Genomic DNA, 106,685 nt, shown 5'->3' with positions numbered 1-106,685 from the left:
TGAAGTTTCTGAAAGTTGCTGGGAAATTAGTCCAAACGGGTAGACGAGTCTATCTCAAATTATCTAGTTATCATGTGTATCAGAATGAATTCTACAGGGTCTTTGCTCGCCTGAGGCGAGCCAGTCAATGGATCTAATCCAACAATCTAACGATTTTTTTACTGGGAAGTTATCCAGGGAGAAGTATGCTCAAAATGCCTTACACCCAAAATTTATTCCTCAATATTTTTGAACAGTGAATGTTTGAAGTAACTTTTTAGTCAAAATCAGTTGATAGGGATATTAGTGATACATATTTCAATAAAATGTGCCAAAGAATTAAAGCTATGAATTATTCAGGATAAAAGCAGGTTAAGGCAAGTTATTGAACAAGTTCTTAAACCATATGACCCAGATAATGAACTTTTGGATAACTTAGCCCTTCATATGAGAGCATCAATAAATAGAATGAAAGAGAATATTTCTATTCGAAATGCGTATAAAAATGAAATTAGAAAAGCATTCATTCAATCATACGAAATAAGCAAAGATTTTGTGAGTCAAATTTCAAAAATTTATCATGTTAAGTTTACAAGCGATGAAATTTCCTATATTGCTTTGCATATTCAATCCTTTTTAGAAAGAAAAAGGAATAGGAAAGTAAATGTTTTATTAGTTTGTGCAAGCGGTTTAGGTACATCAAAATTACTAAAGCAACGAATAAAATTCGCTTTTGGAGATACTATCCAAATCGACAATGTTTTAGGTATTAATGAATTAAATAGCACACATGCAGATAGGTTGATTATCAGTACAATTCCTATCAAAGATAAACGTTTTAAATCAATCACTGTGAGTCCAATCATTTCAGAAAAGGATCTAAGAAAAATAGATGATTATGTATTACCACGTAATAAAGGTAAAGCATTCGTGAACCTAACTAATGAAAAAAATTTCTTTATTTCTTATTCTGATGACCAAAACCAAAATGATGTGCTTAAATTAATAACTGATAATTTAGTTTATTATGAACAAGCCAAAAAGGGTATTTATGAAAGCGCTATTCAGAGAGAGGAGCTATCTTCAACTGTTTTGGACCACTATGTCGCTATGCCTCATAGTACAATCGAGTTTATTAAAAGGCCTTCAATTAGTATTTTTATTAATGCAAACGGAATAAATTGGAATGGAGAAAAAGTGAAAATTATTTTCTTTTTTGGAATTAATCAAGAAGTACTTGATAATTTAGATGATATTTATAAATATTTTAATGATTTAATCTCAAATAGGTTAATTCTAAATAGAATTACAAAGGTGAGTAGCTATCAAGAGTTAATAGATATTTTAAAGGAGTTGTAGACTCATGAGTGAAATAAAAATCAAAAAAGAAAATATTATATTAAATTTAGAAGCCAACAATAAACAAGAAGTTATCTTAGAGTTGGCTAGTAGGCTAGAGAAGAATGGATATATATTAAACTTAGAGGAGTTTGTTCATCAAGTTATAAATAGGGAAGAACAAATATCAACTGGAATAGGAAAGAATATAGCGATTCCACATGGAAAAAGTTCCTTTGTAAAGGAATCTACTATTTGTGCAGCTAAATTAAATAAACCTATTAAATGGAGTTCTATGGATGGGGAACCTGTAGAGATAGTCTTTTTACTAGCTATTAAGGGTAGTGATGAAGGCGATAAACATTTAAGGATTTTAGCAGATTTAGCAGAGAAATTAATGGATGATTTATATGTAAAAAAAATAAAAGCAACAAATGATTTTGAACAGTTTTATAGCGCACTACAATTTTAATTAATAGGAGAGAAAAATTATGACAAAAATAGTAGCAGTTACAGCTTGTATCGCAGGTTTAGCCCACACTTACATGGCAAAGGCCAATCTTGAAAAATTTGCAAAACAAAAGAATATTGAAATAAAAGTAGAAACACAAGGAGCCATGGGGATCGAAAATAAATTATCTGAAGAAGATATCAAAGAAGCAGATGTTGTTATTTTTTCTGTAGATACGAATGTAGCAGACAGAGATAGATTTGAACATAAAAAAATATTAGAAGTAGGAACTTCCGAAGTAATTAAAAAAGGGGAAGAAGTAATAGGTAAAGCGATAAATATGGCCGAAGGAGAGAAATAGATATGAATATAAAAAAGTTCGGGAAAGAATTAACTAGACACTTTCAAAGCGGCGTTTCATACATGATTCCTTTAGTAACAGCAGCAGGATTGTTAACTTCTCTTGCTGTTATATTTGGAGGACAAGAAGTATGGGATACCACAGAAACATTTTGGGGCGTTGTAAGAATGATAGGACAGACTGGTTTAGGTTTTATAGTTCCTATGATTTCTGGATATATTGCATATTCAATTTCAGATAGGCCAGGTCTTGCTCCAGGGTTTGTAACAGGTATAGTAGCAAATGAAATGGGTGCAGGATTTATTGGTGGAATGGTAACAGGTATTCTGACAGGGTATTTAGTTAATTTACTAAAAAAGATGCCTATTTCACCAAAAGTACAAACCTTAAAAAGTATCATCATTATTCCTTTTATTACGACAGCTGTCGTAGGACTAGCAATGTGGTATGTTATCGGAGTTCCAATTACAGCTATGACTGAAGGTTTAACAAATTGGTTAAATGGTATGTCTGGAGCTAATGCAACCTTCTTAGGAGCTTTATTGGGTGCGATGATGGCATTTGATATGGGAGGACCTATTAACAAAATCGCCTATGCATTTGGTACTGCCTCATTTGCTTCAGGAAGCTATGCAGCAAGTACTGCAATGTTATTAGGAATAGGCATACCACCATTAGTTATGTTCATTGCAACATTATTGAATAAGAATTTATACTCTGACGCTGAAAGAGATAATGGTAAAACTGCTATGATTATGGGACTTGTTGGCATCACTGAAGGAACTATTCCGTTTGCTGTTGCTGATCCTTTAGCTGTTATACCAAGTATTGTTGTCGGAACCGCTGTTAGTGGAGGAATAAACGCCTTTTTTGGTGTAACCCACCAAACAATGTTGTCTACATTCATGGCAATTCCTTTCACTTCTAATGCAATTATTTACGTTATTAGTATTCTTATAGGTGGCGTGGTAGGTGCTTTAATGGTTAATGTTATAAAAGATTTAAAAAAACGTCGAAAAGAAGAGACGACTGAATTACAAGGAGAAGATAATAGATGATAAAAGCATATCTTGTACAACATACTCACTGGGATAGAGAATGGTATTTTACTACTGAAGATGCCAAAGTGCTTAGTGATCAAGTATTTACTGAAGCATTAACAGAATTAGAAAAAAATAAAAATGTTAATTTTTATTTGGATGGCCAGACTTCCATTGTGGATGAATATGTCGAACTTAATCCAGAAATGCTACCTTTAATTAAAAAATTAAATAAAGAAAAGCGCTTATTTATTGGGCCTTGGTTTACACAAACAGATGCGTTATTAGTAGACGCTGAATCTATTTTTAGAAATTTAATCATTGGGATTAATGATACAATTGATAAATATGAGAAACCTTCTATGCTTGGTTATTTGCCTGATACCTTTGGCTTTAATGCTCAAATGCCAACATTATTAGTTCATGCAGGAATAGATAATATTCTTTTTTGGAGAGGAACTGATTTTGAAAAACTAGTCCAATCACCTTATTTTAAATGGAATGGATTAGGTGAAAAAGAGATTATAGGCATTAACTTCCCGTTTGGTTATATGACCGGTCTTCTTACAGAAGATGCATTATCTAATCCCAAAGAATTTGTAACGAATAAATTGGATCCTTCTATTAAGTTCTTATCTGATAACGGCAATCATGATACTATTTTGATTCCATCTGGTATTGATCAAAAAAATATGGTTATGAATTTTGATAAGACTATAGATGAAATCAATAAGATGAGCAACTATGAAAATTATGTCGGTGATTATGAATTCTTTGTTGATCAACTTCGTCAAAAAGATTATTTACCTAAGTACAAGGGCGAACTAAGAATGCCTAAATACTCTCGTGCACATAGAACAATTGGTTCTGTACGGACGGATTTAAAATTAAATAATTTTTATTTAGAACAAGTTCTTTTAAGAAGAATAGAACCTTTAATGGTTATAGCTAAAGATATTGGAATAAATATCAGTTTAGGGCTCTTGAAAAGATTATGGAAAAAAGTTCTAGAAAATCAAGCTCATGATAGTATAGGTGGTTGTGTTTCTGATAGCGTCGCTAAAGATATCTATCATAGAATAAAAGAAGCTAAGGAAATCGCTGAAGGAATTGAAAACTTAATTGTTAAAAAAATTGCCGATCAATTAGAATTAGCCCATAATGAAGTTTTGGTGTTTAATACAGATCCATATTCGTATTCAGGTACTAAAGTAGTTCATATAACGTCTAGAACAAAAAATATTAAATTTGAAAGTAGTGCTACGAATATATTAGTGGAAGAAAAATACTATCCAGAACGTCATAATGTTCAAAAATTAGTAGCCTCTGGTTTTGATTATATTACAGAGCCAGCATACTATGAGCTGGACATCATGATTGACGTTGACCTACCGCCTATGGGCTACTCTGTTGTTACCTTTAAAGAAGATGCAGAGCCGCTAATTGAAGAAAAGATAGTAGAGGAAAACAGTATAAACAATGAGTTTTATATTATTACATTTGAAAAGAACGTACTGATACTTGAAACGCAAAATGGCAATAAATATGAAAACTTTGTTTATTTAGAAAACCAAGCTAATGATGGGGATACGTATGATTTTTCTCCTCTGTTAAATGATTCTCCAATTAAATTAACTTTCGAAACTGCAAAAGTGGCAAAACTTCCAGATACTGACACTTTGATTTTAAGTGGTAAAAAAGCGTTACCTAAAGACTTAGCCGATAGAACAAACAATGAGCCAGACACTGAATTAGTGAAGTATGAAGTTCACTTGAATCTAAGGAAAGACAGTCAATTAATTGAAGGTAAAATTTTTATTGATAATCAAGTATTATCACATAGGACGCGCTTGGTTTTGAATACAAAGGATAGCTCAGAAAAATCTATTTCAAAAATTCAAAATGGCTTTATAGAAAAACAACCTCAATCAATTGAAGAAAACTGGGCAGAAAAGTATTCTGAAAAGCCTGTTAATGTTGAAATTTTTGACAAATCTGTTTCTGTAGAGAATTCAAAAGAGACAGTGACTGTATTTGCAGATGGATTGAAAGAATTCGAAAGAGTATCAGATAAATTATACATTACTCTTTTTGCAACTACAGGACAATTAGGTAAGCCTGATATTGCATGGAGACCTGGTAGAGCTTCTGGAGATACAACAAATGAAGGACATATTATGATGTCTACACCTATGGCTCAAGAAATCGGAATGTATGAAGTAAGCTTTGCAATTTTAGTTGAAGATGGAAAAATTAATGAAGAAAAAATTAGCAAAATTGAATTTCAAAGACTAGCTCAATCCATTTCATACCAAAGACAAAATTTAAATAAATTTGTTCACCGATTAGATAATAAAATTTGGCCAACAAACAATGAGATTTTAGTAAAAAGAAGTTACTCACTGTTTGAGTTGCCCGAAAATTTACTCGTCTCAGCAATCTATCCCTCATTTAAATCCAGTACACCAAACACATACGTTATTAGATTAGCAAATCCAACTTCTCAGAAAATAAGTATTGAAAGTAATATTTTAAATAATTTTGAAGTTGTAGATGCTATTGAAAAACCAGTCAAACAATGCAGAGACATAGCACCATATGATTATGTTACAATCAAATCTAAGTTAAAATAGAGTTTTATTTTTAAATATTAAATTCAAATTTCCATTTGTAAAAAATAGAGCTGAATCTCAAGTTGAGAACAGCTCTATTTTTTATAATACGCAAATTGTAAAATTAAATTAGACAACTAAAAAAGCCATTCGTGGTACACTCAGATTGTATTTCCGACCAAAGAAAACAGAGGAGTGATCACGAATGACCTATACCCATCTTATCACGAACGAATGAGTTTTAATAGAATCTTATTACCAAAATAAAGTTTCTGTTCTCAAGATTTCTCAGTATCTGAAGCGTTCGAGACAAACGATTCAGATAGTCATTTCATTCTTTAAAGAAGGCCGTACAAGCTTAGATTACTACAAGAAATACAGGGTAAACAAGAAACGGTGTGGCCGGCGGGAAATCGTTTTATCTGAAGATCAACAAACCTCTATTAAAGAGAAAGTTAGTCAAGGCTGGACTCTAGATATGATTATCGGCCGAGGTGAAAAAACGATTGATTGTTCTATTCGAACAATTTATTGTTAGTTTAAAGAAAACCTATTCGTAACGACAACACTTCCTCTAAAAGGAAAGAGGAAACCCAATGGACATAGAGAACGCCGAGGAAGACAAGCTTTCAAACGGAATATTGCGGAACGAAAGACTGTTTTTCCAAAATTCCAAACCAAGATCAACTACTTAGAAAGCGACACCATTATCGGAGTCTAGTGAAATTATAGAAAAATTAAGAACGGTTGTAGATAGTTACACTAATTATTACAAAAATGTGCGTGGACAGCTGAATCTAAAAAAAGCCCCCTGTTCGTTACAGGGAGCAGTAAACTGGACCCTATAAAGTAGACGCTTTAAAAAGCTATCTACTTTTAGATCCAGTTTTTAGTTATTCTTTTTCCAAGTTTCTCTTATGAACATTGCTTGAAAAGCATCTAGTTTAATAGGTTTTATATATTTTCCGCTAACAGAAACAAAAAACGTATCGAAATTGTCAGCAAAAATAATTGTCTCGTTTTTATTGTATGTCTCGAACATACAAAAAGCGTAGATGGTTACTTTGAAATCGTATTGTTCCTTAACGTCAGTAAACTTTATTAGGCTTGTAAAATAATCATGGATTTGTTGATCTTTGCTGCCTTTAATGAACGCTTCATTGATAACTAAGATAGCCTCAGTACTACCCATGTATATATCCAACTCAAATCCATTTTTCGTTTTCCTTACTTTTTCAATTAACGCACTAAGCTGAAAAAGTTTACCTTCCTCCGCTTCAGAAATCTGATTCAATTCCAAAGGCTGAATTCGTGGTCCATAAACTCTATTGCTTCCTTTGGCTTCTTCAAGTGTTGGAGCATCTTTTCCACCTAGCACAGCTGCTTTTCCTAGGATGGCTTTTGTATTTCCATTTTTTCTTTTTATGGGACTTGATTTAAATGGTTTTCCATTAACAGCTTTATCCGTTCTTTTTTTGAAAAAGTACATTATTCTGCGTTTAACATCTTTTTTGTCTAAAGAAACTGCAATTTTTTCATTCATTTTGATTCTTTCTTTCAACTCTTCTTTGCTACGGTATATGTAACAGCTTTCGCTATGATCACTATATTTAACTGTCCTGAAGTGATCATGCTTGCCTGAGCTTCCTGAGACAAAAGAAATTTTTGCTTCACAACCTGGAGTATTGCACTGTAAGTGTTGTTTAATTTGAACATGATTTTTATGTTCCGCAACTTCTTTTACATTCATAACTTGCTTATTACTTGTACATAGAACTTCTTTAATTTGCATTTAAATGCTCCTTTTCATGTGTTTTAAGATAAAAAAGAGACAATTTTTAATGAGAATGGGTTGCTAAATACTTTTGTAAAGGTATAATAATTTTGTAGATGGTTTTGAAATAAAGCTAACACATAGCGAACGTCATTTTATAAAGAATGTCTCTAGAACGAAAAGGACGGCAATCCTTTTCGTTCTTTTTTATCTATAAAAGAATTATAACACTTTATATTTTTTTGTGCAACGAATAAAAGCAAAATAAACACTTTTAAGAGTGTTTTATCAAAACTAAAGGTTATCTACCATTTCAAGCTAAAAGCTTCATTTTGCCCCTTATATTTGTTTTTTAAAGGTTGGTTGGTTGAAGCTGACTTACTGTTAACTAAAAACGTCTTTTGTTATTTTATTGAGAGATATAGTTATTTCTCTGAACGAGCGATAGAAAGTATTTAAAATCAAATTAGAATATTGCATTAAGATTTTTCGTCTAATTTGTGGATTAGCCTTGTAAAAGCATTCTTTGTTAAATATTTTGATTTTTTATATCCTTCAGGTTTACGCAGCAAAGCTGTTTTTTTATTTTTTAAGAAGTAACAAAATTAAAACTTTTTTGTGTTTTTGTTAGAACACATTTTTTACAATCGGCGTTTTGAAATTTACTGTATAAGTTCAATTTATTTCCAAATTATCATTTAGATAGAAGAGGATAAACCTTTATAAAAAAATTATACTTATAGATAAAAATAAAGTCAGTGTACTTAAAAAAGAATGGAATCAAATATAAAAGAATTCTGTTCACTCATTCTCTCCCACATTCCAGTTGCTAACACGTCTAAAATTAGCGATAATGGTAAGTGAGGATTCATTTAGAAGATCGAAATGTTGCGATAAGGGAGTGGGCGGATGAGGAAAAATGTGACGATTTCTCAGGTGGCGGAAAAAGCTGGGGTATCTAAGACGACGATTTCTCGTTTTTTAAATGGGCATTATGGCAATATGTCTAAAGAAACGAAAGAACGGATCGCGCAAACGATCGAAGAGTTGAAATACCGTCCGAATCGGCAGGCGCAAGCGTTGAAATCTAAGCGCAGTTATTTGATTGGAATCGTCGTAGCGGATATTTCAAATATGTATTCCTCTTTGTTGCTAAAAGGAATCGGAGAAGTTTTGGGGCAAGTTGAGTACCAGATGATTATTGTCGACGCGGCGAATTCTATTAAGCAGGAGAGAGCGTTACTAGAAAAGCTGATCGACCAGGGTGTTGAAGGCATTATTCTCCAAGCGTCTTCGCGCGATGCAGCTCAGTACAGCTTTTTAGAGGATGCACGTATTCCTGTGCTGTTGGTAGACCGGCAAACAGAGCCGCTCAAATGGCCATTGGTCGCATCAGATAATGTGACCTCCACTCAAAAGTTGATGGAAACAGTCTTGCAGAAAGGCTACGAAAAAATCGTTGTGGTAAGTGAACCATTAACGGATATCGTGACGCGCGAGTTGCGCTATCAAACGGTTAAAGAGTTGACAGAAGCTGCAGGCCGAGAATTGGTTTTGATCGAAACGACTTTTGAAGAAAGCTTAGCATCAAAAATTTTATCTTTAGTAAAAGAACCTAAAAAAACGCTTCTCTTTGCAACAAATGGGCGCGTTTTAATGGAATTGCTGACTATTTTGATCAATGAAAAGATTAGCATACCGGATGATATCGGCATCACGGGTTTTGATGATTGGAAATTAACAGCTTTGGTCGGTCCTGGGATCACCAGTATTGAGCAGCAAACCAGAGTGATTGGCGAGACGGCCGCTGAACAAATCATGAATATCATTCAGAACAACAAAACGGAAGTCGAAAGATATATTATTCCAGCCAAATTACAATGGCGTTATTCAGTATAAATTTTAAAATCATGAAGGAGCTTGGAGAATTGGTCTCGCAAGCTTTTTTATTTGCTTGAAAATGTAAGTTTCTTTTTTATATTTGAAAGCGCTTGACAATTTTAGTTAACCGGTTTACTATGTGTTTATGGAAACCGGTTAACTAATTGAAAGGATGGGTATGATGAAGAACAAACAACTCGTATTGAATCTATTGGTATTTGCTGAAAAAGTGCAGAAAGGCGCTGTTCAAAGCGAATTGATTGAAGAGGCAGTTGCTTTAGGGTTTAGAAAAATAGAAGTGCGCAGAGAATATTTTAAAGATTTAGCAAGCGAAAGGGCGGACATTAAAAAATTAGCGGAAGAATATGAGCTGGAGTTGTTTTACAGTGTGCCGGATGAAGTGTTCGTAGACGGGAATGTCAATCCTAAGTTAGGGGACTACTTATCAGAAGCCAAACAAATGAACATTAAGCACATCAAATGGAACATTGGTGATTTTGCTCATTTCAAAGGTGATGTAACTGAACTTAAGTCTTTGACGGAGCAAGGGATCGCAATCAATATTGAAAACGACCAAACGCAAACGTCTGGTACGATTTCTGCAATCGATACATTTATGCGTGCCGTTAAAGAAGCAGGGGTAAATATCGGTTATGTTTATGACCTTGGAAATTGGCGCTTTGTCGGCGAAAACGAAAAAGAAGCGGCTGAACAACTTGGAAAATATGTGCGCTACATCCACGTCAAAGATGTAACCTACCAAGATAACAAGCCGCAAGCGGCTGGGTTAGATCATGGTGAGATCGATTGGCGAGACATATTGACACTTTTACCAAAAGATGCACCGATCGCGATTGAATATCCTACTACCGAAAAGCAAGAAATTCTTGAAGCCAAAGCTTTGTTAGAGGAGGAATAATGATGTCTGAACAACAAATCAAAATCGATCCGGAAAAATTTGCTTATCACTTTATGGATTCAATTGAAAAACCGGATGTTTCAACTAAAGAAATGGAAGTTGCCGCAAAAGAATCCTTAGCTGCTTACTTGACAGCGTACTATCTTGCACAACGTTTCAACACATTAGAAAACAGTTTCTTTACCGAAGACAAACACCATAAAGTATCGACGTATCAAAAGATTTTAAGTGAATTGAATCAGTATTAGGGAGGTGACAAAGTATGAGTAGTATAATTGTAGGCGCTTTATTAGCCATAACGTTTCTGCTGTTTATCGTTTATGCCATGAGAGGGGGCAACTTAACAGTAGGCTTCTTCGTCATGGCGGTATTGTGGACGATCATTGGCATGGTGCCTTTTGATCAAGCAGTCAAAGAAATCTTTACCGATCCAGTACTGAATTATGGGAAGACAGCCGCCTATATCATTTTCGGTTCCTGGTTTGGTCGTGTTTTAGTGGACACAGGCATTGCAGGCAGTATCAGCCGGCGGACCGAAAAAATCGGGAAGAAGAGCCCAGTCCTAGCGACGATTTTGATTGCCCTGGTGGTGGCGTTGATCTTTACCAGTTCCTATGGTGTTGGTTCAGCGATTGCAGTCGGTGTGATTTTATTTCCGATTCTATTTTCAATCGGTGTTCCAAAGCCGATCGCAGTTTCCATTTTCACGATGTCGATTGGTGCTGCGATGTATGTCAACAACGTCTTATTCGTGCAATTCCAAGTGTTCTTCCCTGAAGTAGAATGGGGTCTCCATTACCAACGTTTTGGTTTTGTAGCCATGGGCGTTCAAATGATCGTCGTCCTTCTATTCATTTTGTTTAACGCCAAAAAGATCCGTCATGGGAAACCAGAGATCGTTGAAAGCGAAGAGTCAGAAGAAATTGCTGATGTACCGATGTGGACATACGTTTTGCCAGTCTTGCCGGTAGCGTTAAGCATTTTCGCAAAGTGGGATGCTGTTCCTGCCTTGCTGCTATCGATCATCATTGCGTTTGCAGCTACAGGAAATATGAAGAGCTACGCACGACTTGTGACGATGATGAATGAAACCGCTAAACATGCGATCAGTGACATTGCGGGACTTTTGATCATGTTATTTGTATTGACGATGTTCCAATCCGCTGCGATTCATGCGATGTCTGGATTCACGCCTATTTTCCAACAAGTGATTCCGAATAACAAATTGCTCTTAGTGATCATCATAGCGATCCTGGCGCCTTTATCCTATTTCCGCGGACCGTTGATGCTGTATGGTGCAGGAGCAGCTACTGCAGCGATCTTTGTTGGAACAGGAATGTTTGACCAATATTTCTTATACGGCTTACTCGTCGTACCGTCAATGATGGGGATCTCCTCTTGTATCACTCAATCTTGGAATTTATGGTCTGTTCAATACGCTAAAGTCGATACAAAGACCTTTTTACTCACAGGGTTGCCATGGGCATGGGGCGCGACTGTGATCAATCTGATTGCCGCTTATATTTTATTATAAAAACTACATTGGAGGAATGAATCATGAGTGCATTTTTAACCGTTGGAGAACCGATTGCTTTATTTGGATCAGAAGAAGTAGATAAGAGCTTGAAAGATGCTCGCCATTTTCAAAAGTTTTTAGCCGGTGCCGAAGTCAATGTGGCTGTTGGGGTTTCACGACTAGGACATACGACACAATACATCACATGCTTAGGGAAAGATCCTTTTGGTGCCTTTATTATTGATCAGTTGAACGAAAACAATATTGGTACGGATTACATCGAAGAAACGGAAGATTACTGGACGGCTTTTCAATTAAAAGACCGTGTCAGCACAGGCGACCCGAATATCTTTTATTTCCGCAAAGGTTCAGCTGCGGCTCATTTTAACCAAGCAATATTAGACCAGATTGATTTTTCTGATGTCAAATTTGCTCATTTATCAGGTATTTTCCCTGCGATTTCTAAAGAAGCTTTAGCAAGTTTCCGTTATTTGGTACAATTGTTGAAAGAGCACAACATTCGCACCACGTTTGACCCTAACTTGCGTCCTCAACTATGGGAAAGCCAAGAAGTAATGGTAGAGACGATCAATGAATTGGCTTCTCACGCTGAAATCATTTTACCGGGAATCAATGAAGGTGAGATTTTAATGGGTAGCCGCAATCCAGAAAAGATTGCTGATTTTTATTTACAAAATGGCGAAACGACCAAAACCGTGATCGTTAAGTTAGGGGAAGAAGGCGCCTATGTGAAACAAAAAGACGGTACAAGTTTCACGGTTCCAGGATTCAGTGTACCGGAAGTGGTGGATACAGTCGGGGCTGGAGATGGTTTTGCAGCAGGTTTGATCACAGCTTTGATGGAAGGTCAGTCCTTGGAAGAAGCTGTGACGAGAGCAAATGCAGTTGGGGCTTTAGCCGTTCAATCACCTGGCGACAGTGACGGTTACCCAACACCAGCAGAATTAGAAAACTATTTGCATGAACATAAGGTTGTGAAAAAATGAAGTTACAAACAGCGATTGATCGCGTATCGCTAGAGGATGCGGTTGCTATGGCAAAAGCCCTCAATGGCAAAATGGATATTCTTGAAATGGGCACTTCGTTGATCAAAGATTACGGCAATTTGGCCATTGAACAAATACGCCAAGTGCTAACAGAAACCGAATTGTTAGTGGATTTGAAGACGATCGATGAGGGAGCCTATGAGTTTCGGCAAGGGTACTTGCATGGCGGAGACATCTTGACGGTCATGGGAGCAGCTTCTTACGATACGTTGAAAGCTTGCTACGAGGTCAGTCAAGAAAAAGGCAAAACAATGATGATCGATTTACTAGAAGTCGACGAAAATAAAATTGAACAGATATTGGACTTTGACGAAGCTATTTTTTGCTTGCATCACTCGATCGATCGAAAAGACACATTGGATGCAACGGGTAGTGTGGCTGCATTTCACCAACGTTTCCCACAAGTAAAACGTATAGCTATTGCGGGCGGGATCGATTTACAGCAAGCGAAGGAATTAGCAGCGCAAGGGCTGACAGAAATAGTGATTGTCGGCTCGAAAATCACTAAAAGCTCAGAACCGGCTAAAACGGTAGAGATGTTTATGGAGGCGATTCACCAGTGAATACAATAGAAACCATTATGTCCGAAATTCAACAAGTCATGGACCTAGTTGATGAAAGTCAATTGGAAAAAGCCATGCCTTATCTGCAAAAAGATAAACGCATTTTTATCACAGGAGCTGGTAGAAGCGGTTTTCAAGCAAAAGGCTTTGCGATGCGGTTGATGCATATTGGCTACACGGATTATGTCATAGGCGAAACCATCACACCTTCGATCCAAAAAGGCGATACTTGGGTGGCCATTTCTGGCTCAGGGACAACAAAAGGAATCGTTTCTGACACTGAAAAAGCAAAAGAATTGGGATTGGATATTGTTGTGCTGACGAGCAACGCGGAATCACCATTAGCTCAGCTAGCCGATCAAGTGATCGTGGTACCGGGAGCAACGAAAACAGGAGCAGGTATCAAGTCAGTTCAACTCTTGTCTTCCTTATTCGACCAAACCGTCCATATCGTTCTCGATGCCTTAACCTTGAAACTCGCTCACCGCGACCAAACCTCAAACGAAGACGCTCTGCATGAGCACGTGAATGTGGAGTAGAAGATAAAACAGTTTAAAAAAAGCGGAAACGCAGCATTCAGAGCTGTACGTTTCCGCTTTTTCTATTCCATGATTCAATCATTGGTAAAAATTTTTTTAGTTTTCTGCTAGTTCTTCTTTGCTTAAACTGTTTTCATACACTTTAAAGAACGGATAGTAGATGAAAATACTTTAAATAATCAAGGCACAATAAAATAGCACGTTTCTAATATCCATTGTAGCGAGGTAAGCTTGTGCAAAGAAAGGCGTAAAGGAAGGGTCAATGATGTAACCCATCGAAATGATGCCTGTTAACTGAGCGTAATAGGTTAAAACCAAGTTGATGATTGGCGTTATTAAAAATGGAATAGCTAAGATAGGGTTGAACACGATCGGCAAGCCAAAGATAATCGGTTCGTTGATACCGCAGATACCAGGCACGATCGAAATTTTGCTTAAGGTTTTAAGATGAGGCAATTTGCTGCGCATCATCAAAATGATCAAGCCGAGTGTTCCGCCAGCTCCGCCTAGAACTGAAATTCTAAACATTTGCAAGTTCATGGCAACATCGGGTGCTTGTCCGTTTGCGACCAATTCGCTGTTGATTCCAGTATTGGCGATTCCGATCGAGAAAAGAATCGGGAAAATAATCGAGGAACCATTGATCCCAAACAACCATAAAAAGTTTCCGAATGTCACGATGGCGATAAAGCCCCATAGGTTTCCAGCAATGTCTAAAGCAGGAGTAAGCAGCATCATGATGAATTCTGGGAAGTTGCTGCCGGTCAACGCCATAATGATCAAGTTCGCACCATAAATCAAAATAATATTAAAGAGCAAAGGCAATAGTGAATTGACAAAAGCAGTGACCGCTGTTGGGACAGATCTGGCATGGTGATTTTCCAATTCAACCGGTCGATCAGGCGCGTCACTTCAACGACGATTAAACCAATGATGATGGCAACGAATAAACCATTTGTTCCAAGGAATTCAGTGGAGATTTGGCCTTCGACGCTATTGGCAGCGACCAACATGAAAATCGATACGGACATCATCCCATTCATGGCAGCATTCAATTGGTAATCGCGTGCCAGTGAATAGGCAATACCAAATGCACAGATCAAGCCGAAGATGCCCATCGTCATATTATAAGGCGCCGTTAAGGTATCATAATGTGCAACGGCAAATTCTTTCCAGCTCGCAAGGAATCGCACAAAAAAGTTTGCTGTTTCTGGATCGTATAATTCTAGATTGATGGGAGGGTTGGCAAAAATCAAGAACAAGGAACCCACCACGATGAACGGCAACCCGAACATCATCCCTGTAGAAATTGCTTTTAAATGAATTTGATTCCCCAATTTGCTTCCGATGGGGCTTAACACTCGATCTAATTTTTCTAGAAAAGTAGCATTCTTTTTCATGTCTCTTCTCCTTGTTTTTAAATTTGCCAGCTATTAAATTCAAATGCATTAGCTACAGTGTTGTTTGGATCATATTTCTTTAAGATTTCTGCATACTCTTCTTTATAATTGTTTGAAACTTCCATTTGTGGAATCACTTTGCTGGCTTCATTCAAGAAGTGGAAGGAGTCGCGTCCCATTTCCATCCCGCGTGTGGTGTGTTTGTCCAAAGCAAAGTCAGGAATCTCAGGAACGTAGCCCATTGCGAAGCTTTTAATGACGATATTTTTTAGCAAATCAGTTGAACGGTCTTTTTCTGATTCGGTTAAAACGCGAATGGCATGGAAGAAGAACATCGCACGGTCAGATTCATTGTAAGCAAATTCTTTCCGCATTTGGTTAAAGTTGTTGACCATAACGGCTGCATTCGGGTTACCCATTCCAATGTCTTCCACTGAAATCGCCAATAATCTGCGCCATAATTTTTCTTCAAATTGAGGGGAAGTGATGTACATTTCATAAGCAAACTCGCAAGCTTCTTTCGTTAAACCGCGTCGGATGCATTTTTGCAAACTAGAAATGACTTCGTCGCCGCTTAAGTTGTTGCGAGTGGTTGTTCTAGCCCAAGGATCGGCAATATATTTTTTTTCCATTTGAATCGTCTCCATTTCTTTTTCTTATGATATGATATTGAGGAAGAGGTGAAAAAATTGAATATCCAAAACTTAGCAAATAAATTTAACTTAAATGAAACGGAAAAAAGCATTCTGATATTTATTGAACGTCATGCGAAGGACATCAAAGAATTAGGGGTTCGCGGCGTTGCTAAGCAGTGTTATACTTCGCCGGCTACGATCGTGAACTTAGCCAAAAAGATGAACTTTTCTGGTTACAGCGAGCTCGTATTTAAAATGAAGGAAAACACTTTGCTAGAAGAAGTGGCTCATCCCGCTGAAGTGACCGCCTTGCCTTATTATCAAAAATTGTCTGAACGTTATGTGGATGAGTTCGAACAAATTTTAAACGATTATCAAGACAAAACGATCATGATCCTAGGTTCTGGATTTTCACAAATCATCGCGAATTATCTCAACGAGTCCCTCATTCTCAAAGGCTTTCGAAGTATTACAAATTCCCATCTAGAATTGATTGGGAAAGAATATGCCGGAGAAACCCTTTTAGTCGTGGTGACAGAGTCGGGCGAAACGGCTCGTTTGAAAGAACTGGTCAAGCAAGCCTATGACAATAGTGTCGACGTTTTGAGCTTTGTCGGAAACGCAAACTCGGGCATCGCAAACTATTCCAGATTATCTGTCGCCACTTATGATGACATCCAATTCTCCAGCACCCCTCATGAGCCTCATTTATTTTATGGTTCGATTTTACTAGTATTTGAACTGTTACTAAGCGCTTATTTAAAACGTTCAATCAGCTGATAAAATTATCATAACAGGATATGAAGCGTTATCGAATAAGGATAGCACGTTTTTAAACAGGTTCAAAAATGTAAAAACAAGTTCAAGATTGAGAAAAATCGGGTTGGTTCAAGTGGATAGAAGATGCAGGGTCAACAAAAATTTAATATTTATCAAGCATGCATTCTCGATTTGGGGTGCATGTTTTGTTGATTATTTCAGGAAATAGAGGGTATAGTTAAAGCAATAGATTTGAAGGAGATAGAAAGATGAGTGCATTCCTATTTGATGTTGATGATACGTTATACGATCAATTGTGGCCCTTTAGAAAAGCGTATGAGCGCTATTTTAAACACTATGATTTTATTCCGTTAGAAGAGTTGTTTCGATACAGTCGGAAATATAGTGATGAAGTTTTTGAGCAAACGGAGAAGGGTGAATTACCTTTGAGGGACATGCATATCTACCGTATGACAAAAGCTTTTGAGGTGTTTGATGTAAAAATAGAAAAGGAAGAAGCTTTAAACTTTCAGTATGCTTATGAAAACTTTCAACATCATATCCAGTTGCTTCCAGATATAGAAGAAACGTTTCATTATTGCAAAATGAACGACATCGAACTTGGTATCATCACCAATGGACCAGAAGCGCACCAAAAAAATAAAATAAAGCAGCTCGGTTTATCGAGATGGATAGAACCTGACCATGTTTTTATCTCTGGCGCGGAGAAAGCAGCGAAGCCTGATGAAAAAATTTTTAACATCGCAGAAAATAAGATGCACTTGACGAGCAAAGATACTTATTATGTTGGCGATTCTTTTGCAAATGATGTCGTTGGCGCAAAACATGCGGGATGGAAGGCTATTTGGATCAACACTAGAAACAAAAAAATGCCAGATTCCACCATCCAACCTGATCATATCGTGAACGAAGGCGACTCGTTGTCAAGACTAATCAAGAAAATAGTAAATGATCATAAAGGACAGTAGGATAGGAATGGTTGGTAGAAGGTGAAGAATTAACTGGAGAAAATGATGAGTGATGAATTTAGTTGAATGTAGAAAAAGTCAAAAGAAGCTGTGCATCATATATTTTCAATATAAACAGGAGTGGAGAACCACTCCTTAATGATCTGCTTTTTTTGAGTTGCTGCAAAACATTTCTTCCGTATCCTTTCCTTAGCATCTACCCTGTTATTCTAATAATTTTTTATGCATAAATAACGTCGCATCTCGATAATCGTAATAGACTTTAGAAAATGCTACTAGTTCGCCTTCTCTTAAATAGCTGTCGTCTCTGACAGTTAGAGAGGGCATATTTGTTTCTAAATGAAAGAACGTTGCATAAGATTCTGTCAGCAACTCACAACGAATGAATTTATCAATAAAGCCAACCGTTAAGCCTTTTTCTTTTGATAAGTAGTCAAACATCGACCCATACATCGCTTCTTCTGAGATTTCTCCAACGATTTCTGGTAAATAATAGGAGTGCTCGACTAGATAGGGCTTATTCTCCAATGTACGAAACCGTTCAATTTCAACGAACAGCTGGTCATCTGAAAATTGTTGGTTCCCAGGGGAAAAATCGATCTCAGAAAATGGAACTATGCGTTGAAAGGCACTCACTGTTTGGATACTTTTACCTTCCCGAGCAAGATCTTCTGTGAATCCCAAATCACTCTGATTGATCGAGTTGGTTTGATCATGGTGTTCATGGATGTATGAACCACGTCCTTGAATTTGATAGATATAACCATTCTTGCTTAGTTTGCCCAAAGCTTGCCGGAGAGCATACCGGGAGACATTATAGTAAGCCATCAATTTTCTTTCGCTCGGTAGCTTGCCATTTTTATCGGCCAATGTTTGTTTTTTGATTCGCTTAACGATATCTGCAGTCAATGAATCAATATCCCATTGCTTCTGCATATTTTCCGCTCCTTTTTTATTTTCTTCCAACTCAATTTGTCTTTATTGTACCTTAAAAAAGCATTTCGTTCTCTTTAATCTCAGCTGTTTGCTCTTTTTGGCATATTTTAATTATGCATATAAAAAATCCAGCTATCATAGCATCTTCATAGCTGGATTTTATTTGCAATTGGTATGTCCTTCTAAAGAGGAGTGTTAAGCCGCTTTTTGTTCATCTGCATATAATTTTTTATCATACATTTTTATGAATGGGAACCAAACTAAGAAAGCTACAAGTGCGCAAACCAGCGCAAGAACAAATGCGCGCCAATCGCCGCCTGATCCAATAAATCCTGAAAGTCCGATTGGTGTTGGCCAAGCGACTTGCGCGATCGGTGGATTAGCAAACCCTAAATTAATGGCAAAGTAAGCGACTGACATGGAAGCCATCGGTGCTAAGAAGAAGGGAATCGCAGTGTAGGGATTGTAAACGACAGGCATCCCAAATAAGATTGGTTCATTAATATTGAAGAAAGAGGGAACTATCGCTGCTTTTCCTAAAGCACTTAATTGCGCTGATTTCGCAAAGAAAGCAATAAAAATCACCATACCTAATGTTGCTCCAGAACCACCAATGGTAACAAAACTATTATTGAATTCTCCGGCAAAAGCAATATTGGCGCCATTTTGGTTTTCGACCATATTTGACAAAACGATCGGCGTCAAGAAAGAAGTCACGATCGTTGCACCATGAATCCCTACGATCCATAGGGCATGCATGAAGAAGTAAATAACGAGTAAGCCGACCCAGCTGCTGGTCAAATGGGAAACAAAACTAAATGGAATGGCGATCACTTTGAAAATATCCGTTCCCATAAAGACGAGCGCTCCGTTGATCACAATAACGATCAACGCAATCAAAGCAGTAGGGATCAATGCAGTAAATGAATTAGAAACACCGGTCGGAACGGTATCTGGCATTTTGATATAGATGTTTTTCTTTACACAAAATGCATAGACTTTTACGGCAATGATCGACATAATGATAGCGGTAAAAATACCGGTAGTTCCTAAACGAGTCACGCCACCCGCCATTTCCCAACCATCAATAATTTTTTGATCGTCTGAAATGACATTGACCATAGTTGCTACGCCGCCTTCAAAAACCAATTGTGGTAGACACATAAAGAAAGCCATCATCGATAACAAAGCACCATTGACTGAGCTTAGGGCAAGTTTTTCTTCTTGTGCTTGAATTTTTGTATATTCATAACCAAAGACGATACAAAAATATAAAGCTAAGATGCCCATTGTGGCCGTATTTCCCAACATATATAGATTCTGAATTTTATCAAATGAAGCACTCCAAATATTTGCCAGTGCAGGGAAACTTTGAGGTAAGACACTAATGATCAAAAACATTGAACCAACGATCGTAAAAGGAATAGACGCCATCCCGGCAGCCATAACCCCACGTACAATTCTGAATTGAGAGATTCTGCCCATGGGTCCCATCAAGTATTTATCTAAAAAGGTAAATAGTTTATTATTTTCTGACTCCATTTGTTTTTCCTCCTTTATTTTCAAACATCTCTAAGTATTTCAAATAACGATCTCGATCCTGCTCAATAAGCCAAATTTTACGTTGGACAAATAGACAGGCTAAAAGCCCAGCAGTGAATAAAAATAATAAAAGCGCCTTTCCAGACTGGCTCATAAACGGTACGAAAAGCATGTGCTGGTTAAATAGGGTGAGGATGATCCCTAAAGCATTTATGAATGACTGGATCCAATAGCCCATTTTAGTTAGGGTAAGTTGATTGGATTGCTGCCAGTATTTTTGCGTTTGTTCAAGCAGAACAAGGCCATCAATAATTAATAAACCAATCGGGATCCATCCGGCATAAGACCACCTTGACAGACTAAGAATAGCCCAATATAAATTTACGAAGAAAAAAAGCGCTGTCATATAACGGAATATCAAAAAACGATTAAAGCGCATATTCTTTTGGGCGAAATATTGCTTTTCTTCATTTGAGATAGATTTCCTTTCTAACATTTTCTATTCCTCCTTTCTGATGAGCGGTAGGTAATGTGGAAATTTCAATATAACTTGTTCGAACAAGTTATATTTTAGCACACTTTATTTTCATTGCAAACGGTTACTTTTTTTAAAATGCAAATAAAATTTTAGCATTTTATTCATTGAATGAGAGGAGTGGAGAGTCGCATGAACAAATGAATTTGTGTCTATTGATAAAGATGTATTCTTTCCATTTAGGAGTAGACAGAATAAAATCAAGTTCTGTCTGCTTGTGGTTCTAATTCTATTTAGGTAAGCAGGACGGACATTTCATGATGATTGGTCTATTTCATTCTATTTACTACTACAACGAACACAATAAATTGGAAGGGGCTACGTACAAAGTCTCATACACTCATGTTGCTTGATTGATAGCACAAAACCTTAGTGAAAAGATGCAAAGCGAGCGAAGCGTGGCTTTGCACCCTTAAAAGTCTTTTGACTTTCTTCCTATCATACCGGAACAAATGTGCTGCAAAACTAGGAGGCATTCTATCTTTTGAACGAGTTACAGATTTTACGTTCTAAACTTGATCACAGAAGTCTAGTCTGTGAACGAGTTGCAGGGTTTAATACTCTGGACTTGATCACAGGAGCCAAGTCTGTGAACGAGTTGCAGGTTTTCTGTTCTGAACTTGATCACAGGAGTCTAGTCTGTGAACGAGTCGCAGGTTTTCTGCTCTGAACTTGATCACAGGAGCCTAGTCTGTGAACGAGTTACAGATTTTACGTTCTAAACTTGATCACAGGAGCCTAGTCTGTGAACGAGTTGCAGGTTTTCTGTTCTAAACTTGATCACAGAAGCCTAGTCTGTGAACGAGTTGTAGATTTTCTGCTCTAAACTTGATCACAGAAGTCTAGTCTGTGAACGAGTTGCAGTACAAAAAAAGATTTATGCTGCTAAATGCAAGTTTTTAGATTCATTTGTTCGCGCAACTTAACCATCACGCAGTTTTGAAGTGATTCCATTCAAAAATGATAGAATTTATCTATTTGAAAACACGAACATTGAAAGTGAGTGAATGGTTAAAATTCGTTATTAACGTTGACTTCTCTTTAAAGGAGACTCTATAATAAGAAACGTGTTAATAAAACGAACAAAGGTGAGAGTAATGGAAAATATTGTTAAGGTTTTTAAGGGCACTGGCTTTTCTAGTCTATCTGCCCAAGAAATAGAAATATTAGAGAACCATCTCTTTTGCATAGATGGTAAGGGGATGATCGTTAAGCGTCTAGCGCCGTCTGATTCCTCCTATCAGTCCACCCTCCAAGCAGCAAAAGACGAACAAAAGCTGATTGAGCTAAAAGAAGGGCAGTATCTCTTGCCAGGATTTATTGATTTGCACATTCATGCTCCTCAATGGGCACAAAGCGGCACCGCGCTGGATATTCCTCTCTATCAATGGCTGAATACGTACACGTTCCCGTTGGAAGCTAAATTTGAAGATACGGCTTTTGCCAAAAAGGTCTATGCCCATTTGGTCGATACGTTACTAGCAAATGGCACCACAACGGGTCTGTATTTTGCCACGGTTCATGAAGAAGCGAGTTATTTGTTAGCGGATATTTGTGCGCGAAAAGGTCAACGCGGGCTCGTAGGCAAAGTGGTGATGGATGATGCCGAGCAGAATCCGGCTGATTATCGGGACGAAGATACTGAATCAGCGTTAGCAGATACGGAACGATTTATTCAACGGGTCAAAGCTTTGCAAGCTGAAACGGTCCAAGGGGTATATCCTGTGGTGACACCGCGTTTTGTGCCGTGCTGTACGGATGAAGCTTTAGCTGGTTTAGGAAAATTGGCTGAAAAGTATGATGTGCATGTGACCAGCCACTGCAGCGAAAGTGATTGGGAACATGGCTATGTCAAAGAGCGCTTTGGCAAACACGATACGCAAGTGTTGAATGACTTTGGTTTATTGAGAGATAAATCAGTCATGGCTCACTGCAACTTTTTGAGTGACGCAGATGCGGCGACTTTTAAAGAAACCGGAACTGCGATCGCTCATTGTCCGATCTCAAATGCTTATTTTGCAAACAGTGTGATCCCAATCAAGCAATTTCATGAACAGGGCGTTGAAGTGGGATTAGGTACGGATCTTTCTGGCGGTTACGACCCGAGTGTCTACTCAGCGATTCGCCAAGCCGTTATCTCTTCTCGTATGTTGGAAGATGGCGTGGACACGAAGAAAGCGCCTGAAGAACGCGGAACAGATCATTCTCGCATTACTGTGAAAGAAGCTTTTTATTTCGCTACAGTTGGCGGAGGAGAAAGTGTGCGTTTGCCGATCGGACGACTGGCAGAACAGTATGCCTTTGATGCGCAAGTGATCGACACGACTGTTGCTCAAGCTTCTATGCCGATTTTTGATGAAAATGAACCCTTAGAAGATATTTTCCAAAAGCTGCTTTATTTGACGAAACGTGAAAATATCGTCTCTGTATGGGTACAAGGAAAGCAAATCAACGAATAAAAAAGGAGAATCAGATACACCATGGAAACGACACAAGTGAATGGAACAGTCAAAACAGAGGAAACAGTGTCTTGGAAAAAAAGCTTATTGCTTGGATTGCAGCACTTACTAGCAATGGATGTTTATGTGGTACCTTTTATCGTTGCTTTAGCTGTGGGTTTTTCAGCTAGTCAATCGACCATCTTGATCCAATCGACTTTCATTGCTGCTGGGATTGCAACGATCATCCAATCCGGCCTGCTAATGAAAATGCCGGTCGCACAAGGCGCTTCGTTTATTCCGATTGGTGCGATTGCCGGTATCACTTTGGCTCACGGCGGCGGAATGGAAGGATGGGGCGCTGCAATGGGTGCCAGCTTTGTCTGTGCCGTTATCTTAACGTTGATAGGCTTTACCGGTTTATTCCACAAATTCATTGATTCATTTGTACCTTCGATCGTCGGCGGAACAATTATTTTCTGTGTGGGCTTATCTTTGATGCCGGCTGCTGTAAATGACAATATTTACAGCAGTGCGGTCGGTTCAATCGGTCAAAATATTTTCTTAGCGGTTTTTGCAGGAGCGGTGATGATCGGCTGTTCTATTCTAGGCAGCCATTCTCCTAAAGGCGGGCGGGTCTTCCGGGTAGCGTCAGTTATTATCGCGCTTTTTGCCGGCAGTATTTTAGCGGGTTTTATGGGCATGCTTGATTTAACGCCTGTTACTGAAGCAAAATGGTTCTCGATGCCGCAATTTATTTTCAAAGACTTTACTTTTACATTTGACTTTTCTGCAATCGTAACGATGCTGATCATTTACCTCGTGTTGATGTCTGAAACGATCGGCACTTGGTTAGCTGTGAGTAATGTCACCAAAACTCCGCTCAATAAAGATTACCTCAATCGCGGTGTGATCGGAGAAGGCTTAGGCTGCATGGCTGCCGCTCTTTTAGGAACAACTCCTGTCACAGGTTATTCTTCCAATGCGGGGATTATTACGATCACTGGTGTTGCCAGCCGTCGCGTTTTTATCGCTGCTGGCGGATTATTCGTTGTGTTTGGTTTATCAGGAAAACTATCGGCTATTATTTCGTCTATTCCTTCCTCTGTTATCGGTGGAGTATTTGCACTCATCTGTGGCGTTATTGCGATGAGCGGTTTCCAAGTTCTCAAGCAAAAGCAAATCGGACAAAAAGAAATTTATGTGATTTCTATTCCTATTTTATTGGTGATCGCTTTGACTTTCTTGCCAGCTGATTATTTGAGCACTTTGCCGATCATGATCCAATATCTTTTTGGTTCTCCTATCGCAATCGCCTCTTTAACAGCTATCATTTTAAATAAAGTATTGCCAGAAGATTAATAGATTGATGCATTGATAAACATCAAAAAAAGAGTATAAGGGATCGTCTTGATCCTTTTATACTCTTTTTTGTTCGTTGTCGTTAGTCTTTTCGCTGCTCAATTTCAGCAAGGATATCCATCGCTTTTTCATAATCTGGGTTAGGGCTGCCATCGAGGTTTTTATCTGAGATCTCAAAGCCTAGCTTTTGATATAGCCCAATGGCGATGTGGCTCCAAGTTTGGGTATGCAAATAAATAGGGGAGGTAACTTCCAACTCTTGCAGCAACTTTATCGTTCGCGTCATCATCGCTTTTGCCAAGCCTTTTCCTTGATAACCCGGTTTTACCGCTACCCAATGCACCAACGGATGACGTTTGCCATCGGGCGTATCTTTCCACCACGCTGAACACGTCGCAACTTTTTCTCCTGCATCATTTATGATGAATAGCATACGCTCTTTCAATGCTTGCGGAAAGGGCGCAAATTTTTCATTGAAATAGTCTATTGCTTTTGCTTCTTCATCAAACTCCGCGACCGCCGTTTCAATCGCTGCCCAATCACGTTCATCACCTTCTTGATAAAAGGCAAAGTGAAACCCTTCAGGCAACGCCTTTTCTTCTACCGGCCATTCCCGCTCTCGACACATCCAAATTTCTGCATAAGGAATCGTTTTATCTAACAAAAAATCACTCCTTTTTTCAAACTTCATTAACTTAATGTACCATTTTAAGGAAGGAAAGTTAAGGATTTCTATTTATTGAGAGATCTAAGGTTTGTCGCCATTTGAGCTAATTCATAGCTGAATCAAAAGGACTGCGCTATGATAGTAGGAGAAGTTAGCATTATTGGAGGAAGCAAGGATTGAAAAAGTATATTTTTAGAGCGTCAATCATATTTAATCTGGTTGTTATCGTGATAGGTGGGATCATTTTCTTTAAACAAGGTGGATGGGTGTATGTTGAAAATGGGCCAACAAAGGTTTTTGCAGATCAGCCACCTGTTAGTCCCATCGTCGAAATTAGGGATGAAAATTTGCAGTTAGTTGGAGAACACGACAAAGAAGTTGTCTTTGCAGGCGATAGCCATACGAATTATTTCGAATGGGGAGAGTACTTTGATGAATATTCAGTAGCCAATAGAGGTGTGGGAAGTGATACATCTGAAGGCTTGTTGCATCGCACTGAGCAAATCACTGCTTTACATCCTAAGAAAGTATTCCTTTTGATCGGCATCAACGATATCAAACAGGGTGTTCCAGTTGAAACGATCGAACAGAACTATAAGAAAATCATTCAAACGTTGAAGAAAAATGATCCAAATGTTCAAATTTATGTACAGAGCGTTTTCCCTGTAGCCGGGGATTTATTTGAAAATAATTATTTCAAACGGAGCGAACCGATAAACGAAGCCGTTGCACACTTGAATAGAAAGCTTTCTCAATTGGAAGGTGTAACTTATCTGGATATTGCTGCTAAGTTTGGTCCTGAATTATCGGAAGAATATTCAGTTGATGGGTTGCATTTGAACAAAGCAGGCTATGAAGTTTGGCTGAACGAGATCGAGAAGTACGTGAAAAAGTAAATGAATCAACAACGAATTTTTTTGGAATTTAGTTGATCGTCATAACTGAATCGCAAATGAACATACAAAAAGCTGTCTCCTCATCTAAAGGAAACAGCTTTTTTAGATCAAATAGTTTATTCTGTACTTTTTACATGTGTTAATGACTAACTCAAATTGGTCTTGATGTGTGAGTTAGTCATTAAGTCTAGTTATTTACCAACTCAAACGAAATGTGCTGCTCGAGTTAGTCATTAAACCGAGTTATTTACCAACTCAAACGGAATGTGTTGCTCGAGTTGGTCATTAAACCAAGTTATTGACAAGCTCAAACGGAAAGTACTACTCGAGTTGGTCATTAAACCAAGTTATTGACAAGCTCAAACGGAAAGTACTACTCGAGTTGGTCATTAAGCCTAGTTATTGACAAACTCAAACGGAAAGTACTACTCGAGTTGGTCATTAAACTGAGTTATTTACCAACTCAAACGGAATGTGCTGCTCGAGTTGGTCATTAGGCTGCTGATTTGCTGAACAGATATCCATTTTGTCAATGTAAAGCAAACCTTTACCAACCCAATCTAGATAATTTGTTGGCTTTACTTTATAATGGAGTTAGTTTGAAACAAGATAATGAAGGAGACAATTACATGATCGATTTGCATTGCCATATTTTGCCGGGCATCGATGACGGGGCAAAAACGATAGAAGATTCAGTTGATATGGCACGAAAAGCTGTGGCAGAGGGCATTACTCACATTTTAGCTACGCCGCATTATAAAAATGGTCATTGGGACAATGAAAAGCCAGAAATTTTAGCGTTAGTCGATGAGTTGCAGGATGAATTGGATGCGAGAGATATTTCATTAACAATTTTTCCTGGACAGGAAGTTCGGATCAACGGTGAATTTTTTGATGATATGGAGCAGGGAAAGGTTCAATTTATTGATGAAGGCAATCAATATGTTTTGATCGAGTTTCCAACGCCGACTATTCCAGAATATGCGGAATCATTATTTTTTGAAATGCAAAGGGAAGGAATCACGCCGGTCATTGTGCATCCAGAGCGCAACCATGCCATCTTGAAAGATCCTGACAAATTGCTGAACTTTGTTGAAAAAGGAGCTTTAGCGCAATTGACGGCTGCCAGTTATACGGGCGGATTTGGCAAAGATATCCAAAAACTCAGCAAGCAATTGATCGAGGCGGACTTGGTACATTTTCTTGCTTCAGATGCGCATAATATCGGTTCACGTTCTTTCCATATGAAAGAGGCATATCAGAAGTTGTCAAAAGAATTTGGCAAAGAAAAAGTCGCAGCATACCAGCAAGTCACGAAGGATTTGGTGAATGGTGATCCTATTTTTCCGCCGACACCTACCAAAGTGAAGCGGTCTAAGTTTTTAGGGCTATTTTAGCGCGCAAAGGTAAATTGATTCAAAAGTCTTTTTATTTGTTATATAATAAAGTAAGTGCTTTATCTGTCAGAAATTTGGAAAGATAGCTGAGGCGCTTATCATTACATACTTGGAGGCTATAACGAGATGAAAAAAGTCAGAAAAGCTGTCATTCCAGCAGCTGGTTTAGGAACGCGTTTTTTACCAGCAACAAAAGCTATGGCAAAGGAAATGCTGCCAATCGTTGACAAACCAACGATTCAATTTATCGTTGAAGAAGCATTGGATTCAGGCATTGAAGAAATTTTAGTTGTCACTGGTAAAAGCAAACGGTCCATTGAAGACCATTTTGATGCCAACTTTGAATTGGAAGAAAATTTAAGAGAAAAAAATAAAACTGAGATGCTGAAGATGGTCGAAAAAACGACCAAAATGAAATTGCATTTTGTGCGCCAGTCTTATCCAAAAGGCTTAGGCGACGCCGTTTTGCATGCCAAAGCATTTGTAGGCGATGAACCGTTTGTTGTTATGTTGGGCGACGATTTGATGGAAGACAAGGTTCCGTTGACGAAGCAATTGATCAATGAATATAACAAAAATGCTGCTTCAACGATCGCTGTCATGGAAGTGCCGCATGAAGATACGTCTAAGTATGGGATCATTGATGTTGCAAACCAATTGGATGACCAATTATATGGTGTGCGGAATTTTGTTGAAAAACCCGATCCAAAAGATGCGCCAAGCAACTTGGCAATCATTGGACGCTACTTGTTGACGCCTGAGATTTTTGATATCTTAGAACACCAAGAACCAGGTGCAGGCGGCGAAATCCAATTGACTGATGCAATCGACACATTGAACAAAACACAACGCGTCTTCGCCCATGAATTCAAAGGCAAACGTTATGACGTCGGCGACAAATTCGGCTTCATGAAAACCAGCATCCAGTACGGTTTGGTTCATCCGCAGATCAAAGATGAATTGAAAGAATACATTATTGGTCTTGGGGAAGAGTTGAAATAAAAGTAAATACATTTTCAAAGTACTAGGAGAAAGCGAACTTCTTCTGGTACTTTTTTTGCATAGGAGCTACTTTGAAAAAAAGTTTTGTGATAAAATAAAGCGGGTTACAGTAAACGGTGTCAATAGGATGAGTTGGGAGAGATGAAGATGTTGCCAGAAAAGATTGATGAAAAGTTTTGTGCCGTTGCAATGATGACGTTGTATCCGAAAGAAGTAGTGATCCATTATATCAGTGATGACGAATTGGCTTTATCCTATTTGTTCAATTCCGAAGAAGAGGCAGGCAAAGCCTATCGTTTCTGCGTTGATTTGATCAAAGAGGTGGAGAGTTTTCCCTCTGATAAACAAGAAGCAGCTCATCGGCATTGGGTTAAGACCTATATGAAAAAAATCGGATGTCCGACAGTGATTTATTAAGCTGCTTATAAACAAGAGTTCTCAATTGAGTAAAATACATGAAATCGAAGTACTGGAAGAGATAACATTTCTTTTAGTGCTTTTTTATTTTCATATAATAGGATCTGATCTTGCGAACTCAAGAGTGAAATAGGATTTGAATCAGTAAACAACAGAAGATAATGACAAGCTTAGACACCGAAACAAGCTTGAGTTGGTTAATAACGAGAAATAATGACAAGCTCAGACACCGAAACAAGCTTGAGTTGGTTAATAACGAGAAATAATGACAAGCTCAGACACCGAAACAAGTTTGAGTTAGTCAATAACAGAAGATAATGACAAGCTCAGATGCAGAAACAAGTTTGAGTTGGTCATTAAGAGGAGATAATGACAAACTCAGACGAAGAAACAGATTTGAGTTGGTCAATAATGAGAAATAATGACAAGCTTAGGTACCGAAACAAGTTTGAGTTAGTCAATAACAGGAGGTAATGACAAACTCAGCTACAGAAATGAGTTTGAGTTAGTCAATAACAGAAGATAATGACAGGCTCAGATACAGAAACAGATCTGAGTTAGTCAATAAGAGGAGGTAATGACGAACTCAGACGAAGAAACAGATTTGAGTTGGTCATTAACGGGTGTGAATATTTATTTGTAAAGTAGCAGGTGTTTCGTTAGAAGATTTGACGGTATCTAGCGCAAAAAAATTCTTCTTTTCTACTTGTCATTCTTTTTCTGGCGTGTTACTATGTTTGTGTAATCGGTTACACAATAGAAAGAACAGGTGAGAATGATGGCAACGATCAAAGAGGTGGCAAAGTTAGCAGGGGTTTCGGTGGCGACAGTCTCACGTGTCTTGAATGATAGTGGATATGTTGGCGCAGAGTCGCGGAAAAAGGTGGAACAAGCGATCGAGGAGTTGGAGTTTTATCCGAATGAAGTCGCGCGTTCGCTGTTTCAAAAGAAGTCGAAACTCATTGGTTTGCTGCTGCCGGACATTGCCAATCCGTTCTTTCCGTTGTTGGCAAAAGGAGCAGAAGATGCTGTTAATCAGCTGGGTTATAGTTTGATTTTAGGAAATGTTCAAGATGATGTAGAAAAGGAAGAAGAGTATTTAAAAATCTTCGAGCAAAACAATATTGCCGGTGTGTTATCGGCTGTGCAAGGCAGCTCGAAGCGGTTGAAAAATATTCCTTTAGTGAACTTGGACCGTGTGGAAAGTTTTGAACAGTATGCTGTCCATACGAATGATTACCAAGGCGGGATGCTGGCGGCTCAAGCGATGGCAGACCGCGACCCTAAGCAAGTGGTGATCATGGTGGGGCCAAAGGAAGTGCCGGGCTCATTTGAACGACTGGCAGGGAGTATTCAAATTTTTAAAGAAAGAGACATTGCTTATCATTTATTCCAAACGACATCATTTCGGCTGGAAGATACCGATGAGACGGTCGAGCTTTTTTTCAAAGAACATCCCAATGCCGATAGTGTGGTGGCGTCGAATGATGTTTATGCTTTGGCGATCATGCGCGAAGCAGTCAAAAGAGGGATCAACATTCCAGACGAATTGCAAATCATTGGTTATGACGATATGCCGTTCAGCCGCTTGACGTATCCAGGATTATCAACGATCGCTCAGCCAGCCTATGAGATCGGGTATAAAGGTGCTCAATTGCTGTGTAACTGTATCGAAAATAAACCGGTCAAGACAAAGCGAATTCAGTTGCCGGTTGAACTTGTTTTGAGAGAATCATTAAGAGAGAAGGTTGAACATGAGTAAGATAGCGGTGATTGGAAGTATTTCTACAGATTTTGTGGTCACGACGGCCAAACGTCCAGAAATAGGCGAGACGATAACAGGGATCGACTTTACGACGACGTATGGCGGCAAAGGGGCTAACCAGGCCATTGCTTGTGCACGTTTAGGCAGTGAGGTGCAAATGATTGGCGCTGTGGGAGACGACACTTTTGGGGAAGAACTGATCGAAAATCTAGCACAAAATCGTATCGATACGCAAAATGTGAAACGGGTTACACATTTGCCATCTGGCTCAGCGCATATCACTTTATTAAATAATGACAATGCCATTATTTACATTCCAGGTGCAAATGACGCGGTGACAGTTGAAGGGATCGATGCTTTAGAAAACACATTAACTGCTTGCGATTTGGTCCTCATTCAAAATGAAACGCCACAAGCTGTTGTTGAAAAGGTTATTTTGACGTGTGCAGAAAAAGGCATCAAGTTGTTGTATAATCCAGCGCCAGCAAGGGTCATTAGTCCTGAGTGGTTAGAAAAAGTGACCTATTTGACACCAAACGAAAGTGAATTTCAGTTGATGTTCCCAAAATGGGCGGTTTCAGAAGGAGTCAAACAGTATCCCAATAAACTCTTCGTTACATTAGGTTCAAAAGGTGTGTTGTATCATGATGGAACAGCAGAAAGATTAGTGCCTTCCTATAAAGTACAACCGGTAGATACAACAGGAGCCGGTGATACGTTTAATGGGGCCTTTGCAGCAGCGATCGCAGCTGGTCTGCCGATTGAAGAAAGTGTGAAATTCGGAAACTTAGCTGCCTCGTTGTCTATTCAAAAATTCGGTGCGCAAGGCGGGATGCCGACGTTAGCGGAAATGAAAGGAAGTCCAAACTATGAAGAAAAATGGGATATTGAATAGCGAGATCACAAAAGTGCTAGCTGATTTAGGGCACACGGATCAAATCGTGATTGGTGATGCAGGGCTGCCAGTGCCAGATGGTGTGAAAAAGATCGATCTGGCGTTGGCTTTTGCCGAGCCGACGTTCGTTCGCGTGCTGGAAGAAGTATTGAAGGATATGCAAGTAGAAAAAGTTGTGTTGGCTGAAGAGATCAAAGCAGACAATCCTTTACAGTTGGAGGCGATCAATCATCACTTGGATGGTCAAAAAGTAGCTTTCGTATCGCATGAAGATTTTAAACGATTGACAAGCCAAGCAAAAGTCGTGATCCGCACAGGTGAAGCGACACCTTATTCCAATATTATCTTGCAGGCAGGCGTTTTATTTTAGGAGGTGCAAGGAATGGAAGTAAAGATGACAGGCATCACAAAAAGTTTTGGCCATAATTCAGTTCTCAGAGGGGTTGACTTTGGTCTCCATGCTGGTGAAGTCCATGCGTTAATGGGCGAAAATGGTGCTGGGAAATCCACGTTGATGAATATTTTGACAGGTCTGCATACTGCTGACAGCGGCGAGATCTTGGTTAATGGTTCAGAGCGAACATTTGCGAATCCAAAAGAAGCTGAAGTGAATGGCATTAGCTTTATTCATCAAGAAATGAATACTTGGGCAGATATGACCGTCTTAGAAAATTTGTTTCTTGGACGGGAATTAAAGAATGGCATTGGTTGGATCAAGACGAAAGAAATGAAAGCGCAAGCAAAAGGTGTTTTTGCCGAACTGGGGATCCATTTGGACTTGAATCGTGATGTCGGTACGCTTTCGGTCGGGCAGCAGCAGATGATCGAGATCGCCAAGTCGCTGATGACAAATGCTGAAGTGATCATTATGGACGAGCCGACTGCCGCTTTGACGGAAAGAGAGATCGATGTGCTGTTTACGATCATCGAAAAGTTGAAGAGTCGAAATGTGGCCATTATTTATATATCGCACCGGATGGAAGAAATTTTTCGGATCAGTGACCGGATCACAGTAATGCGCGATGGTGTTTCTGTTGCGACAAAAAATACGAAAGAAACGCACAATGACGAGATCGTGCGGATGATGGTCGGGCGTGACTTAGAGGATTATTATCCAGAAAAGCACGCTGAGATTGGTGAAGTGGTATTTGAAGCGAAGCAGCTTGGGCAGGAAAAGGTGTTTAAGAATATTTCCTTTCAAGTCAAAGCTGGCGAAATCGTTGGTTTTTCAGGCTTGATGGGTGCAGGACGGACAGAAGTGATGCGCAGCATTTTCGGTATCGATCCGTTAGATGAAGGCGAGCTTTATTTGGAAGGCGAAAAGTTGCTGATCAAAAGCCCGCATGACGCTATTCGTAAAGGTATCGGCTTTTTAACGGAAAATCGTAAAGATGAAGGGCTGATTTTAGAAGATTCGATTTGCGATAATATCAGTTTGCCGTCGATCGATGGGTTTAAGAAGCATTTGCTGATCGACACGAAAGCGGAGCATGATTTTGCAGATATGTTGATGAAACGGCTGAATGTTAAGGCGATGACGCGAGAAGATCCGGCGAGCAGTCTTTCAGGCGGGAATCAGCAGAAAGTCGTGTTAGCCAAATGGGTTGGGATCGGTTCAAAGGTGTTGATTTTGGATGAGCCGACGCGCGGTGTCGATGTAGGAGCGAAAAGAGAGATTTACCAACTGATGAATGAGTTGGCAGATAGAGGTGTAGCGATCATCATGGTGTCCAGCGATTTGCCGGAGATTTTAGGTGTCAGCGATCGTGTGTTGGTCATTCATGAAGGGAAACTAGCAGGTGAGTTGAGCAGAACAGAAGCAACCGAAGAAAAAATCATGACGCTTGCGACAGGAGGATACTAATGAAAAATGAAGTTGAGAATGTACAAATTGGCAATAAGAAGGTCTCTTATAAAGATTTGATCAGTAAACTAGGTCCGTTGCTTGCTTTGATCGTGCTGATGATTTTTGTAACCGTTTTAAATCCAGGCTTTATCTCGCCGCATAATATTTTGAATTTATTGCGTCAAGTTTCGACAAATGCATTGATCGCGTTTGGGATGACGTTTGTCATTATTACGGGCGGTATCGATTTATCCGTTGGGTCAACGTTGGCTTTGAGCAGTGCGTTGACAGCCGGCATGATCGTTAGCGGACTGGATCCGATCTTGGCGATGGTCGCAGGAGTAGCGATTGGTTTTGTTTTAGGGGCAGTGAACGGTTTGCTGATCACAAAAGGACGGATGGCGCCTTTTATTGCAACGCTGGCTACGATGACCATTTTCCGTGGACTGACATTGGTGTATACCGATGGTAATCCGATCACAGGAATCGGCGATAGTTTTATTTTTAAATATATGGGACGCGGCTACTTGTTCGGTATACCGTTCCCGGTTGTATTGATGTTAGTGTGCTTTGCTTTGTTATTTATGCTGCTGCATAAAATGACATTTGGAAGAAAAACATTTGCAATTGGAGGGAATGAAAAAGCAGCGTATATTGCAGGAATCAAGAGTGATCGCATCAAAATAATGATTTATGCGATTTCGGGTATGATGGCTTCGATCGCCGGTATCATTATTACATCCCGTTTGAATTCAGCGCAACCGACTGCCGGTACGAGTTATGAGATGGATGCGATCGCTTCAGTTGTGTTAGGTGGAACAAGCTTGTCAGGCGGACGCGGCAGAATCGTAGGTACGCTCATTGGGGCTTTGATTATCGGAACGTTGAATAACGGGTTGAATTTGCTCGGTGTCTCTAGTTTCTATCAACAAGTGGTAAAAGGAATCGTCATTATTATTGCTGTTTTAATTGATCGTAAAAAATAGGAGGACAATCAGATGAAAAAATTATTAGGCTTTTTTGCGACGGGATTATTGTTGTTGTCAGGTTGCGGTGCTGCGACATTAGAAGGAGAAAATACAAATGATGATGCTGCTGTAGAAGAAAAAGAGGCATCAGAATTAGTGGTCGGCGTTTCGGTTTCGACTTTGAGTAATCCTTTCTTTGTAACCTTGGAACAAGGAATCCAAAATTTGGCGGATGAAAACGGCACAAAAGTCATCTCGGTAGATGCGCAAGATGATACGGCTAAGCAAAGCAATGACGTGGACGATTTGATCCAACAAGGCGTGGACATTTTACTGATCAATCCAGTCGATTCTTCAGCGATCACACCAGCAGTAGAGTCAGCCAATAGTGCAAATATCCCTGTGATCATGATGGACCGTTCTAGTGATGAAGGTGATGTGGTAACGCTAGTAGCTTCTGATAACGTTGCAGGTGGGGAAATGGCCGCCGACTACATCAAAGAAATGACCGGCGAAAATGCGAAAACAGTGCAATTAGAAGGTATCCCAGGTGCTTCAGCTACTCGTGAAAGAGGAGAAGGTTTCAAAAATGTTGCTGATCAATCCTTAGATGTGCTGGACAGCCAAGCGGCCGACTTTGATCGTGCCAAAGGACTGACCGTTATGGAAAACATGTTGCAAGCACACTCAGATATCCAAGCAGTCTTTGCGCAAAATGATGAGATGGCATTAGGTGCAATTGAAGCGATCGAATCCGCTGGAAAAGCAGATGACATTCAAGTTGTCGGCTTTGACGGAACGGATGACGGCGTGAAAGCTGTTAAAGATGGACGTTTGAGTGCAACGGTCGCGCAACAGCCAGGCGAAATGGGCAAATTGTCCCTACAAGCAGCTTACGATTACTTCTCAGGCAAAGAGGTTAAAGAAAAAATCGATTCACCATTGGAATTAGTCAAAGAATAATATTGTATGAGAAAGTGTCTAGGTCTTCATTTGAAAGACCTAGGCTTTTTTTGACGTTGGCAAAGAAAGTGTCGCCTGAAGAGTAAAGAGTAGGATAGTCGCATTGGATAACAGCGGTCTCAAAGCAGTAACACGGGTTGAGTGTGCAATAAAGGAAAAATAACAGCAGTCTCAAAGCAGTAACACGGTTTGAGTATGCAATAAAGGAAAGATAACAACAGTCTCAAAGCAGTAAACTAGTTTGAGTATGTGATAAAGGAAAGATAACAACAGTCTCAAAGTAGTAAACCAGTTTGAGTATGTGATAAAGGAAAGATAACAACAGTCTCAAAGTAGTAAACTAGTTTGAGTATGCGATAAAGGAAAGATAACAACAGTCTCGAAGCAGTAAACCAGTTTGAGTGTGCGATAAAGGAAAGATAACAACAGTCTCAAAGCAGTAACACGGTTTGAGTGTGCAATAAAGGAAAGATAACAGCAGTCTCAAAGCAGTAAACTAGTTTGAGTATGTAATAAAGCATAGTTTTAAGTGAAGGAAGCCTCTTCAATATGAAAAAAAGAAGTCTGCCCACAGATTTTAGTGGAACAGGCTTCTTTTTCCTATTTGTCTAGTGAACTTAAAAACGAGAGGGCAAACTCGACATGCTAAGCGGCGCCTAATTTCAAAATCGCTTCATCAAGTTTGTAATGATCGTCGTGAGGCGCATAAGTCATTCCTTTTTCCTGATTCTTTTTGATAGGGAATGCCATACTCTTCTAGCTTTGCGATAATCTTTTCTTGTGTTTTAAATTCCTGTTCGCTTAATTCTGGTTCTGAGTGCAATAATCTGCGAAATGCAATCAGTTCCGGTTCAATCTTGGTCGTTTTGTCTAATGCTGTTTCTGTCATGATCGATACTCCTTTTTTTATAAAATGTTTTCTTCAAATGTTACTTGAATCTATGATACACCCTTGCAGCTTCTTTCAAGCAATAGTGCCTGGCAATTGCGGAACGAATGACCTGAGCAAAGAGCTGTTGTCCAATGAATAAGCGAAAGCCGCATAAAGAAGATACTAGATCAGATAGAAGTTTCCTTTTTCGTCTGGCTTGTAGGGCCCTTTTTCTTGCAGCAGTTTCTGCATAGCCGGCACAGCTTTCATGTCTAAGTGCTGATGTTTTTTGCTATATTTTTTGGGAACGCCTTGGTGGGTGACGTAACTGACAAAGTAAGTTTTTTCAGGATCAATTTCATGGTCGCCGACAAATAATGTTTGGATGCGCAAGCCTTTAGGGTTTTCGAATTTGAAGTAAACTTGCAAGCCGGCTGCTCGTTTGAGGTAGCCGCCCATTTGATGAAAAGGGTCACCAGCATAAGTGTTTTCCATGTTTTCTTCCAACATATCCAACATTTCTTTTCCTGTTAGTTCTGCGGTCGATATTGGTGGATTCATCGGAATGATGTTGTAGAGTTGTCTCAAAGTAATATCGCCTTTTAAGATGGGGGCGTCATACCGCCAACCGTTTGAAAAAGCCACGTCTGAACCAGTATGGTAAAGCAGCGCAGCCAGCAAAAAGTCGTCCATGGGTGCCGTCACGTTCCAGCCACGGTGCAAATCGATTTCTGTGGTTCCAACGACAGTCTCTAAAGCATCGCGGTACGGTGAAAGTGCGGCTGCTACTTTTTCTTTTATGCCCGGATCTTCTGGAATATCTTCCGTTACCGGGATCAACTGATGATCAATGTGCTTGATTTTTCCGTCTTCGATACTTAGTTCTAGTTTGCCAATAAAGGAACCTTGTGAACCGGATTGAATCAAAGTTGTCTTTCCAATTTGAACGCTCGTTTCCAAACGATTGTGCGTATGGCCGCTCAGACAGATATCGATGCCTTCTACTTCAGACAGGAGCTTTGTATCTTGAGGGAAGCCTAAGTGTGACAGCAGCACGATTATATCGACGTTTTTTCTTTTAACTCACTGATATAGCGAGGGAGTTCTTCTTTTCCTAAAGTAAAGTAGATGCCTTCACTAAAGCTGGCCGGCATGGTTTTATCGATGATATTGCAGGCGATGCCGATCACGCCGATTTTGATATCCTCAACGTCCAGTATGCGGTAAGGTTCAAAAACAAGTTCATTGGTATGTTCATCATAAGCATTGATCGCGAGTATAGGATAATACAAGGCTTGATCGATCTTTTGCAAATTTTCGGGACCATACCCGGTATCCCAATGAAAAGTCATGGCCGAAAGCCCCATATCATTTAAAATCGGAACCATATTCCAGCCCTTTGAAGCAACGGCTTCATAAGTGCCGTGAATCGTATCGCCGTTGTCCAAAACCACGACCGATCCATCTTGACGCATCTCTTTTAGAAGGGTTTGAATGCGCGCATAACCGCCAGCTTTTTTGAATGTCAGCTGATCATTTTCATAAAACACTTCATCGTGAGCTTCTAAATAACTGTGGGTATCATTGATTTGAACGATCGTCAGTTTTTTCTGCATATTCTCCCTACTTTCTTTGGTTTCCTTTGGTATCAATATAGCATTTAAAGAAAAAGAACGATAAAAATCTGTTTGCTGATAGAAGAACAATCTTTTAGAAATCATTTGTCCAAAGAGGAGGCAAATGGCAAGAAAATACAGTATGATGAAGGTAAGAGAATTTAGGAAAGGAATGGGAATGTGCATTTTAGAGAATATATGAGTAGCCAAAGTGATTTGTTTAACCAATTGTATTAGAGTGTATCATTCAAAAACCATCTTGAAACAAGGAGAAAAGGATCTTACCCCACTGCTAGGAAATGGATAAAGAATGGAGAATAGCTTATGTATATTCAAGCAACAAATAAATTGATCGATCAGCTGAAATTAAAGCCGGCTGATTTAACTGTATCAGATGAAGAAAGTTTTCATTGTTGGCACGCTAATTTTTTTATATTGAATCGTCGAAAAACAATCTTATTGATGAATGATGCTACCCGCTATGCTGTTGTCATTTGGGGTGTGAAGGCTAAAGAGCTTCAGCAGATTGAGGATTTGATAAAGACAGCCATTCGTCAAACCTTTCTGGCAGAAGGAATCAATCCTGCATTAGTAGAGCAATATTTAAGCGAGGCTGGGCCTGTTGAATTTGGAAAAACAAAAGATAGATCTATGACAGGCAAATTGAATCAAGCTTGTGACTTTGTAAAGAATGCATCGGAGTTCATTGATCAAGAACAATTGATTCAAACAAAAATAGGTGTATGGGCTAGTCAGTATCCATTTAATGATAGGATTGGAGGATATACAAAACCGAGTGAACATTTGTATGAGGCATTTCAGCAGCATGATGGAACGCCTGTATATAAGCTTCCAGTTATCGAATTAACCGTTCGTCTCGAATGGGAAAGTTTGAATGTGATGCGTCAGTTAGTTGTTCCGTTATCAAAAACTTTTCAAGAGCTGCATGAAATCCTGCAAGCTGCATTTGGTTGGCAGGGTTATCACTTGCACAATTTTACTTTTCGCGGAAAAGACGGCTTTCCAGAGGTCGAAATCGTTGATGATGAGGAAGCCTTTTTCTATGCTCGAGGAGGTGTTACGATGGTTCTAGACACTGAAGCGGTATTGGCTGATTATTTGCCGCTCTACTCTGCGTTTCTATATACGTATGATTTCGGCGATAACTGGGAGCATCTGATTGAAGTCAAGGAAATACGAGATGAGACAGCGGTCAATTATCCAATGTGTACAAAAATGGAAGGACAAACGCCTCCAGAAGATGTTGGCGGAGTATATGGATATAAAGATTTTTTAAAAATTATACAGAATCCTAATGACCCTGAGTATGAAGAGATGAAAGAGTGGGCAGATATGCAAAGGTATGGGGAACAAAGTTTGAAAGAGATCAATAGCAGATTGAAACACCTATAGAAAAAAGATTGCTGCTAGAATATTCTTCTTCAGCAATCTTTTTTTATTATCATGTTACTTTTTTAGCATAGGATTGTATCCAAGCGGAGATTTCATCTTTGGATACAACATCTATCGCGATCGCTACAGTCATTTCCTCTAACTCTTCTTTATCTACGATTAATTCGATACCGTTTCTTTTAAGAAAAACGAGCAATGCCAATACAGCTGTACGTTTATTTGCGTTATGAAAGCAGTGTTTTTTGATGAGATTAAAATAAAGAATATACGCCTTGTCATAAACCGTTGGATAAAGTTCTTTATCGAAAACGTTTTGTTTGGGCTGAGCTATGGTCATTTCTAAGGCACTTTTATCTTTTACACCTATCATTTCTCTTGGACTGTAACGTTTAATTAGGGCATAATTCATTGCAATGATTTCTTCTATTGTCAAATAGTTCATTATCTTTCAACCAAATTTTTAAAAGTTTCATCATATTTATTCATAAAATAATCAATCTCTTCATAAAAGGTTTTAGGAATATTTTGCGTGTCTACTAACAATTTTTTGTCGAGACTGACACTATCATTTTTTATCGTAAATTCTAATTGATCTCCTTCTGAAAGAGAAAGAGCTTCAATAACTTCTTTTGGAATGGAAGTAATATAGGTATTTCCTTGTTTTCTCGTCTTCCTAGATTTTTTAATGTATTGTTCCATTTTAAATCCTCCTCTTTTCTTTATTTTATCACAATAATGTATATTTTTTAATTAAAACAACATTTTTTAAAAAAATATAATTTTTAATCTAAAAATAAAAAAATAAAAGTATCGTTCGATGTATTTCTTGTTAATTTATTTATACAGATTGATTGTCAATAATTTTTTTGTTTTTTGGATTATTTTGTTGTTTTAAGTTAGCCCATAACGTCAAGATCGGCTCCATTTCAAAGTAGCCAAAATAAAAGAAGAGTAAGATCAAAGTTATTGGCAAAACCTTTTTAAAAGAGGTAAATTGAAGATGGAAGGCTTTTTAAGCACAATTGTCAGAAAGGATCAGGATCGTATATGAAAACAAAAAAAATAGAAAAGATACAACAGTATTTGAAATCGGCACAAAAAATCGCTGTGATCACGGGGGCTGGGATTTCAACAGGCAGCGGGATACCGGACTTTCGATCTTCAGGCGGTGTGTACGATCAGCTGAGCGGCATCAACTACTCTGGAGCAGAGGCGTTGAGCGACACCTTTTTAGCTTCTCAGCCGGACTTGTTTTATCACAATTTCATGAAACACATTTATTATCCAAATGCAAAACCAAATGACGGACACCGCTTTTTGAAAAAGTTGGAAGATGAAGGACACAAAGTCACGATTATTACGCAAAATATCGATGGTCTGCATCAAAAGGCCGGCAGTTCAGCGGTGTATGAACTGCATGGCAGCGCCTTGCGTTTTCGCTTGCCATCTGGCCAAAAGGTATCCTATCAGGAGATCGAGGTTCAAGACGAAAAGCCTTATTATAATGAACAACTGGTCAGACCGGACATCGTCTTATACGGGGAAATGCTAGATGAAGCTTTGCTGTTCAAAAGCATTAAGGCAGTGGCAGAAGCCGGCCTTCTGCTTGTCATCGGCACTAGCTTGGAAGTTTACCCAGCTGCCGGATTGCCAAACTACTTTGACGGTGACTTAAGTGTATTGATCACTAAAGCACCGACACCGTTGGATAGAGAATTCTCGATCGTGCTGCATGAAGACATCAATGAAGTGATTAAAGAGCTGGAAAGTAAATAAGGAGATAAGTATAAAAGTAAATAGAAAGAAGCAAAAGAATCCAATTGGGTGTCCAGGTAATTTGTATCTGGGCACTCATTTTACATCATTTATGATTTTTTATTTCACTATTTTATATTTTAAGTTGAAATAATGTATCAGTTGAGTTATACTCACGTTAGGAAAGGTTAGAAAGTGCTTACATAGTTGATGGATGGTTAAAGTAACAGCTAATTAATTTAATAAATAAGTAATAAGGAAAGGAGAACAAGAGAGAAAATCGCATAGTATTAAATGTTTTGTAAGCGTTTAAAAAAGTTTGAAAGGTTGCTTTATAAATGATCAACTAGTTTCTTATCTTCTTTATTAATAAATTATTTTAGTCGGTATAGTTTAGTTGTTAATCAAGTTATTAGGAGGAAATAAGATGGATGTATTAATGGTGTGTTCAGGTGGTATGTCAAGTGCAATCGTTGTTAAAGCAATAAAAAAAGAAGCAGATAAGCAAGGAATAGATATGAATATAAAAGCTGTGGGATCGGGTTCAGTAGAAGATGAATTAAAAGATGGACAATACGATTTGCTACTCGTTGCTCCACAAGTCAAACATCAGTTTGATACATTTGCTTCTTATGCGAAAGAAAACAATGTCCCAATTGAAAAAGTTGAACCAATGGGCTATACACCTATTGGAGCTCCAAAAACATTAAACCTTATTAAGAAATATAAGTAGATTAGAGTTGTCTGTCTTTTTAATTATATATTCAAATTAGTCAGAATAAGAAATAAAGGGAGAAAAGAAAAATGACAAATTTCTTAAATTGGATTGAAAACAAATTTATGCCTCCTTTGGCTAAACTTGCTGAACAAAAACATTTAAAAGCAGTTCGTGACGGGGTAATTTCTACATTATCTTTAATTATCATTGGTTGTTTCTTTTTAGTTATTGGTAATCCCCCAATTCAATCTTGGGCAGATGCTATTGCTCCATACGTTAATCAAATCACGATACCCTTTCGAATTACGACTGGCTTAATGTCATTATATGCCGCGTATGGAATGGGCTATAGTTTAGCAAAATCTTATAAGTTAGATGGCGTTTCAGGTGGTGTTTTATCTTTAGCTACTTTCTTGATGCTGACGATTCCCTTAAATGTAGATGCTTCTTTGCCAGAGGGTGAAGGAATCGGTTGGGTACTTCCAATGGGAAATCTTGGTGGATCTGGAATGTTCTCTGCTATTTTAGCTATGATTTTTGCAGTAGAAGTATTACGTTTCTTTAAAGAGAAAAAAATGATGATAACAATGCCGGAACAAGTGCCAGAATCGGTTGCTCGTAGCTTTGAAGCTTTGATACCAGGTGCTTTTGTAATTATTGTTGTATGGGTTATTCGTGTATTGCTTGGTTTTGACATCAATAGTATGTTGATGAGTATTTTCTCTCCACTAAATAATATTCTAGGAAATAATTTGATAGGTGTTTTATTGCCAGTTGTTTTAATTACTTTATTATGGGCAGCTGGTGTTCACGGTGTAAGTGTGATTGGTTCAATCGTTAGACCAATGTGGCTTGTTATGCTGGAGGCAAACGGGCAAGCCTTGATCGATGGCGCTCAGCCAAATGAATTGCCTTATATTGCACCGGAACAATTTTACCAATGGTTAGTCTGGATTGGTGGATCTGGAGCAACCCTTTCGTTATGTGCGTTGCTTCTTTTTGCAAAATCAGCATATCTAAAACAAGTCGGACGTTTTTCAATTGTTCCTGCTTTGTTTAATATCAATGAACCTTTGATTTTTGGTACGCCAATCGTAATGAACCCAATTTTAGCTATTCCCTTTGTGCTGGCACCTACAGTAACGACTACTATCAGTTACTTTGCAGTGAAATTTGGCATTGTAAACGGCTTTTCTGTTAATGCACCGTGGACACTGCCTGCACCGGTGGGAGCGTTCTTATCAGCAAGTAATGACTGGAAAGCTGCTGCTTTGGTTATTATCAACATCATTTTAGCGGGAATTATTTATTATCCATTTGTCAAAGTTTATGACAAAAAAATGCTGGAAGAAGAAAATGCACAAGAGCAAGGAACAGAAGAAGGAGAAACAGTTACGGTTTAACGTAAAAGCGAAAGGCTGTTTAGTATAAACTATTCAGCCTTTTATCTAGCTTTGATTGTAGTTTTAGTAAGGAAAAGAGGTAAGGAATCTTGAAATTTATCATAATTGTATTGTTTATTCTATTTGTGCTATCAGGTGTAGGAATGGTTCATTTCTTACAAAAAAAAGGAATTTTTATTAATCGATGGATATTTGGGTTGTTGGCTTTTTTGATTGTACTGATACCTGCTTTATTATTTAATGATTTACCTCAACTGATTAAAACGATAACTTATATTCTTTCTGGATTATTTGCAGTCATGTTTTTTGAAACAGGCCGTTTAATGTTAGAAAGAAATGAAGTGAAAGGAATCGTTCGTGCAGAACAATTCAGTAAAGCAAAGAAAGGCTGAAAAAATGCAGTATATTATTGGTATAGATAGCGGAGGAACAAGTACAGAAGCAGCAGCATATGACAAAGATGGTAAAGCCCTCGCAACTGCTAAAACTGGTTTTGGAAACCCGTTAATTAATAAAGAAAAAGCAATTGAACATTTGGAAAAAGCAATTGAAGACATTTTCAAAAAATTAGGAAGAAAAAATTGCAGTCATATTATATTTGGATTGGCAGGTCTAGATTCTGGAAATTTTAAAGAGGAACTTGAAGGCCATTTCCAAAAGTATGACTCTTCTATAACTTTTTTGAATGATGCTTGGCTTGCCTACTTTGCTTTACTTCAAAACAAAGAAGGTATTTTGGTTATCTCAGGAACAGGTTCTATTGCAATGGGGATAAAAGATGGAAGAAAGTATCGTGCTGGTGGCTGGGGAAATTTACTCGGTGATGAAGGAAGTGCTTATGCGATTGCACTTCAAATGATTAAAAATTCTTTGATTGCTTATGACAAAGGAAAGTCCTCTATTTCTTTTCTGAATAGAGAACTTTTGAATGAATTACATGCTAAAACAATTTTTGAGGTCGTTCAGTTTGTATATCAGCACAAAAAAGATGAAGTTGCAGCACTAGCAAAAGTAGTAGTCAAGGCCGCTGATCAGCAAGATGCTGAAGCTATTGCTATTCTAAGATCTGCTGGGCAGGACTTAGCCTTGCTTGTGAAAGAACTGATAGAAAAAATGGCTTTTCAAAATCAATTAAGCATTGCAGTTACCGGTAGCGTCTTAGAAAAAAATCAAATTGTATTTGAACAATTTTTTTCTAATATTAAGGAGTTGCCCTTAGAAATAGAAGTAATTAAAAAAGAAGTTTCAAATTCAATTGGAGCTTATTACTATTTGCAATCTTTAGCAGAAGGAGAATAAAACGTTGGACTATAGGATCATGACTAAAAAGGAAACTGATCTGATTATAGATATTAGAGACTATTGCTTTCGACACGCTTATGAAGGAGAAACATTAGAAGATTTTCGAAATTGGATTGAAATTAGCACAACTATCGGAGCGTTCAATAAAGAAAGACTCGTAGGTCAATTGATGATCTTACCTCTACAGATAAATTTACATGGTCAAATTTATGATATGGGAGGGATTGGTTTTGTCGCAACTTATCCTGAGTATCGTAATAGCGGAGTCATGAAACAACTGATTATTCATTCTTTAAAGGAAATGAAAAACAGAGGACAAACAATTTCTATTTTAGGTCCATTCTCAGTAGCATTTTATCGTTATTTTGGATGGGAAGTGTTTTTTGATCGATTAAACTATAACTTGCCAATCGAAAAGATCCATGTAGACAAAAAAAATTTAAATGGCATTATCCGTTTTGATTATTCTTATATGGATAATAACATATTAATGGTAAAAGAAGTTTATGAGAAATACGCACTAAAAACAAATGGAATGATGCAGCGTGATGAAAAATGGTGGAAACGCTTAAAGATGAGGCAGCCTAAAGCTATGTTTGCAGTTGTGCTGAATGAAGAAGGAGAAGCAGAAGGATATATTCGTTATCTTATACAAGACATGGATTTTATATTATTAGATTTTATAGCTTTGAATATTGATGCCGAGCAAAAACTATGGCAGTACATTTATGTTCATCAATCTAATGTTTCGACTGTTAGGGGATCAGCTGCAGCACATGAATCTTTTGGAAGTACCTGGGAAAACCCTCAATTTGAAAAAAAAGTTATTCAAGACAAGATGGTTCGAATCGTAGACGTTGAAAAATTTTTATCGGCCTATCCTTTTAATGCCCTAGAAAAAACGCTTTATCTGAAAGTAACAGATCATTTTGCGCCGTGGAACCAAGGTGTTTACAAAATAGAGAATCAAAAAACAACAAAAATAGCTGAAAAAGAACAAGATGCTTGTTTGCAGATGGACATTACGAGTTTGTCTTCTTTCTTAGTTGGTTATCATGATATTAATTGGTATCATTATCAAAATAAAGCGGTGGCTACAAAAGAAGTTCTAGCAGGCTGGGCAAAAGCTGTTCCAGCAGAAAAACCACAATTCTACGGTCACTTTTGATCAATAAAAGAAATGGAGAATAAACCATGAGAAGATTAGGAATATCGGTTTATCCAAACCACAGTAAGCTTGAAGAAATAAAAGAATATATTGAACTCGCAGCAAAATATAACTTTAAACGGGTTTTTACATGTTTACTAAGCGTAGAAGGCGATAAAGAACAAATAGTAAAAGAGTTTACAGAAGTTATATCATTTGCAAAAAATAAAGAAATGGAAGTTATCGCGGACGTTAACCCAAAGATATTTAACGAATTAGAAATTAGTTACAATGACTTGACCTTCTTTAAAAATATCGGAGCAGATGGAATTCGATTAGATATGGGATTTACAGGGAATGAAGAATCTATTATGACTTTTAATCCGCAAGATCTGAAAATAGAATTGAATATTAGTAGCGGAACCAAATATTTAGAAAACATCTTAAGTTATCAAGCAAATGCTGATTACTTAATGGGCTGTCATAACTTTTATCCACATCGTTATACCGGTTTAAATTATGAACATTTTATTACGACAAGCAAGCAGTATAAAGAGCGAGGAATCACAACAGCTGCTTTCATTAATTCTCCTTCCGCTCACATAGGGCCTTGGCCTGTTGATGAAGGGTTATGTACATTAGAGCAACATCGTGAGCTACCCATCGAAGTTCAAGCTAAACATTTATGGGCAACTGAGGTTATTGATGATGTTATTATCGCAAATGCATTTGCCGCAGAAGGTGAATTAAAAGCTTTGAGTGAAATTGATCCTTATCAATTAACGTTGAACTGTGAATTGAGAGGAGATATTCCAAGTATAGAAAAGAAAATTGTTTTAGAAGAATTCCATTTTAATCGTGGAGATGTTTCTGATTATGTAATTCGTTCCACACAAAGCCGAGTGAAATATAAAGGACATGAATTTAAGCCGTTTAATACACCTGATATCAAACGAGGCGACATCATTGTAGAAACTTCGCTTTATGCTCATTATGCAGGAGAGCTGCAAATTGCTTTACAGCCTATGAAAAATTCTGGGAAAACTAATATTGTTGGACGAGTAGCAGAAGAAGAACTTTTTCTACTGAACCAAATCAAGCCTTGGCAGAAATTTAAATTTAATCTAAAGAAGAAATAAAAGGAGTTTTTGGAAAATGGAAGATTTAGAGACAATTATATTTGATATTATTATTCACAGCGGTAACGCACGAGCTTTAGCATATGATGCCCTAGAAAAAGCACGCAGCGGTGAATATAAAGAAATAGATAGATTAATGAATGAGTGTAAAGAAGAGATGACTCTTGCCCATAATACACAGACAAAGTTAGTTCAAGATGAAGTTAGAGGAGAAGATGTTAAAATCAGCCTTTTATTGATTCATGCTCAAGATCAATTAATGACTTCTATGACAGAACAAACACTGATTCAGCAGATGATTGAAATGCAGAAAGAAATAAATACACTAAGAGAATGAGGTGGAAATATGGTGTTTGCAGTAGGATTGATGTCTGGAACATCCTTAGATGGAATTGATGCAGCTCTGGTAGAAATCGAAGGCACCGGGACAAAAACTAAAGTAAAATTAGTGGAGTTTATCACTTATCCATTTACTAAAAAAACAATCGATAAGATAAAAGATGTTTTTTCTATTAAAACTTCTTCAGTTGAAAAAATATGCAGTTTAAATTTTGAACTAGGTTATTTATTTGGTAATGCAGTAAAAGAGGTTTGTAAGAAAGCTGATTTTTCCATAAAAGATTTAAATTTTGTTGCTTCTCATGGACAAACAATTTATCATTTACCATCTCCTGAAAAAAGCCAATTTGCTTCGACTCTTCAAATTGGAGAGTCAGCTATTATTTGTGAAATGACTAAAACTACTGTGATATCTGATTTTCGCACAAGAGACATGGCTCTAAATGGACAAGGCGCACCTATTGTTCCGTACTCTGAATTTGTTTTATACCAAGATACTAATCGGATACGGTTGCTTCAAAATATTGGCGGGATAGGAAACATTACTATTATTCCGCCAAATGCAAAATTAGAAAATGTAGTGGCATTTGATACAGGTCCTGGAAATATGATTATTAATGCTTTATGCGAAAAATTTTATGAGCAAAAATATGACAAAGACGGACAACATGCTGCGAATGGAAAAGTGAATGAAAACCTCTTAAAGGAAATGATGGATCATCCATTTATTAGAAAAAAATATCCTAAGACAACAGGAAGAGAAGAATTTGGAAGTGAATACACAGAAACCTTGCTAGAAAAATGGCAAGATAAAATTGAACCAAAGGACTTTGTTGCTACTGCAACGATGTTTACTGCAAAATCTATTGTTGAAAATGCAAAACCATTTATCGATGATCAAACTGATTTCATTATTGGTGGCGGTGGAAGTTATAATAAAACATTGGTGAGAATGATTCAAAAGCAGATCCCAAATGTGCTAGTTAAGATACAAGAAGAAGTAGGGTTCTCATCAGAAGCAAAAGAAGCTATCGCAATGGTAATATTAGGGAATCAGACTTTACATCATTTACCAAGTAATGTTCCTAATGCAACCGGAGCTGACAAACCTGCTATACTTGGAAAAATAACTTATTACGATTGAATTGATTATTAGATTGAACTGCTGTATTCTTTTTGGTGATGTGAGGTGAAACATACATGCTTGGAAATAATATTTTAGGCAGAATAAGAAGTGTAATGGACGAACTGCCAAAATCTGAAAAAAAAATTGGAGAGTTTATTTTACATCATCCAGAAAAGACTATAAAAATGACAACTGCTCAGTTAGGAGAGGCTGCACAATCAAATTCTCCTGCTGTAATTCGCCTTTGCAGTCGTATTGGCGTTAATGGATTTACAAAATTAAAAGTCGATCTTTCTGCTGAAATTGTTTCAGAAGAGAAGATAGAATATGCAGATATTCAATCGGAAGAAACAATGGAAGATATAAAGGGTAAACTATTAGGAAATGCATTTAAATCAATGGAAGAAACATTGTCTTTAATTAATGAACAGATTCTTGAGAATGTCACAGAAGTCTTATCTAAAGCTTCAATTATATATATATATGGAATTGGAGCTTCTCATTTAGTGGCTGAAAATATTGCTCAGAAATGGAGCAGGATAGGAAAAACATGTATATGTCCTACTGATGCTCATGGATTAATAACTATGATGGCTTCTACACCAAAAGCTTCTGTTTTTTTTAGTGTTTCAAATTCAGGAGAAACAAAAGAAATAATTGAATTAGTTAGTGTTGCCAAAAAACATCACATTAAAACAGTTGGATTAACGAAATTTGGAAATAATACACTAACAAATCAAGTTGATTTTGTTTTACAAACCATGAAACCTCACGAATCTCGAAATAGAAGTGCGGCAACTAGTTCTTTACATGCTCAATTTATTGCAACTGATTTATTATTTTATTATTTTGTTATGAAAGATTACCACCAATCAATGAAGAAAATTAAGCATACTCGTGAAGAAATCAATCGATATAAAAGTAATTTTTAGAAAATTAACCTTAAAAAGTTGTAGCTGCGTAAAAAGTAGCTACAGCTTTTTTTCAAGTTTTTTTTAAAGTTGATCAATCTAGTACATTGAGTGAAACATCAAAAACCTTCTTATGCATAAAATTGGGCACGATAATGAGAAGGGGATTGTCCTTTGTAACGAGTGAATTGTCTTGAAAAATGTGTTGCGTGATTAAAGCCAACTAAATAGGCGATTTCTTCAATGGAGTTGCTTGTTTTTCGCAGCAGTTCGGCAGATTTGTTTAAGCGGTATTGGACCAAATAAACTTTAGGACTGATATGTTTTTGCCGTTTAAATAGCCGAAACAAATAGGTGCGTTCAATTTGGACGGCAGCGGCTAGGCGTTCGATATTGAAAGTTGGGTCATGGTAGTGTTGTTGGATCAAGGATAAGGCTTGCTCGACATACTTTTCCGCTTCACTTAAATTGTGCGTCATTTCTTCGTGATATTGTAAAGACAGCAAGCTGATCACTTTGTAAGCTTCTCCTAAAGCTGCATAAGCGTTATGCTCTTGCGAAAAATCGAAAATGAGCTTGAAATGCTGGTCCATTTGAAAAGAATCAGAAAATTGATAAGTATAATTTGAAACGAGATCGTGGTGTTCAGGAAGCAGCAAGCCGCATTCTTGAAAAATCTTTTCGCAAGCTTCGCCTTTGAAACCGATCCATCGGTAGCTCCAAGGATCTTCTGGCGCAGGATAATAATTGTTTTTCGTGTTGGGCGGAATAAGGAAGCCTTGATTTTTTTCTAAAACGATATGTTCGTCATTGATAAAAAAGTGTCCTCTTCCTTTTAAGATAAAGTGGATCAAGTAATAATCGATCGGCTCATATTGGTAAGGTTCTCTTGGTTTTACGTCTTCATAGCCGCATTCATAGACATAAAACTCTTTGTTTAATTCTTTTTCTGTTAAAAACGTTCCGACAGCGTTAAACATATTTTTCCTCCTGAAAGCAACAAAATGTCAAACTTCAGCAACATTCAATAATTCACTATGAGCAAACTTTATCCTAAAATGAAAGCGTAGTCAATATTCAGCGCTGAATATTTTTAACCTTCGATCATGGATCAACGCACAACAAAAACGATAAGGAGGCTTTTTTATGTCAGAAACACGTGGAAAAATGAAGCCGATTTCATTCTTGCTCATGACCTTTACTGCGGTATTTTCATTCGGTACGATCATTAATGCAAGTGCAAGTATTGGTATGGCAGCCGTTCCAACATTTTTATTTGCAACTATTTTTTATTTCTTTCCGTTTACGTTGATGATTGGAGAATTCGCTGCAGCACATGGGGATTCGGAATCAGGTGTATACAGTTGGATCCGAACAGCGCTCGGGGAAAAAATGGCCTTTTTAGGTTCTTGGTCTTACTTTTTTGTTAACTTATTCTTCTTCACGTCATTATTGCCACAAACGTTGATTTATGCTTCGTACACTTTTTTAGGCCGTAATATCTTTGGCGGTGCAAATGGCACGGTGATCATTTCACTGCTATCGATCGCGCTTTTCTGGTTGGCAACGTATGTGTCGATCAAAGGGGTAGGTTGGATTTCTAAAGTAACCGACTTATCTGGGATCGCTCGTTTGCTGATGGGCATCGGCTTTATCATTCTGGCTCTTGCTGTGGTGTTCCTGCTAGGTGAAAAGCCGGCACAACATTTCACGACGGAAACCGTGGTGACTGCTAATATGAACTGGAACTATTTGACGACATTGGCTTGGGTTTTACAAGCGGTTGGTGGTGCCGAAGCGGTTGGGGTTTATGTAAAAGATATCAAAGGCGGCAACAAATCCTTCTTGAAGACGATCGTAGGCGCAGCTTTAGCAATCGGTATTATCTATGCGCTTGGTGCAGTAGCAGTCGGGATGATTTTGCCAGCTGAAACATTACAAGATAACTATTCGAATGCGTTGTTTGATGCATTTGGAATTCTCGGTGCACATTTTGGTATTTCATCTGGAATCGTGATTCGCATCGTCGGCTTTATCATGATGCTCAGCTCAGTCGGTTCGTTGGTGCTTTGGACAGCTGCACCCGTTAAGATTTTATTTTCTGAGATCCCAGAAGGTATTTTTGGCAAATGGGTCTCCAAAACGAATGAAGAAGGAAATCCAACAAATGCGCTCTTGCTGCAAGGCGCCATCGTGACGATTTTGATGATCATTCCTGCTTTAGGGGTAGGATCGATCGACACCTTCTTAAAAACATTGATCAATATGACAGCTGCAACTTCTTTGATTCCAGTATTGTTTTTATTGCTGGCTTACATCATGATGCGGGTCAAATTGGATGAGTTGCCGCGTTCCTTTAAGATGGGAAGCCGAAAAGTAGGAATCGCAGTTGGCGTGATGCTGCTGGTTTTCTTCCTGTTCGCATTCATCGTATCGATCTTGCCATCTCCGGCTGCATTGATGGCCTACTTCCAAACAGGTTATGTAGCGGAAGGCGCAGCGAATCCTTTGTTTACCTTACTATATAATGCGCTTGGCGTGATCATCTTTGTCGGCTTTGCGTATGTGTGTTATGCAAATTACGAAAAAAAACTAGGCGGTGACTATAGTGAGACAGTTAAAAAGATGGGAAAATAACAAGTTAGATGGCATCAACAGAATGGAACCGAGAGCTGACTTTTATACTTCTGGAAACGGGCTCGAAACTGAAAGTGAGCAGCATGCTGGAAGTTATTTTGAAAGTTTAAACGGCAAATGGCGCTTTTTGTTTTTAGAAGCTCCTGAATACAGCCCGGAAGATTTTTACAAAACCAGCTGCAAGACAGAACAATGGGATGAAATCGAAGTTCCTGGAAACTGGCAGCGCCAAGGGTATGGGAAAATGCATTACTCTGACTTGTGCTACAATTTTCCCATTATCCCGCCATTGGTCCCAACCGAAAATCCAACAGGTATTTATAGAAGAACGTTTGATTTAGACCAAATCATAGCAGGGCAGCAATACATCTTGCGTTTCCAAGGTGTAGACTCGGCGTTTGAGGTTTATGTCAATGATCAATTCATTGGTTACAGTAAAGGTGCTCGGATCCAAAGTGAATTCGACTTAACGGACAACTTAGTAGAAGGAACCAATACGCTGACAGTAAGAGTGTTCCAATGGTCAGACGGTACTTATTTGGAAGACCAAGACATGTGGTGGTTAAGTGGAATTTTCCGTGATGTAGAACTGTTTTCACGTCCCAAAGAAGGGTTGTATGATTACACAGTTCAAACGTATTTTGACTCCTCGTTCAAAGATGCTGAACTCGTAGTCGATCCAGTTTTCAGCAGCAATGCTGGACAACAGATCACGTATACCTTATCAGACAAATCCGGGGAAACGATTTTTGAAGAAACAGAAGCTGGTACCAAGAGTTTTGTGAAAAAGGTTGCGGCACCGCGTCAATGGTCGGCGGAAGATCCTTACTTGTATGATTTGACGATGACTGTCAAAAAGGATGAAGCGGTTATTGAAGTCGTGACTCAAAAAGTCGGCTTTCGTCAAGTTGAAGTCCAAGGCAATCAATTTTTAGTCAATGGCGTAGCGATCAAATTAAAAGGGGTTAACCGGCATGATTATAGCCCGAAACACGGCCGAACGACGACTAAAGAAAGCATTGAAGAAGACATTGTTTTGATGAAACAGCATAACATCAATGCTGTGAGAACATCTCATTATCCAAATGCCCCTTATTTTTATGATTTATGTGATCAATATGGGATGTATGTTATTGATGAAGCAGATCTTGAATGCCATGGATTCGAACTATCTGAAGATTATGCTTGGATCTCTGATAATCCTGAATGGGAAGAAGCTTATGTCAACCGCATCAAACGGACGATCCACCGAGATAAGAATCACCCATCGATCATCATGTGGTCGCTTGGAAACGAATCTGCTTTTGGACACAACTTTAGAAAAATGACAGAATATGCTAAGAAAACGGATCCGACTAGACTGGTGCATTACGAAGGGGACTTTGAAGTCGAAGTCAGCGACGTTTATTCAACCATGTATACTTGGCTGGAAAGAGACGATGACAAGCTGACGATGGACAAAGTCATCACCAAAACGAAAAAGCCGCATATTTTATGCGAGTACGGACATGCCATGGGAAATGGGCCTGGCAACTTGAAAGAGTACCAAGATTTGTTTTACAAACATGATCACTTACAGGGCGGCTTTATTTGGGAATGGTTCGATCATGGTATCGAAACTGTCTCAGAAGAAGGAGAAGTTTATTATCGGTATGGCGGTGACTTCGGCGATGATCCAAACAACGGCAATTTCTGTATTGATGGACTATTGATGCCAGACCGTACGCCTTCTACTAGTCTGGTCGAGTATAAAAAAGTCATCGAGCCGGTTCAAATGAAGGCAGTCAATCTGACTGCTGGCTTATATGAATTGACCAATCGATTGGATTTTGCGTCATTGGATCAATACAGTTTAACTTGTGCCTTTTATGAAGACGACCGTTTGATCGAAGAAAGAGAGGTCGACGTCCCTGAGACACCAGCTCGCACAACCAGTGTCTTGCACATTGATTACCCAGAAGTGACGCTTCTGCCTGGCGCTCTTTACACGGTTCATTTTGTTTACCGTTTGAAAGAAGCCGCTACTTGGGCAGATAAAGGATTTGAAGTCACGCGCTCTGTTTTCGTTTGGGATGAAGTGAAATCTCTCCCAGCCGCCACGGAGCATCTTGATAATCATTTGGATGTCAAAGAAGAAACAGCATTCGTGACCGTCAAAGGCGAACACTTCTCGGTGCGTTTTGACAAAGTGAGAGGAAAAATGCTGGAAGCCGTTTATGGTGACAAAAAGGTTATCGAAAAGGGACCAGAAATGAATTTCTGGAGAGCGCCGATCGACAATGATATGTATCTTGTTGAAGACTACAAAACGAAATACTTTATGCATTTGCCGCACGAATCCGTTCGGGACGTTGTCTGCCGGAAAAAAGAGGACCGTTTTGAAATGGATGTGCACACTTATTATGGGACGACGAATAGTGCCTGGTTCTATGACTTGGTGTACACTTACATCGTTCATAGCAATGGCACGATCGACTTTTCAATCGATGGAACAGCAGCGGGACGAAAATTGCTTGCTCCGCCAATGTTGCCGCGTCTAGGTGTTTCACTTCGCATCGCTAAAGATTTTGATACGGTGTCTTGGCGAGGTCTTGGTCCATTGGAAAACTATGCCGATTCACGCCAAGCTGCTTATCCAGGTGTCTTTAGCCATTCAGTTGATGAGCTGTTCGTGAACTATGTTATGCCACAGGAAAATGGAAACCATATGGATTGCGACTGGATCGGTCTTGCTGAAGGCGAGCAAACGCTGCTGATCAAAGGAGAAAAAACGTTTGATTATAGTGTATCTCGCTACGAAGACAGCGATTTGGAAAAAGCTCAGCATACCATTGATTTGAAAAAACGAGATTATTTGGTATTGAATATTGATGCGCGCCAAAATGGTTTAGGCAGCAACTCTTGTGGGCAAGACCAGTTAGACAAATACCGTTGCAAATTTGATGACTTCTCTTTAGCTTTCTCTTTGGCATTGGAAGAAATAGCTAAAGATCAAGTAGCAGAAACAGCACGCGACAAATAAGTTTATATAATAAGAACATTCAGCTCCTAGAGTCTTGCACTCAGGGAGCTGAATGTTTTCCTATTTATATTTTACGAACTCAGCATGAGCTTTACTATTGAGTTGGTCAATAAGCAGTCTTTTTTACAAACTCAAATGCCATCCTACTTCTGAGTTGGTCATTAAGTCTTGTTATTGACAAACTCAAACACAATATGGCTCTCGAGTTGGTCATTAACGCTCTTTTATAACAAACTCAAATGCCATCCTGCTTCTGAGTTGGTCATTAAGTCTTGTTATTGACAAACTCAAACATAATATGGCTCTTGAGTTAGTCATTAATGCTCTTTTATGACCAACTCAAATTCTATCTTACTCTTGAGTTAGTCAATGAGCAGCGTTTTTTTACAAAGTCGACATAGAATTTAGTCAATAAGCAGCGTTTTTTTTACAAGCTCGGCACAAACTTTATTCTTGAGTTAGCCATTAGGGGTTCTTTGTTCCAAAGGGGCAGATGATGACGGTTTGTGCTTGGGTTGAGTCAACTGGGGCTGAGGTTTGAATGCGGGAGTTGATAGCACAAGAATGTGTGCGGTGCTGTTTTTGTCAGACCGGATGACAGGTGTTTTTGCGAAAAGGGAAATGATGAAAAAAGATTGTATTCTGGCAGAGGTATCGTTAAAATGAAAGAGAAGTTTTAAGATTAAGAGGAGGAATTGTGATGCCATTTATTCATGTTGAGTTGGTTGAGGGGCGGACTGCTGAGCAAAAAGCGGGTCTGGTGAAGGATATTACGGAAGCGGTTGTGAAGAATGCGGATGTACCAAAGGAACGTGTTCATGTCATTATTAATGAGATGAAGAAGACGGATTATGGTATGGGCGGAAAATTGTTAGGGTAAGATACATAAAAGCTATGGGATAAAACTCATGGCTTTTTGTTTTAGCAGCAGAAAAAGGAGAGGTTGAACTGAGTAAAACAGTTAAAAGAGTCGGGTTGTCGATTGGATTGGTTTTGATCGTTCTGGTAGCGGCGGTCTTGTTGTGGATCCGCGCAGGTACGTATGAACCGAAAAGCTTGGCGATGGAAGCACAGGTGTCGGATCCGCAGGTAAAAGTGGAACGAATCGATGAGGGATTGTTATTCCAACCGACCGAGCCTGTTAAGGAAGAAGCTGTTGTTTTTTATCAAGGAGCTTTGGTAGAAGAAGCAAGTTATAGTTATTGGGCGCGTCAGTTGGCGGCAGCGGGCTATCCTGTCTATCTTTTGCACCATCCACTCAATTTGGCGGTTCTTTCGACAGTCGATGTGGCAGAAATGGTTCAAGAAGAAGGCATCGCTGAGTATGTGGTCGGCGGTCATTCTTTGGGTGGAGTGATGGCAAGCCGTTATGCAAATGAGCACTTGAAAGATGCAGGATTGAAAGGTGTGTTCTATTTGGCCAGCTATCCGGATGAAAAAGGCAGTCTGTTATCGTTTGAGGGCAAAGTATTGTCTGTCAACGGCAGTAATGATGGTGTAGTGAGTCAGGAAAGCAGTCAAAACGCTAAACAGTGGCTGCCTGCGCAAACGGTGTTTAAGGAGATCGATGGCGGCAATCATGCGGGTTTTGGTGATTATGGCTTTCAAAAGGGAGATCAGGCTGCGACGATCACAAATAAAGAGCAGCAAGACCAATTGGTGAAATTATTATTGGATTGGCTGAGCACTAACTAAAGAGAAGATGCTTTTCATTTTTTTAAAGGGGCTGGAGAAGATGAGTGTCATAAAAGTTCAACAGGTGACAAAAATGTTTGGGGACTTTAAAGCATTGGATGACATTTCTTTGTCAGTGGAAGCTGGCGAGATTTTTGGGTTCATTGGGCCAAATGGAGCAGGGAAATCAACGACTATTCGCACGATGCTAGGTCTATTAAAGCCGACATTCGGACAGATCCAACTATTTGAAAAAGATGCATGGAAAGATGCGGTCACCATTCACCAGCGCCTGGCTTATGTTCCTGGTGATGTCAACTTATGGCCAAACTTGACTGGCGGCGAGACGATCGATTTGCTTTTAAGCATGCAAGATATCAAACCTTCAGCTAAAAAAGAAGCGTTGATCAAACGTTTTGATTTGGATCCGACTAAGAAAGCTCGTTCTTATTCAAAAGGGAATCGGCAAAAGGTAGCATTGATCGCTGCATTTGCTTCAGATGCTGACTTATTTATTTTAGATGAACCGACAGCTGGTTTGGATCCATTGATGGAGCGTGTTTTTCAAGAGATTCTTTTGGAATTGAAGAAGGAAGGAAAGACGATTTTGCTCTCAAGTCATTTATTAGCTGAGGTCGAAAAAGTATGTGATCGCGTCGCAATTATTCGACAAGGAAAAATCATTGAAAAGGGTTCTTTAGAAGAAATGCGACATTTGACACGCATGAAATTGATTGTCGAAACGCGCGAGCCTTTAACAGATTTGCCAGAATGGGAAGGGGTTCATGACAGCAAACGGTCGGAGAATACTTGGACTTTCTATCTCGATGCCATACACTTGGATACCGTTATGCGCAAGCTCAGTTCACGCGGCATTTTGAAATTGGAAAGTACGCCGCCTTCTTTAGAAGACCTATTTCTTCGACATTATGATCCTGTTCAAGCCTCTGATGAGGAGGTGTAAAGGATGAAGCGATCATTTAAAGGAACGAAGCTGGCGATGACTGTATTGGTTCGGCAACATCGTGTGCAAGCCGTTGTTTGGCTAGTAAGCTTGGTCGGTGCATCTGCTGCGGCAGCGGCTGCATTTGAAGGGTTGTCGCAAACAGGGATAGAGCTGTTGGGCATCGCTGCGGTGATGCAGAACCCTGCTATGGTAGCGATGTTGGGCCCAGCTTATCCAGTGGAGCGGTATACTTTAGCGGCTCAGTTTGCCAATGAGATGTTGCTGTTTACGGCTATCGCAGCGGCTGTGATGAATATCCTGCTCGTTAGTTCTTTTACACGCCATGATGAAGAAGAAGGACGCTTAGAATTGATCCGCTCTCTTCCTGTTGGGCGTTTTGCTTATTTAGCTGCTGGAAGTTTAATCGTCACGTTAATCGATGTGTTGCTTGCCGTGATGACTGGGTTGAGTTTAGGATTTCTAGGATTAGATGGAATGGACTGGAACAGCAGCTTGTTGTATGGCGCGCTGATTGCAAGTACCGGCTGGTTATTTGGTGCATTGACGGCGGTCCTTTCGCAAATATTTGAAACGACGCGCGGAGTGACGATCGGTTCATTTGCCGTGATGTTGTTCTTTTATTTGATCAGATCCATTGGAGACGTATTGAATGAGACTCTGTCATATTTTTCTCCTTTAGGCTGGACTGTTCGCGCCAACGTATTCGATCAAAATCATTGGCAGCCTGTTTTTATTTTGGTGGGAATAGCGCTGTTATTATTCTGTTTGGCCTTCTTTTGGAATAGAAACCGTGACTTATGCGCCGGCTTGCTTTCAGATCGAAAAGGGAAACGGCAGGCATCTTCTTTCTTGCTATCGCCCCTCGGCTTAACGCTGCGCTTAGAAAAAGGTAGTTTGCTGGCATGGGGTACGGGGACCATTTTGATGGCCGCTTCGTTTGGTGCTGTCATGAACGAACTGGAAACTTACTTGACGGAAACTACCTTCATCCAAGCCTTTTTAGGCGGCGAGGGAGAGCAAATGACGAGCCAATTTATTGAGCTGCTCTTTGCGATCTTATCTGTTTTTACAGCAGTTCCGGCAGTGATGGTTTTGCTGAAGTTGAAGAAGGAAGAGAAGCGCGGCTATTTGGACAATGTTTACAGTCGGACAGTTTCTCGGAGTCGACAATTATCGATCCGCTTATTTGTGGCGTGGATGGCTAGTAATCTCATTCAATTGTTGATGGTGCTGAGTTATTGGGGAACGGCGCAGTCCTTGATGGAGCAACCGATCAGTTTTTCCAAAACGGTTTCGGCGGGATTAGCTTATTTGCCGGCCATTTGGGTGCTGATTGGGTTAACAGCGTTACTGGTCGGTGCAATGCCGAAAGGAACAGTTTTGGTATGGGCGTATATCGGTTTTGTCTTTGCTGATGTTTATTTGGGCGAATTGTTGAAATTCCCTGAGTGGGTCCGCTCTTTTTCCGCCTTTTATTTTGTACCGGCTGCTTATTCAGATACCTTATCGTGGTTGCCGCTCATTGTCTTGACTGTGGCAGCCTTTCTACTCGCTGGGCTAGGGGATGTCGGTTACCGCAAACGTGATATTCTTCCTGATTAGCAAAAGAGATGTTTAAACGATCAAGGTTTTTTCAAAAGGAACAAAAATGACGCTCACTTTCTATCATTAGAAAGGGGCGTCATTTTGCTGTTTGTTTTTCATCGCGTTTGCTTCAGGCATACTCAGTGTTCCAAATGAGTTTGAGTGTGAGATAAAAGCTTGTTTATCGCATACTCAAAGGTTGAAATGGATTTGAGTGTGAGATAAAGGCTCGCTTATCGCATACTCAGTGGCCTAAATAAGTTTGAGTGTGTGATAAAAGCTTATTTATCGCATACTCAGTGTTCCAAATGAGTTTGAGTGCGTGATAAAAGCTTGTTTATTGCATACTCTGTATTCTAAATGAGTTTGAGTGTGAGATAAAAGCTTGTTTATCGCATACTCAAAGGTTGAAATGGATTTGAGTGTGAGATAAAAGCTTGTTTATTGCATACTCAGTGTTTTAAATGGATTTGAGTGTGAGATAAGCCCTTGATTATCGAATAAACAAGGATAAGTTTAGGGAAGCAGAAGATAAATCACAGGACAAAAATTTGCTGTTTGAGCAAAAATCAGCAAACAGACGCTCCCGCTATTGATAATCAAAAATAGCAGAGGCGCCTGTTTTATTTCACAATGATTCATATCAGTTTTTTTCGATTGTTGAATGGATTCTTTTTCTTTTTTTGTAAAAGTAGATTGGGAGTCCGATCGCAGTCAAAAAGATGCCGAGGGCTGTATTGATTGGCTGTGTCAGCAGCGTGTTCAATACAATGAAGAGTCCGCCAGCAATCGCGATGATGGGCACGATTGGATACAATGGCACTTTGTAAGGACGGATCAAGTCTGGTTCTCGTTTGCGTAAAATAAAGACCGCGATGAACACGAGCGTATAAAAAATCCAGATCACAAAAATTAGCAAGTCTGTCAATTGGTTGTATTGTCCCGTAAAGATCATCACCAACGCAATGATGAATAAAGTCAGGGCACTGTTGACCGGCACTTGGTGTTTGTTCAGCTTTTGAAACCAGCGGCTGAAAGGGAGTTCATTGTTCAATGCCATGGCAAATGGAACACGAATTCCCGTCATGGCATACCCATTGATGGTGCCGAAGACAGAAACAAGGATGCCGATAGTGACGATTTTTCCGCCAGCATTGCCAAATAACAATTGAGCGACTTCTGCGGCCGGAGTAGGCGTTGCGCCCAGAGAAGCAGCCGGCATAACACTGAGATAAGCCAAGTTGATCAAGACGTAAACACCCATTACGGCTGATAGGCCAAATACGATCGCTTTTGGCAAATCTTTTTTAGGGTTCTTCATTTCGCCAGCGATCGCCCCGACATTGATCCAACCGTCATAGGCAAAAAGGGTCGCAACTAAACCAGAACCTAACTTGGAAATCGCAGATCCTGATGTCATGCTGCTGGGTAAAAGTTGAACCTGCACGTCACCTTTGTTGAATAAGCCAAAGACAATGATCAACAGGAGCGGGACCATTTTGGCAACAGTAGCAACGGACTGCAAACGACCGGCTTTTTTAGTGCCTAGCAAATTGATAAAGATGATCAAAAAGGCTGCGGCGATCGCGATCGGAATCGTAGCTGTTTCCTGTAACCCCATCAAATTGACCGCTTGGGTAGCAAAGATGATCGATAAAGCGGCAATGTTTGCCGGAAAATAAATAATGGTCTGAGCCCAGCCTAATAGGTAGCCGACAAGCGGCCCATAAGCGCGTTGCAAATAAACGACCATGCCGCCTGTTTTTGGGATAGCAGCTGAAAGTTCCGCTGTCGTCAGTCCGCCGCAGATCGTGATTAAGCCACCAATGATCCATGCCAATAAGCCTAGACCAGCTGTTCCAGTAGCAGAGTAGACAGCTTCAGGTTTAAAAAACACACCTGATCCAATAACGGTTCCCATCACCACAGTCAATGCAGTGAAAAAGGAAATTTCTCTTTTTAATCCAGTAGATGTTTCATGATTTTCCAATAGTATTCCTCACATTCGTCGTCGTTTTCTCCCTTTTTTATGGCAGTATCAAATGAGAAAAACGAACGGCTTCGATTTCTGAACGGCCAAAACATATTGGCAGCAATACTGTTTATTTTACACGTTTCAGGAGCACTAGGAAAGGATGAAATGAATAGAAAAACAGAAAATATAATCATGAGCAAAAGACCAGGTTTAATTCACTATACAAATTCACTTGTATTTTTTGTATAATACGAATGAATCTATTCGTCAATAGCGATGAGTTGAGAATTCGAAAAGAAGCAGAACTCTATTTATGGTGAATGATAGGGCAGTAAGAATAGAAGTGCTAAACTGATCGCCATAAGACGTTAGAAGGAGGGGAAAGAGTGTACCAAGCTTTGCTGGTGGATGATGAATACATGATCTTAGAAGGGTTAAAGAAAATCATTGATTGGGAAAAATTTGACATCACGATCGCTGGAACTGCTCAAAATGGCAAAGAAGCACTGGACTTTGTGGAGGCAAACCCTGTCGATATCGTGATCACAGATGTGACCATGCCGTTACTATCTGGGATCGATTTTGTATACGAAGCCATCAAACGGGGCTATCATTTTAAGTTTATCGTTCTTTCCGGTTATCAAAAATTTGAATATGCTCAAAAAAGTCTGCAACTTGGCGCAGCAAACTACTTGCTAAAACCGATCGATAAAAAAGAATTGGAACATGCTTTAGCTAAAATCACCAATGAAATCAAAGCAGAAAAGCGGTATGAACAAACCAACCAATTTGTCATTAGCCAGCTTTTGTATCAATGGCTGCAAGGAGAAGATATGCTATCTGAACTGCAGGATAAACTGGGGCAGCAACGTCAACTGAGCGGCCAGGCGTTTACAGTGTTGTCTGTTCAACTGAGTCGGTCAGCTGGACCTGAGGAATGGAAAAAGTGGGCAAAAGAACAAGCTTTTTATTATGCTTTCACCACTGGAACAGATGAAGCGTATGTGATCATCATGAGTACAGAGCAAGCTGCGATCGAAGCTGTCATTCACTATTTGACGGAAGAAACGGGTGATGAAACAATCTTTTTTGTCGGACAACCTGTTTTTAGCATAAAAACGGTGCCAGAAAGCTTTGCTTCTTTAAAAGAAATGAAAGAACGTGCTGCTTTCTATCAACACACTGAAAGGGTCAATTGGTATACAGACCGCGATCCATTCCAAGAAGAAATGGATAAGCAAATGGGTGAGGTCAATCAACACATTTTATCGCGAGACGTTTCGCAGATCTCCTTAAAGCTAAAGCAATTTGCTCAAATGCTGGAAACAAATGAAGTTGCGCCTGATTTAGCGCGCTGGCAAGTCTATATGATCTTGATCAATGGCTATCTTGTTTTTGATTCGCTGAACAGTCCTGATTTTAAAGAGACAGCCAAAGACATTTTTTCCGTTCAAACCTTCAGCGAATTGAGACGATTGCTCGAGGAAAATATTTTGCCGATCCAAGCTCATTCTAAACAAGTGAAGTACAGCGAACTCACACGTCAAGCTATCGAAGTGATCCAGCAAGACTACCAGCAAGATTTGAAATTGAAAAAAGTGGCTTTAGGTATGCATGTGAATGCGATGTATTTAGGACAAGTCTTTAAAAAAGAAACAGGAAAAAGTTTTTCTCATTATTTGAATGAATACCGGATCGACTTAGCCAAAGAGCTGCTGATCCGTTCAAATCAGCCGATCAGCGACATCGCTTATCAAGTCGGCTATCAGAATCAAGGCTACTTTTATAAAATATTCAAACAATACTTGGAACATTCGCCGCGTGAATACCGAGAACGTTTTAGAAAAGAAGTGGCGACAAATGTCGTCTATCATAAGGAAGAAAGCATGAAAGACGATTGATGTTAACTTAAAAAATACCAGACAAAGAGGTTGAAGAATCCTACTTTGTCCGGTATTTTTTTGTATTTCTACTATATACGCTGCATTCCTTTCTTGATCAGCGTGCAGCAACTGAGGAGCGCTCGACTAAGGCAACTGGGATCTCTATTCTTTTTTGCGATGGATCTTCGTGTGTTTCTTTAAAAGGGATCAGCTGCTCTAACAAACACAAAGCAGCTTGAACACCCAATTCATAAAAGTTTTGCCGGATCGTAGTCAAATGTGGTTCGATCAATTGTGCGAGAGGAATATCATCGAAACCAATAAAAGACAAATCATGCGGCAAGTCCCAACCTAATGTATTGGCTGCCGAGAGAAATTCGATGGCCAGCACATCATTTTCAAAGACGAGGCAGCTGAGATCATGTTTTTCCCATTCCCGTAAACAATCTTGCATAAAAGGTGTGTCGATCGTTGGTCGATCAAAGGACGGCAAGTAAGGCACCTTTGGCAAGGATAGATTTTTTTCAGTGACTGCTTTGAGATAGCCCAAGTAACGCTGGCGCACGACAGCATCTGAATAGATCGGCGTTTGAGCAACAAAATAAATTTTTTCATGTCCTTTTTCGATCGCGTGTCGGGTTGCTTGGTATCCGCCTAAAAAGTCTTGTGAGATCACTGCAGAAAAAGGAAGACCATCCATTTCTTGATTGAGTAGAATGACTGGAAAACCTTTATAAAATAACTGAACCAAGCGACTAAGAAAAGCAGTCGGGATAGGCGCCTGCAAAATCAAACCGGCTAATTCATTTCGTTCAGCTGCCGACAGCAATGTTTCAAATGAAAAACCTGTTTGATTGGCATAATAAGCTTTAATACTATAGGAAGAATCGGTTAAACCTTTTTGAATGCCTGCCAAATACTCTTTCAAACCATGGTTGGTCGAAAAATTCAAAACCAAACCGATCTGAAGACTTTGTTTTTCGCGCGAGCGGTAGGTTACAAAGCTGCCTTTACCAGGATAGCGCCGCAACCAATGCTCGTTCGCCAATTCATCTACTGCGCGTTTGCTGGTGATACGACTGACTTGATAATAGTCAGCTAATTCTTTTTCAGTCGGGATACGGCTGTTGTATGGATAAACACCTTGAAAAATCTGATTTTTTAAATCTAAATAAATTTTTTGATAAGCAGGAACTTTTTTCAATGGTCGTACTCCTTCAAATGATATATTTCATTAACTGAATTATATCATTACCTTGAAGGAAAATAAATTTTTTTAGAGGTTTCTCTACAAATTAAAGACGATCGAAATAAAGTATAGCCATTAAAAACAAACTGCATTATAGTCTAGATAGAAATACAAAAAGAAATGGAGCAATCACATGTCGACTACCAATAAACCAATTATTCAAAAAGATTTTAAAGAGATCCCAGAAGCTGTTAAAGCTTTTATGAAAGACATTACGGCTAAATGTGAAGAACATCCGCACTGGGCTGAAAATTTCAATGCTTGCTTTGCAAATACCTTACAAACGACCGTTAAAAAACAACCAGATGGTACAACCTTCTTGTTAACAGGTGATATTCCCGCTATGTGGCTGCGCGATTCTACAGCTCAAATCCGTCCTTATTTATCGATCGCTAAAAATGATCAAGAAATCTCAGATATGATCGCAGGATTAGTTGAAAGACAATTACGGTCTATTGTGTTGGACCCTTATGCAAACGCTTTTAATGAAGGAGCAAACAATGCTGGACACCAAGATGACCATACTGAAATGAATCCTTGGATCTGGGAGCGCAAATATGAAATCGATTCACTTTGCTATCCGATTCAATTGAGTTACTTGCTGTATAAAGAAACTGGTCGTACAGATCAATTCAATGAAACCTTTAAAGAAGCGGTGCAAAAAATTCTAGAAGTTTGGAAAACAGAACAACAGCATGAAAATTCTCCTTATCGTTTCACACGTGATACAACCCGTGAAGAAGATACATTGACGAATGATGGACTAGGTTCACCTGTTGCTGAAACGGGCATGACTTGGTCAGGTTTCCGTCCAAGTGATGACCGCTGTATCTATCATTATTTAGTCCCTTCTAACATGTTTGCCGTCGTTGTCTTAAACTACATGGAAGACATTTACGAAAATATTTTGAAGGAAACACAATTGCTAGAAACGATTCGCGGATTGAAAGAAGAGATCCAACAAGGTATCGAAACTCATGCACGCGTACAAAATAAAGCCGGCGAAACGGTTTATGCTTATGAAGTGGATGGAAAAGGCAACTATTCGATCATGGACGATGCCAATGTGCCGAGCTTATTGTCTGCACCTTACTTGGGCTATTGCTCACCAGAAGATGAAACTTACTTGGCAACACGCAAAACGTTATTAAGCAAAGAAAATCCTTATTTTTATGAAGGATCTCATGCAAAAGGAATCGGCAGTTCGCATACACCTGAAAATTATATTTGGCCAATCGCATTGGCTATCGAAGGATTGACGACTTCAGATAAAGCTGAAAAAGCACGCATTCTTGACCTGATGGTAGCTTGCGATGCTGGAACCAACTTGATGCATGAAGGGTTTGACGTAAATGACCCAACACAATATACAAGAGAATGGTTCTCTTGGCCAAACATGTTATTCTGCGAATTGGTCATGGATTACTTTGATATTCGCATTGCAAGATAAGTAAAGATAGTGTTGGGCATGCAAAAAATGAAGTGTCTGCCCAGCGATTATCGTTCTTTATTTAAAAAAAGCAAAAATAAAAATAAAACACAAAGAAGGATTAAAAATCATGAAAAAAGTTTATATTCTCTCTCATAGTCACTGGGACCGCGAATGGTATTTGCCTTACGAGCAACACCATATGCGTCTAGTGGAATTGATTGATGATGTATTAGCATTATTTGAAACCGACCCAGAATTTAAAAGCTTCCATCTTGATGGACAAACGATTATTTTAGAAGATTACTTGCAAGTTCGTCCTGAAAAAGAAGCATTGCTGCGCAAACATATTGAAAATGGCAAATTGAAGATCGGACCTTTCTATATCTTGCAAGATGCTTTCTTAACGAGCAGCGAATCAAACGTGCGCAATATGCTGATTGGGATCGAAGACAGTCGCAAATGGGGCGCGCCTGTAGAAGTCGGCTATTTCCCTGATACCTTTGGCAATATGGGACAAACCCCTCAGTTGATGAGACAAGTTGGTTTCAAAACAGCTGCTTTTGGCCGCGGCGTTAAAACGACTGGCTTTAATAACGCAGTAGTGGATGATGAAAAATATGCTTCTCAATTTTCAGAAATGTGGTGGAAAGGTCCAGATGGTTCTGAGATCTTAGGGTTATTATTTGCCAACTGGTACAGTAATGGGAATGAAGTACCGGATACACCGGAAGAAGCCAAAGCTTTTTGGGATCAAAAATTAGCAGACGCTGAACAATATGCTTCAACCGATCACTTGCTGATGATGAATGGCTGCGACCACCAACCGGTTCAGAAAAACTTATCTAAAGCGATCCGCTTGGCAAATGAACTTTATCCAGATGTGACGTTTATTCATGCCAGCTTTGACGAATACTTGGCTGCCTTAGAAAAAGATTTGCCGAAAAACTTAAATACGGTTACCGGTGAATTGACGTCGCAAGAAACGGATGGCTGGTACACGTTGGCCAACACAGCTTCTTCTAGAATGTATTTGAAACAATGGAATGCTCGCGTTTCTAGACAGTTAGAAAACATTGCGGAACCTTTAGCTACCATGGCTTATGAAGAAACAGGCGAATATCCGCATGACCAATTGACGTATGCTTGGAAAACATTGATGCAAAACCACCCGCACGACAGCATTTGCGGCTGTAGTGTTGATGAAGTCCATCGCGAAAATGTTACTCGTTTTGAAAAAGCGAATGAAGTCGGCAAATATCTTGCTGACGAAGCAGCTGCACAATTGATCAAAAATATCGATACCGCTTCATTAAGCGAAGAAGGATCAAATGGTTATCCATTCGTTGTATTCAATACAAGCGGTTCTGAAAAAACAGGATCGGTAACGACTTGGGTAGAAGTAGAACGTTTGCCTTTCTCAGAAGGCATGCCGCAAGAACTTTATGCACGTCTTAAAGAAAGAAAAGGACTAGACTTTGAAGTCAAAAATGCGCAAGGAGAAGTCGTTCCATCTCATATCATTGCAGATAAAGTAGACTTCCATTATGACTTGCCTAAAGACAAATTCCGTCAACCATTCGTAGCGCGCTACGTTCAAGTTGAACTGTTGATGACGGATGTGCCTGGCTTATCTTGGCAAACATTCTTGCTGGCGCCAGCTGCTGAGAAAAAGGCCGCGTCTACCGAAGCAAACATCGCTTCATCCAATGGCCGTGTGTTGGAAAACCGCTGGCTGAAAGCTGAAATCAAAGACAACGGTACCTTAACCGTTGAAAATAAAGATACTGGAAAAGTCTATGAAAACTTGCTGCAATTTGAAGATGTAGGGGATATTGGAAATGAATACATTTTCAAACAACCTGAAAACGAACGTCCAATCTATTCAATGGACAGCGACATCGAAGTGCAAACGGTCAAGAATACTGAGTTGGCTGCTGCAATTGAAATCACTGCCAATATGGAGATTCCTGTCTCTGCAGATGAACGCTTAGAAGAAGAACAAAGAAGCATGATCGAGTTCCGTTATCGGGAAGCTCAACGATCAAAAGAAACCACAACGATGGTCGTCAAAACGACTGTAACATTGGAAAAAGACAGCCGCCAATTGAAATTTGCAACGAAGATCGTCAATAACAGCAAAGATCATCGTCTACGCGTCTTGTTCCCAACGAGCTTGCAAACGGACACCCACTTTGCAGACAGTATTTTTGAAGTCGTTGAACGTCCAAACAAAGTCAATAAAGACTGGCAAAACCCAACGAATCCTCAGCATACACATGCATTTGTCAACTTGCATGATGCTGAAAACGGCATGACTGTCGCTACTGTGGGATTAAACGAATATGAAGTGCTGGCTCAAAACGATCAACAAACGATTGCCGTTACATTGCTGCGTTCAGTTGGCGAGCTAGGCGACTGGGGCTACTTCCCAACACCAGAAGCGCAATGCTTGGATACGTACACGATGACGTATGCATTGTCCTTCCACGGTCAAAAAGGCATCGAACGGACTTACCAAGAAGCGATGAATGTTCAAGTGCCATTCAGTGTTTATCAAACTTCTGTTCACAGCGGTTCGCTTAAACCTGATACACAATTCATCGCGCAAACAGATGAGCGTTTAGCTTTGACTGCATTCAAACGCAACAAAGAAAATAACCAAATTGTCACACGTCTCTATAACTTGGCAAATGAAGAAGTTTCGCTTGACTTGAAAGTGATGGGTCATGAAGCTCAAAATTGCAACTTACTGGAAGAACCAGAAAAGACAGCCAACCCTTCAGTTGTTGAACCATTTGAGATCGTCACACAATCTTGGCAAAAAAATTAAATGAAATTTTTTGAAATATGAGCTAAAGACCTAAGTGCTTAAATGCATAAAGGTCTTAGCTTTTTTATTTAGGGAAACACTTTTTATGCAAATGACTATTGTTTGATGATCAAATACGATGTTAGATCTTACAAATGAAGGACAGCTTCTCGCTTGCAATGCTCCTCAGACTAGCCCATCTTTAAACGAAAGCCATCATTTTAACAAATACGCTCCTGTATTGTATTAAAGTTGGCACAAGATAAACCTTAATGACAAACTCAGGAACATAATGTGATTTGAGTTGGTGATAAAAGAGACTTAATGACAAACTCAAGAGCACGATAGAGTTTGAGTTGGTGATAAAAGAGCGTTAATGACCAACTCAGGAGCAGAATAGAATTTGAGTTTGTCATAAAAGAGACTTAATGACCAACTCAAGAGCAGAATAGAACTTGAGTTTGTTATAAAAGAGCGTTAATGACCAACTCAGGAGCAAGATAGAGTTTGAGTTTGTTATAAAAGAGCGTTAATGACCAACTCAAGAGTAAGATAGAGTCTGAGTTTGTCATAAAAGAGTGTTAATGACGAACTCAGGATCAGGATAGAATTTGAGTGGGTCATAAAAGAGCGTTAATGAAAAGCTCAGGAATAGAATAGAATTTGAGTTAGTCAATAACCTATAAAGATTGCACATGATCTGAAGAATCATTTTGTTTCTATTTGTACAAAAAGCGTATGGGTAACAAACGATCAATAACTAAAAAATAGTAGAAAGTTTAGCAAGGGCTAGGAAATAGAGGGATAAAAGAATTCTCCTATCTTTCCTCAAATAGGTATGTTAGCATGGCTCTGAGTGGCACATTAGATTTGTTATTAAAAAAGAAAGGAAGGGATAAGGATGCCAGAGACGCGTTCAGATATACATAAGGAAAGAAAAAAGAAGCGAAGTGGAAAAAAGCTCGGTTGCGGTTTACTGAGTCTCCTTTTGTTAGCTGCGCTGGGGACAGTGGGCTGGAAAATTTATAGTGACATTCATGGCACAACGAAAAAAATGTTTCAAAACGTGGAATCAGAAAAGGTGAAAAAATGGACGGCATCTACTACGAAATGATGAGCGACCAAGAAATCGATCGCGTGTCCAACTTGCTACGCGAACAATTAGAACTAGACTGATTTCCAAAAGAAACTTAAGCCTCTCTGTGTTGATCATTGACACATGAGAGGCTTTTTTGACATTTAGCTTAGGTCAAAACGCTTCGCTAAGCGCTTAAAACAAAGCGACGAGATTCATAGAATGAACAGCAGAAGGTTCTTCTTTGACAAGGGAATAAGGGTTTGCTATCTTGAAAGCAAAGTGACCTCCCTCCCTGCATCTCTTCTTCAGGCTCCCCCACTTTGATTTGTCCGCTCATATTTTCAGATAGTGGTTCTTCCTCTTTAACTTTGGTAAAGAAATTTCCTACGGTCGATGGGCTACTGATGGAAAGCCATGAGAACACATTGAGTCGAAAATCGCGTCTCAATGCTTGCAAGCTTCAAACTTAGTGTAACGGCTAAAGCCTAACACTAAGTGATTCACATTGCATCTTTTTTCATGGCTATCAGTAGCCCTATGCGCCTCCTGAAATTTCTAGAAATAGGATCTAACGAGCTTAGCATTAAAAAAATTGCTTTTTTACAGACCAACGTTAAATATTGTAGAACCCGGATAGTAAGCCAGCCTATGAACAATACAACCAATTTTTACAGCAGTTAATGAAAATGCATTGAAAACAAAATGATTGCACTCCTTCCTCATTCTCTTTATAATCAAAAACAATCATGAAAAGAACGAAAAATGAGATCGATGAAAAGGTTGTGGTCAATATGAACAAACAAATGAATAAAAATAGCCGCTTCCTTTATTGGATACCAGTCAGGCTATGGATGCTGCTGATTTTTTTCTTCTCAAGTCAGCCGGTTGATGATTCTTGGAATCTAAGTTATGAAGCCTTGCAACTGTTTGTCCCCGCTGTCAAAGTACTGCAAGTTCTCTTCTTTCTGCTCTTAGCAGGAGGAGTACTTGTTTTTATGAAAAAAAAGGGTGTGCAAATCGGCCTAAAAGAAGTACTGCTGCTGGTTGTGGGTTTACTCATCCTTTATCTATTGTCGGTTCAACTGAGGCAAGTATTGGCGCCTGTTCACTTGCACCATTTTTTGCGCAAAAATGCTCACTTTTTTATTTACCTTATATTAGGTGTCCTCGTCAAACATGCTTTCAAAAAAAGTGGCGTTCTTGGGTTCAAGGCTGTTGTTTTCACTTTATTGATCTGCGCTGGTTACGCAGCGACAGATGAATTCCACCAATTATTTGTACCTGGAAGAGGAGGATTGGTGTCAGACGTAGGGATCGATACAGCGGGAGCCAGTCTAGGGATATTGCTGCACAGTGTAGGGCAATGGCTGCTTCAGCGAAGAATACGGTCTAAAAAAGTTCAAAAGCGAAGCGTCAGCAACTAAAACCTGCAGACGCTTTTTTTATTTGAGCAACTAACGCAGGCGCTTTAAAGAAAGAAGCTCTTTTTTGAGTTTCTATTTGCTCAAGGAGCTTGTATGATAAAGATATCGGAAAAAATGGAACGAGCAGCACAGGAGGTACAAAATGAAACGAAGAGGAACAGCTTTTTATATTTCATCACATGGATTTGGTCATATGACACGATGTTTAGCACTCATCGAAGCGATGCTGGAACAAACAGACCAATTGATTTACTTGGCAGGCGGCGCATTTCAAAATGATTTTGCCCGGCACTACTTGAAGCCTTATCAAGATCGCGTGATCTATAAAGATTTGCAAACAGATGTTGGTCTAGTCGCTTTTCAAAATGGATTGAAAATCGACCAGGTTGAAACTGAAAGACAGCTGCAAGCTTTTACCGCAAAATGGGAAAATATTGTTGCTGAAGAAGTGAAACAACTGCAGCCTTTATCCATTCGTTGTGTGGTAACAGATATTAGTCCGATCGGGGCTTTAGTCGGCGGAAAGTTGGGTGTCCCGACGATTGGTATTTCTAATTTCACTTGGGCAGAACAATATGAACATTATGGGATCGACCCTCAAGTGGTGCAGCAGTTTCAAGCGGCTTATGCCCATTTGACCCATTTCATTGCTTATGCATTAGCCTTGCTCCAGCTGGAAATCAGCTGTCCAAGAAGCGATATCGGTTTTGTTGCACGTCAACAGAATGCCAAAAAAATACAAAAGATTCGCGAGACTTACGGAGAGAGTCTATTTATTTCTTGCGGAAAGTCGGTCAATTTGGACAAAATAGAAGTGAAAAATTTTGACGGAACGATTTTCGCAACCAGCGGCGTAGAAGTCAGCGGAAGCGGCAACGTTGTTCAACTGCCGTCCGATTTATTGGATACACAAAACTATGTTGCGGCTAGCCGCTTAGTGATCGCGAAAGCTGGCTGGGGTACTATAGCCGAAGCTGTCACGTCTGGCAAAAAAATGCTATTGATCGAAAGACCGGGCGTGCTGGAAGATACGGCCAATATTAGAGCATTGGAAAAACGAAAAGTGGCGATCTCTCTGGAAGAAAAAGCGTTGCGTCAATTAGACATGGAAACGATCAAAGAAAATCTTCAGTCGTTAACTGGTTATGAAACGGAAGCGGCTTTTCTGAATGAAACGGATCGTGTGTTAGAACTGATCATGAGATTTTCCTCGTTGCATTAAACAAGTACGTAGAATCTTTGCTGAGCCGCTTCTTTCGGCGAATAAGATAAAAACTGTTAAGATAATGATAGGTATCCTATTTAGACATCTGATCGAAAGGAGGTTAATGGACCAATGGGAGTGATCCAAAAGTTCTCAGAAAAATTTCCTATTCTTTCCAATTTTTTGTGGGCCTTGTTATTTTCTATTGTGCTATATGCATTGACCCGCTTTCTCTTAAATCGGCTTTATCCGCGTTTGAAAGATACGGGAAATTGGTATGTCACTCGTAAAGTAGCTCGGTGGATCAACAATTTGGCGATCTTTTTTATCTTTTTATTTGTATTCAATGACAAGTTGACGGGCCTTTCAACAACGTTAGGACTGGCAAGTGCCGGCATTACCTATGCTTTGCGCGAAGTGATCGTTAGTTTTGCAGGCTGGTTCGCGATCATGTTTGGCGATTTCTTCAAAACGGGTGAACGTGTGCTGCTCGGCGGTATCAAAGGAGATGTCGTTGACATCGGCGTTTTGCGCACAACGTTGATGGAGATCGGAGAATGGGTCGAGGGTGATCAATATACCGGCCGATTTGTCCGTGTTGCAAATAGTTATATTTTCAATTCTCCGGTCTATAATTATACCGCTGATTTTGATTATTTATGGGATGAGATCCATATTCCGATTCGTTTTAGCAGCGATATAGAAGAAGCAAGAAACATTCTTTTAGACCTTGCAGATCACCAAATCGGCAACTATAACGCTCCGGCGACTAAAGAATGGAAAAAAATGCAGCGCAAGTATCAATTAAAAGATGCTTCTTTGCGCACTCAAGTTTATGTTACCTTCAATGAAAATTGGATCGAAATGAGTTTGCGTTATATTGTTGATTACAAAGAGCGCCGCGCGGTCAAAGACAAGCTTTCAATGGAGATCTTGAAGCGTTTCAAAGCAGCAGGCGATAAGATACAAATCGCAGCTGACACCATCGAAGTCATCAGAACATCTAACACAGCTGATAGAGAAAAAAGAAATCATCAGCCAATTGATTGAGTGAGATAATGATAACTCGCCCAAAGTGGGTTTGAGCTGTCACTATAAAGATAGATAGTGACAGCTTGAAAATCAAAATGAAATCGAGCTGTCATTATAAAGTTATTTAGTACTAAATAACGAATAGGAGCATTCCCGCATCTAGCGATAGTGTGTCTAATCAACCTTTTTTTGGCCAAAAGTCTGATTTACAGAGCTGCAAGAATGTGATACGCTTGTGATTGTTAAAAAACGTACATCAGAATGAAGTTGCGTTCAAAGAAGAGGAGATTGTTATGCATTACTTATTTGATTTGATCAAAGGTGCTATGATCGGGATCGCGAATATTATTCCAGGCGTGAGCGGCGGAACGATGGCAGTATCTTTGGGTATTTACGATAAAATGATCTATTCGATCACGCATCTATTTAAAAACTGGAAGATGAGTTTGAAAATCTTGGTTCCTTTACTGCTGGGAGCAGGGATCGGTATTGTCGGTTTTACTTATGTCATCGAGTTTTTGTTAGCCAATTACACCTTGACGACAGCAATGGCTTTTATCGGCATGATCTTAGGCGGTTTACCGATTTTGTTTCGCTCTTTAGGGAAAAGCTTAAAGGATAACCAAGAGCACTTGTCTTTGGTACATATTTTGCTATTCGTTATTTTCTTTGCTATAGTGGTTGTTTTGCCAATGTTGCAAGGTTCAGAAGCTTCCTTAACTGCTTTTGAGCTGAATGCAGGTAGTTTGATCAAACTATTCTTAGTAGGTGTGATCACAGCAGCTACAATGGTGATTCCTGGCATCAGCGGTTCTTTGGTCTTAATGATTTTAGGTTACTACTATGGCGTCTTAAATACCATCACCGTTTTCTTATCAGCTTTGAGAAATTGGGATACCGCTATTTTATTTGATACTTTCTTTTTATTATTTGTCTTTGGAATAGGTGTGTTGCTAGGTATCTTTTTGATCAGCAAAGCGATTGAATTTTTGTTCCAACATTACAGTTCTTATACTTATGCAGCCATTTTAGGACTGGTCATCGCATCACCATTTGCGATTATTTACAATACGCACGCTTTAGGAGACTTACATGCCTCTATGGCTTGGCTTTATGTGATCGCAGGTCTGGTCTTGATGGTTTTAGGATATATAGCCACTTACAGATTAGGCGAAAAAGAATAGAAATCAGCAAACCGGATCAATCGACGATCCGGTTTTTTGTCTGCATAAAAAAGAGGTTCTTCCTCTTTTAACGTTGGTAAAGAAATTTTCTATGGTCGATGGGCTACTGATGGAAAGCCATGAGAACACATTGAGCCGAAAATCGCCTCTCAATGCTTGCAAGCTTCAAACTTAGTGTAACGGCTAAAGCTTAACACTAAGTAATTCACATTGCATCTTTTTTCATGGCTATCAGTAGCCCTATGCGCCTCCTGAAATTTCTAGAAATAGGATTCTAACGAGCTTAGCATTAAAAAATTGATTTTTACAGATCAACGTTAAATATTGTAGAACCAAAAAAGTTGATGAACACCGGTATAGCAACCTGTTGAGTCAGCATGGCGAGGTGAATGAATGCCAATGAATTAAATGCCCATTCATCTTGATTCTTTTGAAAGGGGGGGAACTCTCTTTGCCAAGCATTTGTGAACAGACTTGTCAAAAACGGAAAAAATATAGGAAGCCACGTCCAAAATGAATAGCTTTTGGTGTGGCGATATGCTAAAAATAAAAGAACAAAAACTATTCTACTATGAGGTACATAAACATGAAGAAAAAACGGTCTTCTCATTTGTCACTGTTGATCACTTTATTGCTGGTCAGTCTATTGCTACTGTTTCAGTTTTCCGCCAGCGAGTATCGTGCAATCAGTTTTGGTTTGCTGATGATTTCTGCGATTGCTATGCAGCTGTTGTCTTCTGCTAAAAATTTTATTTGGCTGTTGGCCGTGACTTTAGGAGTTGGTTTTGGAATGCTGTTTTTAACCGATGCTTCGATTGCGACTCAGCTTGAGTTGATCGAATCTTATACCTTCCTGGTCACTACTTTGATCATCATGTGGCTGCTGTTTGGCGAGATGAAAAAAGCGGATGCTCAAGTAAAGGCCGCACAGGCACATGCCAAAGAATTGGAAAAGTATATCGGTTCTTCTGATCTATTGACCTATACAGAGTTTGTCAATCGTGTAGATGTGATCACGACCGGAACAAAAAGAAGAGGAGAAGCCAATTATTATTTGCATTTTCATCTAAAGGCGCCTGCTATTACACAAACCGCTTTTGACGCCTTGTTTTGCGAAACGTTGTTGGCGACTGTGCGGACGCGTTTTGACTTAGTGACCAAGTTAGCAGATGATTCTTACTTAGTCTTTTTGCAACATACTGAAAAAGCTGGCTGTATGATTGTATTGGAGCGGTTCTTCAGCACATTGAAAACTAAGCTGGAAACAGACGATCTTCCAGTTGAAGTAGATGTATTAAATGAAAAAGAAGCTGTAGAGTTCGTTGATTTTCCCCAAGAAGGAGCAGTGGTTCGATGAGACCATTAATGATTGTTGTGATCGTCTTTTTTTGGGCGATGCTCTTGTTTTATTCACTTTTGACATTAGCTGGGGTGATCCAACGTTCAAGCAAAAGAAAATCAGTCATACTTGATCACTATCCATCGATCGCGATATTGATTCCGGCACATAACGAAGGAGTGGTCATGAAAGATACGCTAGAGGCGATGACGAAATTGCGTTATCCTGGCGAATTGAATGTATATGTGTTGGATGATCATTCTGAAGATGAAACAGCGTCGATCATTCAATCCTTCAGTTCGTTATTTGCACGTATCCACTATGTTAGTGTCCCACCTGGCAAACCAACAGGCAAATCACGTGTCTTGAACTACGGTTTGTCGATCACAGAGTCGGATTACTTTCTGGTTTTTGACGCAGATAATCAGCCAGAACCGGATGCAGTGATCGAGCTGATGCATGCGGCAGAAACGACCAAAGATGCTGCTGGGGCAGTCGGCTATGTTAAAACGATCAATGCTGACCAAAATTTGTTAACGCGAATGATCGCGATTGAATTTCAAGTATTCCAGCTGTTGATGCAAAGTGGTCGCTGGAAAGTTTTCAAAGCCGGCTCCTTAGCTGGCACCAATATGTTGTTGAAAAGAAGCGTTTTGGAAGCAGCAGGTGGTTATGATCCGTACGCACTGGCAGAAGATGCTGAGCTGACTGTTCGGATCACGGCGATGAAAAAGACATTGCCAGTTGTCCATCACTCCCATACATGGGAGCAGGAACCTGAAACCATGAAGACATTCATTAAACAGCGGACGAGATGGCTGACGGGAAACTTATATTTGTTAGAAAAATCGTTGCATGAATGGAGTTATTGGAATGGGAAAACATTCATTTACAGCATGCAGCATGTCTTAACGTATTTCTTTTTTGTTGTGCTGCTCCTATTGTCCAATTACTGGTTTGTCTTAGGTTTGCTGGGCTTTACGGTTCCTTATTTTGAAACGCCGTTGCTGTTGCTCTGGTTTTTGAGTTACGTGGTATATACCGCGCAGATCCTCAGTGCAATGGTGCTAGAAAATGCGATCACGCCGTTTAATGTATTTGTCGGAATGATCATGTATTTTACCTATGCACAATTATTTTTGATCTTGCTGTTGAAGAGCGGCAGTCAATACTTGTGGAGCCGGATCACAAAAACAACGATTTCGTGGGATAAAACGAAACGATTCAAAAAAGGTGAAACACTATGAAAAAAAATTTCTTAGTGGTCATAAGCGGCTGCATCCTCTTGTTCGTTTTGCTTGGTGTTTTAACGATGACTCAAAAAAAGGATGGCGTGCAACAAACAGTGGAACAGAATTACGTAAACGAAAAAGGTTTGATTAGGACTTACGGCAAAGCGCAACATGTAGAAGTCTTATCGGAAAGCATCGGTCAATATATGGCTTATTTGCTGCTGATCAAAGACGAAAAAACTTTTCAAGAACAGAGTGAATTGCTGCAAGAGCACTTTTTGGTAAAGAAGAAGGAGGATGTCTTTATCAAATGGCAACTGGGTGCAACAGTCTCAACAAACGCTTCAATTGATGACTTGCGCATCATTCGAACACTAAAAGAAGGCAGCCGAATCTTTCACCAACCTGAATATGCTGAGCTTGCTCAGAAACTAGAAAAGAGCTTGATCGATCATCAGCTGACCAATGGTATACTAACTGATTTTTATGATTGGGAGCTTGGAGAAGAAAGCCGAGAAGTGCATTTATCTTATATTGACTTTGCAGCCTTCAAAGAGATGCCGGCGATTGATGAAACAAAATATGTCCAAATGTTGCAAGGCGCTGTAGAAGAACAAACACCATTTTTCAAAGAAGTTTGGCAAATCGAAACGCAAACTTTTGCACCTGCTAGCGAAAAAGAAGTGAATTTGATCGACCAGTTGTTGATTGCGATCCAATATGTAAAAGGCAAGAAAGAAAAGCCAGCTGCCTTCGATCAATGGCTGAAAAATGAATGGCAAACTCAACAGAAAATATTTGGACAATATCAAAGAAATCATATTGTTCCAAATGTCTCTTATGAATCGAGTGCGGTTTATGCGTTGGCTGTGCAATATTTTCTAGCAACAGGAGAGGAATCTTTCGCCGAAGAGATCGAGCACACGTTATTAGAACAACCGCCATTCGATGTGGCCCATGATTACGGATCTGTTCATTTCTTTGATTATATACTAGCGCAAACAGCTGCGGAACAAATGAAACAACGATAGACAAAAGAGAATGTTTAACACTACAGCGAACGAACTTTAGACAGCAGTTTTCTCTTTCTAAATGGATGATTTTTGATCTGCATGGAGACATTGTTTACGATGTAAGCTGCTTTCAATAGAAGATATTTCCTTTTGAAATTTTTGTATACGAAGACTGCCATCAGTTTGAGTTGGTTAATAAGAGGCGTTAATAACTAACTCAAGAACCATAACTAGTTTGAGTTGGTCAATAAGAGACGTTAATGACAAACTCAGGAGCTGCAACTAGTTTTAGCTGGTCAATAAGAGGCATTAATGACAAACTCGAGAGCCGTATTGAGTTTGAGTTGGTCAATAAGAGACGTTAATGACAAACTCAGGAGCTGCAATTAGTTTGAGTTAGTCAATAAGTAGCGTTAATAACCAACTCGAGAGCCATAACTAGTTTGAGTTGGTCAATAAGAGGCATTAATGACAAACTCAGGAGCTGCAACTAGTTTGAGTTGGTTAATAAGAGGCGTTAATGACAAACTCGAGTGCTGTACTGAGTTTGAGTTGGTCAATAAGAGGCGTTAATGACAAACTCAGGAGCTGCGTCAAGTTTGAGCTGGTCAATAAGTGCAGCCATTCAAAAACAGTTCGAATGGCTGCGCAACTCGAGTGCTTTATCGAATGAGAGATTTAAGGGGTTAGATAGGTATACATTTGTCAACGCTAAAGTTTAAGGATCAAAATGCCTTTTATACAAAAAGACAGAAGAAGCGGAAATAACCGCATAGCCTATACACATAGTAGGCATTCATAGATCATTTATGATGTTCGTTGTTGTATTAAGGACTGCTGAATAAATAAAAATAGTGAAAATGAAAAAAGAACGAAAGGCCTATTATTTTTTAGTGCAACAATTCCGATTGAATGAGTAGGAAAGGAGTGATTGCTATGACAAAAGCGTGTTTACAGCTTTATTTTCAACCTAAAATCAATGTGACAGAAAAAACGATCATTGGTTATGAAGTTTTGCTCCGAAATAAAGAGGTACAACCCTGCTATCCAGCAGCTAAGATGGAAAGAGTGTATCATGATCAAAAGAAAAATGCTGTGTTTTTGAAATGGCTGCAACAAGAGCTAGATCAGTTGTTTCAAATGTATCCAAATATTTCATTATCAATCAATTTTGCGCCTCGGCAGCTTTTGTATCCTGAGACAAAACTGTTTTTTCAGCAGATGCGGACGCATGCAGTACAACTGATGATCGAAGTTACAGAAGATGTACCTTTGCTGGAGTTAACAGAAGAAAACGATTCACAGCAGCTGGAACATGAAATTGAAGAGACACTAGCTTTTATCAAGCAACAAGGTTATGCGATCGCATTGGATGATGTAGGCTCTGGACAGAATTCTTTAGATCGTGCGCTAAATTATGTGGGTTATCTTCAACAAATCAAGTTTTCTATTATCAAATGTGTTCATCAACAAGCTTCACATGAAACGATTGCATCATTTTTAAAAGCTTGGCAGCAATTTGCCAAGGAAAATCAAATCGATGTGATCATTGAAGGAATTGAAGACCAAGCGACAAGTGACATGCTGAAAAATGCTGGTTTACACTTGCAGCAAGGATATTATTTTGGCAGACCGGCAGCTGAGCTGAAACTGCAGCATTAAAAGAGGGGACTTTTCGGTAGGTAAAAGTCAGAAAGGAAGGCTTATGGTAACCGACATTTTATTAAGTACGATCGCCAATATCGCTATTTCAACTTTAGTATCTTATTTGGTGGTCCAAATCATTCCTAAAAAAAGAGTCTATACATTGACGGTTTGGCAGCAGTGTATCATTATTCTGATTTCCTGTGTGACGACCTTTGTCTTGATGTCTTTTTCGGTTGATTTGCCGCAACATGTTAAGATCGACTTGCGATACAATGTACTGATTTTATTGCTCTATTACTTTGGGCCGGTTATTTCTATTCCGACAACTTTTTTAACGGCTGTATTGCGGTTAAGCTGGGGGATTTATGAAGCAGCTATTTTCACCTTCATTTTGTATATTGCTTTGGGTGTAACATTGCCGTTGATCAACAAATGGTTAGCTAAGCACTTTAATAGTTATTTTACTGTGCTGATTTTAAATACGATTTACACGATCGCTTCCTCGATCAACTTGTTCTATATTTATGATGAACTGCAGCGCGTTTTTCTTATTTCTTTGAGCAACTTTTTGATCTCTAGTGTTTGCCTGATTTTTGAAGTGATGTTTATTGAAGATATGCTTACAAATGTACAATGTTTTCTAGATGAAATGGAACGTGCCCAACGCGATTACTTGACCGGTCTATACAACAGGTGCATCTTCAGCCAACAATGGCAGTTGATCCAAGAAGACCCTGAAGTCGTTCAAACGGCTGTTCTGATGCTAGATATCGATTATTTCAAATGTATCAATGATCAATATGGTCATGTAAATGGAGACTTGGTGTTGCGGCAAGTTGCCGAATTGTTGCTTCAACATTCTTCAGACCCTCAACACGTTTATCGAGTAGGCGGCGAAGAATTTTGTATCTTGTTGAATAACCTTTCGTGTGCCGAACAGCAGCAAATAGCCGAAGATATTCGCAGAACAGTAGAAGAAAAACCTTTTATGCTTGAAAATTTCCACACGATCCATTTGACCGTTTCGATCGGTTTAGCTTCTTCAGCTAACGAAAAAGACATGAAGAACTTATACCGCTTGGCTGATCAGGCATTATATCAAGCCAAAGAACAAGGAAGAAATCAACTTATCGTCAGAGACCTTGATGAAAAAAGGCCAAAACAGCAGGAACGGGAAAAAAAGGCTGCATCTAACGACAGTCTATCGCCTTCTTTTGTCGATAAAATGCCCATTAAAAAAAATAAAAGTCTTTTCCCTCATGAAACATCCGAAAAAATTTAATGCTCATCATACTGTTACGTTCTATTAGTGAATGTCTTTCTAGGAATCATTTTTAGTGAGAATTGCTCCAAAAGATGCTCGTTAAATTGGTAAGGATCAAACCTCCTAGAACTGGTAGGATAAGGAATTCTTTATTTGTTCAACAGAAATTTTTTTGAACACTATTTTTGTTCATAAGCAACATTTGTTGAAAAATTGTCTCATTTTTAATTGCTTCTTTGTGCTATACTACCTTCGAATAAGAGGGGACCTTGGAGGGAATCTAATGAGTAAAAAAAGAAAAAGACGTACAACATATGTGGGGTTGTTTGGAATCCTGGTGATATTTATTGTTGTGATGGCTAAACAAGATCCTTTATTTGCCAGTAGCCGAGAAAGCTACCGCGCATCTGACCAAGTTAAAGATGAAAGTTTTCTAGATCGCGCACGTTCAGTAACCAAGCGCGACGGGAAAGTAAATATCGTCGTTTTAGGAAGCAGTGTAACATTAGGGTTAGGGGCAACAGATGCTCAACCCGTTTGGGGAACCTTACTAGAGAATCATTTAAATCAATTAGAAGGCATTCAGACTCAAGTAATCAACATGGGGTATAGCGGATACAGTACAGCTGATTTGCTGGCCAAAAATAAAATTAGCCACGTCCTTAAAGCTAAACCTGATATCATTATTTTTGAACTTTGTCTGATTAACAATAATCGCTATCCACAAAATTCGATTGAACAAACTAAAGCGGACATCAGTTCGATCATGCAAACATTTCAAGATAAACTGCCCAATACGTTGGTTTTACTGCAGTCGGCCAATCCAACGATTTATAATGATGTGATTTTAGCTGATGGAAAAGTGACCTACGATCAATACAATAAAGAAGTCACTCGTTTTGTTCGTGCAAATGATTGGAATTATATTGATATTTACGAACTGATGAATGAGCGAATTGAGCAAAATGATGCCAAAGTTGAGCGGCTTTTGAATGATCATGTCCATCCAAATGGGGATGGTTATCGGTTATGGTACGACTTATTGGAAGAACGGTTAGATAAGCCTTTGCGGACTTTAAGATAAGATAGAAGATAAAAACTCTTGTCAGATGACAAGGTGCAATGACACCCAAAAGTTAGCTTTTTGGTTTAACTTTTGGATGCCGTTACCATGATCATCAAACAAGAGCTTTTTTATTGTCTTTTAAAATAGGGAAGCATCACTCATTTAAATTGGTCTCATCAAAGCTTGGAATTTTAAAAGTTTTTCGCAAATCATCAAGATACGGATTATCTTTCTTGAATACTTTGATCAAAGATTCTTGCGCTGAGAAAAAGATAAAATATTTTATGAGTTCATGAAAAGAATATGGCTTGAAAGGCGGAGAAGAATTGCGCAACTTTTGCTGAACAATATTTAATTCGACATGCAATGGCTGTCGGTAAGAATAGTGGGCTTCATCCAAAAAATGAGAAATGGCTAAATGTTGAGCATGGTAAAGAGTGGCGGAACGTTTCAATTGCTCTTTAAAAGAGTCAGAACTGATCGGAGCAATCATTTGGTGCTGGTTACGAAAATAAAGGTAAGTAAAATCGGTCTTTTTATTGATATTATAATGAAGAACATGATGCAATCCGATCCAACTGGCATTCTTATTGTTGCCAGCGCCTTTTTCAGGAACGAATAGTTGATCGCCGCAAATATAAGGGCAACGTTTTTTGATGCCGAAAGCTTTGCCAATATATTGGATATACGAATAAGGAACATTTTTCTCTGCAAAATAACGGGAAGTAATTTTAAAGGTACTTTCTTTTGATTTCATCGGAACTTGATCTAATTGAAATACCAATGAATTGAACGGTGTTTGTTTCTGGTGACTCAAGTCCATAATGTAAAAGGTTTGCTCATCAATATGAATGTTCTGATGTTCAAAGCTGATATCTAGTAATTCCTGCAATTCATTAAAAGACATTCTTAGCGGATCGAGGTGAAAGGCCGGATATTTAGATGTATAAGAAGCATCTCTTTCAAAAACATGGTCAGAGTGAATAAAGGGCACATCCTTTTGCGCCTCTATCGAAGAGAGGTCACACTCCTTTCTCAACCGATTTAAATACTGTTTGTATTCTTCACTAAAAAAGTCTTTCATACCAAAACTCCTTTATATAAAAATATTTAATTTACTTCGTTATTATAACTTTTGTAATCGCTTTCTAAACGTGAAGCAGATGATGTTTTCGTTAAAATAACATGTGTGAAATATAAGCAAATAACATGCAATTATCACTTTCGAAAAGGGCAGTTTTTAATAAAAAAATGTTTTGGTAGTCTTTCTTTAAGAAACGAGAGGTCAAAAAAATAAACTCATCTTTTTTATTTCTCAGTTGTTTTTATTTGTACTGTATCTTTATTTTCTTTAAGCTATAGGTACAAAAAAAGATACAGAAAAGAAGGTGTTGAAATGAGGCAGCATTATGATGCTCTAAAAGCGAAGTTACAAGATACAAGCAAAGCTGAATCTGGAAAATTAGTGGAAGAAATTAAGCAAGCTTATGAAGATGGTAAGATTGACAAGGCTGAACAGCAAGATCTGCTTCAAGCTGCCAAAGGAATGCTGGGCAGTATGGAATTAGGGAATATCAAAGATGCCGGCTTTTTTGACAAGCGATAAATGATTTTAATAGTGAAATAAATATCAGTAAAGGCTTTTCATTTCAAGTTCTGATAAAAATCCGGTATAATAAAAGTATCAATATTGCTCTTGCTTTTTTGGAAGGGCAAAAAATACTTATTTAGAAAAGAGGAGAAGCAATGATGAAAGGACCAGGATTTGTAAAAGGTATTGTGATTGGGGCTGCACTAGGTTTATTATTTGCACCTAAATCAGGAAGAGAATTGCGGAAAGATTTAATGAAAAAAAGAGATGATTTGATGGATACAGCGAATGACTATAAAGGTACAGTCAAAGACGCTGCATCTGATATCCAAAGTGTCGCAAAAGATAGCGCTCAAGATATCAAGGGCGTAGTGAAAGATTCTTATGGCGACATGAAAGATCAAGCTATGGAAGTTGGTTCTCAAGTGAAAGACGAAATGGATTCTGCTAAAAGTGATATGAAAGATACCGCTAAAGAAGCAAAATCAGACGTTGAAGACAAGAACCAAGAAGTAAAAGATAAAATGAATCAAGATAAAGAAGAAGCAAAAGATAAAATGCATCAGCATAAAGAAGAAGCAAAAAAGAATATCAAATTGGACCAAAACAAAAACCAAAATAAGAACCAAAATAAGAACAAACACAACAATAAATAATGAGTCGTTTGTTCTCAAGCAGGTGCAGTTTATAACTGTACCTGCTATTTTTTGTGTTAACAAAAGAGACTATCTTTTTTAGCGATGATGATGAAAAATCACTAGCCTTATGTTTATTTTTTTAAATGAGCGATGATAGTTGTAAGGCAAGTACTTTGCTTTCCACAGGAGCCTTCGTGTCTTGCACCCGCTTATTTCATCAACACAAAAGGCTTTCTACTGATGTCTCTTAAAAAAATGCTGATAAATAAAAAAATTGTTTGAATGAAGAAAGAAACGAGAAGGAGGTTCATATGGATCTAGCATTATTGTTACTGCGTTGTGTGGTTGGTTTTACTTTTTTTGGCCATGGTACACAAAAGTTATGGGGATGGTTTGGCGGTGAAGGTCTGAAAAAAACCACTGAACTTTTCAGAACCCTTAATATTCAACCAGCCAGATTGATGGCCAGTGTTTCAGCACTTGCAGAGGTGTTGAGTGGTCTCTTTTTCATGCTTGGTTTTTTAACCAATTTGTCCGCGGGTGTTATCGTAGTGACAATGTTGGTCGCAATCTTAACCGTTTCAGGCAAAAAAGGGTATTGGTCTCCTGAAGGGGGTGCGGAATACAACGTGTTGATCATTGCTGTATGTATCGCGGTTATTCTTACAGGACCAGGGACTTATGCTCTTGATCCATTACTATTTTGATTTAGGACAGGCAAACAGCATGACGGCTCGAAATTGAAAATGCGTTTGAGCGGTCAATGTGAACGAATTTGTTGAACCTAAACAAACCTCATATAACAAATAAACACCTTCTTTTATTTGGAACAAAAGGAGGTGTTTATCATTATTCTATTTTTTCCACTGTGGGTGTCATGCTAATTGTTGCTGAATGGTTTTCAAAACAGCATCTTCATTGTTAGTACGGCTGGTAATATAATTTGCTGCTTTTTTTAGCTCTGGCATGGCGTTTTGGACAGCAAAGCTATAGTCTGCCCGAGCCATTAATTCTAAATCGTTATAACCGTCGCCAAATGCCATGGTTTCTGCAGGTGTCACATTCAGCAAGTTTTGCAAATATTCAACTGTTGTGCCTTTATGTACATGAGCATTAGCGATGTCGATCCATGCTGCTTCAGAAGCAACGATATAAGCAGACTCAAAAAAGCGCGATAACTTTTCTCTTGTTTCATAACAATTGAGAGCAGGATCGTGAATCGTGATTTTAACGAAATCTTCTGTTAATTCTTTGAAATCAGCAACTTGTCTGACTTGAGCATAAGAACCTCGGACAATAGCAGCTTCTTCAGGGGATAGATGATCTTTTGTTACAGCTCCATTTTTTGTACAGACAATGATGGTATGCTCTGAACTGATTTGCTCAAGCAGATAAATGATCTCTAAGCCAACTTTATTGCTGAGCAGAGATTCGTAAACAAACTCTCCTTGGTGTTTGATACGCGTAGCACTGTCTCCTAAAATCCATAGGTCTTCAGCTTCCTCGCCAAATAGTTCCTCGATCCGTTCACATTGTTTTCCAGTGACTGGGGCAAAGACGACCTCTTTTTCATCCATTCGTTTTTTCACATCTTTATACAACTCACGATTAAAATCTCCATTTTGATGCAAAAAAGTTCCATCCATGTCTGTCAAAACTAATTTTATCATCTTATTTCCTCCTAAAGTCTTCGTCTGCTGGCTTTTGTTGGTCCATATGCTTTAGGTCTATTTTACCAAAAAAACAGAAAGGTTATAGCAAATAATAGAATTTGTTTTTTTAAAGCGGATGTTGATCAGGATCCACAAGTAAAGTTGCAATATCCATATTTCTCTGAACTGTTTAAACTGAAGTCAAATGTTACTGACCAGAATAGGCGAGACAGCTTCATGATCTCGTTAAGATTCTTCATCTGTTTGTTCTGTTTGATAAGCTAAAATGTCTCCTGGCTGGCAGTCTAATGCTTTGCATATGGCTGCCAAAGTAGAAAATCTAATGGCTTTTGCTTTGCCATTTTTTAATATAGAAAGATTAGCCATTGTAATGCCGACTTTTTCCGAAAGCTCAGTCACGCTCATTTTTCTTTTTGCTAACATCACATCAATATTTACGATTATTGCCATCTAATTCACCTCAAATCGTTAAATCATTTTCTGATTTTATTTGAATGGCTTCTTCTAGCAGTCTCTGAAGAACAGCGGCAAAGACAACCACCACTAACGAAGCACCTAGAATGACCATTCCGATCGCAACAAGACCTGGTGCATCGTCCCATTGTGCCACAACGAAGATCAAAGGTAAGGCTATTACATACAATCCGCTGATCATAAGGGCGCAATTCTTTATTTTTTTGAGTGCAATGACAGAGAGCATTGAGAAAGCCTGGCTTTGATCGATATAACGCAGCAACTGGATGGCTTGGTATAGTGCAAAGTAGAAGGGAATCGATGAAAGGTACATGATCAGCAGCAAACCTAATACGATATAGGCCAATTCTGATCCTGTCTGCAATTTTACAATGGCGGTTACAGCTATTTTTGGCAATACGAAGATACTAAGCGCAAGAACAGGAGTACTGATCATCGTAGTGACTACCTTTAAGAAGAGTGTAGATCCTTTTTTCAATGAAAACACCTCGTTGGTTTTTTATTTACAATAAGATTCTAGCACCCTATTTATCGAATATCAATAAAAATATATTGATATTTGATAAAAATAGGAGAAACAACTTTCCATAATAGATGAATTTACATTGTTCTAATGAGTGAATGCACTGGAGCCCAGTACTCTGGTTCTATAATATTTAACGTTGGTCAGCAAAAAATTAATGCTAAACCCGTTAGAATCCTATTTAATGGCTGCTAAATAATAGACCATGCAGTTATTCCCGCTTTTTCAGTCCCAAGGCGTGAAGGGAACCAGACAAACTTGAGGAGCCAGCAGTCTCCTCAAGCTCGACCTTAAAGCCTTTGTAAGTATTCGTTTCGAATTGCAACAAAGGCTAATTCGTTCTCGGTCTTGCTTGGTTCCTATCACGTTGGGACTGAATCACTTCAAAACTGCAAGGTTTTTGTGCAAATCGCTCTAAAAGCTTGCAGTTACTACCAAATAAAGTAGCTGAAAACATTGACAGCAGTACATTTTTTCTTTATTCAGCAAGCATTATTTATAGAACTTTCAAAGCACACAAAAAGAGGCTGCTTGAAATAAATCAAGCAGCCTTTTTATTTTATTCTACTGTGACGCTTTTGGCTAAGTTTCGAGGTTTGTCAACGTCATTACCGCGATGAAGACTTGTGTAGTAAGCCAGAAGTTGTGTTGGAACGACACTCACTAAAGGTGTTAACAGTGGATGGACTTTCGGTAAGACATAAGCGTCTTCAGGCTGATCCAAGCCTTCCATTGAAATAATCAGACTGTCAGCGCCGCGTGAAACAACTTCATGAGCATTACCGCGTGTATGTCCACCAGTTTTTTCTTCCGTGATCACTGAAATGACCGGTGTATTTTCTTCAATCAAAGCGATCGTTCCGTGTTTCAATTCACCGGCAGCGAAACCTTCCGTTTGAACATAAGAAACTTCTTTTAGCTTCAAGCAAGCTTCCATTACGAGATAGTAGTCTATTCCGCGACCGATATAAAAAGCATTGCGACTAGTGCTGAGGTGGTCAAGTGATAGTTGTTCAAAAAAGTCTCGGTCGTCAATGACTGATTCAATAGCAGATGCGACGATCCCTAATTCGTGCATCATGTCGGTGTCAGCGGCCAAACCATCAGCTTTTGCTGCTAATTCAGCTATGATCGCCATTACTGCGATTTGCGCTGTGTAAGCTTTGGTTGAAGCAACAGCGATCTCAGGACCAGCCTGCAGCAACAAAGTGTAACGAGCTTCACGAGAAAGCGTAGAGCCCGGGACATTGGTCAATGTAAGGGAAGGGTAGTTCATTTCATTGATCTGCACCAATACTTGTCGGCTGTCAGCAGTTTCGCCACTTTGCGATAGGAAGATAAAGAAGGGCTTTTCTGTCAGAAGTGGCATATTATAGCCGAACTCACTAGCCAAATGGACTTCAGTCGGGATATGAGCCAATTTTTCAAATAATTGCTTGCCCACCCATCCAGCATTATAACTAGTGCCGCAAGCTACGATGTAAATGCGGTCACTTTGCAGCAAAGTGTCTAAAATTTCTGGATCGATTTCTAGCTTGCCTTGTTCATTTTGGTAATGTTGCACGATTTTACGCATCACAGCAGGCTGTTCGTCTATTTCTTTTGCCATATAGTGAGGATAAGTTCCCTTGCCGATATCGTCAGCATCCAATTCAGCTGTATAGGATGCACGTTCAATCGTTTTGCCTTCTGAATTTTGAATGGTGATCTCCTCTTCAGTTAAAACCGCCACTTCACCGTCCATCAGCTCGATGAAGTGTTTGGTTTCTTTGATCATCGCCATCGCATCACTGCAGATCACATTAAATCCAGCGCCTGTTCCTAACAACAGCGGACTTTTGTTTTTAGCTGCATATAAAACGTCAGGTTCTTGATTATCGACTAAGGCTAGTGCATAAGAGCCCTTCAAAAAGGAAAGTGTCTTTTTGAACGCTTCAAGTGTAGAAAGATTTTCTGTTTCAGTCAATTTTTCAATGAGTTGCACGATAATTTCGGTGTCAGTGTCACTATGCAGGGAAACATCCGTCAAATAAAGATCTCGTAGTTCAGCAAAATTTTCGATGACCCCGTTATGTACAATCGTGAAACGGCTGCTATTAGATTGATGAGGATGTGCATTTTCAACACTTGGTACACCATGGGTCGCCCAGCGCGTATGCCCAATACCAGAGTGTGCTGCTACCTGATCATCCACAGATTCGCGTAAAGTAGCGATCCGTCCTTTTGCTTTAAATAAATGTCCTTTCTGCTGGTCATCTGTGACATAAATTCCAGCAGAATCATACCCTCGATATTCTAATGTATTTAATCCATTCAATAATATTTCTTTGGCATCTTTATTGCCGATATAGCCTACGATTCCACACATCTTAAACGCCTGCCTTTATAAAAGTATTCTGGATCAACCAGTAAATGATGTAGCTCATCTTATAAATAATTTTTTCAAATGAAGAACCTCTTAAAGAAAAACAAAAAATAAATAGATGAATTGGTATAGACTGTTTTCTTGTTAGTTTATTCGCGAACAGGAACATCATAATGCAATAAATAAGCTTTGTCAACAAAAACGAAATAAAAAATATATTATTGGTATATGTTGTGTAGGTGAAGAGAAATTAAAATTTAAAATAAGTGATTCAAAAGAAAAATGGTAAAAAGTAGTGTTGTCAAAAGAAGCGCTGACAAAATCAGCACTAGCTAATATTGAAATCGTATTCATAAATTCTTATGATAAAGATGAATTTAAAACAATAGGTGTTAAGGAGGAATTATTGTGGAACAAACAATGGTTAAAAAGGGAGGCAAATCTACTGTTCAGCGTTTGGGAAGTTACTTGAGCGGGATGGTGATGCCAAATATCGGTGCATTTATTGCATGGGGATTAATCACGGCATTGTTTATACCAGACGGTTGGCTTCCAAATGAGGCTTTAGCTACTATGGTCGACCCTATGCTGAAGTATCTTTTACCGGTACTGATTGCGTATCAAGGTGGTTCAATGGTTTATGGTCAGCGAGGAGCAGTCGTAGGGACAATTGCAACAATAGGAGTCATTATGGGGTCGGATGTCCCCATGTTGATTGGCGCAATGGCGCTTGGTCCATTAGGCGGATACTGTATCAAAAAATTTGATGACCTATTTGGGAAACATATCAAAACCGGTATGGAAATGTTAGTTAATAATTTTTCGAGCGGTATCATTGGTTTCATTTTAGCGATTATTGCTTTCTATGCAGTTGGTCCGTTTGTATCTGGCTTGACACATTTGTTAGCTAGAGGAGTGGAATGGATTATGAATGCGGGTCTGTTACCTTTAGCTAATATCTTTATCGAACCTGCAAAAATCTTATTCTTGAACAACGCAATCAACCATGGGATCCTAACACCTCTTGGAATTGAACAAGCTGCTGAGGCAGGTAAATCTGTTCTATTCTTACTAGAAGCAAATCCTGGTCCTGGTTTTGGCCTTTTAATGGCCTATGTCTTATTTGGAAAAGGTTCAGCGAAATCTTCTGCTGTTGGAGCTTCTTTTATTCATTTGATTGGTGGAATTCATGAAATTTATTTCCCATACGTTTTAATGAAACCATCTATGTTCCTTGCAGTCATTGCAGGTGGTATTTCAGGAACATTTACGAATGTGTTGCTAGGATCAGGCTTAGTCGCAGCTGCTTCACCTGGATCTATTCTAGCTGTATTGGCAATGACGGCTAAAGGTAGTTATCTCGGTGTAATCTTAGGTGTATTAGTTGGGGGACTTGTATCTTTCTTAGTTGCTATGTTGATCCTAAAAATGGATAAATCTGAAGTGACAAATGATGAATTTGAAGCCTCTGTTCAACAATCTCAAGCTGCTAAAGCTGAATCCAAAGGACAAGCTGTATCAGCAACAGGACAAACAGCCGTCGAAGCAGCTCCAAATGTAAATGAAGATGTTTCAAAAATCATTTTTGCTTGTGATGCTGGAATGGGTTCTAGTGCCATGGGTGCTTCTTTGATGCGGAAAAAGGTACAAGAAGCTGGATTAGATATTTCAGTATCTAACTCCTCAATCAATAACTTGAAAAACGAAGAAGGTTTATTAGTCATTACTCAAGAAGAACTAACAGAAAGAGCAAAACAAAAGACGCCAAGTGCGGTTCATGTATCTGTCGATAACTTTTTAAGCAGTCCAAAATACAATGAAATCATTGATCAATTGAAAGACGAACAATAAAAAGCTAACCAAAGGGAAAGCAGTGGCAGCTTCACTGCTTTTCTGTGTTGGCATTTAAATTTTATCTAGATTAGAAAGGAGGCTAAACAATTGTTCATATCTAGTCGGGAAAAAAATATCATCCAAATCCTGATAGAACAGAAAAGTGGTGTGACGATTGATTACTTGAGTGAAAGGCTAAATGTCAGTAACCGAACGATTTATCGAGAAATGTCCAGCTTAGAAAGCTCGTTAGCTCACTTTCAAATTAAGCTTTTGCGTGAAGCAGAAGGCTATCGTTTAGTTGGAACAAAAGGAATGATGGAGGAACTTAAGCAGCAAATCTATCAGTCTCCAGAAGAGTTGACAGTTCAACAAAGACAAAGCTTGCTTGTGATCATGTTATTGAGGGAAGAGCAAGAGATAAAAATGGAAGCTCTTGCTTATGACTTAAATGTCAGTGTGAGCACCATTCAATCTGATCTTCAATCGATAGCGGAAATATTTGAAGCTTATCAAATTGAAATCGTAAGAAAGAAAGCCAAAGGAATCAAGGCCATTGCGCTTGAAACGAATCGTCGCCTGATTATTAGTGGCCTAATTACCAGTGAAATCAACGAATATGACTTTTTTCAATTGTTTACAAAAGAAGGAAAGATAAAAAAAGAACGTTTTGAACGATCTACCAATCCTTTTCTTCGTCTTTTATCAGCTGAAGACTTAGAAAGAGCTTATCAAGTAGTCAGGGACTTCTCAAATCGTTATTTTGAGGAAGTAACAGACACACAATATCAACGCCTCGTGATTTTATTAAGTTTATCCATTAATCGTATGAGAAAAGGACAGTACATCTCAAACTTGATGATGGATGATGAGGTAAGAGTTGGATTGCGAGAAGAAAACCTGAAAATTGGAAAAGAAGTTTTGATGAATTTGCAAATTACTGATAGCATTGAAGATTTTCTTTCTGCTGAAGTTTTCTTTTTCGCCATTCAAATTCAGGGACTTAGTGTTCATCTGCAAAATGAATTTGCAGATGACTATGACATGACCTTAGATTATGAAGTTCGTCAGTTAATTCGTTTAGTATCGAACGATATGGGATGGAATTTTTATCATGATGAAACTCTTTTTAGAGACTTACTTGTTCATCTGTCAGCTGCTTTGAATCGAGCTAAAGCACCTATGCCGGAAAGTAGTAACTTTTTACTCGATAAAATTTATGATGAATATCCAGAACTTAGTTTTGTTGTGAAACAGAGATTAAAAGAGATTTTTCCAAAAACACATTTTTTATCAAATGAAGTCATTTATATTGTGATTCATTTTGCCTCTGCTTATGAAAGAAATCCTTATAAAGAAAAACTTTCAGTTTTAGTCATTTGCTCGAGCGGAGTAGGAACAGCAAAAATTTTAGAGAGTCGCTTGCGCAAATATATTCCAGAAATCACTGATGTTCAAATCTCTCGCATTTCACAATTACCCCAAGTTAAATTCGACCGTTATGATTTAATTTTATCAACTGTTTTTCTGCAAGGTTTTAAAACGGAATATAAAGTTGTTACACCTTTATTGATGGAAGATGAAGTCAAAAGCATCAAATTGTATGTTAGACAAATTTCTTCAAAAAGGAAAAATAAAAAGCAACCAAGGAAAGTGGAAGAACTATTTGACCAAACAGAAGAAGACTTTAAAGATTTTTACGAAAAAATCAGTGAAGCTAATATTGTATTAGATTACTTTGACATTGTGAAAATAACAGACGAGACCGAGTTGACAGCAATTTTGAAAAAAATATGTCAGCAGCTTGAAGGAACCATTCTAACAAATCCAGAACAAGTCGAAAAGAAGTTAGAAAAAAGGATGCAACTTGCTCCTATTGGTCTTCCTGAAACTAACATGGCGTTGTTCCACAGTGTTGATGAAAGTGTAGTGAAACCATATTTTGCAATTTATGAATTGGATCAACCAATTTCGATTGAAGCAATTGATCATAAGCTAATACAAATGGAACGAATTTTAATGATGTTAGGACCAGATCCATTAAGCGAAACAACACAAGAAATATTAGGTGGCATTAGTTCGGCTATTGTAGAGAATCCAGTGAATACAAAATTATTCAATAATGGAACAAAAGAACTCATCCATGGCTTTCTAAGTCAGCTATTTCTTGAAAGAATAAAAAATTAAAGCGAGGAAACTTAAATGAACATATTAGAAAAGAAAAACATTCAGTTAAATCAATCATTCCAAACAAAAGAAGAAGCCATACGAGCAGCAGGCCAATTATTGGTCAATAATGGTTACGCAGATCAAAGTTATGTTGATTCAATGCTTGAAAGAGAGAGCAAAGTTTCTACTTATATGGGAAACTTCATTGCTATTCCTCATGGTACAGATGAATCTAAAGAATTGATCAAAGCTTCTGGTATCTCAGTTTTACAAGTCCCTGATGGTGTCAACTTTGGTGAAGCAGGGGAAGACAAATTAGTTACAGTCGTTTTTGGCATTGCGGGTGTGGGCAACGAACATTTAGATATTTTGTCCCAAATTGCTGTTTATTGTTCTGAAATAGAAAACGTTGTTAGATTAGCAGATGCTAAATCTGAAGAAGAAATCATCGATTTATTAGGGGGGATTGAATAAATGCAAGCTATACATTTTGGAGGCGGCAACATAGGTCGCGGATTTATAGGAGAAGTTTTAAATCAAAATGATTTTGACATTGCTTTTGTAGATGTCAATGTAGCAATTATCGATGCATTGAATGAAAAGAAAGGTTATACGATTGAATTAGCTGAAGAGGGAAAGCCAGAAGTTCTTGTTAATCGAGTTTGTGGAATTAATAATGGAGAAGATCCTGAAGCAGTTGTATCCGCTTTTGAAAAAGTTGATATTGTAACGACAGCTATTGGTCCTAAGATTTTGCCTTATATCGCTCCTTTGATTGCACAGGGGATACAAAAACGAAAAGCAGCTGGTATTTTTGAACCTTTAGATATTATTGCTTGCGAAAATATGATCAACGGTAGTAGTTTTTTGAAAGAAGAGGTGCAAAAACATCTAGAATCAGGAGATGAATCATATCTAGAACAGTACATCGGTTTCCCAAATGCTGCAGTAGACCGCATCGTACCGCTTCAGCACCATAACGATATATTAAGAGTGACTGTTGAACCCTACAAAGAATGGGTCATTGATCAAAGTCAATCAAAGAATAAAGCGCTTCGCTTAGAAGGTGTTCATTATGCTGAAGATCTTGAGCCTTTTATAGAAAGAAAGTTATTCACAGTTAATACAGGACATGCCACAACAGCTTATAATGGCAGATATGCCGGATATCAGCTAATCGATGAAGCTTTGAGAGACGAATCTGTTCTAGCAGAAGTTAAAGAAGTGCTTAGTGAGACAGGAGCATTGATGATTGAAAAATGGAAGTTTCTTCCAGAAGAACATCAAAAATATATTGATAAAATTTTATCTCGGTTCAGTAATCCTTATATTTCTGATGAATTAACAAGAGTTGGTCGGACTCCAATTCGCAAATTAGGATATAATGAACGGTTTATTCGCCCCATGCGTGAAGCATATGAACGTGATTTAGTCGTTGATGGTCTCATACGAACTGTTGCTAAAATAATGGCTTACCGAGATGAAAATGATGAAGAAAGTCAAGAACTTGCTAGGTTATTGAAAGAAAAAGGTACAAAAGAAGTTATCTGTCAAGTGACCGAATTAACAGATCAAGAACTGATCGGCCAAATTGCTGCTGCCTATCATCATCTAGATTCTCAATCATACTTGCCTCAGTGAGATGCTTTACATTTAAATTGAGGCTATTTACTGAGCCATTTTACTTGATTTATTTCTGTGAAAATCCTCTTTCTTTTTAGCCTGATCGTTATTTTGAAGGGGAATCAGCATTAAAAAACAGCCTTTCCTATTTAAAAAAGGAAAAGCTGTTTTTGGCATTTTGAGTTATGTGGAGCAAATATTATCTTTGAAATTTTAATAGGTGAATATTCAGTAAAACGTTTTGTTAAAAAAGATTACGCAGAATTTAAGGGTCATTATAAAAAATTTTTCAATCACTGATTTAGTATAAAATGCCCTGTGCAATCAATGAAGTCACAGCTAAAACGACCCAGCACAAAAAGCCGAGCAAAATAGGGCGGATGCCATTTTTTAAGAGTTTGATGATATTGGTGTTCAATCCAATAGCAGCCATCGCAGCACTGATCAAAAACTTACCGGCTTGGCTCAAAAAGTTGGTGACAGCTTCTGGTATCGGCAGAAAAGTATTTAATATAGCAGTGAGTAAAAATCCTAAAACAAACCATGGAAAGATTTTAGCCAAACTGAATTGTGCAGCAGCTTGTTGTTTTGATTTGCGGGTGTTAGCAAGCGCTAAAGCGAAAGTGATCGGGATAATAAAAAGCGTACGCGTCAATTTAACAACAACAGCTAAATTACCGGCTACTTCGCTATAAGAATAGCCTGCTGCTACAACGGAAGAAGTGTCGTTGACGGCAGTACCAGCCCATAAACCAAATTGCGTGTCACTCATTTGCAGCAAATGTCCGATTGCTGGGAAAAGAAATGCAGCCAGCACATTGAATAAGAAAATCGTCGAGATGGCATGCGCCACTTCATCATCTTCGGCACCAATAACTGGCGCAGTGGCAGCAATAGCAGAACCGCCGCAAATGGCAGAGCCGACACCGATCAAGATTGTCGTATTACCATTGATATGTAACATTTTTCCAGCGATATAAGCCGTTAAAAATGCAGCGGTCAATGTGAACAGCATCAAAACCAGCGTTTGGCTGCCAGTTGCTAAGATATTGTATAAGTTCATTTCAAAGCCGATCAAAATAATAGCATATTGTAACACTTTTTTTCCGGTAAATTGAATGCCAGGTTGAAAGATAGCAGGGCGTTTCCAAAAAGCTAATACCATTCCAAATAAAATCCCTAAAACAGGGCCGCCGATCACAGGTACCAACTTTCCTATATACCAAGCGGGGATCGCGATCAGAATAGCCAACAAAATACCTGGCAAGCGTTTCTTCAAATTTTCCATCATATGTAACAACCTTCCTTTTTTGTACTGCGATTATTATAACATAGAAGACTTTTTTCATAGTGAAAAATGCTATCCAGAACGGTTTTGTTTGTCTTTCGAATAAAGATAAGCGAAAATGGATTACAGTAGAATGCAAAGAAAATAAGAAATAACAATTTTGAGAAACACGCTTCGTTGCTTGTTAATGAGCTTTTCGATTTGGGATTAAGATTTTACGTAAATAAATGGATAATCAAGGGCGAAGAAAAATGATTTTAAGCAGGGTAGGAGGAGAATGGAATGGGCGTGATCACAGGAAATATGTCTTCTGAAATATTAGGAATGAAGATGAACTATACAGCTATTTTGCCAGAACAGTTGAGTGGACCTTATCCGGTTTTGTATTTGCTGCATGGACGTTCTGATGACGATAAAGCTTGGCTGTACAATATCTCATTAGTACGTTATGCCGCTAGCAAAAAATTGGCGATCATTATGCCGCAAGTACATTTGAGTTATTATACGGACATGAAAATTGGAGGGGATTACTGGACTTTCTTAACGGAAGAATTCCCAAAAAAGATGAAGCATCAATTTCATATCAGTACATCTCCGGCAGAAACTTTTGTAGCCGGCTTGTCAATGGGCGGTTATGGCGCACTTAAATGGGGCTTGAGCTACCCTGATCAGGTAGCCGGTATAGCTACATTATCTGCTGCAACGGATGTCTTTGGTCTCTGGGAAAGAGATGCTTCACGAGAAAAGAGTTTTTCAGCCATTTTTGGTTCTAAAGATGAACTGAAGGATTCTGCAAATGACTTGCTTGCCGTTTTAGAAGCTGCCAAAGAAAAAGAACCGTTGCCAGCTGTCTTACAAATTTGCGGCACTGAAGACTTTTTGTACAAAGATAATTTAATTTTTAAAGGGTTGATTGAACAAATGAATATCGATTATACTTTTATTGAAGGTTCAGGTGGACATGATTGGGACTTTTGGGACAAGAGGATCCAAGATGTGCTGGAATGGATCGAAGGTATGCTAAAAGGAACATCTGATCGCTTTTAATCAGCGGATTGGTTTGAGACAACATCAACTTTTTGAGCGTGTTGTGATGGAACGCTAAAGTATTGGCTAGATCCAGATTATAAAAAAATGCTGGTTTAGTGCTGGTCCTAAAAATTGAATAAAAATAAGTGAAAACACTGGGTGAATGGTACCAATTCTCAAAAGTTAGAGCAGAATGTAACTTTTAGGGTCAGTATCGATACTGAGTGTTTTCACTTTTTCAAAGGATAACGTAGGGGAATGATGACGCTAGTCAATTGGTTCGATCATTTGTGTTACGTTCAGGTAATAACGAAGAAAAGAAGGTTTGCTGGAGTAGAGGGCCTCTTTTCAAGTAAAAAAATCTTCAAATAACGTTTGTCACTATTTTGTCACAACTTTATGACAAAATAGTGGCTAGCAATGTAATAGCTTTCAATTATAAAATAAAGCATGATATACTTTGGTCAAGTTGAAAATGATAATTTTATCATTTTTCCCTCATTTAATTCATCTCGTTGTCTTCTACAAGACGACGTTTACATTCCTTATCCATTCCGGATATTTCCTTTTGATTTTTTATACTTCATTTGTTTACCTCTTTTTTGAAGTCTCCTTTTTTTCCTCAGATGCCTTCTTTGGGTTCATTTACCTCATATTTACTTTTCCTCAATATTTATTTTTTAGCGGAGATTTCAGCTTAAAAACCTCACTCAAAGAAGGATATCTATTGTTCAGTTCATCTCATCCTTTTTGTTTTTTTCCAATTTAAAAAATACTATCTAAAGGTGTGTGTGCTTATGGTCATGGAAGAAAAGTCTCCTTGGAACCAAAATCACTTGTCGATGTATGCTCGCTATGTCAAACGCCTCATTGATATCTTTTTCTCCCTCATAGGTTTAACTGTATTGTCGTTGCCGCTTATTTTGATGGCTTGTTTGATCAGGTTAGATTCTGAAGGTCCGATTTTCTTTTTGCAAGAGCGGATCGGACAGCATGGCAAAGTTTTTCGCATTATCAAGTTCCGAACCATGATTGTCGGTGCGGAGCAAATGGGCGATGGTCTACAGATCCACAGTTTTAAAGATCAACGGATCACCAAGGTGGGCTTGGTGTTGCGAAGAACGAGTTTGGATGAGCTGCCGCAATTGATCAATATTTTAAAAGGAGATATGTCTTTGGTGGGACCTCGACCACCGGTTATTTATTCGCCGTATCCTGGCTATGCTGCTTATCCCGAATGGGCAAAAAAGCGTTTTTTGATCAAACCAGGTTTGACCGGATCCGCTCAAATTAAATACCGTAACCGCGTGGAATGGGATCAACGGATAGCTGAAGATATCCGTTACTTGGAGACACTATCGTTTAAGACAGACTTGACGCTCTTATTCAAAACAGCAGCTAAATTTATTGAGACTGAACCCACACAAGAATTAGCTGAAGAATGGGACGAAGGGCATCAGGAAAAAGATAAGGAGGTTGTCAAATGATCAAAAGTTTCTACATGGACAAAGGCTGGGGCGTTCTTCAGCAGACGAAAGAAGGTGGCGAATCGCTTCATTATCTTTTTGAAAGAGAAGAAGGACGGATCGTTTATCCTTTTATCAAAAGACCAGCTGGAAAAGTCGACAATGTTCAATACTATGACATCGTTACTCCACGTGGACAAGGCGGAATTTGGCTCGAACACATTCAGGAAGGCAAAGAAAAAGTGCTCATTCAAGAGTTTAGTCAAGTTTTTGGCGACTATTGTGCACAAGAAAAGATCGTTGCGGAATATATTCGTTTCAGTCCTTGGCTGAAACAGGCACATTGGTTCGAAGACGAATATGATCTTTCTTATTTTGGAGAAGTTTACTGTATTGATTTAAGAATGGATTTTTTTAAGGATGCTTTTAGTTCCGGTTTGCGTCAGCAGATCAGAAGGGCCATAAAAAATAATGTCATTATCCGCTTTACAGATGATCCAGATTTTATTGACGAGTTTCTAAAGTTGTATCAACGAACAGCTGATCAGCATCAGTTTGGCGATTATTATCAATTAGATAAAGCATTTCTGCAGCGTTACCTTGATTTTTATCCGGATAAAGTCCTATTCGCGGTTGCATTGCTGGATGAAAAAGTTATTTCTGCAGCATTGTTGTTGTTAGGAGAAGACATCGTTCACTATCACTTTGCGGCAACTGATCCAGCATATAAGAGTATCCAGCCGAACAGCTTGTTGATCTATGAAGCAGCAAGTTATGCAGAGGCTTACGGCAAACGATTATTTGATCTTGGTTCTGCTAAAGCCGGCAGCAGCTTGGAACAATATAAAAAACAATTTACTGCGAAATCAAAAAGTTATCCATTTTACCGAGGGACCAAAATACGCAATGCTGATATTTACGAATCTTTGGTTGAACAGGCGGGAGGTTCGTATAAAGATTACTTCCCAGCTTACCGCAAATAAATGAGGTGAGAGCAGATGAAACCTTTTTTTGCGCCAACACCGATCCATCCTTTAAAAGAAACGTTTCAGCACAACCGATTTTACATCAAAAGGGAAGACTTGATCCCGTTGTCCTTCGGCGGCAACAAAGCGCGTAAAGCGTATTACTTTTTGCAAGACATCGAAAAGGAACGAGCTGATTGTCTCGTCACTTATGGCAGCAGCAGTTCCAACCATTGTCGTGTGATCGCAGCCATAGCAGCAACAAAAAATATCCCGTGTCTGATCATCTCTCCCTCTTCACAAAATACACCAACGATCAATCAACAACTCGTTGAGACCCTCAATGCAGAGTTGATTTTCACCCCACTATCCCAAGTCAGGGAAACCATTCAACAAACTATCAACCAACTGAAAAAAAGTGGCTTGCATCCATATTTTATTCCAGGAGGCGGTCATGGTCCTCATGGCACTCAAGCTTATGTTGATGCTTACCAAGAAATCAAGGTAGTCGAAGAAGAACAGCATCTTTCTTTTGATTTTATTTTTCATGCTTCTGGAACAGGAACCACTCAAGCTGGTCTAATTTGCGGAAATCATTTAAGCAATGATACCAAAAAAATCGTCGGGATCAGTATCGCAAGAGTGGCTGAAAAAGGGCTTCCCGTCGTGCTGGAATCCGTCAATGATTATTTGGAAAAACTGTTATTGCCGCCTCTTGCCAACGAAGCCATTCTATTTGACGATCATTATCTTGCTGGCGGTTATGGGCAATTTGATGAGTCTATCATTGAAATGGTACAAAAAATTTTTATTCGTGAAGGAATTGTATTTGACCCCACATACACGGGAAAAGCCTATTGGGGAATGATGCAATACCTTAAAAAACATCAGGTCGAAAACCAAACTATCTTATTTTTGCATACCGGCAGTAGTCCACTTTTCTTTGATCAGTTGCAAAAGTATCGCCATACAAGGAGTGTGAGAAATGAAAATCAGTTATATCGAAATGCATCAGCTGCCAAAAATGGCTTGGGGGGCGATCGTTGAAAAAGACTCTCTTCACGTGACTGTGTATCATGGTAAAAATGTCGAAACACAAAAAGATTTTTTCGTTGAAGGGGCTTGGGAAGGAGCATTTGCAAAAGGACGGTTTGATCAAGCTGATTTCTTTAATGGATCTGGTGGAAGAATCAAGCAAAAAAAATACAAAAGAACGTTTATGTTTTCTACCGCTAGCCATACGCTGGATCGGCTGCATACGATTCGTTTAAAAAACAAGTTGATCGTTTCTAATTCCATGCCATTTGCGCTGCATCTGGCTCATGCCAGACTGAATCCTCGATATCTTGATTATGAAAAAGACTTAAATTCGATTTTAAAGGGAATCTATCGCTATAAGGATTGGATCCCATTAAAAGGACAGAAGAAGCTTTATTTGCATTATTATTGCAACTTAGTGATCGATAAACACCTCAATATCGAAAAAGAGAAAAAAATGGAAATCGCTCCTTTTGAACATTATGAACATTACCGGCAAATATTGAGCTGCACACTGAAACAGTTTATCGAAAACGCTAAAGACCCATTGAGAAAACAACCCTATGGTATCGTAACGACCATTTCAAATGGTTATGATTCAGCGGCATGTGCCGTTTTGGCCAAAGAAGCCGGCTGCGATACAGCGTTGTCCTTCGATCGGCCGGAACACTATGCGGAAGATTGCGGCTTATCTATTGCACAGCAGTTGGGCTATTCATCGATTATATTAAAAGATGCTCAAAAGTACTTAGATAATGAGCAGCTGATCGAGACAGCATTTGTTTCCACTGGTGAGTTGGGCAGCGGTGTCGTTTACACATCATTTGAAGAAGAGATGGCAGATAATATCGTGATTTTTGGTGAAGAAGGCGATGAGTTCTGGGGCAAGGATCGTTCAGACGCTAATGACGGATTTCGTTTTCCGGATGATGTTATGGCAGGAGTATCGATGATTGAACATCGCTTACGCGTTGGGTATATTTTTACACCGCTTCCGACTTTTGGCGGCGTGCAATGGAAAAGTTTATGGAAACTGAGCAATTCTCCAGAAATGCAACCGTATTCTATCGGCGGGTCGTACGATCGGCCAATTCCAAGAAGGATCGTGGAAACAGCAGGAATCCCTAGAGAGGCATTTGGTATGAACAAAAAAGGTGTGGGGATCAATTATCGTTACGATAGTTTTTCGCGGTTAAAAGAACGCATGTCCAAAGCATCCTTTCATTCTTATCAGCAATATTATAAACATTACCGCAAATTTGATCGAGAGCATTTCCAAAGATGGCTGCGTTATCTATTCGATACAAAAAATGTTTATCTTCATGTTGCGCTGCGCAAGCTTGGGATCGAAAGCAATTTGACGATGCCGAATGCAGAAAGTGAGACCAACCCAGGAGCACCGGCATATTTGATCCACTGGGGCGTTCAAGAGATGCAGAAGCGTTACCGAAATGCATTTGAAAGAAAGTATAAAAAATACCTTAATTTGCTGCAAAACGAAAATAATCGTTCAAGCGCAGTTTTAAGCGAAGAGCGCAGTCCGTATTCAGAAGAAATCATGGCTGAGATCGGAAGGAGGAGTAGAGAGTGAAAGAAACCAGAATAGAGGGTATAGCCTCTTTAGCGTGGTGTGCCAAGCTTGAAAAAGGAACGTTGGCATTGCAACTGTCACATGGCAGAAAAGTGGAAACAAGAGAAGAAGGATTTGTGGAAGGGGCGTGGGATGGGGCATTTTCAAATTTTCAATTCGACCAAGCAGATTTCTTATTGGGGTCTGGCGGAAAGCGCATGGTCGAAAATGGACAGCAGCAGTTTTTGTTCGCTGCACCTTCGCATACATTGGAACGATTGTATGCCATCAAAGCAGAAGAAAGTTTATATGTTTCGAATTCGCTGCCCTTCATTCTTGTTCAATCACATTCCAGCTTGGATAGGCACTACTTCGAATATGAAAAAGACCTCAATACCATCTTGAATGGACTTCAAAAAGTAAAAAAGTGGATTCCATTAGCTGAAAATAAGCGTTTAAGGTTATTTTATCATTGCAATGTGTTAGTAGATGAGGATTTGAATATCGAGCTAAAGCCAAAACAGGACATGCCGCCATTCATTGATTTCAATGATTATGAAACGCGGTTGCTCGCTGCATTAAGACGATTAAGAGACAACGCACAAGATCCGGAAAGGACCGCAGCATATGGCTTAGTAACAACCATTTCAAAAGGGTATGATTCAGCGGCTTGTGCTGCATTAGCAAAAGAATTAGGGTGCGATACTGCTGTGACTTTTGACCGACCTGAAAAATATGCAGAAGATTCTGGAGAAGACATTGCGCAGCAGCTGGGGTATGCGCAAATTCTCAAAAAAGATGCGGAAGCGTATTTGAGCAATACGGCATTGATCGAGTCTGAATTTGTTTCTTCAGGTGACTTGGGTACAGGGATCGTTTATGCAGCATTTGAGGAAGAATTTAAAGAAAAAATGGTTTTTGTAGGACATCGCGGGGATTATTTTTGGGACAAACACGCCCAAGATGTCAATGATGATTTTCGTTTTAATGATTTTGTTTATTCTGGAACCTCTCAAGCAGAAAATCGTCTAAAAGCGGATTATATATTCGTGCCTGTCCCTTTATATGGAGCTGCGCAATGGCCTTCCATCCATAAAGTCACTCACTTGAAAGAAATGGACGCTTATTCAGTGGGCGGCGACTATGATCGCCCGATTCCAAGAAGGATCGTTGAAACAAGAGGTGTAGACCGTAAAGCGTTCGGTTTTAAAAAAGCTGGAGCGGGTTTCAATTATCGTTACGATACAGCTGCTCGTTTAAAACGGCGTATGTCTCCGCATTCTTTCCAATCTTTTTATGCTTACTATCTGGAGCACAAAAGAAAACCGCATCAAAACTTCCCTCATTGGCTTCGCTATCTTGGAATACAAAAAGAATGTACAGTTTTATCCTTTTAAATCGAATAGGAATCTCTATCCCTTTTAAAGATATCCCGTTTGACGGTGTTTCAAATCCAGGATTGCCTTCTTACCTTTTTCTATGGGGAGTCGCCAAACGAATGGAGACTTATCAAACAAGACCAGATAAACAGACAGCATTTTTGCCTGAAAGCTCTAATATACATTCAAATGAAAGACAGGAGGCGCTCAAATCATGAATCTTCTTATCCTAAGTTGTGGCACACGAAACAAAATTATTGCTTATTTCAAAGAAGCGTTAGCAGGAAGAGGAAAGGTGATCGCGGCTGATCATAGTCCATTGGCACCAGCCCTTTATGAAGCAGATGAAGCTGTGATCATTCCACACATTCAAGACAAACAATATTTAGATACGCTCTTAACGTTGTGTAAAGAAAAACAGATCAAAGCTATTTTTTCCTTGATCGATCCCGAGCTCAACTTATTGGCCAAACACCAACACGACTTTTTGGCTATCGACACAGTCCCTATTATTTCTGATGCTGATAAAGTGGAGCTATGCTTCAACAAATATGCTTTATATGAATTTTTAACCGAGAAGCAGATCCCAACGCCAAAAAGTTATTTAAATGAGCATCAATTCTATCAAGATATGGAAAAAGGGAAGATTTCTTTTCCAGTCTTTGTCAAACCTTACAACGGCAGTGCTAGCGCGCAAATCCACAAAGCTCATTCTAGTGATGAGATGGAGGACTTGATCTTAAACGGAGAAAACATGATGATCCAAGAATTTATGGATGGCATCGAGATCGGAGCAGATGTTTATGTTGATTTGCATACCGGAAAAGTCGTCTCTATTTTCACGAAAGAAAAAATCAATATGCGAGCAGGAGAAACAGATAAAGCACGTTCTTTCAAAGATGAACAGCTTTTCGAGTTCATCCAATCTGTGGTTGAAGAAACAGGTTTGAAAGGGATGTTGGATATCGATTTATTCAAAGTCGGTGATCAATACTTGATTTCAGAAATCAATCCGCGTTTCGGCGGCGGCTATCCGCATGCATATGGTTGCGGGGTTTCTTTTCCGAAAATGTTGCTGAATAACTTAGCAGGAAAAGAAAATAGAGTGCAGATTGGTGAATATGAATCAGAGATCTATATGGCAAAATTCAATGATGTCATGATCATGCCCGCTGAAAATTTGGCCAAAGAAATGATGGTTTCTCTATCACCTTCAGAAACAGCACCCTCTACGCAAACTTGACCTTAAGCCATTAAAACATTATTGGGAGTGAATGCTATGCAGCGAACAAAAAAGATTTTACTTTCTTCTCCTCATATGTCAGGAAACGAACAGCACTATATTGACCAAGCTTTTCAAACCAATTGGATCGCACCGCTTGGACCCAATGTCAACCAGTTTGAAGAAGACTTAGCGCGATACACAGGAGCAAAAGCAGCTACTGTTACTAATTCAGGTACGGCAGCGATCCACTTAGCCTTGGCTGTCTTAGGCGTTAAAAAAGGTGATCGTGTTTTTTGTTCTTCGTTTACCTTTATCGCTAGTGCTAATCCAGCTCTTTATCTTGGTGCTGAATTGACTTTTATCGATTCAGAGCCGGGTACATGGAATATGTCGCCAAGAGCACTGGCACGAGCTTTAGCAGAAGCCAAACGTGAACAACGTCTTCCAAAAGCCATCATTGTGGTTCATCTGTATGGACAACATGCAGATATGGATCCGTTGCTGATGCTGGCAGATGCCTATGGTGTTCCTATCATAGAAGATGCTGCTGAATCATTGGGTGCGTCTTATCAAAATAAGAAAAGCGGGACACTTGGCAAAATCGGCATTTACTCTTTTAATGGAAATAAAATCATTACAACTTCTGGTGGGGGTGCATTGGTGTCAGATGATGAAGAATTGATTGAAACGGCACGCTTTTTGGCAACACAAGCCAAAGATCCAGCGCCATATTACCAACATTCCACAGTAGGTTATAACTATCGGATGAGCAATATTTCAGCAGGTATCGGAATTGCGCAGCTGCAAGTGTTGGAAGAAAGAATAGCGACTCGCAGAGCGATATTCGATCTTTACGTACAGGAAATGAATGCGATTGAAGGAATTCAGTTTATGCCGGAAATGCAAGGGACTTTTTCTAATCGTTGGCTGACAACGTTGCTGATCGATCCTACTATTTTTTATCAAAAACCGATTGAAGTCATGCAACTGATGGACCAAGCCGGCATTGAAACGCGTCTGCTTTGGAAACCGCTTCATCTTCAACCTTTATTCAAAGACGCTCCGTTCTATCGCCACAATGAACGGACCAGCCCTGTTTCTGAGTTGCTTTTCTCAATGGGACTTTGCCTACCTTCAGGCAGTAATTTAACCATCGAAGAACAATACCGCGTTATCGAAACACTCCATCATATTTTTCTCCCTCAAATCGTCTCCACCTCCTCTCCAGCAACACAAACGTTTTCCCCTGTATCCTCTATCTTATCCTATCCATTAACTTAAAAAAGGAGGGAATCAGCATGTCAAAAGCATTAATCATGGCATCTGTTGCTCCTATGATCTCAGCTTTCAATCGCGACAATATCCGTTTGCTGCAGGAAATGGGCCAGGAAGTCCATGTATTAGCTAACTTTACTGAAGATAGTGAAACAGCAAAAGGCAGAAACAAAGCATTTAAAGAAGAATTGGAAGCGATGGGCGTAACAGCTTTTGATATCGCCATTGATCGTGACCCTTTAAAAATCACTAACTTACAGTCTTTGTTTCAGATCAAAAAAATATTTGATCGTGAACAATATGCCTTGATTCATTGTCACTCTCCGATCGGCGGCGTATTGACTCGCTTGGCAGCGGCAGAAAGTAGAAAAAAAGGAACAAAAGTCATTTATACTGCCCATGGATTCCATTTTTTTGATGGCGCTCCAAAAAAGAATTGGCTATTGTATTATCCAGTTGAAAAGTGGTTGGCGCGGTTAACGGACAACTTGATCACGATCAATGATGAAGATTTTGCAGCTGCGCATGAGCGCCGTTTCAAAGCTGAGAAGTTGACCTTGATAGAAGGTGTCGGCATTGATCAAAAACGATTCATGCCCACTAACGATGAACTTCGCAGAAAAGTCAGAAAAAAACTAGGCTTTCCAGAAGATG

At 39.0% G+C, this 106,685-nt stretch carries 93 protein-coding genes and 2 pseudogenes (1 of these 95 only partly in view); 74 read left to right on the top strand and 21 right to left on the bottom strand.

Annotation, left to right across the window (positions count from 1 at the left end; translation table 11 throughout):
* The 7 genes and pseudogenes from BM057_RS11515 to BM057_RS11880 form a co-directional block, all read left to right on the top strand.
* Nucleotides 1-137: transposase (locus BM057_RS11515; protein WP_177186144.1), on the top strand; the 137-nt coding region annotated here is incomplete at its 5' end.
* 193 nt (nucleotides 138-330) lie between these two features.
* Nucleotides 331-1,338, top strand: a complete 1,008-nt coding sequence (locus BM057_RS01545) for a BglG family transcription antiterminator (protein WP_342708077.1) — start codon at nucleotides 331-333, stop codon at nucleotides 1,336-1,338.
* A gap of 4 nt (nucleotides 1,339-1,342) precedes the next feature.
* Nucleotides 1,343-1,789 (top strand): PTS sugar transporter subunit IIA, encoded by a 447-nt coding sequence (locus tag BM057_RS01540; protein ID WP_092090997.1) that lies wholly within the window; start codon nucleotides 1,343-1,345, stop codon nucleotides 1,787-1,789.
* 19 nt (nucleotides 1,790-1,808) lie between these two features.
* The gene (locus BM057_RS01535; RefSeq protein ID WP_092090995.1) at nucleotides 1,809-2,129 is read left to right on the top strand and encodes a PTS fructose transporter subunit IIB; all 321 of its coding nucleotides are present in this window, start codon (nucleotides 1,809-1,811) and stop codon (nucleotides 2,127-2,129) included.
* Nucleotides 2,130-2,131: 2 nt separating this feature from the next.
* Nucleotides 2,132-3,187 (top strand): PTS fructose transporter subunit IIC, encoded by a 1,056-nt coding sequence (locus BM057_RS01530; RefSeq protein ID WP_092090993.1) that lies wholly within the window; start codon nucleotides 2,132-2,134, stop codon nucleotides 3,185-3,187.
* On the top strand, nucleotides 3,184-5,802 hold the full coding sequence (locus BM057_RS01525) for a glycoside hydrolase family 38 N-terminal domain-containing protein (protein ID WP_092090991.1): 2,619 nt from the start codon (nucleotides 3,184-3,186) through the stop codon (nucleotides 5,800-5,802). Before BM057_RS01530 ends, BM057_RS01525 begins: the two co-directional genes overlap by 4 nt.
* A gap of 223 nt (nucleotides 5,803-6,025) precedes the next feature.
* A pseudogene (locus BM057_RS11880) lies at nucleotides 6,026-6,499 on the top strand (transposase); the annotation flags it as partial.
* Nucleotides 6,500-6,670: 171 nt separating this feature from the next.
* On the opposite strand, the gene BM057_RS01520 reads toward BM057_RS11880, so the two are convergent.
* Nucleotides 6,671-7,573 (bottom strand): hypothetical protein, encoded by a 903-nt coding sequence (locus BM057_RS01520; RefSeq protein ID WP_092090989.1) that lies wholly within the window; start codon nucleotides 7,571-7,573, stop codon nucleotides 6,671-6,673.
* Nucleotides 7,574-8,464: 891 nt separating this feature from the next.
* Here BM057_RS01520 and BM057_RS01515 point away from each other — a divergent pair.
* From BM057_RS01515 to hxlB, 7 genes are all read left to right on the top strand, one after another.
* The gene (locus tag BM057_RS01515; RefSeq protein WP_092090987.1) at nucleotides 8,465-9,454 is read left to right on the top strand and encodes a LacI family DNA-binding transcriptional regulator; all 990 of its coding nucleotides are present in this window, start codon (nucleotides 8,465-8,467) and stop codon (nucleotides 9,452-9,454) included.
* A gap of 163 nt (nucleotides 9,455-9,617) precedes the next feature.
* Nucleotides 9,618-10,355 carry a sugar phosphate isomerase/epimerase family protein gene (locus BM057_RS01510; RefSeq protein ID WP_092090985.1) on the top strand — a complete coding sequence of 246 codons (738 nt, stop codon included), beginning with the start codon at nucleotides 9,618-9,620 and terminating at the stop codon, nucleotides 10,353-10,355.
* 2 nt (nucleotides 10,356-10,357) lie between these two features.
* Nucleotides 10,358-10,603 (top strand): hypothetical protein, encoded by a 246-nt coding sequence (locus BM057_RS01505; protein ID WP_092090983.1) that lies wholly within the window; start codon nucleotides 10,358-10,360, stop codon nucleotides 10,601-10,603.
* A 14-nt stretch (nucleotides 10,604-10,617) separates the two neighbouring features.
* Nucleotides 10,618-11,889, top strand: a complete 1,272-nt coding sequence (locus BM057_RS01500) for a gluconate:proton symporter (protein WP_092090981.1) — start codon at nucleotides 10,618-10,620, stop codon at nucleotides 11,887-11,889.
* Nucleotides 11,890-11,912: 23 nt separating this feature from the next.
* Nucleotides 11,913-12,878 (top strand): sugar kinase, encoded by a 966-nt coding sequence (locus BM057_RS01495; protein ID WP_092090979.1) that lies wholly within the window; start codon nucleotides 11,913-11,915, stop codon nucleotides 12,876-12,878.
* On the top strand, nucleotides 12,875-13,501 hold the full coding sequence (locus BM057_RS01490) for an orotidine 5'-phosphate decarboxylase / HUMPS family protein (RefSeq protein WP_092090978.1): 627 nt from the start codon (nucleotides 12,875-12,877) through the stop codon (nucleotides 13,499-13,501). The genes BM057_RS01495 and BM057_RS01490 overlap by 4 nt, the downstream gene beginning before the upstream one ends.
* On the top strand, nucleotides 13,498-14,040 hold the full coding sequence (hxlB, locus tag BM057_RS01485; protein WP_092090976.1) for a 6-phospho-3-hexuloisomerase: 543 nt from the start codon (nucleotides 13,498-13,500) through the stop codon (nucleotides 14,038-14,040). The genes BM057_RS01490 and hxlB overlap by 4 nt, the downstream gene beginning before the upstream one ends.
* A 174-nt stretch (nucleotides 14,041-14,214) precedes the next feature.
* On the opposite strand, the pseudogene BM057_RS01480 reads toward hxlB, so the two are convergent.
* Nucleotides 14,215-15,440, bottom strand: a pseudogene (locus BM057_RS01480) (PTS sugar transporter subunit IIC); the annotation flags it as partial.
* A gap of 17 nt (nucleotides 15,441-15,457) precedes the next feature.
* Complete coding sequence (locus tag BM057_RS01475; RefSeq protein ID WP_092090974.1) at nucleotides 15,458-16,072, bottom strand: AAA family ATPase; 615 nt, start codon at nucleotides 16,070-16,072, stop codon at nucleotides 15,458-15,460.
* A gap of 48 nt (nucleotides 16,073-16,120) precedes the next feature.
* Here BM057_RS01475 and BM057_RS01470 point away from each other — a divergent pair, with 48 nt between their 5' ends.
* Together BM057_RS01470 and BM057_RS01465 are read left to right on the top strand one after the other, a co-directional pair.
* Nucleotides 16,121-16,855, top strand: a complete 735-nt coding sequence (locus tag BM057_RS01470) for a MurR/RpiR family transcriptional regulator (protein WP_177186142.1) — start codon at nucleotides 16,121-16,123, stop codon at nucleotides 16,853-16,855.
* Nucleotides 16,856-17,103: 248 nt separating this feature from the next.
* Nucleotides 17,104-17,823, top strand: coding sequence for an HAD family hydrolase (locus BM057_RS01465; RefSeq protein WP_092090970.1), 720 nt, complete (start codon nucleotides 17,104-17,106; stop codon nucleotides 17,821-17,823).
* A gap of 204 nt (nucleotides 17,824-18,027) precedes the next feature.
* On the opposite strand, the gene BM057_RS01460 is transcribed toward BM057_RS01465, so the two are convergent.
* The 3 genes from BM057_RS01460 to BM057_RS01450 form a co-directional block, all read right to left on the bottom strand.
* Nucleotides 18,028-18,759 (bottom strand): GntR family transcriptional regulator, encoded by a 732-nt coding sequence (locus BM057_RS01460; protein ID WP_092090968.1) that lies wholly within the window; start codon nucleotides 18,757-18,759, stop codon nucleotides 18,028-18,030.
* Nucleotides 18,760-18,954: 195 nt separating this feature from the next.
* Nucleotides 18,955-20,301, bottom strand: a complete 1,347-nt coding sequence (gene celB / locus BM057_RS01455) for a PTS cellobiose transporter subunit IIC (RefSeq protein ID WP_092090966.1) — start codon at nucleotides 20,299-20,301, stop codon at nucleotides 18,955-18,957.
* Complete coding sequence (locus BM057_RS01450) at nucleotides 20,285-20,797, bottom strand: hypothetical protein (RefSeq protein ID WP_092090964.1); 513 nt, start codon at nucleotides 20,795-20,797, stop codon at nucleotides 20,285-20,287. Before BM057_RS01450 ends, celB begins: the two co-directional genes overlap by 17 nt.
* 1,136 nt (nucleotides 20,798-21,933) lie before the next feature.
* On the opposite strand from BM057_RS01450, the gene guaD reads away from it, so the two are divergent.
* Together guaD and BM057_RS01435 are read left to right on the top strand one after the other, a co-directional pair.
* Nucleotides 21,934-23,295 carry a guanine deaminase gene (gene guaD / locus BM057_RS01440; RefSeq protein ID WP_092090959.1) on the top strand — a complete coding sequence of 454 codons (1,362 nt, stop codon included), beginning with the start codon at nucleotides 21,934-21,936 and terminating at the stop codon, nucleotides 23,293-23,295.
* Nucleotides 23,296-23,316: 21 nt separating this feature from the next.
* Nucleotides 23,317-24,636, top strand: a complete 1,320-nt coding sequence (locus BM057_RS01435) for a uracil-xanthine permease family protein (RefSeq protein ID WP_092090957.1) — start codon at nucleotides 23,317-23,319, stop codon at nucleotides 24,634-24,636.
* Nucleotides 24,637-24,718: 82 nt separating this feature from the next.
* Here the strand turns inward: BM057_RS01435 and BM057_RS01430 are convergent, their stop codons facing one another.
* On the bottom strand, nucleotides 24,719-25,300 hold the full coding sequence (locus tag BM057_RS01430; protein WP_092090955.1) for a GNAT family N-acetyltransferase: 582 nt from the start codon (nucleotides 25,298-25,300) through the stop codon (nucleotides 24,719-24,721).
* Between the two features lie 179 nt (nucleotides 25,301-25,479).
* On the opposite strand from BM057_RS01430, the gene BM057_RS01425 reads away from it, so the two are divergent.
* From BM057_RS01425 to rbsB, 10 genes are all read left to right on the top strand, one after another.
* Nucleotides 25,480-26,199: a GDSL-type esterase/lipase family protein gene (locus tag BM057_RS01425; RefSeq protein WP_092090953.1), complete on the top strand. Its 720-nt coding sequence runs from the start codon at nucleotides 25,480-25,482 to the stop codon at nucleotides 26,197-26,199.
* 629 nt (nucleotides 26,200-26,828) lie between these two features.
* Complete coding sequence (locus BM057_RS01420) at nucleotides 26,829-27,596, top strand: tyrosine-protein phosphatase (RefSeq protein WP_092090951.1); 768 nt, start codon at nucleotides 26,829-26,831, stop codon at nucleotides 27,594-27,596.
* A gap of 126 nt (nucleotides 27,597-27,722) precedes the next feature.
* On the top strand, nucleotides 27,723-28,598 hold the full coding sequence (galU, locus tag BM057_RS01415) for a UTP--glucose-1-phosphate uridylyltransferase GalU (RefSeq protein ID WP_092090949.1): 876 nt from the start codon (nucleotides 27,723-27,725) through the stop codon (nucleotides 28,596-28,598).
* A 141-nt stretch (nucleotides 28,599-28,739) separates the two neighbouring features.
* Nucleotides 28,740-29,015, top strand: coding sequence for a hypothetical protein (locus BM057_RS01410; protein ID WP_143074464.1), 276 nt, complete (start codon nucleotides 28,740-28,742; stop codon nucleotides 29,013-29,015).
* Nucleotides 29,016-29,793: 778 nt separating this feature from the next.
* Nucleotides 29,794-30,777, top strand: a complete 984-nt coding sequence (locus tag BM057_RS01405) for a LacI family DNA-binding transcriptional regulator (protein ID WP_092090946.1) — start codon at nucleotides 29,794-29,796, stop codon at nucleotides 30,775-30,777.
* Nucleotides 30,770-31,675, top strand: coding sequence for a ribokinase (gene rbsK, locus BM057_RS01400; protein WP_092090943.1), 906 nt, complete (start codon nucleotides 30,770-30,772; stop codon nucleotides 31,673-31,675). Before BM057_RS01405 ends, rbsK begins: the two co-directional genes overlap by 8 nt.
* The gene (gene rbsD / locus BM057_RS01395; protein ID WP_092090940.1) at nucleotides 31,650-32,045 is read left to right on the top strand and encodes a D-ribose pyranase; all 396 of its coding nucleotides are present in this window, start codon (nucleotides 31,650-31,652) and stop codon (nucleotides 32,043-32,045) included. Before rbsK ends, rbsD begins: the two co-directional genes overlap by 26 nt.
* Before the next feature lie 12 nt (nucleotides 32,046-32,057).
* Nucleotides 32,058-33,539, top strand: coding sequence for a sugar ABC transporter ATP-binding protein (locus tag BM057_RS01390; RefSeq protein ID WP_092090938.1), 1,482 nt, complete (start codon nucleotides 32,058-32,060; stop codon nucleotides 33,537-33,539).
* A complete protein-coding gene (locus BM057_RS01385; protein ID WP_092090936.1) occupies nucleotides 33,539-34,507 on the top strand; it encodes an ABC transporter permease in 969 nt (322 codons plus the stop codon). The genes BM057_RS01390 and BM057_RS01385 overlap by 1 nt, the downstream gene beginning before the upstream one ends.
* Nucleotides 34,508-34,519: 12 nt before the next feature.
* Nucleotides 34,520-35,452 (top strand): ribose ABC transporter substrate-binding protein RbsB, encoded by a 933-nt coding sequence (rbsB, locus tag BM057_RS01380; protein WP_092090933.1) that lies wholly within the window; start codon nucleotides 34,520-34,522, stop codon nucleotides 35,450-35,452.
* Nucleotides 35,453-36,128: 676 nt separating this feature from the next.
* Here rbsB and BM057_RS01375 read toward each other — a convergent pair.
* The 3 genes from BM057_RS01375 to BM057_RS11820 all read right to left on the bottom strand — a co-directional run bounded on the left by BM057_RS01375 (nucleotide 36,129) and on the right by BM057_RS11820 (nucleotide 37,939).
* Nucleotides 36,129-36,341, bottom strand: coding sequence for a hypothetical protein (locus BM057_RS01375; RefSeq protein ID WP_047389750.1), 213 nt, complete (start codon nucleotides 36,339-36,341; stop codon nucleotides 36,129-36,131).
* A gap of 165 nt (nucleotides 36,342-36,506) precedes the next feature.
* Nucleotides 36,507-37,379, bottom strand: coding sequence for a bifunctional metallophosphatase/5'-nucleotidase (locus tag BM057_RS11825; RefSeq protein WP_218147434.1), 873 nt, complete (start codon nucleotides 37,377-37,379; stop codon nucleotides 36,507-36,509).
* Between the two features lie 2 nt (nucleotides 37,380-37,381).
* A complete protein-coding gene (locus tag BM057_RS11820; RefSeq protein WP_218147433.1) occupies nucleotides 37,382-37,939 on the bottom strand; it encodes a metallophosphoesterase family protein in 558 nt (185 codons plus the stop codon).
* A 324-nt stretch (nucleotides 37,940-38,263) separates the two neighbouring features.
* Between BM057_RS11820 and BM057_RS01365 the strand changes: the two genes are divergently transcribed.
* The gene (locus BM057_RS01365) at nucleotides 38,264-39,352 is read left to right on the top strand and encodes a plasmid pRiA4b ORF-3 family protein (protein WP_092090931.1); all 1,089 of its coding nucleotides are present in this window, start codon (nucleotides 38,264-38,266) and stop codon (nucleotides 39,350-39,352) included.
* 49 nt (nucleotides 39,353-39,401) lie between these two features.
* Here BM057_RS01365 and BM057_RS01360 read toward each other — a convergent pair whose 3' ends face one another.
* Together BM057_RS01360 and BM057_RS01355 are read right to left on the bottom strand one after the other, a co-directional pair.
* Nucleotides 39,402-39,794, bottom strand: coding sequence for a type II toxin-antitoxin system death-on-curing family toxin (locus tag BM057_RS01360; RefSeq protein WP_218147432.1), 393 nt, complete (start codon nucleotides 39,792-39,794; stop codon nucleotides 39,402-39,404).
* Entirely contained in the window at nucleotides 39,794-40,051 is a 258-nt protein-coding gene (locus tag BM057_RS01355; protein ID WP_092090927.1) for an AbrB/MazE/SpoVT family DNA-binding domain-containing protein, read from the bottom strand. The genes BM057_RS01360 and BM057_RS01355 overlap by 1 nt, the downstream gene beginning before the upstream one ends.
* 348 nt (nucleotides 40,052-40,399) lie before the next feature.
* On the opposite strand from BM057_RS01355, the gene BM057_RS01350 reads away from it, so the two are divergent.
* From BM057_RS01350 to BM057_RS01305, 10 genes are all read left to right on the top strand, one after another.
* Nucleotides 40,400-41,128, top strand: a complete 729-nt coding sequence (locus BM057_RS01350; protein ID WP_092090925.1) for an NAD-dependent protein deacylase — start codon at nucleotides 40,400-40,402, stop codon at nucleotides 41,126-41,128.
* Between the two features lie 406 nt (nucleotides 41,129-41,534).
* Complete coding sequence (locus BM057_RS01345; RefSeq protein WP_092090923.1) at nucleotides 41,535-41,840, top strand: PTS sugar transporter subunit IIB; 306 nt, start codon at nucleotides 41,535-41,537, stop codon at nucleotides 41,838-41,840.
* A 71-nt stretch (nucleotides 41,841-41,911) separates the two neighbouring features.
* Nucleotides 41,912-43,228, top strand: coding sequence for a PTS sugar transporter subunit IIC (locus BM057_RS01340; protein ID WP_092090921.1), 1,317 nt, complete (start codon nucleotides 41,912-41,914; stop codon nucleotides 43,226-43,228).
* A gap of 89 nt (nucleotides 43,229-43,317) precedes the next feature.
* The gene (locus tag BM057_RS01335) at nucleotides 43,318-43,620 is read left to right on the top strand and encodes a hypothetical protein (RefSeq protein WP_245741766.1); all 303 of its coding nucleotides are present in this window, start codon (nucleotides 43,318-43,320) and stop codon (nucleotides 43,618-43,620) included.
* A gap of 4 nt (nucleotides 43,621-43,624) precedes the next feature.
* Nucleotides 43,625-44,527 carry a BadF/BadG/BcrA/BcrD ATPase family protein gene (locus BM057_RS01330; RefSeq protein ID WP_143074463.1) on the top strand — a complete coding sequence of 301 codons (903 nt, stop codon included), beginning with the start codon at nucleotides 43,625-43,627 and terminating at the stop codon, nucleotides 44,525-44,527.
* Between the two features lie 4 nt (nucleotides 44,528-44,531).
* Nucleotides 44,532-45,698 carry a GNAT family N-acetyltransferase gene (locus BM057_RS01325; protein ID WP_092090915.1) on the top strand — a complete coding sequence of 389 codons (1,167 nt, stop codon included), beginning with the start codon at nucleotides 44,532-44,534 and terminating at the stop codon, nucleotides 45,696-45,698.
* 26 nt (nucleotides 45,699-45,724) lie between these two features.
* The gene (locus tag BM057_RS01320) at nucleotides 45,725-46,816 is read left to right on the top strand and encodes a DUF871 domain-containing protein (RefSeq protein WP_092090913.1); all 1,092 of its coding nucleotides are present in this window, start codon (nucleotides 45,725-45,727) and stop codon (nucleotides 46,814-46,816) included.
* A 16-nt stretch (nucleotides 46,817-46,832) separates the two neighbouring features.
* Nucleotides 46,833-47,153: a PTS sugar transporter subunit IIA gene (locus BM057_RS01315; RefSeq protein WP_092090911.1), complete on the top strand. Its 321-nt coding sequence runs from the start codon at nucleotides 46,833-46,835 to the stop codon at nucleotides 47,151-47,153.
* A 9-nt stretch (nucleotides 47,154-47,162) separates the two neighbouring features.
* Entirely contained in the window at nucleotides 47,163-48,299 is a 1,137-nt protein-coding gene (gene anmK / locus BM057_RS01310; RefSeq protein WP_092090909.1) for an anhydro-N-acetylmuramic acid kinase AnmK, read from the top strand.
* A 56-nt stretch (nucleotides 48,300-48,355) separates the two neighbouring features.
* Complete coding sequence (locus tag BM057_RS01305) at nucleotides 48,356-49,213, top strand: MurR/RpiR family transcriptional regulator (protein WP_092090907.1); 858 nt, start codon at nucleotides 48,356-48,358, stop codon at nucleotides 49,211-49,213.
* Between the two features lie 110 nt (nucleotides 49,214-49,323).
* Here the strand turns inward: BM057_RS01305 and BM057_RS01300 are convergent, their stop codons facing one another.
* Nucleotides 49,324-50,172 (bottom strand): AraC family transcriptional regulator, encoded by an 849-nt coding sequence (locus BM057_RS01300; protein WP_092090905.1) that lies wholly within the window; start codon nucleotides 50,170-50,172, stop codon nucleotides 49,324-49,326.
* 166 nt (nucleotides 50,173-50,338) lie between these two features.
* On the opposite strand from BM057_RS01300, the gene BM057_RS01295 reads away from it, so the two are divergent.
* From BM057_RS01295 to BM057_RS01270, 6 genes are all read left to right on the top strand, one after another.
* Entirely contained in the window at nucleotides 50,339-51,829 is a 1,491-nt protein-coding gene (locus BM057_RS01295) for an amino acid permease (RefSeq protein ID WP_092090903.1), read from the top strand.
* Between the two features lie 22 nt (nucleotides 51,830-51,851).
* Nucleotides 51,852-54,851, top strand: coding sequence for a beta-galactosidase subunit alpha (ebgA, locus tag BM057_RS01290; protein ID WP_425439006.1), 3,000 nt, complete (start codon nucleotides 51,852-51,854; stop codon nucleotides 54,849-54,851).
* Nucleotides 54,852-55,551: 700 nt separating this feature from the next.
* The gene (locus BM057_RS01285; protein WP_092090899.1) at nucleotides 55,552-55,731 is read left to right on the top strand and encodes a 2-hydroxymuconate tautomerase; all 180 of its coding nucleotides are present in this window, start codon (nucleotides 55,552-55,554) and stop codon (nucleotides 55,729-55,731) included.
* A 95-nt stretch (nucleotides 55,732-55,826) separates the two neighbouring features.
* A complete protein-coding gene (locus BM057_RS01280) occupies nucleotides 55,827-56,546 on the top strand; it encodes an alpha/beta hydrolase (RefSeq protein WP_245741765.1) in 720 nt (239 codons plus the stop codon).
* Nucleotides 56,547-56,586: 40 nt separating this feature from the next.
* On the top strand, nucleotides 56,587-57,489 hold the full coding sequence (locus BM057_RS01275) for an ABC transporter ATP-binding protein (RefSeq protein ID WP_092090895.1): 903 nt from the start codon (nucleotides 56,587-56,589) through the stop codon (nucleotides 57,487-57,489).
* Between the two features lie 3 nt (nucleotides 57,490-57,492).
* Nucleotides 57,493-59,094, top strand: coding sequence for an ABC transporter permease (locus BM057_RS01270; RefSeq protein WP_092090893.1), 1,602 nt, complete (start codon nucleotides 57,493-57,495; stop codon nucleotides 59,092-59,094).
* A 625-nt stretch (nucleotides 59,095-59,719) separates the two neighbouring features.
* On the opposite strand, the gene BM057_RS01265 is transcribed toward BM057_RS01270, so the two are convergent.
* Nucleotides 59,720-61,066, bottom strand: coding sequence for an APC family permease (locus BM057_RS01265; RefSeq protein WP_281246045.1), 1,347 nt, complete (start codon nucleotides 61,064-61,066; stop codon nucleotides 59,720-59,722).
* 371 nt (nucleotides 61,067-61,437) lie between these two features.
* Here BM057_RS01265 and BM057_RS01260 point away from each other — a divergent pair, with 371 nt between their 5' ends.
* Nucleotides 61,438-62,952: a response regulator transcription factor gene (locus BM057_RS01260; RefSeq protein ID WP_092090891.1), complete on the top strand. Its 1,515-nt coding sequence runs from the start codon at nucleotides 61,438-61,440 to the stop codon at nucleotides 62,950-62,952.
* Between the two features lie 97 nt (nucleotides 62,953-63,049).
* Here the strand turns inward: BM057_RS01260 and BM057_RS01255 are convergent, their stop codons facing one another.
* The gene (locus BM057_RS01255; protein WP_092090889.1) at nucleotides 63,050-64,138 is read right to left on the bottom strand and encodes a GntR family transcriptional regulator; all 1,089 of its coding nucleotides are present in this window, start codon (nucleotides 64,136-64,138) and stop codon (nucleotides 63,050-63,052) included.
* A gap of 178 nt (nucleotides 64,139-64,316) precedes the next feature.
* On the opposite strand from BM057_RS01255, the gene BM057_RS01250 reads away from it, so the two are divergent.
* From BM057_RS01250 to BM057_RS01190, 12 genes are all read left to right on the top strand, one after another.
* On the top strand, nucleotides 64,317-65,633 hold the full coding sequence (locus BM057_RS01250) for a glycoside hydrolase family 125 protein (protein ID WP_092090887.1): 1,317 nt from the start codon (nucleotides 64,317-64,319) through the stop codon (nucleotides 65,631-65,633).
* A gap of 106 nt (nucleotides 65,634-65,739) precedes the next feature.
* Entirely contained in the window at nucleotides 65,740-68,445 is a 2,706-nt protein-coding gene (locus BM057_RS01245) for an alpha-mannosidase (RefSeq protein ID WP_177186145.1), read from the top strand.
* A gap of 1,803 nt (nucleotides 68,446-70,248) precedes the next feature.
* Nucleotides 70,249-70,926: a VanZ family protein gene (locus BM057_RS01235; protein ID WP_143074461.1), complete on the top strand. Its 678-nt coding sequence runs from the start codon at nucleotides 70,249-70,251 to the stop codon at nucleotides 70,924-70,926.
* Between the two features lie 142 nt (nucleotides 70,927-71,068).
* On the top strand, nucleotides 71,069-72,148 hold the full coding sequence (locus tag BM057_RS01230; protein ID WP_092090881.1) for a glycosyltransferase: 1,080 nt from the start codon (nucleotides 71,069-71,071) through the stop codon (nucleotides 72,146-72,148).
* Nucleotides 72,149-72,262: 114 nt separating this feature from the next.
* Nucleotides 72,263-73,180 carry a mechanosensitive ion channel family protein gene (locus BM057_RS01225; RefSeq protein ID WP_092090879.1) on the top strand — a complete coding sequence of 306 codons (918 nt, stop codon included), beginning with the start codon at nucleotides 72,263-72,265 and terminating at the stop codon, nucleotides 73,178-73,180.
* Nucleotides 73,181-73,455: 275 nt separating this feature from the next.
* Nucleotides 73,456-74,346: a DUF368 domain-containing protein gene (locus BM057_RS01220; RefSeq protein WP_092090876.1), complete on the top strand. Its 891-nt coding sequence runs from the start codon at nucleotides 73,456-73,458 to the stop codon at nucleotides 74,344-74,346.
* 586 nt (nucleotides 74,347-74,932) lie between these two features.
* Complete coding sequence (locus BM057_RS01215; protein WP_092090874.1) at nucleotides 74,933-75,703, top strand: hypothetical protein; 771 nt, start codon at nucleotides 74,933-74,935, stop codon at nucleotides 75,701-75,703.
* A complete protein-coding gene (locus tag BM057_RS01210; protein WP_092090872.1) occupies nucleotides 75,700-76,932 on the top strand; it encodes a glycosyltransferase family 2 protein in 1,233 nt (410 codons plus the stop codon). Before BM057_RS01215 ends, BM057_RS01210 begins: the two co-directional genes overlap by 4 nt.
* A 65-nt stretch (nucleotides 76,933-76,997) precedes the next feature.
* Entirely contained in the window at nucleotides 76,998-77,948 is a 951-nt protein-coding gene (locus BM057_RS01205) for a hypothetical protein (RefSeq protein WP_143074460.1), read from the top strand.
* Between the two features lie 918 nt (nucleotides 77,949-78,866).
* Nucleotides 78,867-79,592 (top strand): EAL domain-containing protein, encoded by a 726-nt coding sequence (locus BM057_RS01200; RefSeq protein WP_092090867.1) that lies wholly within the window; start codon nucleotides 78,867-78,869, stop codon nucleotides 79,590-79,592.
* 43 nt (nucleotides 79,593-79,635) lie between these two features.
* Nucleotides 79,636-80,859: a GGDEF domain-containing protein gene (locus BM057_RS01195; protein WP_092090865.1), complete on the top strand. Its 1,224-nt coding sequence runs from the start codon at nucleotides 79,636-79,638 to the stop codon at nucleotides 80,857-80,859.
* Between the two features lie 265 nt (nucleotides 80,860-81,124).
* Nucleotides 81,125-81,925, top strand: coding sequence for an SGNH/GDSL hydrolase family protein (locus BM057_RS01190; protein WP_092090863.1), 801 nt, complete (start codon nucleotides 81,125-81,127; stop codon nucleotides 81,923-81,925).
* 136 nt (nucleotides 81,926-82,061) lie between these two features.
* Here BM057_RS01190 and BM057_RS01185 read toward each other — a convergent pair whose 3' ends face one another.
* The gene (locus tag BM057_RS01185; RefSeq protein WP_092090862.1) at nucleotides 82,062-82,991 is read right to left on the bottom strand and encodes a competence protein ComK; all 930 of its coding nucleotides are present in this window, start codon (nucleotides 82,989-82,991) and stop codon (nucleotides 82,062-82,064) included.
* A gap of 312 nt (nucleotides 82,992-83,303) precedes the next feature.
* On the opposite strand from BM057_RS01185, the gene BM057_RS01180 reads away from it, so the two are divergent.
* The 3 genes from BM057_RS01180 (at nucleotide 83,304) to BM057_RS01170 (ending at nucleotide 84,843) form a co-directional block, all read left to right on the top strand.
* Nucleotides 83,304-83,513, top strand: a complete 210-nt coding sequence (locus tag BM057_RS01180) for a hypothetical protein (protein ID WP_092090860.1) — start codon at nucleotides 83,304-83,306, stop codon at nucleotides 83,511-83,513.
* Nucleotides 83,514-83,653: 140 nt separating this feature from the next.
* Nucleotides 83,654-84,154, top strand: a complete 501-nt coding sequence (locus tag BM057_RS01175; protein ID WP_092090858.1) for a YtxH domain-containing protein — start codon at nucleotides 83,654-83,656, stop codon at nucleotides 84,152-84,154.
* Between the two features lie 293 nt (nucleotides 84,155-84,447).
* Nucleotides 84,448-84,843: a DoxX family protein gene (locus tag BM057_RS01170; protein ID WP_092090856.1), complete on the top strand. Its 396-nt coding sequence runs from the start codon at nucleotides 84,448-84,450 to the stop codon at nucleotides 84,841-84,843.
* Between the two features lie 168 nt (nucleotides 84,844-85,011).
* Here the strand turns inward: BM057_RS01170 and BM057_RS01165 are convergent, their stop codons facing one another.
* The 4 genes from BM057_RS01165 to glmS all read right to left on the bottom strand — a co-directional run bounded on the left by BM057_RS01165 (nucleotide 85,012) and on the right by glmS (nucleotide 89,174).
* Nucleotides 85,012-85,806 carry an HAD-IIB family hydrolase gene (locus BM057_RS01165; protein ID WP_092090854.1) on the bottom strand — a complete coding sequence of 265 codons (795 nt, stop codon included), beginning with the start codon at nucleotides 85,804-85,806 and terminating at the stop codon, nucleotides 85,012-85,014.
* A 228-nt stretch (nucleotides 85,807-86,034) separates the two neighbouring features.
* The gene (locus BM057_RS01160) at nucleotides 86,035-86,259 is read right to left on the bottom strand and encodes a helix-turn-helix domain-containing protein (RefSeq protein ID WP_092090852.1); all 225 of its coding nucleotides are present in this window, start codon (nucleotides 86,257-86,259) and stop codon (nucleotides 86,035-86,037) included.
* Between the two features lie 10 nt (nucleotides 86,260-86,269).
* On the bottom strand, nucleotides 86,270-86,761 hold the full coding sequence (locus BM057_RS01155) for a DUF2975 domain-containing protein (protein ID WP_092090850.1): 492 nt from the start codon (nucleotides 86,759-86,761) through the stop codon (nucleotides 86,270-86,272).
* A gap of 604 nt (nucleotides 86,762-87,365) precedes the next feature.
* Nucleotides 87,366-89,174, bottom strand: coding sequence for a glutamine--fructose-6-phosphate transaminase (isomerizing) (gene glmS, locus BM057_RS01150; RefSeq protein ID WP_092090848.1), 1,809 nt, complete (start codon nucleotides 89,172-89,174; stop codon nucleotides 87,366-87,368).
* Nucleotides 89,175-89,579: 405 nt separating this feature from the next.
* Here glmS and BM057_RS01145 point away from each other — a divergent pair, with 405 nt between their 5' ends.
* The 4 genes from BM057_RS01145 to BM057_RS01130 all read left to right on the top strand — a co-directional run bounded on the left by BM057_RS01145 (nucleotide 89,580) and on the right by BM057_RS01130 (nucleotide 94,814).
* Entirely contained in the window at nucleotides 89,580-91,022 is a 1,443-nt protein-coding gene (locus BM057_RS01145; protein ID WP_281246044.1) for a PTS mannitol transporter subunit IIBC, read from the top strand.
* 90 nt (nucleotides 91,023-91,112) lie between these two features.
* A complete protein-coding gene (locus BM057_RS01140) occupies nucleotides 91,113-93,191 on the top strand; it encodes a BglG family transcription antiterminator (protein ID WP_245741763.1) in 2,079 nt (692 codons plus the stop codon).
* Between the two features lie 15 nt (nucleotides 93,192-93,206).
* Complete coding sequence (locus tag BM057_RS01135; protein WP_092090844.1) at nucleotides 93,207-93,647, top strand: PTS mannitol transporter subunit IIA; 441 nt, start codon at nucleotides 93,207-93,209, stop codon at nucleotides 93,645-93,647.
* Nucleotides 93,648-94,814, top strand: a complete 1,167-nt coding sequence (locus tag BM057_RS01130; RefSeq protein ID WP_092090842.1) for a mannitol-1-phosphate 5-dehydrogenase — start codon at nucleotides 93,648-93,650, stop codon at nucleotides 94,812-94,814. It abuts the gene before it with no gap.
* A 283-nt stretch (nucleotides 94,815-95,097) separates the two neighbouring features.
* Here the strand turns inward: BM057_RS01130 and BM057_RS01125 are convergent, their stop codons facing one another.
* On the bottom strand, nucleotides 95,098-96,087 hold the full coding sequence (locus BM057_RS01125) for a YeiH family protein (RefSeq protein WP_342708075.1): 990 nt from the start codon (nucleotides 96,085-96,087) through the stop codon (nucleotides 95,098-95,100).
* Nucleotides 96,088-96,366: 279 nt separating this feature from the next.
* Here BM057_RS01125 and BM057_RS01120 point away from each other — a divergent pair, with 279 nt between their 5' ends.
* From BM057_RS01120 to BM057_RS01075, 9 genes are all read left to right on the top strand, one after another.
* Nucleotides 96,367-97,131 carry an alpha/beta hydrolase gene (locus tag BM057_RS01120; RefSeq protein WP_092090840.1) on the top strand — a complete coding sequence of 255 codons (765 nt, stop codon included), beginning with the start codon at nucleotides 96,367-96,369 and terminating at the stop codon, nucleotides 97,129-97,131.
* Between the two features lie 779 nt (nucleotides 97,132-97,910).
* Nucleotides 97,911-98,600 carry a sugar transferase gene (locus BM057_RS01115; RefSeq protein WP_245741762.1) on the top strand — a complete coding sequence of 230 codons (690 nt, stop codon included), beginning with the start codon at nucleotides 97,911-97,913 and terminating at the stop codon, nucleotides 98,598-98,600.
* On the top strand, nucleotides 98,597-99,562 hold the full coding sequence (locus BM057_RS01110) for a GNAT family N-acetyltransferase (protein ID WP_092090838.1): 966 nt from the start codon (nucleotides 98,597-98,599) through the stop codon (nucleotides 99,560-99,562). The genes BM057_RS01115 and BM057_RS01110 overlap by 4 nt, the downstream gene beginning before the upstream one ends.
* Nucleotides 99,563-99,577: 15 nt before the next feature.
* Entirely contained in the window at nucleotides 99,578-100,591 is a 1,014-nt protein-coding gene (locus BM057_RS01105; RefSeq protein ID WP_092090836.1) for a 1-aminocyclopropane-1-carboxylate deaminase/D-cysteine desulfhydrase, read from the top strand.
* Nucleotides 100,530-102,173, top strand: a complete 1,644-nt coding sequence (locus BM057_RS01100) for a hypothetical protein (RefSeq protein WP_092090834.1) — start codon at nucleotides 100,530-100,532, stop codon at nucleotides 102,171-102,173. The genes BM057_RS01105 and BM057_RS01100 overlap by 62 nt, the downstream gene beginning before the upstream one ends.
* The gene (locus BM057_RS01095) at nucleotides 102,170-103,549 is read left to right on the top strand and encodes a hypothetical protein (protein ID WP_092090832.1); all 1,380 of its coding nucleotides are present in this window, start codon (nucleotides 102,170-102,172) and stop codon (nucleotides 103,547-103,549) included. The genes BM057_RS01100 and BM057_RS01095 overlap by 4 nt, the downstream gene beginning before the upstream one ends.
* Before the next feature lie 196 nt (nucleotides 103,550-103,745).
* Nucleotides 103,746-104,774, top strand: coding sequence for an ATP-grasp domain-containing protein (locus tag BM057_RS01085; protein ID WP_092090828.1), 1,029 nt, complete (start codon nucleotides 103,746-103,748; stop codon nucleotides 104,772-104,774).
* A 36-nt stretch (nucleotides 104,775-104,810) separates the two neighbouring features.
* Complete coding sequence (locus BM057_RS01080) at nucleotides 104,811-106,037, top strand: DegT/DnrJ/EryC1/StrS family aminotransferase (RefSeq protein WP_092090826.1); 1,227 nt, start codon at nucleotides 104,811-104,813, stop codon at nucleotides 106,035-106,037.
* A 17-nt stretch (nucleotides 106,038-106,054) separates the two neighbouring features.
* Nucleotides 106,055-106,685 carry the 5' portion of a glycosyltransferase family 4 protein gene (locus BM057_RS01075; RefSeq protein WP_092090825.1) on the top strand. It continues 593 nt past the right edge of the window, so the window shows 631 of its 1,224 coding nt (coding positions 1-631); it begins with the start codon at nucleotides 106,055-106,057; its stop codon lies off the right edge, out of view.

This window comes from Pisciglobus halotolerans (assembly GCF_900113675.1).
Classification (GTDB): Bacteria; Bacillota; Bacilli; order Lactobacillales; family Carnobacteriaceae; genus Pisciglobus; species Pisciglobus halotolerans.
The sequence above is the reverse complement of the archived record's forward strand: the minus strand, read 5'-3'. Positions and strand labels throughout refer to the sequence as shown.

Coding starts and splice junctions, on each gene's coding strand:
- BM057_RS01540 (WP_092090997.1), top strand. CDS start 1,343: ATGAGTGAAATAAAAATCAAAAAAGAAAATATTATATTAAATTTAGAA.
- BM057_RS01535 (WP_092090995.1), top strand. CDS start 1,809: ATGACAAAAATAGTAGCAGTTACAGCTTGTATCGCAGGTTTAGCCCAC.
- BM057_RS01530 (WP_092090993.1), top strand. CDS start 2,132: ATGAATATAAAAAAGTTCGGGAAAGAATTAACTAGACACTTTCAAAGC.
- BM057_RS01525 (WP_092090991.1), top strand. CDS start 3,184: ATGATAAAAGCATATCTTGTACAACATACTCACTGGGATAGAGAATGG.
- BM057_RS01520 (WP_092090989.1), bottom strand. CDS start 7,573: ATGCAAATTAAAGAAGTTCTATGTACAAGTAATAAGCAAGTTATGAAT.
- BM057_RS01515 (WP_092090987.1), top strand. CDS start 8,465: ATGAGGAAAAATGTGACGATTTCTCAGGTGGCGGAAAAAGCTGGGGTA.
- BM057_RS01510 (WP_092090985.1), top strand. CDS start 9,618: ATGAAGAACAAACAACTCGTATTGAATCTATTGGTATTTGCTGAAAAA.
- BM057_RS01505 (WP_092090983.1), top strand. CDS start 10,358: ATGTCTGAACAACAAATCAAAATCGATCCGGAAAAATTTGCTTATCAC.
- BM057_RS01500 (WP_092090981.1), top strand. CDS start 10,618: ATGAGTAGTATAATTGTAGGCGCTTTATTAGCCATAACGTTTCTGCTG.
- BM057_RS01495 (WP_092090979.1), top strand. CDS start 11,913: ATGAGTGCATTTTTAACCGTTGGAGAACCGATTGCTTTATTTGGATCA.
- BM057_RS01490 (WP_092090978.1), top strand. CDS start 12,875: ATGAAGTTACAAACAGCGATTGATCGCGTATCGCTAGAGGATGCGGTT.
- BM057_RS01475 (WP_092090974.1), bottom strand. CDS start 16,072: ATGGAAAAAAAATATATTGCCGATCCTTGGGCTAGAACAACCACTCGC.
- BM057_RS01465 (WP_092090970.1), top strand. CDS start 17,104: ATGAGTGCATTCCTATTTGATGTTGATGATACGTTATACGATCAATTG.
- BM057_RS01460 (WP_092090968.1), bottom strand. CDS start 18,759: ATGCAGAAGCAATGGGATATTGATTCATTGACTGCAGATATCGTTAAG.
- celB (WP_092090966.1), bottom strand. CDS start 20,301: ATGGAGTCAGAAAATAATAAACTATTTACCTTTTTAGATAAATACTTG.
- BM057_RS01450 (WP_092090964.1), bottom strand. CDS start 20,797: ATGTTAGAAAGGAAATCTATCTCAAATGAAGAAAAGCAATATTTCGCC.
- guaD (WP_092090959.1), top strand. CDS start 21,934: ATGGAAAATATTGTTAAGGTTTTTAAGGGCACTGGCTTTTCTAGTCTA.
- BM057_RS01435 (WP_092090957.1), top strand. CDS start 23,317: ATGGAAACGACACAAGTGAATGGAACAGTCAAAACAGAGGAAACAGTG.
- BM057_RS01420 (WP_092090951.1), top strand. CDS start 26,829: ATGATCGATTTGCATTGCCATATTTTGCCGGGCATCGATGACGGGGCA.
- galU (WP_092090949.1), top strand. CDS start 27,723: ATGAAAAAAGTCAGAAAAGCTGTCATTCCAGCAGCTGGTTTAGGAACG.
- BM057_RS01410 (WP_143074464.1), top strand. CDS start 28,740: ATGAAGATGTTGCCAGAAAAGATTGATGAAAAGTTTTGTGCCGTTGCA.
- BM057_RS01405 (WP_092090946.1), top strand. CDS start 29,794: ATGGCAACGATCAAAGAGGTGGCAAAGTTAGCAGGGGTTTCGGTGGCG.
- rbsK (WP_092090943.1), top strand. CDS start 30,770: ATGAGTAAGATAGCGGTGATTGGAAGTATTTCTACAGATTTTGTGGTC.
- rbsD (WP_092090940.1), top strand. CDS start 31,650: ATGAAGAAAAATGGGATATTGAATAGCGAGATCACAAAAGTGCTAGCT.
- BM057_RS01390 (WP_092090938.1), top strand. CDS start 32,058: ATGGAAGTAAAGATGACAGGCATCACAAAAAGTTTTGGCCATAATTCA.
- BM057_RS01385 (WP_092090936.1), top strand. CDS start 33,539: ATGAAAAATGAAGTTGAGAATGTACAAATTGGCAATAAGAAGGTCTCT.
- rbsB (WP_092090933.1), top strand. CDS start 34,520: ATGAAAAAATTATTAGGCTTTTTTGCGACGGGATTATTGTTGTTGTCA.
- BM057_RS01375 (WP_047389750.1), bottom strand. CDS start 36,341: ATGACAGAAACAGCATTAGACAAAACGACCAAGATTGAACCGGAACTG.
- BM057_RS11820 (WP_218147433.1), bottom strand. CDS start 37,939: ATGCAGAAAAAACTGACGATCGTTCAAATCAATGATACCCACAGTTAT.
- BM057_RS01365 (WP_092090931.1), top strand. CDS start 38,264: ATGTATATTCAAGCAACAAATAAATTGATCGATCAGCTGAAATTAAAG.
- BM057_RS01360 (WP_218147432.1), bottom strand. CDS start 39,794: ATGAACTATTTGACAATAGAAGAAATCATTGCAATGAATTATGCCCTA.
- BM057_RS01355 (WP_092090927.1), bottom strand. CDS start 40,051: ATGGAACAATACATTAAAAAATCTAGGAAGACGAGAAAACAAGGAAAT.
- BM057_RS01350 (WP_092090925.1), top strand. CDS start 40,400: ATGAAAACAAAAAAAATAGAAAAGATACAACAGTATTTGAAATCGGCA.
- BM057_RS01345 (WP_092090923.1), top strand. CDS start 41,535: ATGGATGTATTAATGGTGTGTTCAGGTGGTATGTCAAGTGCAATCGTT.
- BM057_RS01340 (WP_092090921.1), top strand. CDS start 41,912: ATGACAAATTTCTTAAATTGGATTGAAAACAAATTTATGCCTCCTTTG.
- BM057_RS01330 (WP_143074463.1), top strand. CDS start 43,625: ATGCAGTATATTATTGGTATAGATAGCGGAGGAACAAGTACAGAAGCA.
- BM057_RS01320 (WP_092090913.1), top strand. CDS start 45,725: ATGAGAAGATTAGGAATATCGGTTTATCCAAACCACAGTAAGCTTGAA.
- BM057_RS01315 (WP_092090911.1), top strand. CDS start 46,833: ATGGAAGATTTAGAGACAATTATATTTGATATTATTATTCACAGCGGT.
- anmK (WP_092090909.1), top strand. CDS start 47,163: ATGGTGTTTGCAGTAGGATTGATGTCTGGAACATCCTTAGATGGAATT.
- BM057_RS01305 (WP_092090907.1), top strand. CDS start 48,356: ATGCTTGGAAATAATATTTTAGGCAGAATAAGAAGTGTAATGGACGAA.
- BM057_RS01300 (WP_092090905.1), bottom strand. CDS start 50,172: ATGTTTAACGCTGTCGGAACGTTTTTAACAGAAAAAGAATTAAACAAA.
- BM057_RS01295 (WP_092090903.1), top strand. CDS start 50,339: ATGTCAGAAACACGTGGAAAAATGAAGCCGATTTCATTCTTGCTCATG.
- ebgA (WP_425439006.1), top strand. CDS start 51,852: ATGGAACCGAGAGCTGACTTTTATACTTCTGGAAACGGGCTCGAAACT.
- BM057_RS01285 (WP_092090899.1), top strand. CDS start 55,552: ATGCCATTTATTCATGTTGAGTTGGTTGAGGGGCGGACTGCTGAGCAA.
- BM057_RS01275 (WP_092090895.1), top strand. CDS start 56,587: ATGAGTGTCATAAAAGTTCAACAGGTGACAAAAATGTTTGGGGACTTT.
- BM057_RS01270 (WP_092090893.1), top strand. CDS start 57,493: ATGAAGCGATCATTTAAAGGAACGAAGCTGGCGATGACTGTATTGGTT.
- BM057_RS01250 (WP_092090887.1), top strand. CDS start 64,317: ATGTCGACTACCAATAAACCAATTATTCAAAAAGATTTTAAAGAGATC.
- BM057_RS01235 (WP_143074461.1), top strand. CDS start 70,249: ATGAAAAGAACGAAAAATGAGATCGATGAAAAGGTTGTGGTCAATATG.
- BM057_RS01230 (WP_092090881.1), top strand. CDS start 71,069: ATGAAACGAAGAGGAACAGCTTTTTATATTTCATCACATGGATTTGGT.
- BM057_RS01225 (WP_092090879.1), top strand. CDS start 72,263: ATGGGAGTGATCCAAAAGTTCTCAGAAAAATTTCCTATTCTTTCCAAT.
- BM057_RS01220 (WP_092090876.1), top strand. CDS start 73,456: ATGCATTACTTATTTGATTTGATCAAAGGTGCTATGATCGGGATCGCG.
- BM057_RS01215 (WP_092090874.1), top strand. CDS start 74,933: ATGAAGAAAAAACGGTCTTCTCATTTGTCACTGTTGATCACTTTATTG.
- BM057_RS01210 (WP_092090872.1), top strand. CDS start 75,700: ATGAGACCATTAATGATTGTTGTGATCGTCTTTTTTTGGGCGATGCTC.
- BM057_RS01205 (WP_143074460.1), top strand. CDS start 76,998: ATGACTCAAAAAAAGGATGGCGTGCAACAAACAGTGGAACAGAATTAC.
- BM057_RS01200 (WP_092090867.1), top strand. CDS start 78,867: ATGACAAAAGCGTGTTTACAGCTTTATTTTCAACCTAAAATCAATGTG.
- BM057_RS01195 (WP_092090865.1), top strand. CDS start 79,636: ATGGTAACCGACATTTTATTAAGTACGATCGCCAATATCGCTATTTCA.
- BM057_RS01190 (WP_092090863.1), top strand. CDS start 81,125: ATGAGTAAAAAAAGAAAAAGACGTACAACATATGTGGGGTTGTTTGGA.
- BM057_RS01185 (WP_092090862.1), bottom strand. CDS start 82,991: ATGAAAGACTTTTTTAGTGAAGAATACAAACAGTATTTAAATCGGTTG.
- BM057_RS01180 (WP_092090860.1), top strand. CDS start 83,304: ATGAGGCAGCATTATGATGCTCTAAAAGCGAAGTTACAAGATACAAGC.
- BM057_RS01175 (WP_092090858.1), top strand. CDS start 83,654: ATGATGAAAGGACCAGGATTTGTAAAAGGTATTGTGATTGGGGCTGCA.
- BM057_RS01170 (WP_092090856.1), top strand. CDS start 84,448: ATGGATCTAGCATTATTGTTACTGCGTTGTGTGGTTGGTTTTACTTTT.
- BM057_RS01165 (WP_092090854.1), bottom strand. CDS start 85,806: ATGATAAAATTAGTTTTGACAGACATGGATGGAACTTTTTTGCATCAA.
- BM057_RS01160 (WP_092090852.1), bottom strand. CDS start 86,259: ATGGCAATAATCGTAAATATTGATGTGATGTTAGCAAAAAGAAAAATG.
- glmS (WP_092090848.1), bottom strand. CDS start 89,174: ATGTGTGGAATCGTAGGCTATATCGGCAATAAAGATGCCAAAGAAATA.
- BM057_RS01135 (WP_092090844.1), top strand. CDS start 93,207: ATGAACATATTAGAAAAGAAAAACATTCAGTTAAATCAATCATTCCAA.
- BM057_RS01130 (WP_092090842.1), top strand. CDS start 93,648: ATGCAAGCTATACATTTTGGAGGCGGCAACATAGGTCGCGGATTTATA.
- BM057_RS01125 (WP_342708075.1), bottom strand. CDS start 96,087: ATGATGGAAAATTTGAAGAAACGCTTGCCAGGTATTTTGTTGGCTATT.
- BM057_RS01120 (WP_092090840.1), top strand. CDS start 96,367: ATGGGCGTGATCACAGGAAATATGTCTTCTGAAATATTAGGAATGAAG.
- BM057_RS01115 (WP_245741762.1), top strand. CDS start 97,911: ATGGTCATGGAAGAAAAGTCTCCTTGGAACCAAAATCACTTGTCGATG.
- BM057_RS01110 (WP_092090838.1), top strand. CDS start 98,597: ATGATCAAAAGTTTCTACATGGACAAAGGCTGGGGCGTTCTTCAGCAG.
- BM057_RS01105 (WP_092090836.1), top strand. CDS start 99,578: ATGAAACCTTTTTTTGCGCCAACACCGATCCATCCTTTAAAAGAAACG.
- BM057_RS01100 (WP_092090834.1), top strand. CDS start 100,530: ATGAAAATCAGTTATATCGAAATGCATCAGCTGCCAAAAATGGCTTGG.
- BM057_RS01085 (WP_092090828.1), top strand. CDS start 103,746: ATGAATCTTCTTATCCTAAGTTGTGGCACACGAAACAAAATTATTGCT.
- BM057_RS01080 (WP_092090826.1), top strand. CDS start 104,811: ATGCAGCGAACAAAAAAGATTTTACTTTCTTCTCCTCATATGTCAGGA.